The organism is Acidovorax sp. LjRoot66 (genome assembly GCF_964253305.1).
In the GTDB taxonomy this organism is placed as follows: Bacteria; Pseudomonadota; Gammaproteobacteria; order Burkholderiales; family Burkholderiaceae_C; genus Acidovorax.
This window is the reverse complement of sequence record NZ_CAXUQU020000001.1, coordinates 5,212,162-5,325,494: the sequence shown is the minus strand read 5'-3', so window position 1 is coordinate 5,325,494 and position 113,333 is coordinate 5,212,162. Positions and strand designations below refer to the sequence as shown.

The 113,333-nt window shown below is 67.3% G+C and carries 95 protein-coding genes, 2 tRNA genes, 1 other RNA gene and 1 riboswitch (1 of these 99 running past the window's edge); of the genes, 60 read left to right on the top strand and 38 right to left on the bottom strand.

Annotation, left to right across the window (positions count from 1 at the left end):
• Nucleotides 1-236: 236 nt before the first annotated feature.
• Nucleotides 237-1,013: an exodeoxyribonuclease III gene (xth, locus tag ACSQ3Y_RS25045; protein WP_436179223.1), complete on the bottom strand. Its 777-nt coding sequence runs from the start codon at nt 1,011-1,013 to the stop codon at nt 237-239.
• Nucleotides 1,014-1,531: 518 nt separating this feature from the next.
• On the opposite strand from xth, the gene ACSQ3Y_RS25040 reads away from it, so the two are divergent.
• Together ACSQ3Y_RS25040 and ACSQ3Y_RS25035 are read left to right on the top strand one after the other, a co-directional pair.
• Nucleotides 1,532-5,689 (top strand): Ig-like domain-containing protein, encoded by a 4,158-nt coding sequence (locus tag ACSQ3Y_RS25040; protein ID WP_436179222.1) that lies wholly within the window; start codon nt 1,532-1,534, stop codon nt 5,687-5,689.
• Between the two features lie 277 nt (nt 5,690-5,966).
• The gene (locus tag ACSQ3Y_RS25035; RefSeq protein WP_436179221.1) at nt 5,967-6,335 is read left to right on the top strand and encodes a hypothetical protein; all 369 of its coding nucleotides are present in this window, start codon (nt 5,967-5,969) and stop codon (nt 6,333-6,335) included.
• A gap of 13 nt (nt 6,336-6,348) precedes the next feature.
• Here ACSQ3Y_RS25035 and ACSQ3Y_RS25030 read toward each other — a convergent pair whose 3' ends face one another.
• The 3 genes from ACSQ3Y_RS25030 to ACSQ3Y_RS25020 all read right to left on the bottom strand — a co-directional run bounded on the left by ACSQ3Y_RS25030 (nt 6,349) and on the right by ACSQ3Y_RS25020 (nt 8,453).
• Nucleotides 6,349-6,840 carry a dihydrofolate reductase gene (locus ACSQ3Y_RS25030; protein ID WP_057205547.1) on the bottom strand — a complete coding sequence of 164 codons (492 nt, stop codon included), beginning with the start codon at nt 6,838-6,840 and terminating at the stop codon, nt 6,349-6,351.
• Between the two features lie 34 nt (nt 6,841-6,874).
• Complete coding sequence (locus ACSQ3Y_RS25025) at nt 6,875-7,486, bottom strand: DUF4337 domain-containing protein (RefSeq protein WP_057205549.1); 612 nt, start codon at nt 7,484-7,486, stop codon at nt 6,875-6,877.
• Nucleotides 7,487-7,583: 97 nt separating this feature from the next.
• Nucleotides 7,584-8,453, bottom strand: coding sequence for a thymidylate synthase (locus ACSQ3Y_RS25020; protein ID WP_436179220.1), 870 nt, complete (start codon nt 8,451-8,453; stop codon nt 7,584-7,586).
• A 115-nt stretch (nt 8,454-8,568) separates the two neighbouring features.
• On the opposite strand from ACSQ3Y_RS25020, the gene ACSQ3Y_RS25015 reads away from it, so the two are divergent.
• The gene (locus ACSQ3Y_RS25015) at nt 8,569-9,081 is read left to right on the top strand and encodes an N-acetyltransferase family protein (RefSeq protein WP_436179219.1); all 513 of its coding nucleotides are present in this window, start codon (nt 8,569-8,571) and stop codon (nt 9,079-9,081) included.
• 151 nt (nt 9,082-9,232) lie between these two features.
• On the opposite strand, the gene ACSQ3Y_RS25010 is transcribed toward ACSQ3Y_RS25015, so the two are convergent.
• Together ACSQ3Y_RS25010 and ACSQ3Y_RS25005 are read right to left on the bottom strand one after the other, a co-directional pair.
• Nucleotides 9,233-9,526 carry a DUF4148 domain-containing protein gene (locus ACSQ3Y_RS25010; RefSeq protein WP_305746265.1) on the bottom strand — a complete coding sequence of 98 codons (294 nt, stop codon included), beginning with the start codon at nt 9,524-9,526 and terminating at the stop codon, nt 9,233-9,235.
• A gap of 77 nt (nt 9,527-9,603) precedes the next feature.
• Nucleotides 9,604-9,897 (bottom strand): DUF4148 domain-containing protein, encoded by a 294-nt coding sequence (locus tag ACSQ3Y_RS25005; RefSeq protein ID WP_145699468.1) that lies wholly within the window; start codon nt 9,895-9,897, stop codon nt 9,604-9,606.
• Nucleotides 9,898-10,336: 439 nt separating this feature from the next.
• Here ACSQ3Y_RS25005 and ACSQ3Y_RS25000 point away from each other — a divergent pair, with 439 nt between their 5' ends.
• From ACSQ3Y_RS25000 to ACSQ3Y_RS24960, 9 genes are all read left to right on the top strand, one after another.
• The gene (locus tag ACSQ3Y_RS25000) at nt 10,337-11,668 is read left to right on the top strand and encodes an ABC transporter substrate-binding protein (protein WP_057205553.1); all 1,332 of its coding nucleotides are present in this window, start codon (nt 10,337-10,339) and stop codon (nt 11,666-11,668) included.
• Nucleotides 11,669-11,831: 163 nt separating this feature from the next.
• Complete coding sequence (locus tag ACSQ3Y_RS24995; protein ID WP_427999861.1) at nt 11,832-12,692, top strand: carbohydrate ABC transporter permease; 861 nt, start codon at nt 11,832-11,834, stop codon at nt 12,690-12,692.
• Between the two features lie 19 nt (nt 12,693-12,711).
• Nucleotides 12,712-13,551, top strand: coding sequence for a carbohydrate ABC transporter permease (locus ACSQ3Y_RS24990; protein ID WP_057205558.1), 840 nt, complete (start codon nt 12,712-12,714; stop codon nt 13,549-13,551).
• A gap of 49 nt (nt 13,552-13,600) precedes the next feature.
• Complete coding sequence (locus ACSQ3Y_RS24985; protein ID WP_436179218.1) at nt 13,601-14,644, top strand: ABC transporter ATP-binding protein; 1,044 nt, start codon at nt 13,601-13,603, stop codon at nt 14,642-14,644.
• Complete coding sequence (locus ACSQ3Y_RS24980) at nt 14,641-15,375, top strand: SDR family oxidoreductase (protein WP_436179217.1); 735 nt, start codon at nt 14,641-14,643, stop codon at nt 15,373-15,375. Before ACSQ3Y_RS24985 ends, ACSQ3Y_RS24980 begins: the two co-directional genes overlap by 4 nt.
• A gap of 27 nt (nt 15,376-15,402) precedes the next feature.
• Complete coding sequence (gene dalD, locus ACSQ3Y_RS24975) at nt 15,403-16,821, top strand: D-arabinitol 4-dehydrogenase (protein ID WP_436179216.1); 1,419 nt, start codon at nt 15,403-15,405, stop codon at nt 16,819-16,821.
• Nucleotides 16,822-16,851: 30 nt separating this feature from the next.
• Nucleotides 16,852-17,790 (top strand): helix-turn-helix domain-containing protein, encoded by a 939-nt coding sequence (locus ACSQ3Y_RS24970; RefSeq protein WP_057205565.1) that lies wholly within the window; start codon nt 16,852-16,854, stop codon nt 17,788-17,790.
• A 32-nt stretch (nt 17,791-17,822) separates the two neighbouring features.
• Entirely contained in the window at nt 17,823-19,295 is a 1,473-nt protein-coding gene (gene xylB / locus ACSQ3Y_RS24965) for a xylulokinase (protein WP_436179215.1), read from the top strand.
• 34 nt (nt 19,296-19,329) lie between these two features.
• A complete protein-coding gene (locus ACSQ3Y_RS24960; protein WP_436179214.1) occupies nt 19,330-20,361 on the top strand; it encodes a carbohydrate kinase family protein in 1,032 nt (343 codons plus the stop codon).
• Nucleotides 20,362-20,390: 29 nt separating this feature from the next.
• Here ACSQ3Y_RS24960 and ACSQ3Y_RS24955 read toward each other — a convergent pair whose 3' ends face one another.
• The 5 genes from ACSQ3Y_RS24955 to ACSQ3Y_RS24935 all read right to left on the bottom strand — a co-directional run bounded on the left by ACSQ3Y_RS24955 (nt 20,391) and on the right by ACSQ3Y_RS24935 (nt 24,441).
• Complete coding sequence (locus ACSQ3Y_RS24955) at nt 20,391-20,969, bottom strand: GNAT family N-acetyltransferase (protein ID WP_235514782.1); 579 nt, start codon at nt 20,967-20,969, stop codon at nt 20,391-20,393.
• An 83-nt stretch (nt 20,970-21,052) separates the two neighbouring features.
• The gene (locus ACSQ3Y_RS24950; protein ID WP_436179213.1) at nt 21,053-21,856 is read right to left on the bottom strand and encodes a DNA/RNA non-specific endonuclease; all 804 of its coding nucleotides are present in this window, start codon (nt 21,854-21,856) and stop codon (nt 21,053-21,055) included.
• 136 nt (nt 21,857-21,992) lie between these two features.
• Nucleotides 21,993-22,466, bottom strand: a complete 474-nt coding sequence (locus ACSQ3Y_RS24945; protein WP_436179212.1) for an N-acetyltransferase family protein — start codon at nt 22,464-22,466, stop codon at nt 21,993-21,995.
• A gap of 26 nt (nt 22,467-22,492) precedes the next feature.
• A complete protein-coding gene (locus tag ACSQ3Y_RS24940; protein ID WP_436179211.1) occupies nt 22,493-23,914 on the bottom strand; it encodes an FAD-binding oxidoreductase in 1,422 nt (473 codons plus the stop codon).
• Nucleotides 23,915-24,012: 98 nt separating this feature from the next.
• A complete protein-coding gene (locus tag ACSQ3Y_RS24935) occupies nt 24,013-24,441 on the bottom strand; it encodes a DUF2069 domain-containing protein (protein WP_436179210.1) in 429 nt (142 codons plus the stop codon).
• Between the two features lie 231 nt (nt 24,442-24,672).
• Here ACSQ3Y_RS24935 and ACSQ3Y_RS24930 point away from each other — a divergent pair, with 231 nt between their 5' ends.
• Nucleotides 24,673-25,938, top strand: a complete 1,266-nt coding sequence (locus ACSQ3Y_RS24930; RefSeq protein ID WP_057205578.1) for a YihY family inner membrane protein — start codon at nt 24,673-24,675, stop codon at nt 25,936-25,938.
• Nucleotides 25,939-26,734: 796 nt separating this feature from the next.
• Here ACSQ3Y_RS24930 and ACSQ3Y_RS24925 read toward each other — a convergent pair.
• The 5 genes from ACSQ3Y_RS24925 to ACSQ3Y_RS24905 form a co-directional block, all read right to left on the bottom strand.
• On the bottom strand, nt 26,735-29,095 hold the full coding sequence (locus ACSQ3Y_RS24925) for a hypothetical protein (RefSeq protein WP_436179209.1): 2,361 nt from the start codon (nt 29,093-29,095) through the stop codon (nt 26,735-26,737).
• Between the two features lie 69 nt (nt 29,096-29,164).
• Complete coding sequence (locus ACSQ3Y_RS24920; RefSeq protein WP_057269626.1) at nt 29,165-30,052, bottom strand: DMT family transporter; 888 nt, start codon at nt 30,050-30,052, stop codon at nt 29,165-29,167.
• A 55-nt stretch (nt 30,053-30,107) separates the two neighbouring features.
• Entirely contained in the window at nt 30,108-30,557 is a 450-nt protein-coding gene (gene nrdR / locus ACSQ3Y_RS24915) for a transcriptional regulator NrdR (protein ID WP_007856647.1), read from the bottom strand.
• 12 nt (nt 30,558-30,569) lie between these two features.
• The gene (gene glyA, locus ACSQ3Y_RS24910; RefSeq protein WP_305747097.1) at nt 30,570-31,814 is read right to left on the bottom strand and encodes a serine hydroxymethyltransferase; all 1,245 of its coding nucleotides are present in this window, start codon (nt 31,812-31,814) and stop codon (nt 30,570-30,572) included.
• Nucleotides 31,815-31,845: 31 nt separating this feature from the next.
• Nucleotides 31,846-31,997: riboswitch (ZMP/ZTP riboswitch) on the bottom strand.
• Between the two features lie 41 nt (nt 31,998-32,038).
• Nucleotides 32,039-32,893, bottom strand: a complete 855-nt coding sequence (locus ACSQ3Y_RS24905; protein ID WP_436179208.1) for a transglycosylase SLT domain-containing protein — start codon at nt 32,891-32,893, stop codon at nt 32,039-32,041.
• A 937-nt stretch (nt 32,894-33,830) separates the two neighbouring features.
• Here ACSQ3Y_RS24905 and ACSQ3Y_RS24900 point away from each other — a divergent pair.
• Both ACSQ3Y_RS24900 and ACSQ3Y_RS24895 read left to right on the top strand, forming a co-directional pair.
• Nucleotides 33,831-34,004 carry a hypothetical protein gene (locus ACSQ3Y_RS24900; RefSeq protein ID WP_436180204.1) on the top strand — a complete coding sequence of 58 codons (174 nt, stop codon included), beginning with the start codon at nt 33,831-33,833 and terminating at the stop codon, nt 34,002-34,004.
• On the top strand, nt 33,961-36,744 hold the full coding sequence (locus tag ACSQ3Y_RS24895; protein WP_436179207.1) for a DUF349 domain-containing protein: 2,784 nt from the start codon (nt 33,961-33,963) through the stop codon (nt 36,742-36,744). Before ACSQ3Y_RS24900 ends, ACSQ3Y_RS24895 begins: the two co-directional genes overlap by 44 nt.
• Before the next feature lie 209 nt (nt 36,745-36,953).
• Here ACSQ3Y_RS24895 and ACSQ3Y_RS24890 read toward each other — a convergent pair.
• Together ACSQ3Y_RS24890 and ACSQ3Y_RS24885 are read right to left on the bottom strand one after the other, a co-directional pair.
• A tRNA-Leu gene (locus ACSQ3Y_RS24890) sits at nt 36,954-37,038 on the bottom strand.
• Nucleotides 37,039-37,356: 318 nt separating this feature from the next.
• Nucleotides 37,357-37,441: transfer RNA gene (locus tag ACSQ3Y_RS24885), tRNA-Leu, on the bottom strand.
• Nucleotides 37,442-37,460: 19 nt separating this feature from the next.
• Between ACSQ3Y_RS24885 and rnr the strand changes: the two genes are divergently transcribed.
• Nucleotides 37,461-39,821: a ribonuclease R gene (rnr, locus tag ACSQ3Y_RS24880; RefSeq protein ID WP_305746605.1), complete on the top strand. Its 2,361-nt coding sequence runs from the start codon at nt 37,461-37,463 to the stop codon at nt 39,819-39,821.
• Nucleotides 39,822-40,035: 214 nt separating this feature from the next.
• On the opposite strand, the gene ACSQ3Y_RS24875 is transcribed toward rnr, so the two are convergent.
• Nucleotides 40,036-41,037 carry an alpha/beta fold hydrolase gene (locus tag ACSQ3Y_RS24875; RefSeq protein ID WP_436179206.1) on the bottom strand — a complete coding sequence of 334 codons (1,002 nt, stop codon included), beginning with the start codon at nt 41,035-41,037 and terminating at the stop codon, nt 40,036-40,038.
• A gap of 95 nt (nt 41,038-41,132) precedes the next feature.
• Here ACSQ3Y_RS24875 and ACSQ3Y_RS24870 point away from each other — a divergent pair, with 95 nt between their 5' ends.
• Nucleotides 41,133-41,852 (top strand): helix-turn-helix domain-containing protein, encoded by a 720-nt coding sequence (locus ACSQ3Y_RS24870; protein WP_436179205.1) that lies wholly within the window; start codon nt 41,133-41,135, stop codon nt 41,850-41,852.
• A gap of 6 nt (nt 41,853-41,858) precedes the next feature.
• Here ACSQ3Y_RS24870 and ACSQ3Y_RS24865 read toward each other — a convergent pair whose 3' ends face one another.
• The 3 genes from ACSQ3Y_RS24865 to ACSQ3Y_RS24855 are packed head-to-tail and all read right to left on the bottom strand — an operon-like array spanning nt 41,859 to nt 46,049.
• Nucleotides 41,859-43,379, bottom strand: a complete 1,521-nt coding sequence (locus ACSQ3Y_RS24865; RefSeq protein WP_436179204.1) for an NAD(P)H-hydrate dehydratase — start codon at nt 43,377-43,379, stop codon at nt 41,859-41,861.
• A 53-nt stretch (nt 43,380-43,432) separates the two neighbouring features.
• On the bottom strand, nt 43,433-44,665 hold the full coding sequence (locus ACSQ3Y_RS24860; RefSeq protein ID WP_436179203.1) for an FAD-dependent oxidoreductase: 1,233 nt from the start codon (nt 44,663-44,665) through the stop codon (nt 43,433-43,435).
• A 49-nt stretch (nt 44,666-44,714) separates the two neighbouring features.
• A complete protein-coding gene (locus ACSQ3Y_RS24855; RefSeq protein WP_436179202.1) occupies nt 44,715-46,049 on the bottom strand; it encodes an amidase in 1,335 nt (444 codons plus the stop codon).
• Between the two features lie 168 nt (nt 46,050-46,217).
• Here ACSQ3Y_RS24855 and rpsB point away from each other — a divergent pair, with 168 nt between their 5' ends.
• The 16 genes from rpsB to ACSQ3Y_RS24775 all read left to right on the top strand — a co-directional run bounded on the left by rpsB (nt 46,218) and on the right by ACSQ3Y_RS24775 (nt 61,413).
• A complete protein-coding gene (gene rpsB / locus ACSQ3Y_RS24850; protein ID WP_057205602.1) occupies nt 46,218-46,970 on the top strand; it encodes a 30S ribosomal protein S2 in 753 nt (250 codons plus the stop codon).
• A 106-nt stretch (nt 46,971-47,076) separates the two neighbouring features.
• Nucleotides 47,077-48,006, top strand: a complete 930-nt coding sequence (gene tsf / locus ACSQ3Y_RS24845; protein WP_436179201.1) for a translation elongation factor Ts — start codon at nt 47,077-47,079, stop codon at nt 48,004-48,006.
• Between the two features lie 56 nt (nt 48,007-48,062).
• Nucleotides 48,063-48,785 (top strand): UMP kinase, encoded by a 723-nt coding sequence (gene pyrH / locus ACSQ3Y_RS24840; RefSeq protein WP_007852283.1) that lies wholly within the window; start codon nt 48,063-48,065, stop codon nt 48,783-48,785.
• 60 nt (nt 48,786-48,845) lie between these two features.
• Nucleotides 48,846-49,406: a ribosome recycling factor gene (gene frr, locus ACSQ3Y_RS24835; protein ID WP_057205606.1), complete on the top strand. Its 561-nt coding sequence runs from the start codon at nt 48,846-48,848 to the stop codon at nt 49,404-49,406.
• Nucleotides 49,407-49,427: 21 nt separating this feature from the next.
• Nucleotides 49,428-50,162 (top strand): polyprenyl diphosphate synthase, encoded by a 735-nt coding sequence (gene uppS / locus ACSQ3Y_RS24830; protein WP_057205608.1) that lies wholly within the window; start codon nt 49,428-49,430, stop codon nt 50,160-50,162.
• Between the two features lie 9 nt (nt 50,163-50,171).
• A complete protein-coding gene (locus ACSQ3Y_RS24825; RefSeq protein ID WP_436179200.1) occupies nt 50,172-51,029 on the top strand; it encodes a phosphatidate cytidylyltransferase in 858 nt (285 codons plus the stop codon).
• Entirely contained in the window at nt 51,026-52,204 is a 1,179-nt protein-coding gene (gene ispC / locus ACSQ3Y_RS24820; RefSeq protein WP_436179199.1) for a 1-deoxy-D-xylulose-5-phosphate reductoisomerase, read from the top strand. Before ACSQ3Y_RS24825 ends, ispC begins: the two co-directional genes overlap by 4 nt.
• Nucleotides 52,205-52,258: 54 nt before the next feature.
• Nucleotides 52,259-53,620 (top strand): RIP metalloprotease RseP, encoded by a 1,362-nt coding sequence (gene rseP / locus ACSQ3Y_RS24815; RefSeq protein ID WP_436179198.1) that lies wholly within the window; start codon nt 52,259-52,261, stop codon nt 53,618-53,620.
• A gap of 45 nt (nt 53,621-53,665) precedes the next feature.
• Entirely contained in the window at nt 53,666-55,963 is a 2,298-nt protein-coding gene (gene bamA / locus ACSQ3Y_RS24810; protein ID WP_057205615.1) for an outer membrane protein assembly factor BamA, read from the top strand.
• Nucleotides 55,963-56,487 (top strand): OmpH family outer membrane protein, encoded by a 525-nt coding sequence (locus ACSQ3Y_RS24805; protein WP_179681313.1) that lies wholly within the window; start codon nt 55,963-55,965, stop codon nt 56,485-56,487. The genes bamA and ACSQ3Y_RS24805 overlap by 1 nt, the downstream gene beginning before the upstream one ends.
• 30 nt (nt 56,488-56,517) lie before the next feature.
• Nucleotides 56,518-57,498: a UDP-3-O-(3-hydroxymyristoyl)glucosamine N-acyltransferase gene (lpxD, locus tag ACSQ3Y_RS24800; protein WP_436179197.1), complete on the top strand. Its 981-nt coding sequence runs from the start codon at nt 56,518-56,520 to the stop codon at nt 57,496-57,498.
• Nucleotides 57,499-57,514: 16 nt separating this feature from the next.
• A complete protein-coding gene (gene fabZ, locus ACSQ3Y_RS24795; protein ID WP_305746617.1) occupies nt 57,515-57,955 on the top strand; it encodes a 3-hydroxyacyl-ACP dehydratase FabZ in 441 nt (146 codons plus the stop codon).
• 14 nt (nt 57,956-57,969) lie between these two features.
• Nucleotides 57,970-58,767: an acyl-ACP--UDP-N-acetylglucosamine O-acyltransferase gene (lpxA, locus tag ACSQ3Y_RS24790; RefSeq protein WP_436179196.1), complete on the top strand. Its 798-nt coding sequence runs from the start codon at nt 57,970-57,972 to the stop codon at nt 58,765-58,767.
• A 22-nt stretch (nt 58,768-58,789) separates the two neighbouring features.
• On the top strand, nt 58,790-59,965 hold the full coding sequence (lpxB, locus tag ACSQ3Y_RS24785) for a lipid-A-disaccharide synthase (RefSeq protein ID WP_436179195.1): 1,176 nt from the start codon (nt 58,790-58,792) through the stop codon (nt 59,963-59,965).
• Complete coding sequence (rnhB, locus tag ACSQ3Y_RS24780; RefSeq protein WP_436179194.1) at nt 59,922-60,599, top strand: ribonuclease HII; 678 nt, start codon at nt 59,922-59,924, stop codon at nt 60,597-60,599. The genes lpxB and rnhB overlap by 44 nt, the downstream gene beginning before the upstream one ends.
• A gap of 22 nt (nt 60,600-60,621) precedes the next feature.
• Nucleotides 60,622-61,413, top strand: a complete 792-nt coding sequence (locus tag ACSQ3Y_RS24775; RefSeq protein WP_436179193.1) for a TrmH family RNA methyltransferase — start codon at nt 60,622-60,624, stop codon at nt 61,411-61,413.
• A 30-nt stretch (nt 61,414-61,443) separates the two neighbouring features.
• Here ACSQ3Y_RS24775 and ACSQ3Y_RS24770 read toward each other — a convergent pair whose 3' ends face one another.
• Nucleotides 61,444-62,250 carry a hypothetical protein gene (locus ACSQ3Y_RS24770; RefSeq protein ID WP_427999890.1) on the bottom strand — a complete coding sequence of 269 codons (807 nt, stop codon included), beginning with the start codon at nt 62,248-62,250 and terminating at the stop codon, nt 61,444-61,446.
• Between the two features lie 445 nt (nt 62,251-62,695).
• Between ACSQ3Y_RS24770 and carA the strand changes: the two genes are divergently transcribed.
• From carA to ACSQ3Y_RS24750, 4 genes are all read left to right on the top strand, one after another.
• Nucleotides 62,696-63,868, top strand: coding sequence for a glutamine-hydrolyzing carbamoyl-phosphate synthase small subunit (carA, locus tag ACSQ3Y_RS24765; protein ID WP_057269609.1), 1,173 nt, complete (start codon nt 62,696-62,698; stop codon nt 63,866-63,868).
• Nucleotides 63,869-63,889: 21 nt separating this feature from the next.
• Nucleotides 63,890-64,306, top strand: a complete 417-nt coding sequence (locus ACSQ3Y_RS24760) for a hypothetical protein (protein WP_436179192.1) — start codon at nt 63,890-63,892, stop codon at nt 64,304-64,306.
• A gap of 10 nt (nt 64,307-64,316) precedes the next feature.
• Nucleotides 64,317-67,565 carry a carbamoyl-phosphate synthase large subunit gene (gene carB, locus ACSQ3Y_RS24755; RefSeq protein WP_427999892.1) on the top strand — a complete coding sequence of 1,083 codons (3,249 nt, stop codon included), beginning with the start codon at nt 64,317-64,319 and terminating at the stop codon, nt 67,563-67,565.
• A gap of 131 nt (nt 67,566-67,696) precedes the next feature.
• Entirely contained in the window at nt 67,697-68,662 is a 966-nt protein-coding gene (locus tag ACSQ3Y_RS24750) for a helix-turn-helix domain-containing protein (protein WP_436179191.1), read from the top strand.
• Nucleotides 68,663-68,737: 75 nt separating this feature from the next.
• Here ACSQ3Y_RS24750 and ACSQ3Y_RS24745 read toward each other — a convergent pair whose 3' ends face one another.
• Nucleotides 68,738-70,966, bottom strand: a complete 2,229-nt coding sequence (locus tag ACSQ3Y_RS24745; protein ID WP_057205637.1) for an EAL domain-containing protein — start codon at nt 70,964-70,966, stop codon at nt 68,738-68,740.
• Between the two features lie 283 nt (nt 70,967-71,249).
• Here ACSQ3Y_RS24745 and ACSQ3Y_RS24740 point away from each other — a divergent pair, with 283 nt between their 5' ends.
• The 5 genes from ACSQ3Y_RS24740 to ACSQ3Y_RS24720 all read left to right on the top strand — a co-directional run bounded on the left by ACSQ3Y_RS24740 (nt 71,250) and on the right by ACSQ3Y_RS24720 (nt 76,769).
• A complete protein-coding gene (locus tag ACSQ3Y_RS24740; protein WP_057205639.1) occupies nt 71,250-72,095 on the top strand; it encodes a GNAT family N-acetyltransferase in 846 nt (281 codons plus the stop codon).
• Nucleotides 72,095-72,973, top strand: a complete 879-nt coding sequence (locus ACSQ3Y_RS24735; protein WP_057205641.1) for a UDP-2,3-diacylglucosamine diphosphatase — start codon at nt 72,095-72,097, stop codon at nt 72,971-72,973. Before ACSQ3Y_RS24740 ends, ACSQ3Y_RS24735 begins: the two co-directional genes overlap by 1 nt.
• Nucleotides 72,970-74,061 carry a glycosyltransferase family 4 protein gene (locus tag ACSQ3Y_RS24730; protein WP_057269605.1) on the top strand — a complete coding sequence of 364 codons (1,092 nt, stop codon included), beginning with the start codon at nt 72,970-72,972 and terminating at the stop codon, nt 74,059-74,061. The genes ACSQ3Y_RS24735 and ACSQ3Y_RS24730 overlap by 4 nt, the downstream gene beginning before the upstream one ends.
• A 180-nt stretch (nt 74,062-74,241) precedes the next feature.
• Nucleotides 74,242-76,305 (top strand): polyphosphate kinase 1, encoded by a 2,064-nt coding sequence (gene ppk1, locus ACSQ3Y_RS24725; protein ID WP_436180169.1) that lies wholly within the window; start codon nt 74,242-74,244, stop codon nt 76,303-76,305.
• A complete protein-coding gene (locus tag ACSQ3Y_RS24720; protein WP_436179190.1) occupies nt 76,305-76,769 on the top strand; it encodes a SixA phosphatase family protein in 465 nt (154 codons plus the stop codon). The genes ppk1 and ACSQ3Y_RS24720 overlap by 1 nt, the downstream gene beginning before the upstream one ends.
• A gap of 54 nt (nt 76,770-76,823) precedes the next feature.
• Here the strand turns inward: ACSQ3Y_RS24720 and ACSQ3Y_RS24715 are convergent, their stop codons facing one another.
• From ACSQ3Y_RS24715 to ACSQ3Y_RS24700, 4 genes are all read right to left on the bottom strand, one after another.
• Complete coding sequence (locus ACSQ3Y_RS24715) at nt 76,824-77,387, bottom strand: hypothetical protein (protein WP_436179189.1); 564 nt, start codon at nt 77,385-77,387, stop codon at nt 76,824-76,826.
• Nucleotides 77,388-77,439: 52 nt separating this feature from the next.
• Nucleotides 77,440-78,921 carry a Ppx/GppA phosphatase family protein gene (locus tag ACSQ3Y_RS24710; protein WP_057205650.1) on the bottom strand — a complete coding sequence of 494 codons (1,482 nt, stop codon included), beginning with the start codon at nt 78,919-78,921 and terminating at the stop codon, nt 77,440-77,442.
• A gap of 70 nt (nt 78,922-78,991) precedes the next feature.
• Nucleotides 78,992-80,182, bottom strand: coding sequence for an ABC transporter substrate-binding protein (locus ACSQ3Y_RS24705; RefSeq protein ID WP_436179188.1), 1,191 nt, complete (start codon nt 80,180-80,182; stop codon nt 78,992-78,994).
• A 17-nt stretch (nt 80,183-80,199) separates the two neighbouring features.
• Nucleotides 80,200-80,691: a fasciclin domain-containing protein gene (locus ACSQ3Y_RS24700; protein WP_305746633.1), complete on the bottom strand. Its 492-nt coding sequence runs from the start codon at nt 80,689-80,691 to the stop codon at nt 80,200-80,202.
• 193 nt (nt 80,692-80,884) lie between these two features.
• On the opposite strand from ACSQ3Y_RS24700, the gene pstS reads away from it, so the two are divergent.
• The 7 genes from pstS to phoR all read left to right on the top strand — a co-directional run bounded on the left by pstS (nt 80,885) and on the right by phoR (nt 87,574).
• Entirely contained in the window at nt 80,885-81,925 is a 1,041-nt protein-coding gene (gene pstS / locus ACSQ3Y_RS24695) for a phosphate ABC transporter substrate-binding protein PstS (protein ID WP_057205655.1), read from the top strand.
• Between the two features lie 75 nt (nt 81,926-82,000).
• Nucleotides 82,001-83,017, top strand: a complete 1,017-nt coding sequence (gene pstC, locus ACSQ3Y_RS24690) for a phosphate ABC transporter permease subunit PstC (protein ID WP_082604392.1) — start codon at nt 82,001-82,003, stop codon at nt 83,015-83,017.
• Nucleotides 83,014-83,907, top strand: coding sequence for a phosphate ABC transporter permease PstA (gene pstA / locus ACSQ3Y_RS24685; RefSeq protein ID WP_057205657.1), 894 nt, complete (start codon nt 83,014-83,016; stop codon nt 83,905-83,907). Before pstC ends, pstA begins: the two co-directional genes overlap by 4 nt.
• A gap of 26 nt (nt 83,908-83,933) precedes the next feature.
• On the top strand, nt 83,934-84,719 hold the full coding sequence (pstB, locus tag ACSQ3Y_RS24680) for a phosphate ABC transporter ATP-binding protein PstB (protein WP_057205659.1): 786 nt from the start codon (nt 83,934-83,936) through the stop codon (nt 84,717-84,719).
• A gap of 10 nt (nt 84,720-84,729) precedes the next feature.
• Nucleotides 84,730-85,431 (top strand): phosphate signaling complex protein PhoU, encoded by a 702-nt coding sequence (phoU, locus tag ACSQ3Y_RS24675; RefSeq protein ID WP_057205661.1) that lies wholly within the window; start codon nt 84,730-84,732, stop codon nt 85,429-85,431.
• Between the two features lie 15 nt (nt 85,432-85,446).
• Complete coding sequence (gene phoB, locus ACSQ3Y_RS24670; protein ID WP_057205663.1) at nt 85,447-86,163, top strand: phosphate regulon transcriptional regulator PhoB; 717 nt, start codon at nt 85,447-85,449, stop codon at nt 86,161-86,163.
• Between the two features lie 58 nt (nt 86,164-86,221).
• A complete protein-coding gene (gene phoR / locus ACSQ3Y_RS24665) occupies nt 86,222-87,574 on the top strand; it encodes a phosphate regulon sensor histidine kinase PhoR (RefSeq protein ID WP_057269602.1) in 1,353 nt (450 codons plus the stop codon).
• Here phoR and ACSQ3Y_RS24660 read toward each other — a convergent pair.
• The 4 genes from ACSQ3Y_RS24660 to ACSQ3Y_RS24645 form a co-directional block, all read right to left on the bottom strand.
• The gene (locus tag ACSQ3Y_RS24660; RefSeq protein ID WP_436179187.1) at nt 87,531-88,895 is read right to left on the bottom strand and encodes an MATE family efflux transporter; all 1,365 of its coding nucleotides are present in this window, start codon (nt 88,893-88,895) and stop codon (nt 87,531-87,533) included. The genes phoR and ACSQ3Y_RS24660 overlap by 44 nt on opposite strands.
• A complete protein-coding gene (locus tag ACSQ3Y_RS24655) occupies nt 88,895-90,604 on the bottom strand; it encodes a hypothetical protein (protein ID WP_436179186.1) in 1,710 nt (569 codons plus the stop codon). The genes ACSQ3Y_RS24660 and ACSQ3Y_RS24655 overlap by 1 nt, the downstream gene beginning before the upstream one ends.
• Before the next feature lie 173 nt (nt 90,605-90,777).
• The gene (locus ACSQ3Y_RS24650) at nt 90,778-91,062 is read right to left on the bottom strand and encodes a type B 50S ribosomal protein L31 (RefSeq protein ID WP_057206201.1); all 285 of its coding nucleotides are present in this window, start codon (nt 91,060-91,062) and stop codon (nt 90,778-90,780) included.
• A gap of 124 nt (nt 91,063-91,186) precedes the next feature.
• Nucleotides 91,187-92,365 carry a citrate/2-methylcitrate synthase gene (locus ACSQ3Y_RS24645; RefSeq protein WP_436179185.1) on the bottom strand — a complete coding sequence of 393 codons (1,179 nt, stop codon included), beginning with the start codon at nt 92,363-92,365 and terminating at the stop codon, nt 91,187-91,189.
• Nucleotides 92,366-92,461: 96 nt separating this feature from the next.
• Here ACSQ3Y_RS24645 and ACSQ3Y_RS24640 point away from each other — a divergent pair, with 96 nt between their 5' ends.
• Nucleotides 92,462-93,850, top strand: coding sequence for a CoA transferase (locus ACSQ3Y_RS24640; protein WP_436179184.1), 1,389 nt, complete (start codon nt 92,462-92,464; stop codon nt 93,848-93,850).
• 181 nt (nt 93,851-94,031) lie between these two features.
• Here ACSQ3Y_RS24640 and rho read toward each other — a convergent pair whose 3' ends face one another.
• Both rho and trxA read right to left on the bottom strand, forming a co-directional pair.
• Nucleotides 94,032-95,294 (bottom strand): transcription termination factor Rho, encoded by a 1,263-nt coding sequence (gene rho / locus ACSQ3Y_RS24635; protein ID WP_007847642.1) that lies wholly within the window; start codon nt 95,292-95,294, stop codon nt 94,032-94,034.
• Between the two features lie 261 nt (nt 95,295-95,555).
• A complete protein-coding gene (gene trxA / locus ACSQ3Y_RS24630) occupies nt 95,556-95,888 on the bottom strand; it encodes a thioredoxin TrxA (protein ID WP_057205675.1) in 333 nt (110 codons plus the stop codon).
• 109 nt (nt 95,889-95,997) lie between these two features.
• Here trxA and ACSQ3Y_RS24625 point away from each other — a divergent pair, with 109 nt between their 5' ends.
• The 3 genes from ACSQ3Y_RS24625 to ACSQ3Y_RS24615 are packed head-to-tail and all read left to right on the top strand — an operon-like array spanning nt 95,998 to nt 103,485.
• Nucleotides 95,998-98,544 (top strand): PD-(D/E)XK nuclease family protein, encoded by a 2,547-nt coding sequence (locus ACSQ3Y_RS24625; RefSeq protein WP_057205677.1) that lies wholly within the window; start codon nt 95,998-96,000, stop codon nt 98,542-98,544.
• Nucleotides 98,541-102,077: a UvrD-helicase domain-containing protein gene (locus tag ACSQ3Y_RS24620; RefSeq protein ID WP_436179183.1), complete on the top strand. Its 3,537-nt coding sequence runs from the start codon at nt 98,541-98,543 to the stop codon at nt 102,075-102,077. The genes ACSQ3Y_RS24625 and ACSQ3Y_RS24620 overlap by 4 nt, the downstream gene beginning before the upstream one ends.
• Before the next feature lie 43 nt (nt 102,078-102,120).
• Complete coding sequence (locus ACSQ3Y_RS24615; RefSeq protein WP_436179182.1) at nt 102,121-103,485, top strand: TIGR03862 family flavoprotein; 1,365 nt, start codon at nt 102,121-102,123, stop codon at nt 103,483-103,485.
• A 51-nt stretch (nt 103,486-103,536) separates the two neighbouring features.
• Here ACSQ3Y_RS24615 and ACSQ3Y_RS24610 read toward each other — a convergent pair whose 3' ends face one another.
• Nucleotides 103,537-104,286 (bottom strand): hypothetical protein, encoded by a 750-nt coding sequence (locus ACSQ3Y_RS24610; RefSeq protein WP_427999904.1) that lies wholly within the window; start codon nt 104,284-104,286, stop codon nt 103,537-103,539.
• Between the two features lie 245 nt (nt 104,287-104,531).
• An RNA gene (ffs, locus tag ACSQ3Y_RS24605) (signal recognition particle sRNA small type) lies at nt 104,532-104,628 on the bottom strand.
• 388 nt (nt 104,629-105,016) lie between these two features.
• Between ffs and dnaX the strand changes: the two genes are divergently transcribed.
• From dnaX to ACSQ3Y_RS24575, 6 genes are all read left to right on the top strand, one after another.
• A complete protein-coding gene (dnaX, locus tag ACSQ3Y_RS24600) occupies nt 105,017-107,053 on the top strand; it encodes a DNA polymerase III subunit gamma/tau (RefSeq protein ID WP_436179181.1) in 2,037 nt (678 codons plus the stop codon).
• A gap of 80 nt (nt 107,054-107,133) precedes the next feature.
• Nucleotides 107,134-107,466: a YbaB/EbfC family nucleoid-associated protein gene (locus ACSQ3Y_RS24595; RefSeq protein WP_007847962.1), complete on the top strand. Its 333-nt coding sequence runs from the start codon at nt 107,134-107,136 to the stop codon at nt 107,464-107,466.
• Nucleotides 107,467-107,701: 235 nt separating this feature from the next.
• Nucleotides 107,702-108,298: a recombination mediator RecR gene (gene recR, locus ACSQ3Y_RS24590; protein WP_057269593.1), complete on the top strand. Its 597-nt coding sequence runs from the start codon at nt 107,702-107,704 to the stop codon at nt 108,296-108,298.
• A gap of 103 nt (nt 108,299-108,401) precedes the next feature.
• Complete coding sequence (locus tag ACSQ3Y_RS24585) at nt 108,402-108,827, top strand: MAPEG family protein (RefSeq protein ID WP_179681280.1); 426 nt, start codon at nt 108,402-108,404, stop codon at nt 108,825-108,827.
• A 187-nt stretch (nt 108,828-109,014) separates the two neighbouring features.
• Complete coding sequence (locus ACSQ3Y_RS24580; protein ID WP_436179180.1) at nt 109,015-110,067, top strand: ABC transporter substrate-binding protein; 1,053 nt, start codon at nt 109,015-109,017, stop codon at nt 110,065-110,067.
• Between the two features lie 229 nt (nt 110,068-110,296).
• Complete coding sequence (locus ACSQ3Y_RS24575) at nt 110,297-110,449, top strand: DUF3096 domain-containing protein (RefSeq protein WP_082604393.1); 153 nt, start codon at nt 110,297-110,299, stop codon at nt 110,447-110,449.
• 156 nt (nt 110,450-110,605) lie between these two features.
• On the opposite strand, the gene ACSQ3Y_RS24570 is transcribed toward ACSQ3Y_RS24575, so the two are convergent.
• Together ACSQ3Y_RS24570 and gloB are read right to left on the bottom strand one after the other, a co-directional pair.
• Nucleotides 110,606-112,177, bottom strand: a complete 1,572-nt coding sequence (locus ACSQ3Y_RS24570; protein ID WP_436179179.1) for a transglycosylase SLT domain-containing protein — start codon at nt 112,175-112,177, stop codon at nt 110,606-110,608.
• On the bottom strand, nt 112,174-112,950 hold the full coding sequence (gene gloB, locus ACSQ3Y_RS24565) for a hydroxyacylglutathione hydrolase (RefSeq protein WP_436179178.1): 777 nt from the start codon (nt 112,948-112,950) through the stop codon (nt 112,174-112,176). The genes ACSQ3Y_RS24570 and gloB overlap by 4 nt, the downstream gene beginning before the upstream one ends.
• On the opposite strand from gloB, the gene ACSQ3Y_RS24560 reads away from it, so the two are divergent.
• Nucleotides 112,949-113,333: the 5' end (the start) of a class I SAM-dependent methyltransferase gene (locus tag ACSQ3Y_RS24560; protein ID WP_436179177.1), read on the top strand. 443 nt of this gene lie beyond the right edge of the window; only the first 385 of its 828 coding nucleotides appear in the window; it begins with the start codon at nt 112,949-112,951; the stop codon falls past the right edge of the window. The genes gloB and ACSQ3Y_RS24560 overlap by 2 nt on opposite strands.

Here is a 113,333-nt window from a genome sequence, read left to right as displayed (position 1 = left end):
GACTGGAAACTGGCCAGCCGCATCCGTGAGGGCATTGCCGTGCTTTAAAAGAGAAGGCATCGCAGTTGCTCCCCCGCCATCGCCGCCATGGGCTTTGCCCATGGCGGCGATGTGCGTTGGGGCTCAGAAAACAGCGCGATGGGCCGTGGAAGTTTTCGCACCACAGCTTTTCTGCAGCGCTGGCCCGGCCCTGAACGGCGGCCCGTGCAATGGCACCGGTGGCCGCCCGCCTGCCATCATTCCAGCGTCACCACCACCGGTGCGTGGTCGCTGGGCTGCGGGTTCTTGCGCGGGGCGCGATCCACCACGCAGGCCGTCACGCTGCTGCGCAGTGCTTCACTCACCAGGATATGGTCGATGCGCAGCCCCCGGTTCTTCTGGAAGCCCAGCATGCGGTAGTCCCACCACGAGTAGATCTTCTCGGGCTGCTCGAACATGCGGAAGCTGTCCGTGAGGCCCAGCTCCAGCAGCGCCTTGAAGTGGTTGCGCTCTTCGGAGGTGTGGTGGATGGTCTCGCGCAGGCCCACCGGGTCGTAGGAGTCGCGGTCTTCGGGCGCCACGTTGAAGTCGCCCACCAGGGCCAGCCGGGGGTGGGCGGCCATCTCGGCGCGCACCAGGTCCTGCAGGGCCTGCAGCCAGCGCATCTTGTAGGCGAATTTTTCCGAGCCGGGCTCCTGGCCGTTGACGAAGTAGCCGTTGATCAGGCGCAGCGGGCCGGTGGGCGTGTCCAGCGTGGCAATGATCACGCGCGCCTGCGCGTCCTCGTGCGCGGGGATATTGCGCACCATGTCCGTCATGGGGTGGCGGCTCAGGATGGCGACACCGTTGTAGGTCTTCTGGCCAAAGGCCACGGCCTCGTAGCCCGCCTCCTTGAAGGCCTCGTGCGGGAATTTGTCGTCGGTGAGTTTGAGCTCCTGCAGGCCCAGCGCATCGACCGGGTTGGCGGCCAGCCAGGCCAGCACCTGGGGCAGGCGCACGGAGAGGGAATTGACGTTCCAGGTCGCGATCTTCATCACCATCATTGGTCCTTGCTTTTTCAATCGTCCATGGCGGGGCACCGCCGCCGTTGCACCACGGTGGGCGCGCTGGGGTGCATCCTATCCTCGATTGGCAGGGGGTGCGCCCCTGACCTTGGAAGGCGCAGTGCGGCGGGTGTGTGAGGCGGAGAAAACTCCATATGCAGGGCATATGCAGATGCCCTGAAAATACTATTGGATTTCATGGAGTCGCAGGCTTATCGTTGGCACAAATAAAACGCTGGAGACAAGCCTTGCCATTCGATTCCACGCTGCCGCTGGCGGCCGCGGCACTGCCCGCCGGCCCTGCAGGCCAGACGCCTTTTCCCATGCACCGGTTCCCGGGCCGACCGCTGTCTGCCCAAGCCCGTAGAACGTAGACACGTTCTTGCTGCGGGTGGTGCGGGCGTTTGCGCCGCTGCCCGACCAGCCTGAGGCTGCCCGCCGGGCCTCGCGCCTTTTCTCCACTCGTTGTCAACCTCCCACTTCGTATTCCGTACCCGGAAGGCATCGCCATGTCCACGCCCAACGCATCCCACGTCCTGCAGCAAGTCTTCATCCTTGCCACCGGCCATGCCGCACCTGCCGGCCTGCTCGCCGAATTCGAGGCGGTGGTGGCCGCCGATGGCCATTACGGCCGGGTGGCCGCGGCCTTCGAGGTGGCCATGGGGCAGATGTCGGCCAGCCGGGGCGTCGGGGGCACGGTGCAGCAACTGGCGCTCAACAGCCTGGGGGTGGTGCTCTCGGCCGATGAGGGCTTGGCCGTGGCGCGGCTGGCGCAGGAGCAGGGCCTCACGACCTGGGCCAGGCTGATGGACTTCCTGGTCAGTGCCGATTTCGGGATCTACAACGCGCTGGACCACCGCGCCGAAGCGGCCAACGCCTTCAACAGCGCGCTGGCCAGCCAGAACAAGGGCGCGTTGTTCGCCGGGGTGGGCGTGGAAACCGCCGTGCACACCCTGCTGCAGGGCATCGGTGCCACGGATGCCAGCGCGGCCACGGGCATCAGCGGCGTGCAGGCGCTGGCCGGCAGGCTCACCGCCGCCGGCATCCAGGGGCATGTGGCCGATGGCTATGTGAAGGGCGCCACCGTGTTTGCCGACGCCAATGGCAACCACCGGCTCGATGCGGGCGAGTGGTCCGCCACCACCGACGGCGCGGGCGGCTTCACGCTGCCGGCCAGCGTGCAGGGAACGATGGTGGCCACCGGCGGCACCGACCTGCTCACCAACAAGGCCTTCAAGGGCATGCTCACCGCACCGGTGGGCAGCACGGTGGTGAACCCCATCACGACCCTGGTGCAGGCGCTGATGGACAAGGGCGGGGCCACCACCACGGTGGAGCAAGCCACGGCCCTGCTCGCCAAGGTGCTGAACCTGCCGGCCGGCATCCACCTGCTGACCTACGACCCACTCGCCGTGCTGGCCAGCAGCAGTGCCAGCGCTGCCGAGAAGGCCGTGGCGCTGGGCTACCAGAAGGTGGCGGTGGCGCTGGTGAACGTGGTCAGCATCGGCGCGGCCGCGCTCGATGCGGCCGAGGCCAAGGCGGGCCAGCCAGGCGTGGCCACGCCGCATGCGGGCCAGGCCGGCGCGGCAGCGGGCACGCTGATTGCGTCCCTGGCGGATGCCCTCGCCGGCGCGGCGGGGGGAACCGGCGGCGTGGCGAACCTGTCGGACGCCTCCTTCCTGCGTGCCATCGTGGCGGATGCCGCGGGCGACCATGGCCTGCGGCTGGATGCCAGCAGCCTGGACCTCATCAGCAAGGTGGTGGATGCCGCCAACGATGCGGTCGGCGCTGCCCCCACGGTGGCGGTGCTGGGCCAGGTGTCCGCAGCGGCCACGGATGCGGCAGGTGCGGTGGCCACGGGCAACTTCCAGGCGGCGGCCAATGGTTTCACGGGCGCTGCCTTCGCGGCGGTGGTGCAGCAGCAGGCCGTGGGTGAACTGGCGCCTGGGGTGTCCGCCGGCCAGGGCAGCAACCCGCCACCGGCATCCGGTGGTGGTGATGCCGGCGGCGGTACGCCAGGCCCTGTGGACACCCAGGCCCCGGTGCTGACCATCACGGGTTCTGCCGCCGCGCTCAAGGCGGGCGGTACGGCCACCATCACGTTCACCTTCACCGAAGACCCGGGCACGAGTTTCACCGCCGCGGACATCACGGCCACCGGCGGCATGCTGGGCGCGCTGAGCGGCACGGGCCTGGTGCGCACGGCCACGTTCACGGCCACGGCGTCCGCCAACCTCGACGCGGGCGGGCACATTGTGGTGGCCAAGGACAGCTACAGCGACGCGGCCGGCAACAAGGGCGCGGCAGCGGCCGTGGACATCGCCACGGTGTTCAACCCGGTGCTGTTCGTGGGCAACAGCGCCACGTTCGCACGCATCGACCCGGCCATGTCGTACAACACCTACGACGCGGCGACCAACCCCTTCGGCGTGCACGACCTGACCTCGCCAGCCAATGGCGGGAGCTTCACCAACCTGACCGGTGCCAACCTCTACGAACCGCACCCCTGGGGCGGCGTGGCGGGGTTGTTCGACAAGTTCGCCGACCAGGTGGGCCTGGGCTACGACGTGTCGCTCTCCACCCGCAACGCGGCCACGCTCAAGGGGCACTACCTGAACTCCTCGGCCGCCAACTGGGACATGCGCGGCAACATCGCCAGCCAGAAGTGGGAGATCGTGGTGCTGCAGGACCAGACGGACGAACCACTGCCCTCGGGCTCCGGTTCCATCACCTTCGCGGCGGGCAGCGCCACGGCCAACCTGGTCATCACCCCCACGGCCGACGGTGCCAAGGAGTACGACGAAACCCTGGCGCTCAAGCTGGCTGCGTCGGCCGGCTACCGTGTGGGCACCAGTTCCGCCGTGGGTTCCACCCTCCTCAACGACGACCCCACTGCGTCCGCCACCAACCCGGCCCTGGCCACGGTGTCGCTGGCGGCCAGCCCCGGCCAGGTGACGGAGGATGGCACGGCGAACCTGGTCTTCACCTTCACGCGCACGGGCTCCACGGCCAGCGACCTGGTCGTGAGTTTCACCGCCTTTCGCGATGGCAGCACCTCGCCATCGGTCTCGACCACGGTGTCTGCCAGCCAGGATCTGGAGATGTACACCACCGCCTCGGGCGCATTTTCGGCATCGGGAGGCGGCGGCACATCGCCTTACCGCTTCAGCAGTGGCAATGGCTTTGCCACCAGCGCCGACACGGGTGCCCCCACGACCACGGGAAATGTCTCGTTCACCTCCAACACGGGCTCCATCACCATCAAGGCGGGGCAGACTTCGGCCAGCATCATCCTGGACCCGCATGCCGACAGCACGGTGGAGGCCGACGAGGCCATTCGCCTCACGCTCACCAGCACTGGCTCCGACTACAACCTGGGCACGCTTGGCGCCGTCTCCGGCACCATCGTCAACGACGACTTCGCGGCCGGCACCGACACCAGCCTGCCCAACGTGACGCTGGGCCTGAGCTCGGCTGCGGGCGTGTACGAGAGCGCCGGCCAGAACCTGGTCTATACCTTCACGCGCAGCGGCGATACAAGCGCCGCGCTCACGGTGAACTTCACGGCGGACGGCACGGCCACCTACTTCGCGGCGGATCCGTCCAGGTCCGACTTCGGCATCTCCGCCAACGCCACGCTCACCACCACCTCGGGTGCCAATGCCGACATCGGCGAGTTCCAGAAGTACGCCACGGCGATCGAGAACTTCGTGCACACCGGGGTGGCCGATACCACGACGCAGCCCGGCACCACCATCGCGGGCAACCCGAATGCCGACGCGTCGACTGACATGTACCTGTATGCCACCTGGGCGCGGCCCGACATGGTGGCCGGGGCCTACGACATGCTCACCTCGCGCACCCTCAATGGGGCCGGCGCCTACGAGGGCACGGGGGACATCAGCCGGTCGGACACCCAGGCCACGGCCTACTACCTCACGCTCGAGGGCATGACCACCGACCTGCAGAATGCCTATGCCAACCTGGCCGCCGTCAACGCCGACTTCGTGGGCGTGGCGCCGGTGGGCACGGCCTTCATGACCGCCGTGCAGAATGGCCTGGCCATCCGCGACCCCTACACGGAGACGGTCGGAGCCAGCGTGTCCGGCGGCGGCAAGATCAACCTCTGGCACGACGACAACCTGCACGCGAGCAAGTACGGCTCCTACCTCTCGGGCCTGGTGCTGTTCGAGACGCTGACGGGCCTCGATGCACGCTCGCTGGGTGCGAGCGACAAGGTGGCGAGCGACCTGGGCATCGACCCGGCCACAGCCGTGGCGCTGCAGAAGGTGGCTTCGGCCACGCTGGGCTTCAACCAGGGCTACCATTGGAGCGCCCCCGGCAAGGTCGCTGACCTGGGCGGCACCAATGCCAGCGCCACGCTGGCCACGGCCGGCGGCTTCAGCTTTGCGGACCCGGCCTTTGCGGCGCACACCGTGAGCGTCACGCCCACAGCCGGCGCCCTGGGCACGCTGACCGCCCAGGTGCGTTCCGACGGCCACACCGGCCAGGTCAACTGGCTCTATACCGTGGGCAACCAGACCATCGACCCGCTGCTGGCCAGCGGCCAGCAGCGCCACGACCAGTTCACCGTGACCCTGGACGACGGCCATGGGCATATGAGCACGCGACTGGTCGACATCACGCTGGTGGGTACGACCGTCTGAGGCCGGTTTGCCACCTGGGGGTGGTGGGCAATGCGCAGCAAGCTGTGCTCCGCGTCACAGCCTTGCGGGCCGCACCGGCCTATTATTTCCATGCCGGCCTCCAAGCGGCATCCCCTCTTGCGACAAGCAAGTTGCTGCCCGCCTCCGTGCGGGCTTTTTTTTGCCGACCTGGCAGGCGGTGAACTTCTGGCCGCCTGGCGGTTCAGACAGCGGGGCGCGACGGTGCGAACGCGGCCCCTCGCCACAGACTCCCGAAAAGAACAAGGAACAAGCAAACATGAGCAGCAGATTCATCAGAACCCTGGCCGCGTCCGCAGTGTTGGCCGGCGCATCGGGCGCCGCCATGGCCGCTGGCGGCCCGCTCGATGGCGTTTACCAGTGCGCGGTGGCTGGCACCGGCGTGTTCGTCACGGTCAGCGGCCAGCCCAGCGGACCTTCGATGTTCACCATCGCGGCCCTGGGCCCGGCGAATTCGCTCTACGGTTACGGCATGGGCACGGCCACGGCCTCGTCGTTCACCGGCACCACCAGCTTCAACCTGCCGTTCACGCTGTCGGTGAGCCAGGGCAACCTGATCGGCAGCATGGGCGTGCTGCAGGGAACCACGGCCGCTCAGCTGCCGGTGAACTGCGCCAAGCTGTTCTGAGCCTGCCGCCCGCTCAGTCTTTGCGCCGCTCCAGCGTCACGAAGCTGTAGGGCAGCCCGTTCGTAGAGGTATGCGCGCTGCGCGCCGTCTCGTGCCAACTGGCATCGAGCACGGGTGCATGGGCATCGCCCTCGAAGTCCTGCGCAATCTCGGTGAGTTCAATGCGGTCGGCCACGGGCTGGGCTTCGGCGTAGACCTGGGCGCCGCCGATCACCCACAGCGTCTGGCCGGGGCTGGCGTGCTGCAACGCCTCCTGCAGGCTGGCGGCGCGCACGGCGCCCTCGACCTGCCAGTCGGCCTGGCGGGTGATGACGATGTTCGTGCGGCCCGGCAGCGGCCGAAAGCGCGGCGGCAGCGAGTCCCATGTCTTGCGGCCCATGACCACTGGGCAGCCCTGGGTCAGCGATTTGAAGCGCGCCATGTCCTCCGGCAAGTGCCAGGGCAGGACGTTGTCCTTGCCGATCACGCCGTTGGCGGCGCGCGCATAGATCATGTGCACGGGCATGGTGGCTTCCTTCGCTTGTGTTCTTCTGACTGGCTTAGATATGCAGCGTGGCCAGCACGCCGACGACGAGGCCGATGGCTGCCACGCCGTACATGCCGTATTCCAGCCATTTCTTGCGCGTGAGCAGGGCGATGGCGGCGAGGGCGATGGCCACCTGCAGCGCCGTGGTGGCCTGGGCCCAGCGGTGGTGCTGGTGCATCTGCTCTTCGCTCTGGCGGTCGAACCTGTGGCTGTCGGCTTCCAGTTTTTCGGCGGCGACCTTGATCTCGTTCTTTTCGCTCTCGTAGCGCTCCACCTTGGACTGGTAGGTGGCCTTGCGGTCATCGGGCGCCAGGTCGCGGGCCAGTTCGGCCAGGGACTGCTTGGTGCTCTTGGACTGGAAGTAGTTCCACTGGTTGGATGCCTCTGTCTTCTTGATGGCCGCGTCGTTCTTGAGCAGGCCGGCATTGGCCTGTGTAGCGCCGCCCATGTACGAGAAGATGGCGCCCACCGTGGCGACGATGGCCGTGAACATCGCGATCTTGCTCATGGACGAGCCGCCGCCCTCCTTGCCGTGGCTGCTTGCGTGGTCGTCGCCGTGGCCCTGGGTGGCATGCTCGACTGCGTGGTCGTGGGGGCCGTGTACGTGAAATCCGCCGGAAGACATAGGGGGTGCTCTTTGTAGTTCGTGAAGGGAGACAGGGGAGATCAGGCAGGGCACCGTGGCGCCTGCGCTGCAGGGATCGCAGGAGGGCGAAGAGGGATCAGACCGCTACGGGCGCCTTGATGGCGGGGTGGCACTGGTAGTCCAGCACCTCGAAGTCCTCGAACTGGTAGTCGAAGATGCTGTCTGGCCGGCGCTTGATGTGCAGCGTGGGGTAGGGGTAGGGCGTGCGTGCCAGCTGGGTCTGCACCTGCTCGTGGTGGTTGCTGTAGATGTGGCAGTCGCCGCCGGTCCAGATGAAGTCGCCCACTTCCAGGTCGCACTGCTGGGCCACCATATGGGTCAGCAGTGCATAGCTGGCGATGTTGAAGGGCACCCCGAGGAAGATGTCGGCACTGCGCTGGTAGAGCTGGCAGCTCAGGGTGCCGCGGCCGCCGGACTCCTGGGCGGGCGCCACGTAGAACTGGAAGAAGGCGTGGCAGGGCATGAGCGCCATCTTGTTCAGCTCGGCCACGTTCCAGGCGCTCACGATGATGCGGCGCGAATCGGGGTTGGACTTGAGTGTCTTGATCACGTCGCTGATCTGGTCGATGTGGCCGCCGTCCGGCGTGGGCCAACTGCGCCACTGAACGCCGTACACCGGCCCCAGGTCGCCGTCCTCGCGTGCCCATTCGTCCCAGATGGTGACGCCGCGCTCCTTGAGCCAGTTGTTGTTGCCCGACCCCGTGAGGAACCACAGCAGCTCCTGGATGATGGAGCGCAGGTGCACCTTCTTGGTGGTGACCAGCGGAAAGCCTTCTTTCAGGTCGAAGCGCATCTGGTGCCCGAACACGCTGCTCGTGCCCGTGCCCGTGCGGTCGGACTTGTGCACGCCGTGCGTGAACACATGGCGCATGAAGTCCTCGTACTGGGAGCGCACGGGGCGGGCGGGCTGGGCTGTGGCTGCCAGGGAGGCAGAAGGCTGGGTCATGGGGTCGATCACTCGCGGTGGGAGGGCGTGGTCATCAAGGGATGGCCATTGCCGACTGCGGATTTTATGCGGAGCGGGAGAATGCGGCGTCTGCCTCCCATACTCCGACCTTGCCATGACAACTTCTGCCGCGCCCGTCGCCATCCGCCCTCTCGAAGCCGCCGATTGGCCCACCGTGTGGCCCATCCTGCGCACGACCTTCCAGGCAGGGGACACGTATTCCTTTGCACCGGATAGCACCGAGGCCGAGATCCACAAGGCCTGGGTGGAACTGCCTGCCGCCACCTTCGTCGCCTGCGGCGTGGGTGGGGAGATTGTGGGCACCTACTTCATCAAGCCCAACCAGACCGGGCTGGGCGCCCATGTGTGCAACTGTGGCTACGTGGTGGCGCCGGCCGCGCAAGGGCTGGGCGTGGCTTCGCTGATGTGCGAGCACTCCCAGCGGCAAGCCGTGGCCATGGGCTTTCGGGCCATGCAGTTCAACCTGGTGGTGGCCAGCAACTTGCGCGCCGTGCGGCTGTGGCAGCACCTGGGCTTTGCCGTGGTGGGCACGCTGCCGGGCGCCTTCAGGCACCGCAGCTTGGGCTATGTGGATGCCCATGTGATGTTCAAGACGCTGGTGGCCTGAGCTTCTTCTGCAAACAACAAAGGCCCCGAAGGGCCTTGCTGAGGGTTGGTTGGCGACAGGGGCCATGGCCCGAGTACCAGGGGAAACACTTCCACATGGTGGCGGCACCCACGACCGTGAGATGCCACCACCATGGGAAGGCCCGCAACTTTTACATCGAGCCGAGTTCGCCCGAAGAGATCTTGCCCATGCGCACGGCGTCGGCAGCCTGGGCTTGCACGGCAGCGCGGTCGGCGGTCGATTGGTACGACACCACGCGCGAGCCAGCGGGCTCGGTGCTGCGGGTCTTGGCCACGGTGGCGGCGTCGGCCATCACCTCGACACGGGTGCGGCTGGTCTCGAACTTGGTGGCGAACTGCGAAGCATCGGCTTCGTCAGCCTGGGCACCGAAGGAAGCGAAAGCGGCAACAGCGGCGATGGAGAGAAAACGTGCGGTGGTGTTCATGGTGAAACTCCTGTGAAATTCAAAAAATAGGGACGAGGTACTGGGGAATACGGGGCAATACGCCAACTGGATGCGAATTACAGTGCGCCGATTTCGCCGGAGGAGATCTGGCCGGTGCGCACGGCATCGGCAGCCTGGGCACGCACGGCAGCGCGGTCGGCCGTCGACTTGTAGGTCACGACGCGCGAACCGGCGGGCTCGATGCTGCGGGTCTGTGCCACGGTAGCGGCTTCAGCGGCCACTTCGGCGCGGGTGCGGTTGGTTTCGAACTTGGTGGCGAATTGCGAAGCATCGGCTTCGTCGGCTTGGGCACCGAAAGAAGCGAAAGCGGCAACAGCGGCGATGGAGAGGAAGCGTGCGGTCGTGTTCATGATGAAATCCTTGGAAGAAAAAAGTGACTCAAAAAAACCGGAGCAAAAACAACTCTGAACCGGGTTCGGTGAGTCGCCTTGCGGGTTCGGCTCATCGATGGGTTGAACTGTACGCCGTGCGTGATCAAAGAAAAACCACCCAGTCGCAAACTGACTGTTCCAGTTTTGGAAACAGTGGTGAGGCAGCAAACTGCATGCATTCCATGCATTGCTGTACTTGAGGGTCTTGGCCCGTTTGGACACCACCCATCGCTAATGCACATACCCAGTTGACAAATCTAGGTATAAATCCTGAGATTCTGGCGAAAATTAGTATGTGTATGGGATTTCAAAGTATCAATTGAGCATCAGAGCATCGGTATCGTTCAGGTCATCAATGCCAGCCATCCGACCGGCGTTGAGTGGCAGATCCCATACCAACTACGCAGGAGACGTTTCGATGCCCCGTTCCACCCGTCCACACACCCGCCTGGCCCTGGCCGTTGCCGCCCTGGCGGCCTCGCTGTGCGGCGCCGCTGCGCATGCGCAGACCGAACTCGTGATTGCCACCGTGAACAACGGCCACATGATCGAGATGCAGAAACTGAGCAAGAACTTCGAGCAGGCCAACCCCGACATCAAGCTCAAGTGGGTCACTTTGGAAGAAGGCGTGCTGCGCCAGCGCGTCACCACCGACATCGCCACCAAGGGCGGCCAGTTCGATGTGATGACCATCGGCATGTACGAAGCCCCCATCTGGGGCAAGAAGGGCTGGCTGCAGGAGCTCAAGACCGACGCCGCCTACGACGTGGACGACCTGTTGCCTGCCATGCGCAACGGCCTGTCGGTCGATGGCAAGCTGTTTGCCGCCCCGTTCTACGGCGAAAGCTCGATGCTGATGTACCGCAAGGACCTGGCCGACAAGGCCGGCGTGCAGGTGCCCGAGCGCCCCACCTGGCCGCAGATCAAGGACCTGGCCGCCAAGATCCACGACCCCAAGAACGGCGTGTACGGCATCTGCCTGCGCGGCAAGCCGGGCTGGGGTGACAACATGGCCTTCCTGACCACGTTGGTGAACACCTTCGGCGGCCAGTGGTTCGACATGCAGTGGAAGCCGCAACTCGAATCCAAGCCCTGGAAGGACGCCATCACCTTCTACGTGGACCTGCTCAAGAACTATGGCCCGCCCGGTTCGGCGGCCAACAGCTTCAACGAAATCCTGGCGCTGACCAACTCCGGCAAGTGCGGCATGTGGATCGACGCGACCATCGCCGCCTCCTTCGTGAGCGATCCCAAGCAGTCCAAGGTGGCCGACCAGATGGCCTTTGCCCAGGCCCCCACCATGAACACGCCCAAGGGCGCGAACTGGCTCTGGTCGTGGAATCTGGCCATCCCCGCCGGCTCCAAGAAGGTCGATGCCGCGCAGAAGTTCATCACCTGGTCGACCAGCAAGGACTACATCCAGCTCGTGGCCAAGACCAACGGTTGGGCCAACGTGCCCACCGGCACCCGCAAGAGCACTTACGCCAGCCCCGAGTTCCAGAAGGCAGCGCGCTTTGCCGCGGCCGAGAAGGTGGCCATCGACTCGGCCAATCCGACCGATTCGACCTTGCCCAAGAGTCCTTATGTGGGCGTGCAGTTCGCGGCGATTCCTGAGTTCCAGGCCATCGGCATCGCGGTGGGCCAGCAGATGAGCGCGGCCCTGGCCGGCAAGACCTCGGTGGATGCGGCGCTCAAGGCCAGCCAGGTGTCGGCCGATCGCGAAATGAAGAAGGGCGGCTACTACAAGTGAGCAGCCGTCCGGCTGCTGAGGGCTGATTGAGGCCTGCGACTCCTCGCCGTACGCATGTGCGGCGGGGAGTTCCACCTCGAAATGCCCGCGCGCCGGCTGAACGCCCGCTTGTGCCACCGGCTTCTACCTTGTCTGGCGACGCCAGATTTCTCCCGGGATTCCCATGAACCGCCTGCTTCCCCGCCTGCTGCTCACGCCAGCCATGGCCACGCTCTTCCTGTGGATGATCGTGCCGCTGGTGATGACGATCTACTTCTCGCTGATTCGCTACAACCTGATGCAGCCGGACCAGACCGGCTTTGCCGGGATGGAAAACTTCGAGTACTTCGTCACCGACCCTTCGTTCGGCACGGCGGTGGTCAACACGCTGCTGCTGCTGGGCAGCGTGATCCTCATCACCGTGGTGTTCGGCATCGCCATCGCGCTGCTCATCAACGAGCCGTTCGCGGGCCGGGGCATCGTGCGGGTGCTGCTGATCTCGCCGTTCTTCGTCATGCCCACGGTGAATGCGCTGATGTGGAAGAACATGATGATGAACCCCATCTACGGCGTGCTCGCGCAGGTGTGGATGTTCTTCGGCGCGCAGCCGGTGGACTGGCTCACGGACTTGCCGCTGTTCTCGGTCATCGTCATGGTTTCCTGGCAGTGGCTGCCGTTCGCCACGCTGATCTTCATGACCTCGCTGCAGAGCATGAACCACGAGCAGCTTGAGGCCTCGCGCATGGACGGCGCCAACTACCTGCAGCAACTGCGCTACCTGTACGTGCCGCACCTGGCGCGCTCGGTGGCCGTGGTGGTGATGATCGAACTCATATTTTTGCTCAGCATCTTCGCCGAGATCTACACCACCACCGGCGGTGGCCCGGGCGATGCGAGCACCAACGTCACCTTTTTGATCTTCAAGCAGGCGCTGCTCAATTTCGACGCAGGCGTGGCCTCGGCGGGCGCGCTGTTCGCCGTGGTCCTTGCCAACATCGCGGCGGTTTTCCTGATCCGCATGGTCGGCAAGAACCTCGACAAGTAAAAGAAGAAGGACCACCGACATGACCACCCGACGCCGATCCTCCTACCCTCTGGGCCTGCTGGCCCTGCGCACCGTGGCCGCCTGGGGCGTGGCCCTGCTGTTGTTCTTCCCGCTGGCCTGGCTGCTGCTCACCGCGTTCAAGACCGAGCTGCAGGCCATTGCCGTGCCGCCGCAGCTGTTCTTCATCCCCACGCTCGAAAACTTCCACGAGGTGCAGGAGCGCAGCGACTACCTGCTGTACGCCAAGAACTCGGTCATCACCAGTGTGCTCTCCACTGTGGTGGGCCTCATGCTGGCCGCACCCGCAGCCTACGCCATGGCCTTCTTCAAGGGCAAGTACACCAAGGACATCCTGATGTGGATGCTCTCCACCAAGATGATGCCCGCCGTGGGCGCGCTGGTGCCGATCTACGTGCTGGCGCAAAAGAGCCACCTGCTCGACACGCAGCTGGTGCTGATCATCGTGTTCGCGCTGTCCAACCTGCCCATCATGGTGTGGATGCTGTACTCGCACTTCAAGGACATCCCGCGCGAGATCCTGGAAGCCGCGCGCATGGATGGCGCCACGCTGTGGCAGGAAGTGCGCCTGGTGCTGCTGCCCTTGGGCATGGGCGGCCTGGCTTCCACCGGCCTGCTGTGCCTGGTGCTTTCGTGGAACGAGGCCTTCTGGAGCCTGAACCTGAGCGCCGCCAAGGCCGGCACGCTGGCCACGCTGATCGCCTCGTACTCCAGCCCCGAGGGCCTGTTCTGGGCCAAGCTGTCTGCAGCCTCGCTGATGGCGATTGCGCCCATCGTGGTCTTTGGCTGGTTCAGCCAGAAGCAACTGGTGCAAGGCCTGACCTTTGGCGCCGTGAAGTAGCGCGCAGCTTTCCCATCTAACGCAATCAAGTTTTCAGGAACCCGATTCCATGGCCTATCTCCAACTGCGCGGCATCGAGAAATTCTTCGGTGAGCACCGCGCCATCAAGGGCATCGACCTCACCATCCAGCAAGGCGAGTTCATCGTCTTCGTTGGCCCCTCGGGCTGCGGCAAGTCCACGTTGCTGCGCCTGATCGCGGGGCTGGAGAACATCGACGGCGGCTCGCTCATGCTCGACGGCCGCGACATCACCGACCAGCCTTCGAGCAAGCGCGATCTGGCCATGGTGTTCCAGAGCTACGCGCTGTACCCGCACATGAGCGTGTACGAGAACATGAGCTTCGCGCTCAAGCTCGCCAAGGTGGATCCGGCCATCGTGCGCGAGAAGGTCGAGCGCGCCGCCGCGATCCTGAACCTCACCACCTACCTGCAGCGCACGCCCAAGGAGCTGTCGGGCGGGCAGCGCCAGCGCGTGGCCATCGGCCGCGCCATCGTGCGCGCGCCCAAGGTGTTCCTGTTCGACGAGCCGCTGTCCAACCTCGACGCTGCCCTGCGCGGCCAGACCCGGGTGGAGATCGCCAAGCTGCACCGCGACCTGGGCGCCACCACGATCTACGTCACGCACGACCAGGTGGAGGCCATGACCCTGGCCGACCGCGTGGTGGTGCTGCGCGACGGGCTCATCGAGCAGGTCGGCACGCCGCTGGAGCTGTACGACAAGCCTGCCAACCAGTTCGTCGCCCAGTTCATCGGCACGCCGCAGATGAACGTGGTGCCCTTGCAGCAGCTGCCCGCGCCGGTGCAGCAGCAGGCACCGGCGGGTGCGGCGGGCGGCGCCATCGGCCTGCGCCCGGAAAACATCGCCGTGCGCAGCACCGGCACGACGCCGGTGAGCGGGCAGGTGGACCTGATCGAAGCGCTGGGCGCCGAAACGCTGATCTACGTGAGCACGCCCGGTGGCGCGCAGTTCGTCTCGCGCCAGAACGACCGCACCGGCCTGCGTGCGGGCGATGCGGTGAGCCTGGACATCGACGCTTCGCAGGCGCACTGGTTCGACCCGGCGGGCCACGTCGTGGCGGGGCAGGACGCGTGACCGCCGTGCATTCTCTGCAAGGCCAGGTGGCCGCCATCACCGGCGCGGCCTCGGGCATCGGCTTTGCCAGCGCAAAGGCCATGGCGGATGCCGGTGCGCGCGTGGTGCTGATCGACCGCGATGAAGCCGCACTGGCAAGGGCCTGCGCGGCCATTGGCGAGAGCGCTTCGCCGCTGGTGCTGGATCTGCTCGATGCGAAACAGTGCGCCAGCCTGCTGGCGCGCACGCTGGCCATCGCCGGCCAGCTCGACATCTTCCACGCCAACGCGGGGCTCTACGTCGGGGGCGACTTGGTCGATGCCGACCCCGATGCCATCGACCGCATGCTGCAGCTCAACGTCAACGTGGTGATGAAGAACGTGCACAACGTGCTGCCCCACATGATCGGGCGCGGCCGCGGGGACATCATCGTCACGAGCTCGCTGGCCGCCCACTTCCCGACGCCGTGGGAGCCCGTCTACGCCTCGTCCAAGTGGGCCGTGAACTGCTTCGTGCAGACCGTGCGCCGCCAGGTGTTCAAGCACGGCATCCGCGTGGGCGCCATCTCTCCGGGCCCGGTCATTACCTCGCTGCTGGCCGACTGGCCTGCGGAAAAGCTCGAAGAGGCCAAGGCCAATGGCAGCCTCATCGAGGCCGCCGAAGTGGCCGAGGTGGTGCTGTTCATGCTGACCCGGCCGCGCGGCATGACCATCCGCGACGTGGTGATGATGCCCACGAATTTCGACCTCTGAGACATCTCTTCTTCGCATTCACGCACCATGAATTTCATCCTGCACCTGGGCCTGGGCTCGTTCCACCGCGCCCACCAGGCCGTCTACGTTCACGAACTGCGCCAGTTGGGCCAGCGCCAAGATGGGGGCTGGGCCATCGTCGGCGGCAACCTGCGTCCCGACATGGCCGAGACCATCGCGGCGCTGCAGGCCCAGGGCGGGCGCTACACGCTGGAAACCGTCACGCCGCAGGGCGAGCGCAGCTACACCCGCATCGAATCCATCGAGCGCGTCATCGCCTACCAGGACGATCTGGCCCCGCTGATCGCCGCCGGCGCCGATGGCGCCACGCGCATCATCTCGTTCACCGTGACCGAGGCCGGCTACTACCTGGATGCCGACAACCAGCTCGACTGGGCCACTTTCCCGGACCTGCGCGCCGACTTGGCGGCCGTGCAGGCCGGCCAAGCGGGCCACAGCATCTACGGCGCCCTGGTGAGCATCCTGCGTGCCCGCATGCTGGCCGGTGCCGGCCCGGTGACGCTGATGAACTGCGACAACCTGCGCCACAACGGCGAGCGCTCACGCGGCGGCCTGCTGCAGTTCATCGACGCGCTGGGCGATGCCGCTCTCAAGGCCTGGGTGCTTGCGAACACCCGCAACCCCAACGCCATGGTCGACCGCATCACGCCGCGCCCCACACCCGACGTGGCCGAGCGCGTGAAGGCCGCCACCGGCTGGGATGACAAGGCGGCGCTCATGGGCGAGAGCTTCATCCAGTGGGTGATCGAGGACGACTTCATTGCCGGGCGCCCCGCATGGGAAAAGGTGGGCGTCGAGATGGTGGACTCGGTGCAGGCCTACGAAGAGGCCAAGATCCGCCTGCTCAACGCCACCCACAGCTGCATCGCATGGGCGGGCACGCTGGCGGGCTACCGGTACATCCACGAAGGCACGCACGACGCCGCCATCCGCCAGATGGCCTACGACTACGTGACCGATGATGCTATCCCCGTACTGCATACGCCCGAGCAGCCGTGCCCCATCGATCTGAAGCATTACCGCGATGTGGTGCTGGACCGCTTCGGCAACCCCGCCATCGCCGACACCAACCAGCGCGTGGCCATGGACGCGTTCTCCAAGATCCCCGGCATGATCGCGCCCACTATCCGCGACCAGCTGGCGCGCCTTGGTTCGTTCGACAGCGTCGCCATGCTGCCGGCGCTGTTCCTGGCCTACCTGCAGCGCTGGCATGCCGGGCAGATCCCCTACGACTACCAGGACCAGGCCATGGACCCGGCCGTGGCGCATGCGATCTGCGATGCGGCCGACCCGGTCGCCGCCTACGCCGCCGATGCGACGCTCTGGGGCGAGATGGCCTCGGACCCGCGCCTGGTCGCCACGCTGCGCAAGGCCTTCGCGCGCGTGCAGGCGTTCGTGGCGGAACGTGCAAAATCGCAGGGGTAAATTGAGCGGCTTGCCCACAGGAATGACGCCATGACCGTGAAGACGACGCCTGTCTCCCCACGCCAGACCAAGCCCGAGTTGGAGCACGACTATGTGCGATCGCCCGAGCTGGGCTATGAGCCGCCGGAAACCGTGGGCTTCATCCGCTGCCTGTCGCACGGTTTTCCGACGCCGCTGGCGCGCTGGCACTACCACGACGAGTACGAACTGCACCTGATCACCGCTACTTCGGGCAAGGTGTTCGTGGGGGACTGGATCGGCCAGTTCCAGCCGGGCCATCTGGTGCTGACCGGGCCGCGCCTGCCGCACAACTGGATCAGCATGGACCTGCCCGAGGGCGGCGTGCCGCTGCGCGACCTGGTGATCCAGTTCTCGCACGCCCCGCTCATGGCCAGCAGCGAGAGCATCCCTGAACTGCGAGAGGTGCTGCCCCTGCTGGAGCGGGCCCGCCACGGCATCGAATTCTTTGGCATGGAGGCACAGGCACAGGAGCATTGGCAGCGCATCAAGGCCCGCCAGGGGCTGGCCCGGTTCGGCGCATTCTGCGAATTCCTGAGCGACCTGGCCCGCTGCACAGATTTTCGGCTGCTGTCGAGCACGCAGCTGCAAAGCGAGGACAACGACACCCAGCTCGACCAGATCAATGCGGTCGTGAGCCGCATCACCGACCACCTGGCAGAGCCCCTGTCGGCCGCCGACCTGGCGCAGGAACTGGGCATGACCGAAAGCCGCTTCTCGCGCTTCTTCCGCCGGGCCACGGGCAACACCTTCACCGATTTCGTGAACCTGGTGCGCGTGAACCGCGCCTGCCAGCTGCTCATGGAGTCCGAGCGCTACATCACCCACATCGCCTACGACGTGGGTTTCAACAACATGGCCAACTTCAACCGCCGCTTTCTGGACATCAAGGGCATGACGCCCAGCGAATACCGCAAGCAGGGTGCGGGCCGCTTCGGGATCAAGTCATGACAGTGTTTTTCCCAGTGTTTCAGGATTAGCGCATGTACCTCGGCATTGATCTGGGCACCTCGGGTGTCAAATTGCTGCTGCTGGGCGAAGACCAGCAGGTGCACGCCGTGGCCGATGCCTCCGTGCCCCAGCACCGGCCGCAGCCGACCTGGAGCGAGCAGCACCCGGCCCACTGGCTGGCCGCTACCGAAACCGCCGTGGCGCAGCTGCGTGCGCAGGCGCCCGATGCCTGGGCGCAGGTGCGCGGCGTGGGCCTGTCGGGCCACATGCACGGCGCCGTGGTGCTGGGCGCGCAGGGCGAGGTGCTGCGCCCCGCCATCCTCTGGAACGATGGCCGCGCGGCGGCCGAATGCGCCGAGCTGGAGCAGGCCGTGCCCGCCTCGCGGGAGATCACCGGCAATCTGGCCATGCCCGGCTTTACCGCGCCCAAGCTGCTGTGGCTGCGCAAGCACGAGCCTGAAGTGTTTGCGCGCATCCGCAGCGTGCTGCTGCCCAAGGACTGGCTGCGCCTGCAGCTCACGGGCGATGCGGTGAGCGACATGTCCGATGCCTCGGGCACCCTGTGGCTGGACGTGGCGCGCCGCGATTGGAGCGACACCCTGATCGCTGCCTGCGGACTGACCCGTGCCCACATGCCCCGCCTGGCCGAGGGCAGCGAGGCCACTGGCGTGCTGCGCGCCGACGTGGCCGCTCGCTGGGGCCTACCCGCCGGAGTGACCATGGCCGGCGGCGGCGGTGACAACGCCGCCAGTGCGGTGGGCGTGGGGGCGCGCCAGGCGGGGCAGGGCTTTGTCTCGCTGGGTACCTCGGGCGTGGTGTTCCGGGTGTCCGACCGGTTTGCGCCCGCTACCGAGCGTGCCGTGCATGCCTTCGCCCATGCGCTGCCTGGCCGCTGGCACCAGATGTCCGTCATGCTCAGCGCGGCCAGTGCCTTCGGCTGGCTGGCCCGCATCACCGGGCAGTCCGAGGTCCAGCTGTCCACCGCGGTGCAGGGCATGGACCTGGCGCGCCATGCGCAGGCTCCGCTCTTTCTGCCCTACCTGAGCGGCGAGCGCACGCCCCACAACAACGCGGCCGCCACCGGCGTCTTCATGGACCTGCGCGCCGAGCACGATGCGACCGACATGGCCTGCGCCGTGATGGAGGGCGTGGGCTTTGGCCTCATGGACGGACTGCAGGCCATGCAGGCAGCGGCGGGCGAGGTGGAGGGGCCTTCAGACGCATCCCTCACCCTGGTCGGCGGTGGTGCCCGCAGCGATGCCTGGGCCCAACTGCTGGCCAGCGGCCTGGGCTGCACGCTGGAGCGGCCGCGGGGGGCCCATGCTGCTGCAGCCCTGGGCGCCGCGCGCCTGGCCGCCATGGCCTGCGGTGGCGACGAAGCGCTGTGGTGCCAGGGCCTTCCGGCCGAGGACCGCTTTACCCCCCAGCCCGCGCAGCAGGCGCTGTTGCAGGAGCGCCATGCGCGCTTCAAGGCGCTGTACCCTGCGCTGTTGCCCCATTTCTGATTGACCGTCGCTTTCTTGTTTTCCTGACCACGCCATGCCCACTTCCTCCCCCGTCCAGGTCGCCATTGCCGGCGAAGCACTGATCGACCTCATTGGCCGTGCCGACGGCAACTACGAGCCCTGCCTGGGCGGCGCGCTGTACAACCTGGGCCGGGCGCTGGCGCGCCAGGGTGTGGGCACGCAGTACCTCAACCCCCTGTCACGCGACCGCTGGGGCCGTGAACTCGCGTCGCAGCTCGCGGCCGATGGCGTGCAACTGGCCCTGCCCACACCCGTGGGCGAGGTCACCTCGCTGGCCGTGGTCAACCTCACCGAGCACGGCCACCCCGACTACGCCTTCTACCGCGAAGGCGTGGCCGACCGCACCGTGAGCGCTGCGGGGCTCAACGCCGCCTGTGCTGCGCATGGCGGCGCACTGCAGCTGATCTGCACCGGCGCCCTGGCCTTGGATGCGCGCGATGCCGCCATCTACCTGCCCTGGCTGCAGGCCCAGCGCGCCGCCGGCTGCTGCGTGGTGGTGGACGCCAACCTGCGCCCCTCCGTCATGCCCGACCTGCCCGCCTACCGCGCCCAGGTCCACGCGGCCCTGGCCGAGGCGCACATCATCAAGGCCAGCGACGAGGACCTGGACCATCTGCAGGTGCCCGGCACTGGTACCCTGGAGCGCGCTCGCCACCTGCTGGCTGCCAACCCCCGCGCCCGCCTCATGGCACTGACCCTGGGCGGCGAGGGCGCCTGGCTGCTGCAGCAAGGGGAGGGGGCTGCCCAATGGTTCGCCAAGGAAGCCCAGCCCCTGGCCGTGGTCGATACCGTGGGGGCTGGCGACAGCTTTCTCGCGGGCCTGCTCGCCTACCTGCTGCGCGCCCATGCGCAACAGGACGGTTTGGCACCTGCTGGCATGGCCGACTTCATCGCGGCCCTGCCTGCAGCGGTGTACCCGCAGGCCCTGCGCCACGCCCTGGCCAGCGCCAGCCTGTGCGTGCAGGAGCGTGGCTGCGTGCCGCCGGTTTGGCAGGCAGCGCAGGATTGGGCGGGGCAGCACCCAGCGGTGGATCAACTGCCCTGAACCCTGGGCACCCAGGGGATGGCCCTTGCTCATGCCGCTGGCATGGCCAATGCGTGACGCACCATGATCGTGTACAGCGCTCCCGTCGCTGGCTCCAGGTGCGAGGCGAGGGCTTGAAACCCCGCGCGGGCATAGAACTTCTCGTTGCGCGCAGAGAACGTCTCCAGGTAGCAAGCCACGCTCGCCTGGTCCGCCGCTGCCAGCGTAGGCGCCAGCAGCTGGGCACCAAGGCCCAGGCCCTGCGATGCGGGGGCTATGCCCAGGATGGACAGGTACCAAGCACCCTCCAGCCCGACACCGCTGGCGCGCTGGCCCATGAAGGCGATGATCTGGCGGTAGTTGTCCATGCCGCGCGGGCCCAGCACGGTCTGCAGATGGTCCACCTTGGCCTGTGCATCGGCCGCTTCGGCATCGGCAGCGCGGGGCAGGGTCCACAGCGCTGCACCCAGACGCTCGTCCTGCAGCAGTGTGCATTGGCCGCCGCGCTTTGCCTCGCGCAGCGAGTAGTCCAGGTACTGCGATAGCACCGCCCGGCGCCCCTGCGCATCGCGCGCGAAGTCGGCCGTGATGGCCAGGTAAAAGGGGTCGTCGGCCAACGATGCGGCCAAGGCGTGGACTGAGGGGTGAAGGGCAGAGGAGGGCATGGGCGTGGAAGTTAGCAGATTGCCGGGGCGTGAGCGCCGTGCGGCGCTCAATGCTGTGGCTCCACCTGGGGCAGAAACTCCACCCCCGTTCGCTTCACCAGCTCTTGGTAGCTTATGGGCGGGCCCGCCCGTTCACCCTCGCGGTTGGCCTGCCAGTGCGCCCAGGCGCGCTGCGTGCTGGCGTCGTACACCAGCTTGAACAGGTAGGCCGGCACGCGCACCTTGCTGGCGCCGATGGCGGGGCTCTCGGCCGTGAAGACCGGGCCGGTGATCACGTACACGTCGCCTCGGGCGCGCAGCACATAGCGCCGCGTGTCCTGCTCGATGCGGGCCCAGGGGCCGCCGTTCTGCCTGGGGTCCTGCGGCACCATGTTGGCCAGCGAGAAGCTCTGCGCCATGGCCGTGGGGGTGGACATGTCGGCCGCCGGTGCCATGTGTCCGCGGCTGTACCCCGAGCGCTTGTAGTCGTCGAGTTCGGCGCGCTCGCCGCGGGGCAGGCGGGCATCGGCAAAGAACTTGTTCGAGCGTTTTTCGTCAGCGCCTTCCAGCACCTGGCGGTTCAGGCGCTGGGCCACGTAGACGGGTGTGCGCGTCTCGCCGCTGTGCAGCACGGCAAAGGCCTCGTAGCACAGCTGGCGCTGCTGGGTGCGGCGCGGCACCGGCGGCGGCTTGCCGCCCACGAAGAACTGCGGGCAATGCACGAAGCCCGTGGGCTGCGCGCTGCGCAGGCCGGCGATGCTGTCGAGAAAGGTGGAGGGAGTACGGGCGAGAGAGGGGGCAGCGGCGCCAAGCACCAGCGCCAGGGCCGTGGCCCCACGCGCGGCGCGGGGCCAGGAAAAAAGCAGATTCAAAACAGGGTGTCAAAGCAGCGAAAAGGGCGCTGATTGGACCACCGCTGTAGGCCTGTTTTGGCCTTGCGGGCTGCAGTGCTGCAAGGTTTTTCTGCTGCTTGCAGCGCTTACGTTTGGAGGCAGGAAATGGAGCCCATCAAAGCTCTTTCGCGTAGACGATGAACCCATGGTGCTTGGCCACTTTGTCGTACAGCAGGCGACCTGCCGCATTGGTCTCCTGCGTCTGCCAGTACACGCGCGAAGAGCCGGCTGCGCGGGCCTGTTCGTACACGGCTTCGATCAGCAGGCGGCCGACGCCACGCCCGCGCGCGGCCTCGCGGGTGAACAGGTCGCTCAGGTAGCAGACCGGCTCGATGCGCGTCATGCTGCGGTGGTACAGATAGTGGGTCAGGCCCAGCAGCGCGCCGCCGCTGCCTTCCTCTTGTGCCACCAGGCAGTGCACCGGCTCGGCCGGGTCGAGGAAGCGCTGCCAGGTGCTGGCCGTGATGTGCTCTGGCAGTGCCGTGGCACCAAAGCGCCCATAGAAGGCGTTGTAGCCGTCCCAGAGCGGGCGCCAGGCAGCGTAGTCCTCTGCAGTGACGGGGCGGACGGATACCGGGGCAGCAGTCATGCGGGGCTCCTGCAAAGGGTAGGGGGTCAGCGGTTGAGCACGCGCCCGGGGTTCATGGTGCCCTGAGGGTCCAGCGCCTGCTTGACGGCGCGCATCATCGACAGGGCCACGGGCGACTGGTACTTCTCGAGCTTGTCGGCCTTGAGTTCGCCGATGCCATGCTCGGCCGAGAAGGAGCCGCTGAACTCGGCCACCGCGTCGTACACCAACTGGTGCACATGCTCTTCATGGTCGCGCAGAAAAGCCTTGGGATCGCCTTCCACGGGCGCCTGCACGTTGTAGTGCAGGTTGCCATCACCCAGGTGGCCGAAGTTGACCAGGCGCACGCCGGGGATCTCGCGGCGCAGCACGGCGTCGGTGTGGGCCACGAACGCGGGGATGCGCGAGATCTGGATGGAGATGTCGTGCTTGATGTTCAGGCCTTCTTCGGCCTGCGCCAGGGGGATGTTCTCGCGGATGTGCCACAGCTGCTGCGCCTGGGTGAGGTTTTCGGCCACCACGGCGTCGGTCACGCAGCTGGCCTCGAAGGCCGTCTCCAGCAATGCCTCGAAGCGGCCGCGCGCATGTTCTTCGGATTCGCTGTCGGAGTTTTCGAGCAGCACGCACCAGGGCGCGTTCTCGTCGCCCAGGAAGGGCACGCGCAGCTGCGGCATGTGCTTGCCCACCAGGCTCAGCGCGAACTGGCCCATCACCTCGAAGCCCGTGAGGCCGGCGCCCAGGTGCTTGTGCGCCAGGCCGAGCAGGGCCACGGCATGCTCCATGGAGGGCACGGCCGCCCAGGCCGTGAGGCGCGCGGCAGGCTCTGGGTAGAGCTTGAGCGTGGCCGCGGTGATGATGCCCAGCGTGCCTTCGCTGCCGATGAACAGGTCGCGCAGGTCGTAGCCGGTGTTGTCCTTGCGCAGGCCCTTCAAGCCATCCCACACCTCGCCCTGGGCGGTGACGACTTCCAGGCCCAGGCACAGGTCGCGCGCATTGCCGTAGCGCACCACCTGCGTGCCGCCGGCGTTGGTGCCCAGGTTGCCGCCGATGGTGCAGCTGCCCTCGGCCGCGAGCGACAGGGGGAACAGCACGCCCGCGTTCTGCGCCACGTCCTGCAGGTTCTGCAGGATGCAGCCGGCCTCCACCGTCATGGTCAGGTTGTCGGTGTCGATGCTGCGCACGGCATTCATGCGCGTGAGGCTCAGCACGATCTGCGTGCCGCTGTCGTCGGGCGTGGAGCCCACCGCCAGGCCGGTGTTGCCGCCCTGCGGCACGATGGCAGTGCCCGCTGCGGCACAGGCCTTGACCACGGCGGCCACTTCCTGCGTACTGGCCGGGCGTACCACCGCAAGGGCCTTGCCGCGCACGCGGCGGCGCCAGTCCTGCTCCCAGGCAGTCAGGTCGCCATCGGTCAGCACGTGGGCCGGGCCGACGAGGGTGCGCAGGGTGTCGATGAGGGTGGTGGTCATGTCTTGGGCCTTTCGTCTACAGCGGTCAGGGCTGCTGCCGGGGCGGGCGCCAGGGCATTGCAGCGTGATGGTGGATTGTCGGGTGGGCTTGTATCGTCTCAGGCGGCAGGGGATGGCGCCTGCCCTTCCTGCAATTCATTGGCGGCCGCCATGGCCTTGGCATTGCGCTGGCGCAGCCGCACGTGCAGCGTGCAGGCCGTGAACAGCGCCAGGCACAGCAGCACCTCGACCCAGGCCAGCCACTGCGACGGCGGCTTGTCGCCCCAGCCGCGCACCACGCCCTCGGTGAAGTACAGCCAGATCACCAGGCTCACCCAGCGGTAGGTGTACATGCGGTTCTTGAGCAGGCCGGCCAGCGGAATGCTCAGCGGCAGTGCCTTCAGGGCAATCCATGAGCCGCCGGGGCGCACGGGGGCCAGCACCAGCTCCCAGGCCAGGCACAGCACGATCAGCGCTATCACGCTGCCGGTGGCCACCCAGCGGGTGGCGGCAATGGCGTGGTCGGAGACGGGGAGGGAAGCGGTCATCGGTGGCGGCGCAGCAGTTGGAAGTCGGTGGATGGCGCAGAGGCGCAAAAATCGTTCGTTGGTCCGGGTGCGGCGGGCGGGCTCAGCGGGCAGCCATGGCCATTGTGCTTGCGGCCCGCAGCGCGCTTGGGCCCACAATGCGCGGTGTATGTCGCCTGCCCGCATATTCATTGCGATGCAGCGTTTTCACACCCCCTGTGGCCCCTTGCCGGGCCTAGGATCATATCGGCCATGCCCTTGACCTTGCAGACTGTAGCCTCGCGCATCGAAGCGCTGATCACGCAGCTGTCGCATTTCCCCTGGAAAACGACGGCACTGACCCTGCGCGAGCGCTTTCGCGAGGACCACCTGGGCCTGACGGCCAGCAGCCTGACCTTCACCACCACGCTGGCGCTGGTGCCCTTCTTCGTGGTGGCACTGGCTGTGTTCACCGCGTTCCCCATCTTCGGCAAGGTGCAGGACGTGCTGCAGCGCTGGCTGGTGGACAGCCTGGTGCCTGACAGCATCTCGCGCCAGGTGCTGGGCTACCTCACGCAGTTTGCCGCCAAGGCCAGCAGCCTGGGCGTGGCGGGCTTCAGCATTTTGCTGGCCACGGCGCTGGCCCTGATCCTCACCATGGACCGCACGCTCAACGACATCTGGCGCGTGCGCCGCCTGCGCCCCCTTGGCCAGCGCGTGCTGATCTACTGGGCCGTGATCACCCTGGGCCCGCTGCTGCTGGGCGTGAGCCTGGCCGTCACCTCGTACGTCATGTCGGCATCGGGCGGGCTCGTGAAGGCACTGCCCAGCGGCGTGCAGCTGCTGTTCGACTCCATCCAGTTCTTCGTGCTCGCCGGCTGCATGGCGGCGCTGTACCACTACGTCCCCAACACCCCCGTGAAATGGCGCCACGCCTGGGCCGGCGGCCTGTTCGTGTCGATCTGCATCGAGCTGGCCAAGCGGGTGCTGGCGATCTATCTGAGCAACGTGCCGACCTACTCGGTGGTGTACGGGGCCTTCGCCACTTTGCCGATCCTGCTGGTCTGGATCTACGTGGCCTGGGTCATCGTGCTGCTGGGTGCGGTGGTCACGGCGTATCTGCCCAGCCTGCTGGCCGGGGTGGCCCGGCGCGGTACCGTGGCGGGGTGGACCTTCCAGCTGGCGGTGGAGGTGCTGCAGGAGCTGTACCTAGCGCGCCGCCATGTGCAGAAGGGGCTGCGTGCGAGCGAGCTGGCGCAGTTGCTGCGCCTAGACGTGCTGCAGCTCGAGCCGGTGCTCGATGCCCTGCTGTCTCTGGACTGGGTGGGGCAGATCAACGACGCCCAGGCCGACCCGGATGCGGCGGATGTGGCGGAGCCGCGGTATCTGTTGCTGGTGGATCCCTTGGCTACTTCTGCTGAGCCGCTGGTGGAAAAGCTGTTGCTGGAGCGGGCGGAGAGTCTGGGGTCGTTCTGGAGCAGTGCGGGGTTGGAGAGGATGAAGGTGGCGGATTTGCTCCGGGGGGCTGTGCGGGGGTGAGCTTGCTTCGTTGGTTGTGGTTTCTGTGTGCCTGGGTTTAGGGCGGGAACCGGGATATGCGCCCGGCGGCGCACCTACCTTCTTTTGCTTCGTCAAAAGAAGGTAGGCCAAGAAAAGACGACCCCGCTGCCCGTGTCCCCACTCGCCTGGCGGCGATTGGGGCAGCCTGCGATGCTCGGTCCTGGGGTGACGCCGAAGAACTCCCTGCGCTGCCTCTGCGAGGCAGCTGCGGTCAGACAGCTTCGGCGAGCCAGATGACGATGCGCGTGTCCTTCGGCACGCGCTCACCCCAGGCCCTGCGCTTCTCGGCACGGTCAGAAGGGGGTGGGAGCGGGCTCCATACGGGCCATTGCTTCGCTCGGCCCCAACTGCCTCGCTGCGCTCGGTCTGGACAGGGCGATCGCGCCCAAATTGTCGGCAGCGCGCACCGCGCGCGTTCCCGACACAAGGCGCAGCTGCGAAGCAGCAGCCGTGCGGACCCCGCTCCCCACCCCTTCTGGCTGCGCCGAGAAGCGCAGGGCCTGGGGTGGGTGCGTGTGCCGAAGGACACACGCACTTCGTGATCTGGCTCGTCGCGGATGTTTGAGCGGAGTTCGAAGAACGCAGCGAGTTCCGCGACGCCACCCCAGGCCCGAGCATCGCAGGTTGCCCGCAGCGAAGCGAAGGGACGCAGACTGCGGGGCGCCGTTTCTTTGCCTACTTTCTTTTTGCGCAAAAAGAAAGTAGGTGCGCCGCCGGGCGCACATCCCGGCCTCCGCCCTCAACCCAGGCAAACGGCTGAATAGAAACCCTGAACTCAACGCGCCGGGGCAGCCACAGACGCAGCCGGCCCTACCACCGCAGCAGCAGGGGCCGCACCACTGGCCCCAGGCGCAGGCAGCACAACCGGTGCAGCGACGGGCGGCGTCACCGTCACCTGCGGAACCCACCGATCCAGCCAATGCGCCCGCCACGCCACAAACCCCACCACGACCACGGCAACCAGAACCCCCAGCCCCACCCACACAGGGCTTTTGGACTCCGCAAACGGGTCATCGAGCATGCGCCGCGCATTGGCCGGCACCTTGGCCACTTGCGACAAGGACCCGCCCAACCGGGTGTTCACCCGCATGCGCCCATTGATCGCCCAGCCGCTGGCGTCGAGGATGGGCCCCAGGCTGCGCTGGCGCAGCTTGAGCCAGGCAATCAGCATGCTCGGCCCCGAGATCGCCAGCACGATGCCGATCAGGGCCAGCGGTATCCAGACCCCCAGGTCCACGAACTTGCCGAAGATGCCCACCAGCACCGCGCTGATGCTGCCCAGCGCCACGCCGATGGCCGCCACCGTGCCGACGTCGGTGCGGCGCGGGGTGCCGGGCACGGTCACGCTGCTGGCGTTGGTGCCCACGGTCTTGAGATCGGTGCTGGCCAGGGTACTGGCCGCCGTGCCCAGTGACTTCTGCGCGCGCGCATCGCTGGCCGAGGCGCGCTTGGCCACCTGTTCCTCGATCATGCGCACGAACTTCTTGTACGGCGAGAAGAAGGCCTGGCGGATGCTCGTGGGGTTCTCGATGATGCGGGTGATGGTGGCGTCCCAGTCGTGGCCGTCGCGGTCGTAGAACACGCCGTTGCGGCCCACGAAAAGGAAGTCCACGTCGCCGGCGGTGAATGCCGCGACGATGCCCATCTTCTGGCCCTTGCGCGTGCAGTCGCAGTACGCCAGGTAGGTCTTGGCCAGGCCGGCGAGCTTGGCGTGGCGCGCGGCGTCGGGCACCTGCACCACCAGGTCGCAGCTGCGCGCGTCCAGGTACAGGGTGCCGGCCTGGAAGATGGCGCCCCGGCGCTGGTAGAAGGCCGAGAACGAGACGAAATTGTTGAGCAGCTCCAGCAGGTCGCGCTTGAAGCGCAAGAGCTTCTCCAGCCCCTGCGCCTGCTCGTTGTGGGCCTGTTCGGCCTCGTCTTCGTCGACCAGGGCCATCACGCGCTGCTCGGCATCACCTGCCAGGAGGGCGTCACGAACGTCTTCGTCCAGCGCATCGAGGCTTGTGGCGGGGCGGTCGGCCAGCCACTGCTGGCAGGGCGCGAGCGACTTCTGGATCAGCTGCCACTCGTCCTGCGTCAGGCTTTCGGCGTTGCTGCGCTCCAGCAGAGGCTCCACCGTGCGCTCGCGGAAGTTGCGCAGGGCCTTGGCCCAGGCCGGGTTCACGCCGTGCCTGAGGGGCAGTGCGCCGCCAGGGGTGATGGGGGCCAGGGGCAGGGTGGTGATGGCCGGCGAGGCCAGGCCCAGGTCCTGGCTGGCCATGGCGCTGTACTCATCGAGCGAGGGGTTCAGTGCCGTGGCGGCGCGCGGGTCGTAGGCCGCCAGGCGGGTGCGGGCGAAGAAGTCCTCCACCTTCGCGGCCACGGCGTTCATGGCCTCGGTGGCGGCCAGGGTGCGCTCGCCCAGGGCCAGGCCGGTGGTGGCGCCGCGCGCCTGGGCGGCCCAGGCCCTGAGCTGGCCGAGCTCGGCAAAGAAGGCCTCGGCGCGTTGGCGGTCGATTCCGGGCAACTGCTTGTCGGTGGCGGGTGGAATGCTGCCGTGCGTGGTGATGATGTTCGCGATGGCATCGCGCGCCACGCTGTCGTCCTTGCCCGCGGTGTCCACGGTGATGATGCCGTCGCCATTGAAGCGCAGGGCGCTCAACTGCTTGCTGCGTTCGAGCACGTCGGCCAGCGCGATCTCCGTGGCCTCGGGCCGGCCAGCCATGGCCAGCAGGCGCCGGGCCTCTGCGGCCAGCGCCGCGCCTTCTTCGGTGCGGTCGTCGATGGCGCCGATCTCGAGCGTATCGCCAGGGCGCGCCAGCTCGTCCACGCTGCGCAGTTGCGCACAGGCCCATGCGCATGCGGCCAGCAGTTCGGGCGGGCGGATGCGGCCGTCCTTGTCGGTATCGATCAGGTCCAGCGTGCGCTCGTCGCACTCGATGCCGCGCGTGGGGCAGGCCAGGGCCACCCAGAGCTTCTGGTCCAGCTCAGCCAGGTGGGCAATGTCCGCGCCGCTCTGGATGATGACCTGGTCCACGCCGCCGGCGCGAAAGAACTGCCAGGTGTGCTGGGGTGGGGGCTGCTCGGGCTGCAGCGGGGCGCGGTGGGTGGGAAGGGATGTGGCGACTGTCGGCTGAGGCTGAGGCTGAGGGTCCATGCCCTCATTGTCGGCAGCCTGCGCCCATCGCCGCCCCGGACCTGGGCGAACAGGCCTGTAGGCGATCTCCTACGAGCGCGATCCTGCGCCCAGCCAGCGCAGCGGGTTGAACCCGGTCACCAGGCCCGTGGCCACCAGCACCAGCATGCCGCCCCAGAGCATGCCCGGGCCCAGGGCTTCGCCCAGGAACAGGTGGCCCCAGGCCACGCCGAACAGCGGGATCATGAAGGCGCTGCTCATGGCCGCCACGGGCGAGACCTGGCTGAGCACGCGCAGGTTGAGCCAGTAGGCCAGGCCCGAGGTGACGATGCCCATCACCGCCACGGCGGCCAGCGCGGTGGGCGTGAACTGCGCCTCGGGCAGGCTCCAGGCCGCGCCGGGCAGCAGCATGACCAGGGCTGTGCCGTGGATGCCGGCCGCAATCGCCAGTGGGGGCATGCGCGTGGTGGCGCGCTTCATCCACGGGGTGGACACGCCGTAGCAGGCCGATGCCGTCATGCAGGCCAGGGCGGCAATGATGAGCGCTGGTGTGGGAGTGACCGGGCCCAGCTGCACGATGAGTGCCACGCCGGCAAAGCCGCAGAGGCAGCCCAGCCATTTGCGCGCGCTCAGCGTGTCTTCCTTGAGCCAGGCGGCTGCGATCACGCTGAAAGGAACGGCCATGGTGTTGAGCAGCGAGCTGTAGCCCGCGGGCAGGTACAGCGCGGCCCAGGAGTACAGCAGGAAAGGGATAGCCACCGTGAGGGCGCCCAGCCCGACCAGCTCACGCCAGTGGCGCCAAGGCCAGCGCTCGCCGGCCACGCGCATGATGAAGATCAGCGTGAGCGTGGCCAGGCCGATGCGCAAGGCGGCCATGACATTGGGCCCGAGCACGGGGCTCGCGACGCGGATGAAAAGGAAGGAGGCGCCCCACAGGGCAGACAGCAGCACGAGCTGCAGGAAATGGCGGGTCTTCACCAATGCATTGTCGGCCAGCTACGCAAATCCTGCTCGCGTTGGCGCCCTGTCCGGGCTATTTGCGCACCTCGTCGACCATGGCGCGGAAGTCGTCGATGTCCTCGAAGCTGCGGTACACGCTGGCAAAGCGGATGTAGGCGATCTTGTCGAGCTTCTTGAGCTCGCGCATCACCAGCTCGCCGATGCGGCTGGAGAGCACTTCGCGCTGGCCCAGGTTGAGCAGCTTTTCCTCGATGCGCTCGATGGCGCTGTCGATCTGCGTGGTGCTCACCGGGCGCTTGCGCAGCGCCAGGTTGAACGAGCCGAGCAGCTTGCCACGTTCGTACTCGATGCGCCGGCCGTCCTTCTTGACGATGGCCGGAAAGTTCACTTCCGGCCGCTCGTAGGTGGTAAAGCGCTTGTCGCAGGCGCCGCACTGGCGCCTGCGGCGGATGAAGTCACCTTCTTCAGACACCCGGGTTTCGACGACCTGCGTTTCCTGGTGGCTGCAGAAGGGGCACTTCATGGCGGGGCCGGATCAGCCGTAGACCGGGAAGCGGGCCGTCAGCGCGTTGACCTTGGCGCGCACGGCGGCGATGTTGGCCTCGTCGCGCGGGTTGTCCAGCACGTCGGCGATCAGGTGGGCCGTGATGCGCGCTTCTTCTTCCTTGAAGCCGCGTGTGGTCATCGCGGGGGTGCCGATGCGCACGCCGCTGGTCACCATCGGCTTTTCAGGGTCGTTGGGGATGGCGTTCTTGTTGATGGTCATGTGGGCGGCGCCCAGCACGGCCTCGGCTTCCTTGCCGGTGATGCCCTTGGCGCGCAGGTCGACCAGCATCACGTGGCTTTGCGTGCCGCCGGAGACGATGCGCAGGCCGCGGGCGGTCAGCGTTTCGGCCACGACCTGGGCGTTCTTGATGACCTGTTCCTGGTAGGTCTTGAAGTCGGGCTGCAGCGCTTCCTTGAAGGCCACGGCCTTGGCCGCGATCACGTGCATCAGCGGGCCGCCTTGCAGGCCGGGGAAGATGGCGCTGTTGATGGCCTTCTCGTGCTCGGCCTTCATCAGGATGATGCCGCCGCGCGGGCCGCGCAGGCTCTTGTGCGTGGTGCTGGTGACCACGTCGGCATGGGGCACGGGGTTGGGGTACACGCCCGCAGCGATCAGGCCGGCGTAGTGGGCCATGTCGACCATGAAGATCGCGCCCACGTCCTTGGCCACCTTGGCAAAGCGTGCAAAGTCGATGTGCAGGCTGTAAGCCGACGCACCCGCGATGATGAGCTTGGGCTTGGTTTCGTGCGCCTTCTTCTCCATGGCGTCGTAGTCCAGCACTTCGTTGGCATCGAGGCCATAGGAGACCACGTTGAACCACTTGCCCGACATGTTCAGCGGCATGCCGTGCGTCAGGTGGCCGCCTTCGGCCAGGCTCATGCCCATGATGGTGTCGCCGGGCTTGAGGAAGGCCAGGAACACGGCCTCGTTGGCCGAGGCGCCGCAATGCGGCTGCACGTTGGCGGCATCGGCGCCGAAGATTTTTTTGACGCGGTCGATGGCCAACTGCTCGGCCACGTCCACATGCTCGCAGCCACCGTAGTAGCGCTTGCCGGGGTAGCCTTCGGCGTACTTGTTGGTCAGTTGGGTGCCCTGGGCCCACATCACGGCGGGGGAGGCGTAATTCTCGCTGGCGATCAGCTCGATGTGGTGCTCTTGCCGGGCGTTCTCGGCCGTGATGGCGGCAAAGATTTCGGGGTCGGCTTGTTCGACAAGAATATTGCGTTGGTACATGGCAGTCCTATGAACTTGTGTCCCTTGAAACAAGGGCTGCCCAGGCGAACGGCTGAACGCGGCGGGCATGACACCCGTGCGGCACGCTCCCCAGTGGTTCACAAGGGGCAAGCCCTTGTCGGTTTCCACGTCAGCGGCAGCCCGGTTGCGGGGCTGCGCCTATCGCCAGTTGCGTACCCGCGTAGTGTATCCCAGGCAGCGGTACTGCTCCAGCAGCGCGGTTCTCAGGAGGGCTGGGAGAGCAGGGCGACCTTGTCGCTGCCGTTGTTGGCCGGCGAAGCAGGCGCCGGCAGCTTGACCGATGCGGGAACCGATTGCACCGGCGCCTGTGTGGACAGGGTGGCGGGCGGGTTGGTCGGCATGGCACGGCCGCCGGCCACCTGGCGCAGGCGGAAATGCTCGGCCAGCACCTTGGCGGTGTAGCCGCCATCGTCGGGCAGGTTGGCCGCGCCCACGTAGTAGCGCAGGCCGCCTTCGAGCGAGCCGGCGCGGGCGATGCATTCCTGCAGCACCTTCACGCCCACGCGCAGGTTGGTCACCGGGTCGAAGGCCGCGAAGTGGCCGCCGAAGTTCTGGTACTTCTCGGTGTGCACGGTGGTCATCACCTGCATCAGGCCCTGGGCACCCACGGAGCTTTGCGCAAAGGGGTTGAAATTCGACTCGATGGCCATGATGGCCAGGATCAGGGTCGGGTCGAGCTTGTTGCGGGCGCCGAGTTCATAGGCCTCGGCCACCAGCACGCTCAGCGGTTCGGGGGCCACGCGGTACTTCTTGCTCAGCCAGAACGCCACGGCGGCCTGCTCCTTGGGCAGGTCCTTGGGGTTGCCGGCCGTGGCGCGCTCGCTCGCCTCGGGCTCGATGGGCATGCCCAGCACGGCGACCTGGCGCGCCTGCAGCCAGTTCATGAGCTTTTCTTCTCCGGCCTGGCGCAGGTCGGGCCGGGCGGTCAATGCGATAACGACGAATGCAACGGTCAGCCCGATGAGGGCGAAGCTGCTGTGGGTGATTTCAAGAAAACCTTCGGTCACGTCGGCTGCGAAGGTTCGCATGCCGGAGACTATTTTTCCTGACGCTGTCATAGCTCTTCCTTTCTGGGGCGCTTCCCTGAGGCCCTGCCAGCACGGGGTGGTTGGCAGGATCAGGCGTATCACCTGGATTGGTACGCCATCAATTTCAGGCCTGCAAAAAGCAAGAAGGGCCGTGAGTTGACTTAGCCGGGTTCGGCAGCGGGTTGGGGTTTTTACTAGCCATTTTTGAGGCTGGCGGATTCTAGGAGGTCACCAAATACCTAGTCAATACTAACAAATGAAATCGTTAGATTAAAAAAGCATGAAAAATCTGGTAGAAAACACAGGGTTTTGCCTTTTTTCACCCGAGAGGGTGGCCCTGCGGAGCACAGGCCTGTGACGGGCATGTGTCAAATTCAATCGGCTTTTACCGCACCATTGCAAAACCGGGTTGAGCCCGGCCGCCGACTTTGGTAAGGTTCGTCTGCCTGTTGATTTCAGGCATCGCCAGACGAAGCGAACTCTCCCGCCGATGGGCATTCAGTGCCGCGGTGCAGCAGATGAAACTTCCACGGCACCCCCTGGAGGCAATACCTTGCCTCCTCGCACGGTGGACCTTCATCTCCGCCTTGCGAAACGATGGCAAAGACCGTTGTGTCAGCCGTCAAGCCCGGGAGACTGTCCACTTCGGAAAGCCCCCCGGGCTTTCTTGTTTCTGGGTCGTCGCTTGTGTCGGGTTCCCACGTTTTCAAACATGTGGCTTCATGCTGAAGAAGGGTGCTTGGAGCATGCGCCGCAGGCCCGCAGGCGGGCCCGGATGGGCCTGTATTGAACTGCCTCAAGGCATTGAATGGGCCCTTGGCGCATATATATAGATAATGGGGGCAATTCCCAGAGCGGGCACAGGCCCCTGGGAGACACCGCAACCCTGCAATGCAGGGTGCAGAAGCCCGCACACCGGTTGGCTCTGGACAGGATATCCCCGAGGGATTCCTTGCCAGGACTGCCGGTGGCCCGCCTGCACGAACCCGGTGAAAATAGCCCGTTTTCTGCCATGTACCTGTCGGGGCTGGCGCGAGCCTTGGTGGCCTCGCGCATCCAACCCGAGCAGGGATGGCCGTTCGCAATCCATTGGATCCATGTTTCCATTTTTTTCCCGCAGCAAAATGTCCGACGCACCTGAAGTGAATCCGGCCCCGGCCAAAACCCAAGAGGCGCATCCCCTGGATGCACTGACCGGCGGCGCCTTCTCTGCCGCCACCTCGGGCGAGCGCGCCTCCCGCATCCGCGACTGGCTGGCCACGCAGCCAGCGCCAGAGCAGCTGCAGGAAGTGTTCAAGGAGCTCAGTGGCCGCGACAAGGGCGCTGCCCGTGCCGTGCGCGAGCGCCTCGACGAGATCCGCCGCGCCAAGGGCCAGGAAGTGATTGCCGCCGAGTGGGCCGAGAAGGCCCAGGCGTTGCTGTCGGCGCCCAAGCTCAATATCGCCGATGCCCTGGCATGGCAGCGCGACGCGGCCAAGGCCGGCGCACCGCTGTCGCGCGAGCCGCTGTCCCTGCTCAAGGTGCAGGTGGCTGATCGCGTGAAGGTCATCGAAGACCTGCAGCACCGCGTGCAGGTGCAGCGCGAAGCCGCCGTGCTGCTCGCGCAGCGCATCGAAGTGCTCTCCACCAAGCCCTGGCGCGACGCGCATGGCGCGCTGGAGCTGCTGCGCGCTGACGTCGCCCGCTGGCAAGAGCAGGCCCAGGAGCTGACCAGCGACGCCAGCTGGGCCAGTGTGGAGGCGCGCTTCCCGCCGCTGCTGGATGCCTCGCGCACCCAGTTGCTGGTGGTGTGGGACGCCTTCCAGCCTGCCGTGGCCCAGGCCGCTGCCGCCGCTGAAGACGCCAATGCCCCGCTGCCACCCGTGCCGGTGTGGGCCGATGAGCTGCGTGCCGCCCGTGGCCTGCCCACCGAGGCCGCCGCAGCGGCTGCTGCGGCAGGCGCCGCCGCCAAGCCCGCCCGCGCACCGAACAAGCCCAAGGTCGACCCCGAAGTGCGCGACAAGGCCGTGCAGGCCGTGCGCGATGCGCTGGTGGTGCTCGAGAAGGAAACCGCAGAAGGCCATGGCAAGGCCAGTGCCGGCGCCGCTGCCGCGCTGCGCGCCGTGCTCAAGAACCATGGCAAGCACATCGATGCCGCGCTGGAGCAGCAGGTGCACACGGCCCTGGTGGCCGCAGGCGAACTCGAAGGCTGGCAGCGCTGGGGCGCCGACCAGGTGCGCGAGGACCTCGTGGCCAAGGCCGAAGCCCTGCTCAACCGCCCCGAGGGCCAGGCCCTGGGTGGCCGCAAGATGCAGGAAACCCTGCGCGCCCTGCGCGAGCAGTGGAAGCAGGCCGATCAAGGCGGTGCGCCTAACCACGGTCTGTGGAAGAAATTTGACGAGGCCTGCAATGCCGCGCACAAGGTCGTGGAAGCCTGGCTCGACAAGATCCGCGCTGACGCCGCCGAGCACAAGGCCCAGCGCCTGGCCCTGATCGAGGAGGTCAAGGCCTGGACGCAGGAACATGCCACTTCAGGCGACTGGAAGGCCATCAACCGCGCCCTGTACCAGTTCGGCGACCGCTGGCGCGAAGGTGGCCACGTGGGCGAGAAGATCTTTGCCGAACTGCAGCCGCTGTGGAAGCAGGCCATCGCTGGCGCAGCTGCGCCGCTGGAGGCCGCGCAAAAGGAAAGCCTGGCCCGCCGCCACGCCATGATTGACGAGGCCGTGGCCCTGGGCGCCGCGCCCGCGCTGCGCATCGACGCCATCAAGTCGCTGCAGCAGCGCTGGCAGGCCGAGGCACAGACCGTGCCGCTGGATCGCAAGCACGAGCAGAAGCTGTGGGACGCATTCCGCAAGCCCATCGACGAAGCCTTCAACCGCAAGTCGGCCGACCGTGAAAAGGCCGTGACCGAGCTGAGCGCGCACGACCGCGTGGTGCTCGACGCCTCCAAGGCCCTGGAAGCCGCCAACGCCACGGGCGATGCGCAGCAGATCCGCGCCGCCGTGCAGGCCCTGGAGGCCGCGCTGCGCGGCCAGGCCCAGGCCGCCGAGGCGGCTGCCTCGGCGCAGAAGAGCGAGCAAAGCGCTGCCGCATCGGTGGCGCAGGCCGACGAAGCCGCCGCAGTGCTCGGTGATGGCGAAGAGCCTGCGGCGGATGCCGGCGCGGACGGCGAAGCGGCAGCCCCTGCCGCAGCCCCCGTGGCGCCGCCCAAGCCTGCCCGCCCCGTGGTGGCCGTGCGTGGCGACGACCGCCCCGGCATGAAAAAGGATGCACCCGCAGCCCCCGGCCGTGGTGCGCGCCCTGGTGAGCGCCGCGATGGCGGCCGTGGCGATGCAGGCCGTGGCGGCCCGCGCGATGGCCGTCCTGGTGACCGGGGTGCAGACCGCGGTGGTGACCGTGGTGGCCGCTTCGGCGAACGTCCGGCTTACGAAGACCGCGGCCCGCGCCTGGGCGACACGGCCTTCCGTGCCCAGCGCGATGCCATGGAACACGCCCAGATGGCCCTGAAGAAGCTAGCCGCGCAAGCCCATGGCGAGGCGCTCACGCAGCTGCTCTCGGCCTGGGAAAAGCGCGATGCGTCACAGGTGCCGAGCACGCAGGACCTGGGTGGCCGCGTGACGCCTGCGGTGCGTACGTCCTGGACGCAGGCGCTGTCTGCCGCGCCCAAGGGCGATGCAGCCGAGGCCCTGCTGCGCCTGGAAATGGCGGCCGAGGTGCCTACCCCGGCCGAGCACATCTCCGCACGCCGCCTGCTGCAGTTGCAGTTGCTCACGCGCCGCAACGACCCTGCGCCCGAGCAGACCTGGGGCCAGGATGCCGCCCGCGTGCTGGCCAGCCCGAGCGATGGCGCCACGGCGCGCCGCCTGCAGAACGTGCTGAAGAATCTGCTGCGCAAGTAAGGGGCAAGCCCGGGCCCATTCCCGGCTCAGCCTTCGAAGCGCCTTTGCGTGCATGCCCCTGGGCATGGATGCGAAGGCGCTTTGTCTTTGGGGGGGTGGGTTGTGTAGGCGCGCGCGGCGGGCCCTGGGCGCATGGGCCGAGGGGGCTGCTGCAAGTGCAGCCGCAAAAACAAAAAAGCCGTTGCGGATGCAACGGCTTTTTCTTTGTTTGGTGCCCAGGAGAGGACTCGAACCTCCACGATGTTACTCGCTAGTACCTGAAACTAGTGCGTCTACCAATTCCGCCACCTGGGCTTTCAGATCAGCTTTGAATTATAGAACGTTTTTTGGGGTCGCCAGCGAAGTTGCCAACTTTTTTGAAAATTGTGTGCGGCGAGCACTTTTTTCCGGGCCATCGTTCGATGGCGGCGGTCCGCATGTCCGCAGGCTGTCAGCGGGTATGGGGCAGGCAACCATGCCCATGGGTGCTGCCTGTCTGTGTGTGCTGCGCCTTGGGCCTTGGTTCTGCCGGGTGTCGCGGCCATGGGGCAGGGCGGGCGCGACAAATAAAAAAGCCGCTGTGGGTACAGCGGCTTCGATATTTTGAAAACCATCACTGGTTCTCGTTAAACTTGGTGCCCAGGAGAGGACTCGAACCTCCACGATGTTACTCGCTAGTACCTGAAACTAGTGCGTCTACCAATTCCGCCACCTGGGCATTTCAGGAAAGACTCAGATTGTATATCAAGAAAACCACCCCCGGCGCGCAGTCCGCGCATTTGTCGGACGAAATTGAAGGAAGCGTACAGGGGCACCGTGATGGCCATGGTTTCGTCATCCGTGACGATGGCGAAGGCGACATCTACATCCCCCCCAATGAAATGCGCGCCGTTCTGCACAAGGACCGTGTGCGCGTGCGCATCGTGCGCCAGGACCGCCGGGGCCGCCCCGAAGGCCGCGTGGTCGAGATCATCGAACGCCCGCCCCAGCCCATCATCGGCCGCCTGCTGCAGGAAAGCGGCGTGTGGCTGGTGGCGCCCGAAGACAAGCGCTATGGCCAGGACGTACTGATCCCCAAGGGCGCCACTGGCGCCGCCAAGCCCGGCCAGGTGGTCGTGGTCGAACTCACCGAGCCGCCGGCCCTGTTTGGCCAGCCCGTGGGCCGCATCACCGAAGTGCTCGGCGAGGTCGACGACCCGGGCATGGAGATCGAGATCGCCGTGCGCAAGTACGGCGTGCCGCACGAGTTCTCGGCCGAGTGCCTGGCGCAGGCCAAGGAGCTGCCCGACAAGGTGCGCCCGCAGGACAAGAAGCGCCGCGTGGACCTGACCGACGTGCCCCTGGTCACCATCGATGGCGAAGACGCGCGCGACTTCGACGATGCCGTGTACTGCGAACCGGCCCGCGTGGGCCGTGGCAAGGGCTGGCGCCTTTTGGTGGCCATTGCCGATGTGAGCAACTATGTGGAGACCGGCAGCGCCATCGACATCGATGCCTACGACCGCGCCACCAGCGTCTACTTCCCGCGCCGCGTGATCCCCATGCTGCCGGAGAAGCTCTCCAACGGCCTGTGCTCGCTCAACCCAGATGTCGAGCGCCTGTGCATGGTCTGCGACATGCTGGTCAACGCCAAGGGTGAAGTGCATGCCTACCAGTTCTACCCGGCGGTGATGCACAGCCATGCGCGCTTCACGTACACCGAGGTGGCAGCCATCCTGGCCAACACGCGCGGGCCCGAGGCCAGCAAGCGCAAGGAACGCATTCCGGACCTGCTGAACCTGCACGACGTGTACCGTGCGTTGCTGATTGCGCGCCGCCAGCGCGGCGCGGTGGACTTCGAGACCACCGAGACGCAGATCATCTGCGACGAGAACGGCCGCATCGAGAAGATTGTGCCGCGCACCCGCAACGATGCGCACAAGCTCATCGAGGAGGCCATGCTGGCCGCCAACGTCTGCAGCGCCGACTTCATCGCCCAGGGCGGCCAGCCCGGCCTGTTCCGCGTGCACGAAGGCCCCACGCCTGAGAAGCAGGAGATCCTGCGCAACTACCTCAAGGCCATGGCCGTGGGCATGACCATCGGCGACGATCCCAAGCCTTCGGAGTTCCAGGCCATCGCCGAGGCCACCAAGGACCGGCCCGACGCCCAGCAGATCCACACCATGCTGCTGCGCTCCATGCAGCAGGCCATCTACACGCCCGTCAACAGCGGCCACTTCGGCCTGGCGTTCGAGGCGTATACCCACTTCACCAGCCCCATCCGGCGCTACCCCGATCTGCTGGTGCACCGCGTGATCAAGGCCATCCTGGCCAAGACGCAGTACAAGCTGCCCTCGCTGCCCACGCCGGGCGAGGCCCATGCCAAGCTGGCCAAGCGCCTGGCGTCCCGCGTGGCGGCGCCCGGCACCAAGCCGCGCAAGGACGTCAAGCCGCCGAGCCGCGAGGTCCAGGCCTGGGAGGCCGCAGGCCTGCACTGCAGCGCCAACGAGCGCCGTGCCGACGAGGCCAGCCGCGACGTGGAAGCCTGGCTCAAGTGCAAGTACATGCGCGAGCATCTGGGCGAGGAGTACAGCGGCGTGGTCAGTGCGGCGACGAGCTTCGGCATCTTCGTGACGCTGGACGCCATGTACGTCGAAGGCCTGGTGCACATCACCGAGCTCGGTGGCGAGTACTACAAGTTCGACGAGGCGCGCCAGGAGCTGCGCGGCGAGCGCACCGGCATCCGCTACGCCATCGGCGCGCGGGTGCGTGTGCAGGTCAGCCGTGTGGACCTCGATGGCCGCAAGATCGACTTCCGCCTGGTGCGCGAGGGCGAGGAACTGGTGGGCCGCGCGCTCAAGGACAAGGGCGTGTCGCAGGACGGCCCCGGCGGTTCCGGCAAGGGCCCGCGCAAGGGCGGCAGCAGTGGTCGCTCCAGCAGTGGTGGCCGGCCCAAGGCGAAGGCCGCCGATCCCTCGGCCACCGAGATGGCATCGCTCACGCGCGAGCGCGCTGCGCGCTCGCCCATTCAGGAGCTCAAGGCGTCGGTGAAGAAGGCGGCCGGCAACGGCAAGCCCGGCGGCAAGACCAGCAAGGGCCGCAAGCCGCGCCGCAGCTGACCTAGGAGTGTGCGCGGCAGAAGGAGCATCGGCTGCAACGCCTGACAAACCGGTCTCGCCGGGTATCACCTCCGGCGCCCAGGGGGCCACCCTGGGCTTGTCGGTACTACCCAGCGATCCTCGGTTTTCGGACGTTTCGCTTCGATGCCTTCTGCCGCGCACGCTCCTGGGTCACTGGACCATGGCGGCCCGCGCAGGCGCGGGCCGCCATTTTTCATGGGCGGGCGGCGGCCTGGGGCTGGCCCGTGGCGCCTGGCCGTTGTGCTTGTTGCAGGAAGGCAAGGTAGCGCTGCGCCGAGTCGGCGGGGGCTTCCATCATGGGCAGGTGGCCGATGCCGGACAGGCGCTCGATGCGCGCGCCCGGCAGCAGGGTGTGCAGTGCCTGGCTGCCCGAGATGTCGAACACCCGGTCCTGCTCGCCCCAGAGGGCCAGCGTGGGCTGCGGCAGGCCGGTCGCCAGCCGTTGCTCCAGCAAGTACCGGTCCTTGAGCTGCGCGTCCCACAGCCGTGTGTTGGATGCCGCGTTGCGCAGCGCGTCCTGCCCGCTGGCGTGCAGGATGGGGTAGGGCAGGAAGGGGCGCTTTTCGAACACCAGCGCCATCATGGCCTCGAATGCTGCCGCATCGTGCGCTACCAGCGGGCGCTGCTCGGCGTCGATGAGCCGGTCCATGCGGCTCGGTTGCGGCGAGCGCAGGCCATGCGGTGCGCCGACGAAGGCCACGCTGGCCACCCGGTCCGGGTGTTCCAGCGCCAGCAGCGCGGCAAGGGTGCCGCCCATCGAGTTGCCCGCCAGGTGGGCCTTGGCTATGCCCCAGGCATCCATCAGCTCGCGCAGGCGCCTGGTGTGGGCCGCGTAGTCGTAGGGCTGGGCCTCGTCGCGCGTGCTTTCGCCAAAGCCTGGCAGGTCGGGGGCGATCACGCGGCGCGTGGCGGTGATCGGGCGCGCAAAGTCTGCCCAGTGGTCCTTCTCTGCAAAAATGCCATGCAGCAGGATGATGGGCAGGCCGTCGTGGCCTTGTGCAGTGCCGGGCTCGGTTGTGCCGCTGTCCAGGTAGTGCACCTCGTGCCCCGCGATGCGGACGGTCTTGGCCGAGAGGCCCGAGAGCTGGCGATTGAGGTCCAGCAGCGGCTGCTTGAACAGGGTGGGGGTGCCGTAGTAGAGCGCGGTGGTGACCAGTGCCAGTGCCGCTGAGGTAGAAATGAGGATGCGCTTCAAGAGCAGGTCTCCGTTGTGGGATGGATTGCCGTTGAAGGCTACCGGGAGTGCCGTTTGAAAACTTGCATGTTTGGGCTATGCCAGTGCACAGCACCTTGACATTGGGCCCGGACCGGGCCCTGTATGTCGGCGATCTGCCGCCCACGGGCTGGCATTGCCATGCGGCGCCGGTGCTGCTTGTGGGCCTCTCGGGCCGCTTTGCGCTGCACCTGGGGCCTGGCGTCGTCGAGTCCTGCCACAGCGCGCTGGTCGATGCGGGGGTGGAGCATCTGCTGGACCCTTGCGGCGAGCAGGTGGCGCTGATGTACCTGGAGCCCGACTCGCGCGAGGCACGTGGCCTGCGCCGCCAGTTCGATCGGCGAGGGCCCGTGATCCTGGATGCGGCCATCCCTGTAGGCGCGCGCAGCGCCATGGATGGGTACCTGCGCCACTTCGACCTGCATGCCCTGCTACGGCTGCCGTGGGCGCCGGCGGCGCCGCTCGATGCGCGCGTGCTGCGCAGCCTGCAGGCCCTGCGCACCCCGGGGGATCAGCGGCTTTTGCGCGACGGACTGGCGGCGGGCGTGCAGCTGTCGTCATCGCGCTTCAACCACCTGTTCCGCGCAGAGATGGGCGTCAGCCTGCGCAGCTACCGGGTGTGGTCGCAGGTGCGCCTGGCCATGGCGGGGCTCGCGACCAGCCCGCGCCTGACGGACGCGGCCCTGCATGGCGCGTTTTCCGACTCGGCGCATTTCAGTCGCATGTTCCGCCAGACCTTCGGCATGACGCCGTCGAGCGTGCTCAAGCCCCTGAAGGAGGTGGTGCTGGTGCCGTAGTGGTGGTCAGCGGCCGATCCGCCGTGCCAGTGCGCTGGCCGTCAGTGCCAGGCCCTCGGGCCAGTGGTCCGCAGCCAGGCCATGGGCGTAGACGGCCTCGCTCGCGGCGCGCAGCGCGCTGGCGCCGGCAGCCAGGCGGGCGCCCACCATGCCGGCGAGCACGTCGCCGGTGCCGGCGGTGGCCAGCAGGCCATTGCCCGTGGGGTTGATGGCGGGCACGCGGTCGGCTGCGCTGATCACCGTGCCCGAACCCTTGAGCACGGCCACGCAGTTGAACTGTGCGGCCAGTTGCTGGGCGGCATTCAGCCGGTCGGCCTGTACTTCGGCGGTGGTCAGGCCGAGCAGGCGGGCGGCCTCCAGGGGGTGCGGCGTGAGCACGGTGGGCTGGCCGTGCTGGCCGCGCGCCACCACCAGGGCGTGCAGTGCGGCATCGAGGGCGATGGCGTTCAGGGCGTCGGCGTCCAGCACCAGGCGTGCGGCGCGCGTGATCACCTCGCGCAGCACGCTGGCGACGGCCTCGCCGCCGCCGCAGCCGCACACCACGGTGAGTGCCGCGAGGTCCAGAGCGCCGAAGCGGCGCAGCATCAGCTCCGGCTGGCCCGTGTCCACCTCCAGATGGCCGGCATCCAGCGGGGCCACCAGCACGCGGCCCGCGCCCTGGTGCAGTGCGGCCGAGGCTGCCAGCAGGGCCGCACCGGCCATGCCCATGCCGCGCTGGGACAGGCCCTCGCCGCCGATCACGGCCACGTCGCCGTGGCTGCCCTTGTGGCTGGCGTGCTGGCGTGGCTCGGGCAGTGGCGGGCCGCAGAGCCAGGCATTGGGTGGTTCGTGCCCGGGTGCCACACCCAGGTCGTCGAGCCACACGCTGCCGGCCGCATCGCGCCCGGCGGCGGTGAACAGCCCGGGCTTGAGTGTGAGCAGGCTCAGCGTATGCCGTGGTGAGGCGGCATGGTGCAGGAGCGTTTCGGGTGCCAAGCCTGCGCCGAACTGACCCGTGTCCGCATCCAGGCCCGAGGGCAGGTCCACCGACAGTACCGGGGCGGGGCTGGCCTGCAGCTGCCGCAGGCAGGCCCGCAGGCGTTCGTTGGGTGGGCGCGCTGCGCTGCCGTGGGTGGGTGCGGTGATGCCGATGCCGAGCAGGGCATCGATGCACAGGTCTGCCTCTGTCAAGGTGTCGGGGGCAGTGTCGGCCCATTCCACGTCTGCGGCCAGGGCGCGCTCCCACGACTGGCGCGCGTCGGGCGGGGCGGTCTCGGGCGTGCCCAGCCAGGTCACCACCACGCGGCGGCCGCTGCGCCGCAGGTGCATGGCGGCCTCCAGTCCGTCGCCGCCGTTGTTGCCCGCGCCGCAGGCAATCCACACCGTACGTGCGTGGGGTGCCAGGGCCTGGGCCAGCTGCGCCACGGCCTGGCCGGCGCGCTGCATCAGCGTGTGGGGCGGCAGGCTGTCAGCGGCCGCGCGCTCGATGCGGCGCGTGGCGGCAGTGTGGTGCAGGGCGTGGGGCTGGTGGGGGGTGATGCGGTGCATGGCAGGCGGGCAATGTGGCCGCTGCATTGTGCGCCGACCTGTTCCCCGCAGGCTCAAAACCGCCGCAAGCCCAGCCCGTCGAGGTTGATCTCGGGGCTGCGCTGGGCCACCAGGTCGGCGATGGCGCGCGCGCTGCCGCTGGCCAGGGCAAAGCCGCCCGTGCCGTGGCCGGTGTTGAGCCACAGGCCGGGTATGCCGCTGGCGCCAATCACGGGCGCGCCATCGGGCAGCAGGGTGCGCGCGCCGCGCCAGGTCTGCACGCCGCCCGAGAGCTGTGCGCCGCCGGGAAACCAGTCGTTGAGCGTGCGGTACAGGCGCGCGACGGTGGGGGCGTGGTGCTCTGCGTCGGCGCTGCCCAGCTCGGCCCCGCCAGCCACGCGCACGCGCAGCCCCAGGCGGGTGATGCTGATCTGCTGCTGCACGTCGACCACGCTGGCCTGCGGGGCGTGGGTGTCTTCGCGCAGCGGCGCGCTGACGGAGTAGCCGTACACGGCCGTCATCGGCAGCGGCAGGCCGAGGGCCGGCAGAAGGGCGGCCGAGGCCATGCCGGCGCACAGCACCACGGCGTCGAAACGGCGCGGCGTGGCTTCGCCCTGCACCGCTACGCCCACGGGGTTGGTCGCCAGGCGTTCCACGCGCGTGCCAAAGGCAAACTGCACGCCCCCTGCCTGCGTACCCTGGCGCAGCAGCTGCGCGAACAGCCGGCAGTTGCCTGCAGCAGCGCCGGGCAGCGAGATGGCACCGGCCAGCGGTGTTTCGGGCGACAGCCCGGGCTCGAGCTTCTGGGCGGCGGCGGCATCGATCTCCTGCACGGCCACGCCCGCGTCGCGCAGGCACTGCAAGGCGGGTTGCAGGTGGGCGCGGTCCTGTTCGGTGCGCAGCAGCAGCAGGCGGCCGGGGCTGGCTTCGAAGTCGAGCTCGTGTTCGGTGGCGATCTCCAGCGTGCGTGCCAGGCTGTACTGGGCCAGTCCCTCAAGTGCGGTGGCCGGGCCGGGGCCGCGCTTTGCCAGGCGCTTCCAGTGCCACAGCCAGGACACGTCGGCGCGGCCGAAGCCCTGGGCCAGGCGCACGGTGGATTGCGCGCCCATGAGCCGCGCGGCCGGGGCCATGCCCGGCAGCGACCAGGGCGTCGTCAGCAGGGGGGCCAGCAGGCCGGCAGTGGCAAAGCTGGCATCTTCGGCGGCGGCGTTGCGCTGCTCGAACACGGTGACCTCATGGCCGTCGCGGGCCAGTTCGTATGCGGTGGTGACGCCGATGATGCCGGCGCCCACGATGGCAATCTTCATGAATGGGGAGTATGGGTTGCGTTTGCTGCTTTGCAGCAAACGGCAATTGTTATTTTTCTTGCAGTGCTGCTTCAATGCGCAGCCCGGCGTTGAGCACCCCGTCGTCGCGCAGCGCCCCATGCCAGACCATCAGGCCGATCGGGAGTTCCCCTCGAACGTGGCAGGGCAGCGACAGGGCGCAGCCGTCCAGCAGGTTCACCAGGCTGGTGTTGCGCAGGAGCAGGGTGTTCACGCGAAAGAACTCTTCGTCGCGCTCTGTGCCCGGGGCCACGCTGGCGATGGTGGGGGCGGTGATGGGCACCGTGGGCGAGAGCAGGGCGTCGTAGCCGTCGATGGTGGCGTGCATGCGCCGCTGCCAGTGGTGGCGGGCGTCGATGAGGGCCAGGTATTCCCAGGCGGTGAGCGTGGCGCCCTTTTCGATGCGGGCGCGCACCCGGGGGTCGTACTGGCCCCCCTTGGAGGCCAGCAACTCGCGGTGCCAGGCATAGGCCTCGGGCGGCGAGAAACCGTACGCGGGCTGCTGGGCCGACTCGGGCAGGGCGATGGTGTCGATGCGCGCTCCCGCGCGGCGCAGGGTGGCGAGCGTGCGTTCGAAGGCCTGGGCCACCGTGGCGTCCAGGCCGTCCAGGAACAGGGTGGTGGGCACGGCCAGGCGGTAGCCGGCCAATGGGGCGGGGCTGCGCGTGACGCGCGTGGCCGACAGCAGTTCGTGCACCACGATGGCATCGCCCACGCTGCGCGTCATGGCGCAGGCCGTGTCCAGCGTGGTGGACAGCGGCACGGCGCCCGAGGTGGGCACCAGGCGCTGCGTGTTCTTGAAACCCACGATGCCGTTGAGCGCGGCCGGGATGCGGATGGATCCGCCCGTATCCGAGCCCAGGCCCACGAAGGCTGCGCCGGTGGCCACCGAGACGGCCGCGCCGGAGGAGGATCCGCCTGGCACGCGCGCCTCGCCGGGCAGCGCGCCAAAGCGCGCATCCCAGGCGGCCGGGGTGCCGAAGTGGGGGTTCACCCCCACGCCGGAAAAGGCGAATTCGACCATGTTCGTGCGGCCGATGAGGCTCGCGCCGGCGGCGCGCAGCCGTGCCACGGCCGGGCTGTCCTGCTGCGCCGGGGGGCTGTCGGCGAGTGCCGTGGAGCCGGCTGCCGTCGGCTGGCCCGCGATGTCGAACAGGTCCTTGACCGAAACCGCCAGCCCGGCCAGGGGCCTTTGCGCCATGCCCGGCTGCACCACGGCGGTGCGTGCGGTATCGAAGAGGGTCTGCAGGAAGCTGTGGGTATTGGCCGGCGCTTCTGCTGCCGCGATGCAGCGTTCGAGTTCTGCGGCCGGGGTGCTGGTGCCGGCCCGCAGGGCCGAGCGGGTGGCAAGAAGGTCTGGGAGCATGGGTGTGCTAGAATCCTTGGGTTTTGCTGGGAGCAGTAGCGCTTTGTGCGTGGGGCTTGTAGCAAAACCAATCGCAAACCAGCCCTGTCAAGGTGTTGCAGCGGTCGTGGGAAACACGGCGTTGCAAATATTGGGGCTGATTTTAGACCTAACCTTTGGAGTATTCTTATGTCCGTTACCATGCGCGAAATGCTGGAAGCCGGTGTCCATTTCGGTCACCAAACCCGCTTCTGGAACCCCAAGATGGCCCCCTACATCTTCGGCCATCGCAACAAGATCCACATCATCAACCTGGAAAAGTCGCTGCCACTGTTCCAGGAAGCACAGAAGTTCGCCAAGCAACTGGCTGCCAACCGCGGCACGATCCTGATGGTCGGCACGAAGCGCCAGGCCCGCGAAATCCTGTCCACCGAGGCCCTGCGCGCCGGTGTTCCTTTCGTTGACCAGCGCTGGCTGGGTGGCATGCTGACGAACTTCAAGACCGTGAAGACCTCGATCAAGCGCCTGAAGGACATGAAGGCCCAACTGGAAACCGGCCTGGACAGCCTGAGCAAGAAGGAACAGCTCACGTTCACCCGTGAGATCGAGAAGCTCGAAAAGGACATCGGCGGCATCCAGGACATGGCTGCACTGCCAGACGCCATCTTCATCATCGACGTGGGCTTCCACAAGATCGCCGTTGCCGAAGCCAAGAAGCTCGGTATCCCGCTGATCGGCGTGGTTGACACCAACCACTCGCCCGAAGGCATCGACTACGTGATCCCCGGCAACGACGACTCGGCCAAGGCCGTGATGCTGTACGCCCGCGGTATCGCCGACGCGATCATCGAAGGCCGTGCCAATGCCGTGAACGAAGTGGTGAAGGCCGCTACGTCCGAGAGCAGCGACGAATTCGTGGAAGTGCAAGAAGCCGCCGCCTGATAGCCCGGCTGCGCGATCCGTCGCGAACAAAAGCGGGGCTCCTGGTTAGCCCCCTTTTTTTTAGCCCGAATCTGAATCGATTGAACCGAACACCGAAGGAATAAAGATGGCTGCAATTACCGCAAGCATGGTCGCCGAACTGCGTGGCAAGACCGATGCACCGATGATGGAATGCAAGAAGGCGCTGACCGAAGCCGAAGGCGACATGGCCAAGGCCGAAGAGCTGCTGCGCGTCAAGCTGGGCACCAAGGCTGGCAAGGCCGCTTCGCGCATCACCGCCGAAGGCGTGGTCGCCAGCTTCATCAATGGCACCAACGGCGCCTTGGTCGAAGTGAACAGCGAAACCGACTTCGTGAGCAAGAACGACAGCTTCATCGCACTGGCCAATGCTGCTGCCGAGCTGATCGCCAAGCACAACCCCGCCGACGTGGCCGCCCTGGGTGCTCTGGCCTACGAGCAAGACAGCTTCGGCCCCACGCTGGAAGACGTGCGCAAGGGCCTGATCGGCAAGATCGGCGAGAACATGTCGTTCCGCCGCTTCAAGCAGTTCAACGGCACCAGCAAGCTGGCCTCGTACCTGCACGGCACGCGCATCGGCGTGGTCGTCGAGTTCGAGGGCGACGAAGTGGCTGCCAAGGACGTGGCCATGCACATCGCCGCCATGAAGCCCGTGGCCCTGACCAGCGCCGACGTGCCTGCAGACCTGATCGAGAAAGAGCGCTCGGTGGCTGCCGCCAAGGCGGCTGAAGACAAGGCCAAGGCCGAAGCCGAAGGCAAGCCTGTGCAGTCCGACGAAATCGTGACCAAGCGCATCGAAGGCGGCGTGCAGAAGTTCCTCAAGGAAGTGTCTCTGTTCAACCAGGTCTTCGTGAAGGCTGCGGACGGCAAGCAGACCGTCGAGCAGATGCTCAAGGCCACCAACACCACCGTCAAGGGCTTCACCCTGTACGTGGTGGGCGAAGGCATCGAGAAGAAGGTTGACGACTTCGCCGCCGAAGTGGCCGCCCAGGTGGCTGCCGCCAAGGCCGCTGCCTGATCGCTCCCTGCAACAACCTCACCCAAGCCCTGCACCACCTACCGGAGAAGTTTCCCATGTCCAACGCTGCACCAGCCCACAAGCGCATCCTGCTCAAGCTGTCTGGTGAGGCGCTGATGGGGGATGACGCCTTCGGCATCAACCGCGCCACCATCGTGCGCATGGTGGAGGAGATCGCCGAAGTCACCCGCCTGGGTGTGCAGGTGGCGGTGGTGATCGGTGGGGGCAACATTTTCCGTGGCGTCGCGGGCGGCTCGGTCGGCATGGACCGGGCCACCGCCGACTACATGGGCATGCTGGCCACCGTGATGAACGCGCTGGCCCTGGCCGATGCCATGGACAAGCAGGGCCTGATCGCCCGCGTGATGTCCGCCATTGCCATCGAGCAGGTGGTCGAGCCCTACGTGCGCCCCAAGGCGCTGCAGTACCTTGAAGAGGGCAAGGTGGTGGTCTTCGCGGCCGGCACAGGCAACCCCTTCTTCACCACCGACACGGCTGCGGCCCTGCGCGGTGCCGAGATAGGCGCCGAGCTGGTGCTCAAGGCCACCAAGGTGGACGGCGTTTATACTGCCGACCCCCAGAAGGATCCCACGGCCACGCGCTACACGAAGCTCAGCTTCGACGAGGCCATGTCCCGCAACCTGGGCATCATGGATGCGACTGCCTTTGCCCTGTGCCGCGACCAGAAGCTGCCGGTGCGGGTGTTCTCGATCATCAAGCACGGCGCGCTCAAGCGCGTGGTGATGGGCGAGGACGAGGGTACGCTGGTTTACGCCTGATGACGATGCACGGGCGGGCTGCGCGCCTGCCCGTCTCTGGTCTGCCCCGAGGAGAAAAACATGACGATTGCCGACATCAAGAAAAACGCTGAAACCAAGATGGACCAGTCCATCTCGGCCTTCAAGAACAACCTGCAGAAGATCCGCACGGGTCGCGCCAACCCCTCGCTGCTCGACTCCGTGCAGGTCGAGTACTACGGCTCCTTCGTGCCCCTCTCCCAGGTGGCCAACGTGGCGCTGATCGACTCGCGCACCATCAGCGTGCAGCCCTGGGAAAAGGGCATGGGCGCCAAGATCGAAAAGGCCATCCGCGAAAGCGACCTGGGCCTGAACCCCGCTTCCATGGGCGACCTGATCCGCGTGCCCATGCCGCCGATGAGCGAAGAGCGCCGCAAGGAAATGACCAAGCTGGCCCGCACCGAAGGCGAGAGCGCCAAGATCGCCGTGCGCAACCTGCGCCGTGACGCCAACGAGGCGGTCAAGAAGCTGGTCAAGGACAAGCTGGCTTCCGAAGACGACCAAAAGCGCGCCGAAGCCGACGTGCAAAAGTTCACCGACCGCCACATCCTGGAGATCGATGCGCTGGTGGCGGCCAAGGAGCAGGAAATCATGGCGGTTTGAGCCTGAGGCTCGAACATTCGCATGCCAGTATCTCCGGTGGTGCCACACCACATTGCCATCGTCATGGATGGCAACGGCCGCTGGGCCACGCGCCGTTTCCTGCCGCGCCTGGCTGGCCACAAGCAAGGGGTTGATTCATTGCGCCGCTGCGCACGCGCCTGTGTGCAGCGCGGCGTGGGTGTGCTCACCGTCTTCGCCTTCTCGTCCGAAAACTGGAACCGGCCGGCCGATGAGGTCTCTGGCCTCATGGAGCTGCTGGCCATGGCGCTGGCGCGCGAGGTGCCCCAGCTCATGAAGGACGGCGTGCGCCTGTACTTCGTGGGCGAGCGCACGGGCCTGTCGCCCAAGGTGCAGGGTGGCCTGGCCCAGGCCGAGGCCGCCACGGCCCACAACACGCGCCTGGTGCTCAACGTCTGCTTCAACTATGGCGGGCGCTGGGACATTGCCCAGGCAGCGGCGGCCCTGGCTGCCAAGGGCGAGCCGATCACCGAAGCCAGCCTGAATGCGGCCATGGGCATGTCCCACGTGCCCGACCCGGACCTTGTCGTGCGCACCGGTGGCGAGATGCGCATCAGCAACTTCCTGCTGTGGCAGATCGCGTATTCGGAGCTGGTCTTCAGTGACCGGCTGTGGCCGGATTTCGACGAATCCGCACTCGACGAAGCCATTGCGGCTTACAGTGCGCGGGAGCGCCGCTTCGGCAAAACCTCAGAACAGATCACCCTGTCCGCGCATCCCGATCCGATGCCGGGCTGAAAAGGCCCCATGCTCCAACAGCGCGTCATCACTGCCCTTGTCCTGCTGGCCATCCTGTTGCCAGCGCTGTTCTATGGCTCGCCCCTGCCCTTTACCGTGGTGGTGCTGGTGCTCATGGCCGCCGGCGCGTGGGAGTGGGGCCGGCTGTGCGGCTTTGGCCAGGCGGGCTCGCTTGCCGTGGGGGCTGCCTGCGTGGCGCTGTGCCTGGGCTCGTGGGCGCTGGGCTGGCTCACACAGCCGCTGACGGTGCTGTGGATCGTGGGCGGGGCCCTGTGGGTGCTGGGCACCGCCTGGCTGCTGCGCGCTGGCGTGCCCGGCTGGCCGCGCATCCCGGCGGCCGTGCGCCTGATTGCCGGCGTGCTGGCCCTGTGGCTGGCCTGGCTGGCGGTGGTGCAGGCGCGCCACGTGGGCATCAACTTCCTGCTGTCGGTGCTGGTCCTAGTGTGGGTGGCCGACATCTTTGCCTATTTTGCGGGCCGTGCCTTCGGCCTGCGCTTCACCAAGGGCAAGCTGGCCCCCGCCATCAGCCCCGGCAAGAGCTGGGAAGGCGTGTGGGGCGGCCTGGCGGGCGTGCTGGTGCTTTCGTTCGCCTGGGTGGCGGCCGATGCCCACTGGCAGGCCGAGGTGCTCAGTTTCTACAGCCGCATGGCCCGCCAGGGCTGGTGGCTGCTGGTGGTGGCGGCGCTGTTCATGACGGCGATGAGCGTCTCCGGCGACCTGGTGGAATCGCTCATCAAGCGCAGCGCCGGCGTCAAGGACAGCAGTGGCCTGCTGCCTGGCCACGGCGGCGTGCTCGACCGCGTGGATGCCCTGCTGCCCACCCTTCCCCTGGCCATGATGCTCACGAGCCTGACGACCCCTCTATGAAACAACGGCTTACCGTTCTTGGCTCCACCGGCTCCATCGGGACCAGCACCCTGGACGTGGTGGCGCGCCACCCTGAACGCTTCGAGATCTTTGCACTGAGCGCGGCCACGCAGGTCGACCTGATGCTGGCGCAATGCGCGCAGTTCACCCCCCGCTTTGCGGTCATGGCCAGCGCGTCCCATGCCCGTGCGCTGGAGGACAAGCTGCGCCAGAATGGCCTGGCCACCCGCGTGCTGTACGAGGCCGACGCGCTCGAAGCCATTGCCTCGCACCCCGACGTGGATGCGGTCATGGCCGCCATCGTGGGTGCGGCCGGACTGGCGCCCTGCCTGGCCGCTGCACGCGCGGGCAAGCGCCTGCTGCTGGCCAACAAGGAGGCCCTGGTGGTGGGCGGCGGCCTGTTCATGCGGACGGTGAAGGAGGGCGGGGCCACCCTGCTGCCCATCGACAGCGAGCACTCGGCCATCTTCCAGTGCCTGCCCGAAGACCCTGCCACCTGGCCGGACCGGGTGGACAGCATTTTGCTTACTGCATCGGGCGGGCCCTTCCGCCAGCGCGACCCGGCCACGCTCTCGCAGATCACGCCCGACCAGGCCTGCGCCCACCCCAATTTCTCGATGGGACGCAAGATCTCGGTCGATTCGGCCACCATGATGAACAAGGCGCTCGAAGTGATCGAGGCGCGCTGGCTGTTCGATTTGGCGCCCGACCAGATCAAGGTGGTGATCCACCCGCAGCAGATCATCCATTCCATGGTGCAGTTCAAGGACTCCTCCATCCTGGCCCAGCTGGGCACGCCCGATATGCGCGTGCCTATCGCCGTGGGCCTGGCCTGGCCCGAGCGCATTGCCAGCGGTGCCAGCCGGCTCGATTTCTCGGCGCTGAGCGCGCTGGCCTTCGAGGATGCGGACGCCATCCGCTTCCCCGGCCTGCACCTGTCCTGGCAGGCGCTCAAGGCCGCCGAGGGCACGACCGCCGTGCTCAATGCCGCCAACGAGGTGGCGGTGGGCCGGTTTTTGTCGGGTAGATTGCGTTTCGACCATATCCATGCCGTCAATCTTGCAACTTTGGACGCGGTTTCCCCCTCCAAGCCGGATTCGCTGGCAGCGCTGCTCGATCTGGACGCCCAGTCGCGCAGGGCGGCAGAGCAGGCCGCCGGCCTGCTGGCCGCCTGACCGACCCCATTCGATGGCCGCCGCTGCTGTCCCTGTTGACCCACGGAGCCTCTCATGTTGCTGACCCTTGTTGCCTTTGTCGTTGCCCTGGGCCTCCTGATCGCCGTGCACGAGTACGGCCACTACCGCGTGGCAGTGGCCTGCGGCGTCAAGGTGCTGCGTTTTTCGGTGGGCTTTGGCAAGCCGCTGTTCACCTGGCGGCCCAAAGGCTCGCCGACGGAGTTCGTGCTCGGCGCCTTCCCTTTGGGTGGCTATGTGCGCATGCTGGACGAGCGCGAGGCGCCCGTGCCCGCCGAAGAGCGGCATCTGGCCTTCAACACCCAGCCCCTGCGCGCGCGCGCAGCCATTGTGGCGGCTGGACCTATTGCCAACCTGCTGCTGGCGGTGCTGCTGTACTCCATCGTCAACTGGAACGGCGTGGAGGAGCCCAAGGCCGTGCTGGCCAGCCCCGTGGCCGGCTCGGTGGCACAGGCGGCCGGCCTGCGTGGCGGCGAATTGGTGCAGCGCGCCGCCCTGGGGTCGGATGAGCTGGAGCCCGTGCGCTCCTTCGAAGACCTGCGCTGGCTGCTGACCCGTGGCGCGCTGGAGGGCGAATCCGTGCGCCTGGACGTGCAGCCGCAGAGCGGTGCGCACCGCGAGCTGGTGCTGGACATGTCGAAAATCGACTCCCGCGAGGCCGATGCCCAGCTGTTTCGCAAGATCGGCATCCTGGGGCCCTGGACCCGGCCGGTGCTGGGCGAGGTGGTGGCCAAGGGCGCGGCAGAACGCGCGGGCCTGCAGCAAGGCGACGTGGTGCTCAAGATAGGCTCCACCGAGGTGGTGGACGGCCAGCAACTGCGCGAGCTGATCCGCCAGTCCATGCGCGGCACGGAGCCGCTGTCGCAGCCCTGGTTGATCAACCGTGCGGGGAGTTCGCTCACGCTGGACGTGCTGCCCGACGCCCAGCCCGAGCTCGGTGCCACGGTGGGCCGCATCGGCGCCTATGTGGGCGCGCCGCCCGAATTTGTAACCGTTGAATACGGCGTGCTCGAGGGTTTCTGGACCGGTGTGGTCAAGACCTGGGACGTTTCGCTGCTCACCCTGAAGATGATGGGCCGCATGGTGATCGGCGAGGCGTCCCTCAAGAATCTCAGCGGGCCCTTGACCATTGCGGACTACGCCGGCCGTTCGGCCAGCCTGGGCCTCACGCAGTATCTGGTGTTCCTGGCACTGATCAGCGTGAGCCTGGGCGTGCTGAACCTGCTGCCGCTGCCTGTTTTGGACGGTGGGCACCTGATGTATTATCTTTGGGAGGGCGTGACGGGCAAGCAAGTGTCGGACGCATGGCTGGAGCGGTTGCAGCGCGGTGGTGTCGCAGTGCTGCTCCTCATGATGTCCATTGCCCTGTTCAACGATATCACCCGGCTTTTTGGCTAACCATTTTTCCGCCCTTGCCTTGCAAGAGCGGCTCCAGCTTCATTCATGAAAAATCCAATCAATCGCCTGGGCGTGCGTACCGCATCGGCCATTGCAGCCATGGTCTTTGTCGCCAACGCGGCGTGGGCACTGGAGCCCTTCAAGGTGCAGGACATCCGCGTGGAGGGCCTGCAGCGCGTGGAGCCCGGCACCATCTTCGCATCCATGCCCCTGCGCGTGGGCGATGACTACAACGACGAGAAGGGCGCTGCGGCCATTCGCGCGCTGTTCGGCCTGGGCCTGTTCAAGGACGTGCGCCTGGAAGCCTCGGGCAACGTGCTGGTGGTGGTGGTCGAAGAGCGCCCCACCATTGCCGACGTGGACTTCGCAGGCACCCGCGAGTTCGACAAGGATGCGCTCAAGAAGAGCATGCGCGAAGTGGGCCTGACCGAAGGCCGCCCCTACGACAAGGCGCTGACCGACCGCGCCGAGCAGGAGCTCAAGCGCCAGTACATCAACAAGAGCCTGTACGGCGCCGAAGTGGTGACCACGGTGACGCCCATCGAGCGCAACCGCGTGAACCTCACGTTCTCGGTGGTCGAGGGCGAGCCCGCGCGCATCAACGAAGTGCGCCTGGTGGGCAACAAGGCCTTCAGCGAATCCACGCTCAAGGGCCTGTTCGACCAGGACACGGGCGGCTGGCTCAGCTGGTACACCAAGTCCGACCGCTACTCGCGCGCCAAGCTCAATGCTGACCTGGAAACCCTGCGCACCTACTACCTGCAGCGCGGCTACCTGGAGTTCCGTGTGGAGTCGACCCAGGTCGCGATCTCGCCGGACAAGCAGGGCATCTCGATCACCGTGAACGTGTTCGAAGGCGAGCGCTACGTGGTCTCGGGCGTCAAGCTCGAAGGCAACTACCTGGAGCGCGAGGACGAATTCAAGTCGCTGATCACCATCCGTGCGGGCGAGCCCTACAACGCCGACCAGGTGACCGAGACAACCAAGGCCTTCTCCGAGTACTTCGGCCGCTTCGGCTTTGCCTTTGCGCGTGTGGAAGCCGTGCCCGAGATCGACCGCGAGAACAACCGCGTGGCCCTGGTGCTGCAGGTCGAGCCCTCGCGCCGCGCCTATGTGCGCCGCATCAACGTGAGCGGCAACAACCGCACCCGCGATGAAGTGATCCGCCGCGAGTTCCGCCAGTACGAAGCCTCCTGGTACGACGGCGAACGCATCCGCCTGTCGCGCGACCGCGTGGACCGCCTGGGCTTCTTCACCGAAGTCAACGTCGAGACGCAGGAAGTGCCCGGCTCGCCCGACCAGGTGGACCTGGTGATCAACGTGGCTGAAAAGCCCACGGGCTCGCTGCAGATGGGCGTGGGCTTCTCCAGTGCCGAGAAGGTGGCCCTGTCCTTCGGTATCAAGCAGGAGAACTTCTTCGGCTCGGGCAACTACTTGGGCGTGGACGTCAATACCAGCAAGTACCGCCGCACCCTGGTGTTCAGCACCACCAACCCGTACTTCACCGATGAAGGCATCTCGCGCACGGTGGACCTGTACTACCGCACCGACAAGCCGTACGAGGACCAGGGCGGCAACTACCAACTGGTGACCACCGGCGGATCGATGCGCTTTGGCGTGCCCTTCAGCGAGACGGACACGGTGTTCTTCGGTGGTGGCCTGGAGCAGACCACCATCAAGCCTGGCACCAACATTCCGGCCACCTACCTGGCCTATGCCGACAACTTCGGCTACAAGAGCACCTCGATTCCGCTGACCATCGGCTGGTCGCGCGATGACCGCGACAGCGCGCTGGCACCCAACTCGGGCCGCTACCAGCGCGTGAACTCCGAGTGGTCGGTGGCGGGCGATGCCCGCTACGTGCGCGCCAACTACCAGTACCAGCAGTACGTGCCGCTGAACAAGCGCTTCACGCTGGCCTTCAATGGCGAACTGGGCATTGGCAAGGGCATGAACGGCCGGCCGTTCCCGGTGTTCAAGAACTTCTACTCGGGCGGTCTCGGTTCGGTGCGTGGTTTCGACCAGGGCACCCTGGGCCCGCGCGACGTGACGGGCTCCTCCCTGGGCGGCCCGAAGAAGGTCACCCTCAATGCCGAGCTGATCGCACCCTTCCCGGGTGCGGGCAACGACCGTACGCTGCGCGTCTTCACCTTCATGGATGTAGGCAATGTGTATGGCGAGCATGAAAAAGTAACCGCCAGCGACATGCGAGCCTCCGTGGGGCTGGGCCTGAGCTGGATTTCCCCGCTGGGCCCCCTGCGCCTGGCCTTTGCACAACCGGTACGCAAGTTTGCTGGCGATAGAATCCAGAAACTGCAATTCCAGATTGGAACGTCTTTCTAATGAAATCCCTTTCCCGCCATTTCGCCTTGGCCCTGCTGTTCGGCACGTTTGCCATGGCCGCGCCCGTACAGGCGCAAGAATCGTTCAAGGCTGGCCTGGTCAACATCGACCGCATCTTCCGTGAAGCCAACACCTCCAAGGCGTCGCAGGCCAAGCTCGAGCAGGAGTTCGCTCGCCGCGAAAAAGAGCTGGTGGACATGGGCAACTCCCTGAAGACCGCCTCCGAGAAGTTCGAACGCGAAGCCCCGACCCTGGCCGAAAGCCAGCGCAATACCCGCCAGCGCCAGCTGGTGGACCAGGACCGTGACTTCCAGCGCAAGCGCCGGGAGTTCCAGGAAGACCTGAGCGCCCGCCGCAACGAAGAACTCGCCGCCGTCGTGGACCGTGCCAACAAGGTCGTCAAGCAGGTGGCCGAGGCCGAGAAGTACGACGTGATCCTGCAGGAAGCGGCCTACATCAACCCCAAGCACGACATCACCGACAAGGTGATCAAGGCGCTCAATGCCGCGCCTGCTGCCAAGTAAGCACCGGCAGCGCAATCCGGCAGGTGGCGCGTGAGCTTGCTTCTCGGGCACATCGTCGATGCGCTGGGTGGCTCGCTGGAGGGAGGGACGGGTGACACCCCCATCTCCCGCATCGCGCCCCTGGAGGTTGCGGGGCCGGGCGACCTCAGTTTCCTGAGCAACCCCCGCTACCAGCAGCAACTGGCCGCCTCCCGGGCGGCCTGTGTCATTGTGGCGCCTGCCATGCGCGATGCCGCCGTGGCACGCGGCGCCTGCATCGTGGTGGACAACCCCTATGTTTACTTCGCCCGCGCCACGCAGCTGTGGCGCCAGCACACGGCGCCCGCAGGGCAGGGCGGGGTACATGCCAGCGCTGTGGTCGATGCGTCGGCGCAGGTGCATCCCAGCGCCACCATCGGCCCGCTGTGCGTGGTCGAGCGGGGTGCGCACATCGGCGCAGGCACGGTGCTCAAGTCCCGCGTCACGGTCGGTGAAGGCTGCCGCATCGGCGAGCGCTGCATCGTCCACGCGGGTGTGGTGATCGGTGCCGACGGCTTCGGCTTTGCGCCCGAGAAGGGGCAGTGGGTCAAGATCGAGCAACTGGGCGCGGTGCGCATCGGTGACGATGTGGAGATCGGGGCCAACACCTGCATCGATCGCGGGGCGCTGGACGATACCGTCATCGAGGACGGCGTCAAGCTCGACAACCTGATCCAGATCGGCCACAACGTGCGCATCGGCAAGCACTCGGCCTTGGCCGGCTGCGTGGGCGTGGCCGGCAGCGCGACCATCGGCGCGCACTGCACCGTGGGTGGCGGTGCCATTGTCCTGGGCCACCTCACGCTGGCGGACAATGTGCACATATCAGCGGCCACCGTGGTCACCCGCTCGCTGACGCGGCCGGGTCAGTACACCGGCATGTTCCCCATCGACGACAATGCGCGTTGGGAAAAAAACGCTGCAACACTGAAACAACTGCACAGCTTGCGCGATCGCATCAAGGCGCTCGAGCAGGCTCTCAAGGCAGCATGAACGGAAGAACAACTCGATGATGGATATTCACGCGATTCTCAAGCAACTGCCGCACCGCTACCCGTTCCTGCTGGTGGACAAGGTGCTGGAGCTGGAGAGCAACACCCGCATCAAGGCGATCAAGAACGTCACCTTCAACGAGCCATACTTCATGGGGCACTTTCCGGGGCGTCCCGTGATGCCCGGCGTGCTGATCCTCGAAGCCCTGGCCCAGGCCGCCGGGCTGCTGGCGTTCGACGCCATGGGCAAGGTGCCCGATGAGAACAACATCTACTACTTCGTGGGCATCGATGGCGCGCGCTTCAAGCGCCCCGTGGAGCCTGGCGACCAGCTCATCCTGTCGATCACCATCGACCGCGTGCGCGGCGGCATCTGGAAGTTCAAGGGCGTGGCCAGCGTGGGCGACGAAGTGGCCTGCGAGGCCGAACTCATGTGCACCATGCGCAGCGTCAACTGACCTTTTTCCGCCGGTTGTCGAACGTGAGCAATATCCATCCCACAGCCGTCGTCGCCGACGGCGCCCGCCTGGCCCCGTCGGTGCAGGTGGGCCCTTATGCCGTGGTCGGTCCGAACGTGGTGATCGGTGCCGGCACCACGGTGGGGGCGCACTGCGTCATCGAGGGCCACACCACCATCGGGCAGGACAACCGCATCTTCCAGTTCGCCTCGCTGGGCGCGGCCCCGCAGGACAAGAAGTACGCGGGCGAGCCCACGCGCCTGGTGATCGGCGACCGCAACACCATCCGCGAGTTCTGCACGCTGAACACCGGCACGGTGCAGGACCGCAGCGAGACCACGGTGGGCGACGACAACTGGATCATGGCCTATGTGCATGTGGCGCACGACTGCGCCATCGGCCACCAGACCACCCTGGCCAATAACACCACGCTGGCCGGCCACGTGGAGGTGGGCGACTGGGCCACCGTGGGCGGCCTCACGGGCGTGCTGCAGCGCATGCGCATCGGCGCGCACACCATGGTCGGTTTCTCCAGCCACGTCAGCAAGGATGTGCCACCCTACATGGTGGTGGACGGCAACCCCCTGGCCGTGCGCGGTGTGAACCTGGTTGGCCTGCGCCGGCGCGATTTTTCGGCCCAGCGCATTGCCGCCATCCGCGAAATGCACAAGCTGCTGTACCGCCAGGGGCTGACCCTGGATGAGGCACGCAAACACATCCTTGCCCTGCCTGGTGACATGCCCGAGGCGGCCGGCGACGTGGCGCTGATGGATGCTTTCCTCGGCAGCGCCGCCCACGGCATCGCGCGCTGATTTCCCACCAAGAGACTGCTGAATGAAGGACAAGGCGCCCCGCGTGGCGATGGTCGCAGGCGAGGCCTCGGGCGACCTGCTGGCCGGCCTGCTGCTTGACGGTGTGCAGGCCCGCTGGCCTGCCGCCACGGCGCACGGCATCGGCGGGCCGCAGATGGCCAAACGCGGCTTTGCGGCCTGGTGGCCCAGCGACAAGCTGGCCGTGCACGGCTACAGCATGGAGGTGCTGCGCCGCCTGCGCGAGCTGCTGGGCATCCGCAAAGCGCTGCGCATCCGCCTGCTGGCCGACCGGCCCGACATCTTCATCGGCGTGGATGCGCCCGATTTCAACCTGGGGCTGGAGGCGGACCTGCGGGCTGCCGGCATTCCCACCGTGCACTTCGTGTGCCCCTCCATCTGGGCCTGGCGCGCAGACCGCATCGAGAAGATCCGCAGAAGTGCGGGCCATGTGCTGTGCATCTTCCCGTTCGAGCCGGAGTTGCTGGCCAGGAACGGCATTGCCGCCACCTACGTCGGCCACCCTCTGGCCAGCGTGATCCCCGAGGTGCCCGACCGCGCCGGCGCGCGGGCGCGCCTGGGCCTGGCCGACACCGATGAAGTGCTGGCCATCCTGCCCGGCAGCCGCTCGGCCGAGGTGCAGTACATCTCGCCCGCGTTCTTCGCGGCCGCCGCCTTGCTGCGCAAGGCGCGCCCGAACCTGCGCATGGTGGTGCCTGCCGTGCCCGCGCTGCAACCGCGCATCGAAGAGGCTGCGCGTGCACATGGCGTGGCCGATGCGCTGCAGATCGTCACCGGCCAGTCGCACACCGTGCTGGCGGCCTGCGATGTGACGCTGATCGCCAGCGGCACGGCCACGCTGGAGGCAGCGCTGTTCAAGCGCCCCATGGTCATCGGCTACCACATGCACCCCTTGAGCTGGTGGCTCATGAAGCGCAAGCAGCTGCAGCCCTGGGTAGGGCTGCCCAACATCCTGTGCGGCGAATTCGTGGTGCCCGAGCTGATTCAGGGCGCGGCCACGCCGCAGGCGCTGTGCGACGCCACCTTGCAATGGTTTGACGCAAAAGTGCAGCATCCCGCTACCATCACGGCTTTGGAGCAGCGTTTTTCCGCGCTGCACGCGAGCCTGCGGCGCGACACTTCCCAACTGGCTGCCGATGCGATCGAGAAAATCCTTGCCACCACCACCGCTGCTGTTTGAACAGGTGAGCCTGGACTGGCATCCGCCCGGTCTGGTGGCTGGCGTGGACGAGGCCGGCCGCGGCCCGCTGGCCGGGCCTGTGGTGGCTGCCGCCGTCATCCTCGATGACCTGCGCCCCATTGCCGGGCTGGACGATTCCAAGAAGCTCACGGCGCTGCGCCGCGAGGCCCTGTTCGACGAGATCCGTGCCAAGGCGCTGTGCTTTGCCATTGCCGAGGCCAGCGTGGAAGAGATCGACCAGCTGAACATCCTGCAGGCCACGCTGCTGGCCATGCGCCGTGCCGTGATGGGCCTGCGCCTCAAGCCCGTGCGCGTGCTGGTGGACGGCAACCAGTTGCCCCGGCTCGACGTCCCGTCCGAGGCCATCGTCAAGGGCGACGCGCTGGTGAAATCCATCTCGGCCGCCTCCATCCTTGCCAAGGTCCACCGCGACCGCTGGTGCAACGAGGTGCACGAGCATTTTCCGCACTACGGCTTTTCGGCCCACAAGGGCTACGGCACCGTGGTGCACATGGAAGCCCTGCGTGCCCATGGCGCCTGCATCCACCATCGGCGCTCGTTTGCCCCGGTGGCCCAGGTGCTGGTGCAGTCCTCCTCATCATCCCTCTCCGTTTCCCAGGGCATCGGCGCGTGACGCGCTGCGGCTCTGCCGTTCCATGACCTCTTCTTCCGTCACTGCCATCCATTCGCGCGGCAACGCCTGGGTCAAGGACCTGCGCCGCCTGGCGCAGGACAATGGCGCCTACCGCAAGCAGGGCCGCGTCTGGCTCGAAGGCGACCACCTGTGCCGTGCGGCGCTGGAGCGCGGCGTGGTGCCGGCCGTGGCGGTGTTCGCCGAATCGCTGTGGCCCACGGCCCAGCCCGAATGGGGCAAGGCCGCGCCCAAGGTCGTGGTGCTGGCCGACGCGCTGTTTGCCGACATCAGCGGGCTGGAGTCGCCGGCAAAGATGGGCTTCGTGCTCGACCTGCCCGAGGGTGGGTCGCCCCGGCCCGGCGTGGCCGCCGTGGTGCTCGACAGCGTGCAGGATGCGGGCAATGTCGGCTCCATTTTGCGCAGTGCCTCGGCCTTCGGATTTAGGCAGGTGCTGGCGCTCAAGGGCAGTGCTGCGCTGTGGTCGCCCAAGGTTCTGCGTGCGGGCATGGGCGCGCATTTTGCGCTCGACCTGGTCGAGGGCCTCGCGCCCGAGGACCTTGCCGACCTGGATCTGCCGATGCTGGTCACCAGCTCGCACCAGGGCGACTACCTGCACCGCGCCGATCTGCCCTGGCCCTGCGCCTGGGTCATGGGGCACGAAGGGCAGGGCGTGAGCACCGTGCTGCAGGAGCGCGCCAGCCAGCACATCCGCATCGCCCAGCCGGGCGGGGAGGAGTCGCTCAATGTGGGCGCGGCCGCTGCCATCTGCCTGCATGCGAGTGCGGCGCAGTGTGCGCTGCAGGCGGGGCGCTGAACCACCGCCTCGCAAGGCCAAAGCCGTGAATTACTGGTTCCGCAGAAACTGCTGGATGAAGTCACCCTGGTTGGAAGCATCCTGGTGGGTGGTGAACACTAGCTTCTGACCTTCCACGCGCAACTTCATCTCGGCGCCGAACTGGCACTGGATCTGGCCCAGCGACGCGGCCTTGGCCTTGAAGCTCGCATTGCTCTTGCACATGCTGTCCATCTGCGAAGCTACCTCACCGCAGAAACTGGCGATGCTGAGCTTCTTGAGCTTGTCGTCGTCGATGGACTTCCAGTCCACCGCCGTCTTTACTGGGCTGCCGCAGGCGGAGCTGGCCGAGGTGTCGGTGCTGGCCAGGTCCGTCTGTGCCGACGCCAGGTGTTTGTCGCGGTCGAAGCGGGCCAGCTTTTCCTGCACGCCGTCCTTTTGCTGGCGCGCATAGGCGCTCTTGAGCTCGGCTACGTTCAAGGCCTTGCTCTTCTTCTCGTCGAACGACAGGTCCACCGCGCCCTGGCGGCCCGGCAGGTAGGTGACATAGCGCTCGCCACTGCCGTAGCGGTTGGTCTGCTTCTGCACCAAGCCCCAGTCCCGGCCATCGAGCGTGGTCACATAGGCCTCGGTGCCGCTACCGCGCTGCTCCTGCTTGCCCAGGAAGATCACCTTGTCGATGGGGCTGTTGAAGCCGCTCACGCGCATCAGCGCGGCCTTGCCGTCCGTGGTCGGTGCCAGCACCACCTCCAGACCTTGCGGGCCCGAGAATACTTGCGGGTAGGCCGCCAGGTCCTGCGCGCCGGCCAGGGTGGACAACAGTGCGCATGCCCATGCAATCGAAGTCTTCTTGGTCATCCCATCTCTCTTTGTGGTGTCTACGGTGCGGCAAAGTCTATCGGAGGGCCCTGGCCGGTCCTGCCTGCTGCGGCGCGAAGTTGTGTCGGTTCGTGAAAAGCTTCTCGGTTGCGCCGCGGCGGTGGGGTGGTAGCAGTCCGAGGCGGGTCCTGCTCTGTCACAAGGCGCTGGAATCGTCGCTGCTTGTTACAATCAAGTTTGCTATACAAACAATAGCGAACGAGAAAGGGCACGCCGCCGTGCCGCCGTGGCCGCGGAGCACTTCAGCAGCGGCAGTGGAGGGGAATGTACCGGGCTGGCACGGAAAGATGGGCCTCTCAGGCTACAATTGGAGGCTTTCCCGCAAACACGTCGCCCGGCCGCACTCAAAGCAAACCTCCCACAAACAGCAGTCCCAGGATCACTTCCTGCGACTCCGGGCGACCGTAACCATTCGGAGAACCCAGTGCTTTTGTCTCTCAAGGGAACCTTCCCGCCCGCCATCCTGGCGCTCGCAGACGGCACGGTCTTTATCGGCAATTCGATCGGTGCCACCGGCACCACCGTCGGCGAAGTGGTGTTCAACACCTCCATCACCGGCTACCAGGAAATCCTTACCGACCCGAGCTACTGCCAGCAGATCGTCACCCTGACGTATCCGCACATCGGCAACTACGGCGTCAGCCCCGAGGATATCGAAGCCGACAAGGTCCATGCCGCAGGCCTGATCATCAAGGATCTGCCGCTCATTGCCAGCAACTTCCGCTCCACCGAGACGCTGTCCCAGTACCTCGTGCGCGAGCGCACCGTCGCCATCTCCAACATCGACACCCGCAAGCTCACCCGCCTGCTGCGCGAAAAGGGCGCCCAGAACGGCGCCATTGTCGGCCTGGCCGAAGGCCAGGAAGTGACGCAGGCGCTGATCGACCAGGCGCTGGCAGCTGCCAAGGCCGCGCCCAACATGGCCGGGCTGGACCTGGCCAAGGTGGTGTCGACCCAGGCTGCCTACGAGTGGACCGAGACCGAATGGGTGCTGGGCAAGGGCTACGGCACGCTCGAAGCACCGCAGTTCCATGTGGTGGCCTACGACTACGGCGTGAAGAAGAACATCCTGCGCATGCTCGCGCAGCGCGGCTGCAAGGTCACCGTGGTGCCGGCGCAGACGCCCGCAGCCGACGTGCTGGCCATGAAGCCCGATGGCGTGTTCCTCTCCAACGGCCCTGGCGACCCGCAGCCTTGCGACTACGCCATCGAGGCCACGCGCACTATCGTCGAAAGCGGTATGCCCACTTTCGGCATCTGCCTGGGCCACCAGATCATGGCCCTGGCCGCTGGCGCCAAGACCTTCAAGATGACGCACAGCCACCACGGTGCCAACCACCCCGTGAAGGACCTGGATACGGGCCGCGTGAGCATCACCAGCCAGAACCACGGTTTTGCGGTGGAGATGGATTCGCTGCCCGCCAACCTGCGCGCCACGCACGTCAGCCTGTTCGACGGCACGCTGCAGGGCCTGGTGCACAAGGACAAGCCGGCGTTCTGCTTCCAGGGCCACCCCGAGGCATCGCCCGGCCCGCACGACATCGCCTACCTGTTCGACCGCTTCACCGACGCGATGCGCAGCGCGCGCACCCAGTAAGCACAACGAAGGAATCGCGCCATGAAACTCTTCAGCTTCCCCGCCGCCTCGCTCGAAAAAGCCATCCACAAGCGTGTGCTGACCCTGCCGTCGCCGCACCGCGAATGGTTTACCGAACGCTGGTCGCAAAAGCCCTACAAGAAGTCCTTCATCGAGAACAAGGCCATGCCGCTGGTCACGCTGGTGGCCAAGGGCAAGACCTGGGACGACGAAACCTTCGCCGAAGCCATGGCCGAGTGGGACGTGACGTTTTATGACGCAGAGACCGAAGTGCTGCTTCCCCTGGTGCAGGGCGATGGCCTGCTGCAGCTGATGCAGAAGAACCTGCCGCCCGAGCGCGCGCAGGCGCTCATCGCCAGGCTGAAGGTGCGGCGCGACGCCGCAGCCCCCGCCACTGCGCCCACCAGCCCCCAGGCAGCCGAACCCACGATCGACTGATCGACGCAACATGCCAAAACGTACAGACATCAAAAGCATTCTCATCATCGGCGCTGGCCCGATCATCATCGGCCAGGCCTGCGAGTTCGACTACTCCGGCGTGCAGGCCTGCAAGGCCCTGCGCGAAGAGGGCTACAAGGTCATCCTGATCAACAGCAACCCCGCGACGATCATGACCGACCCGGCCACGGCCGACGTGACCTACATCGAGCCCATCACCTGGCAGACGGTCGAGAAGATCATCGCCAAGGAGCGCCCCGACGCCATCCTGCCGACCATGGGTGGCCAGACGGCGCTCAACTGCGCCCTGGACCTGTGGCACCACGGCGTGCTCGACAAGTACAAGGTCGAGCTCATCGGCGCCACGCCCGAGGCCATCGACAAGGCCGAAGACCGCCTGAAGTTCAAGGACGCGATGACCAAGATCGGCCTGGGCTCGGCGCGCTCGGGCATCGCCCACAGCATGGAAGAGGCCTGGGGCGTGCAAAAGCAGGTGGGCTTCCCCACCGTGATCCGCCCCAGCTTCACGCTGGGCGGCACGGGCGGCGGCATCGCCTACAACCCCGAAGAGTTCGAGACCATCTGCAAGCGCGGCCTGGAAGCCTCGCCCACCAACGAGCTCTTGATCGAAGAGTCGCTGCTCGGCTGGAAAGAGTACGAGATGGAAGTGGTTCGCGACAAGGCGGACAACTGCATCATCATCTGCTCCATCGAGAACCTGGACCCGATGGGCGTGCACACCGGCGACTCGATCACCGTGGCCCCGGCGCAGACGCTGACCGACAAGGAATACCAGATCATGCGCAACGCCTCGCTGGCGGTGCTGCGCGAGATCGGTGTGGACACGGGCGGCTCCAACGTGCAGTTCTCGATCAACCCCGAAGACGGCCGCATGGTCGTGATCGAGATGAACCCGCGCGTTTCGCGCTCCTCGGCACTGGCCTCCAAGGCCACGGGTTTCCCCATCGCCAAGGTCGCTGCCAAGCTGGCCGTGGGCTACACGCTCGACGAGCTGCGCAACGAGATCACGGGCGGCGTCACGCCGGCCTCGTTCGAACCGTCCATCGATTACGTGGTCACCAAGATCCCGCGTTTCGCGTTCGAGAAGTTCCCGACCGCCGACAGCCGCCTGACCACGCAGATGAAGTCCGTGGGCGAGGTCATGGCCATGGGCCGCACCTTCCAGGAATCCTTCCAGAAGGCCCTGCGCGGCCTGGAAGTCGGCGTGGACGGCATGAACGAGAAGACCCAGGACCGCGAAGTGCTCGAAAAGGAGCTGGGCGAGCCTGGTCCCGAGCGCATCTGGTATGTGGGCGATGCCTTCGCCATGGGCCTGTCGGTGGACGAAGTTTTCGAGCTGACCAAGATCGACCGCTGGTTCCTGGTGCAGATCGAGCAGATCGTGAAGATCGAACTCGACATCGACAAGCTGGCCGCTGAAAAGGGCGAGGGCGCCCTGGCGGCGTTGGACGCGCCCACGCTGCGCACGCTCAAGCAAAAGGGCTTCTCCGACCGCCGCCTGGCCAAGCTGCTCAAGACCACTGAGAAGGCCGTGCGCGAAGCGCGCCGTGCGCTCAATGTGCGCCCCGTCTACAAGCGCGTGGACACCTGCGCCGCCGAGTTCGCCACCAACACCGCCTACCTGTACTCCACGTACGAAGACGAGTGCGAAGCCGAGCCGACGAACAACAAGAAGATCATGGTGCTCGGCGGCGGCCCCAACCGCATCGGTCAGGGCATCGAGTTCGACTACTGCTGCGTGCACGCGGCGCTGGCGATGCGCGAGGACGGCTACGAGACCATCATGGTCAACTGCAATCCCGAGACTGTCTCCACCGACTACGACACCTCCGACCGCCTGTACTTCGAACCCGTGACGCTCGAAGACGTGCTGGAGATCGTGGACAAGGAAAAGCCGGTCGGCGTGATCGTGCAGTACGGCGGCCAGACGCCCCTGAAGCTGGCCCTGGGCCTGGAAGCCGAAGGCGTGCCGATCATCGGCACCAGCCCCGACATGATCGATGCTGCCGAAGACCGCGAGCGCTTCCAGAAGCTGTTGGGTCAACTGGGCCTGCGCCAGCCGCCCAACGCCACGGCCCGCACCGAACCCGAGGCCCTGGAAAAGGCTGCCGCCCTGGGCTACCCCCTGGTGGTGCGCCCCAGCTACGTGCTGGGTGGCCGTGCGATGGAAATCGTGCACGAGCAGCGCGACCTGGAGCGCTACATGCGCGAAGCCGTCAAGGTGAGCAATGACTCGCCCGTGCTGCTGGACCGCTTCCTGAGCAACGCCATCGAGTGCGACGTGGACTGCGTGCGCGACTCCGCAGGCGTCACCTTCATCGGCGGCGTGATGGAACACATCGAGCAGGCCGGCGTGCACAGCGGCGACTCCGCCTGCTCGCTGCCCCCGTACTACCTGTCGCAGCCGACCATCGACGAGATCAAGCGCCAGACCGCTGCCATGGCCGAAGGCCTGAGCGTGGTGGGCCTGATGAACGTGCAGTTCGCCATCCAGGAAGTCGACGGCAAGGACGTGATCTATGTGCTCGAAGTGAACCCCCGCGCCTCGCGCACGGTGCCCTTCGTGAGCAAGGCCACCGGCATCCAGTTGGCCAAGGTGGCCGCGCGCTGCATGGCCGGCCAGACGCTGGCCTCGCAGGGCATCACCAAGGAAGTGACGCCGCCGTACTTCAGCGTGAAGGAGGCCGTGTTCCCCTTCGTGAAGTTCCCCGGCGTGGACACCATCCTCGGCCCCGAGATGAAGTCCACCGGCGAAGTCATGGGCGTGGGCAAGACCTTCGGCGAAGCCTTCGTGAAGAGCCAGCTCGGCGCGGGCACCAAGCTGCCCACCTCGGGCAAGGTGTTCCTCACCGTGAAGAATGCCGACAAGCCGCGCGCCGTCGACATCGCACGCCAGCTCGTGGCCCTGGGCTTCGAGCTCGTGGCCACCAAGGGCACGGCAGCGGCCATCGAAGCGGCCGGCGTGCCGGTCAAGGTGGTCAACAAGGTGACCGAAGGCCGCCCGCACATCGTGGACATGATCAAGAACAACGAGATCGTGATGGTCATCAACACCGTGGAAGAGCGCCGCAACGCGATCGCCGATTCACGCGCCATCCGCACCTCGTCGCTGCTGGCCCGGGTGACCACCTTCACCACCATCTTCGGCGCCGAAGCGGCCGTGGAAGGCATGAAGTACCTGGACAACCTGGACGTGTACTCGGTGCAGGAGCTGCACGCGCAGTTGGCTGCCGCCTGATCCGGCGCCGGCAACGGCCCCAAGGCCCCGTGAAGCGCAGCCCTGGCTGCCTCCACGGGGCTTTTTCATGGCGCAGCGGGGGCGGGCAAGCCCTGTTGCCTGCCCGTGGCGCTTGCCGTTAGATTGGCGCCATGCCCGCAGTCCATGCTCCTGCCACGTCGCCCTTGCGCCAGTGGACGACCGATGGGGTCGCGCCCGCGGCGCGCCTGGACTACTGGGTGGGCGCCATCTGCGAGGCCTTTCTGGAGATGGGCTGCAGCTCGCGCGAGGCCCCTGTGTTTGGCGGGGTGCTGCAGAGCCTGGCGGTGCAGGCCCTGTCGGTCAACCAGGTACGCGCCTCCACGCAGGACGTGTACCGCACGCCAGCGGGCATTGCACGCAGCCGTAACCTGCCGTTCTACCTGATCGCCCAGGCAGAGAGCGCGTGGCATGTGCGCCAGGACGGGCAGGTGGCCCACCTGCGCCCGGGCGACGTGGTGCTGCTGGACTCGGCGCGGCCCTACGAGCTGCATTTTCCCGAAGGCGTGGGCTGCGTCTCGCTGCAGCTGCCGCGCGCCTGGGTGGGCCAATGGCTGGCCCAGGCAGAGGCGCGGGGGCCCCGCGTGGCCTGGCGCGACCAGGGCTGGGGCCAGAGCCTCGGAGCCCTGGCCGTGCAGCTTGCGCGCGACCCGGCCTCGGCCCAGGCCTTGCCGCCCGCGCTGCTGTCGGACCACCTGGGTGCCTTGCTGTGTGCTGCGCTGGAGCCGCCTGCGGCGCCGGCGGCCTCAGCGGGCCAGGGCCTGCATGCCCACCTGTGCGCACTGCTGCGGGGGCGCGTCGACCAGCCCGGCGTATCGGCCCAGGCCCTTGCGCAGGAGGCTGGCGTCTCCCCGCGCACGCTGCACCGCGCGTTTGCGGCGCAGGGCGGCACCTTCGCGGGCACGCTGCGCCAGTTGCGCCTGGTGCGCGCGGCGCAGCTGCTGCGCCGGCCCCAGCTGGCGCATGTGGCGGTGGCCGAGATCGGGCGGCGCTGCGGCTTTGCCGATGCATCGCACTTTGCGCGCGTTTTTCAGCAGGCCATGGGGGTGCCGCCCGCGCAGTGGCGGCGTGGCGGTTGATGCGGACTTGCCTGCACCCGGCCAGGTGTCTGCGCCCTTCATTCTGACCTGCCCCAAAGCGCGGCAGGGGGCGTCTCACGCGGGCATGTACTGGCGCAGGAACAGTTCCAGCTCGTCGGCCGGCAGCGGCCGGCTGAACAGGTAGCCCTGGGCCTCGTCGCAGCCCTGCTCGCGCAGGAAGGCCAGTTGTTCCGGTGTCTCCACACCCTCGGCCGTGGTGCGCATGCCCAGGGCCTGGGCCATGCGGATGATGGCGCTGACGATGGCGCGGTCGTTGCCGTCATCGCCCAGGTCGCGCACGAAGGATTGGTCGATCTTGAGCTTGAAGATCTGAAAGCGCTTGAGCTGGCTCAGGGATGAGTAGCCGGTGCCGAAGTCGTCCATGGACATGCGCACCCCGCGCGAATGCAGGCTGTCCATGGTGGCCACGGCCGAATGCGGGTCGTCCACCGCCACGCCCTCGGTCAGCTCCAGCTCCAGGCAGTCGGGGGGCAGTTCGAAGATGGTCAGGATGCGGCTCACCAGTTCGGGCAGCTGCGGCTGGCGGAACTGGATGGCCGACAGGTTGACCGCCATGGTCAGCGCGGGAAAGCCGTTCTCGTGCCAGTCCTTGAGCTGCGTGAGCGCGGTGCGCAGCACCCACTCGCCGATCTGCAGGATCTGGCCGCTGTCCTCGGCGATGGGGATGAACTCGGTGGGTGTGATGCTGCCCATCTGTGGGTGGTCCCAGCGGAGCAGGGCCTCCACGCTGTGCACCTGGCCCGTGGCCAGGTGGATCTGGGGCTGGTAGTGCAGGTGCAGCTGACCACGCTCGAGCGCTCGGCGCAGGGCATTCTCGATCTGCAGGGCGCGCACCGACTGGGCCTGCATCTCGGGCGTGAAGAAGCGGAAGGTGTTGCGCCCGTCGAGCTTGGCGCGGTACATCGCCACGTCGGCCGACTGGGTCAGTGTGTCGAAATCGCTGCCGTCCTGCGGGAACAGGGCGATGCCCATGGACGGCGCCATGGTCAGCTCGTGGTGGTCGATCTGGTAGTGCTGGCGCGAGGCCTCCTGCAGCTTGCCGGCCACGCGCGCGGCCCCATGGGCGTTGGCGCCCGGCAGCAGCAGGATGAACTCGTCGCCGCCCAGGCGCGAGACGGTGTCCTTGTCGCGCACCACGGCGCGCAGGCGCTTGGCGATCTCCACCAGCAGGGCATCGCCCACGCGGTGGCCCAGAGAGTCGTTGACGTGCTTGAAATGGTCCAGGTCCAGGAAGATCAGCGCCAGCGGCGTATGGCCCTCCTGCGCCACGCGGATGGCCTCCTGGGCCCGCTCGGACAGCAGGGCGCGGTTGGGCAGGCCGGTCAGCGGGTCGTAGTGGGCCAGCCAGTAGATACGGTCCTGGTCGGCCTTGCGGTCGCTGATCTCGCGGTGCAGGTTGTCCACCGTGTCGCGCAGTTCGCGCGTGCGGTCCTGGACCTGCTGCTCCAGCTCCTCGTGCACGCGTGCCAGCGCCTCCTGGGCCTGCTTGCGCTCGGAGATGTCCATGGTGATCCAGATCGATCCCTGGTCCGGGTCGTCGGGGTCGATGAACTTGGCGCGCACCTCGCAGGTGAGCGGTGTGCCGTCCCTGCGGCACAGCACCACTTCGCCCTCGTACGACTGGCCGGCCGCGAGCACCGGGTAGCAGCGGTGGCCGACTTCCTCCCAGTCCTCGTCGCTGGCATACCAGCGGCGCGACGGGCTGCCCGCCAGTTCGCCGGGGCCATAGCCCAGCATGTGCTCGAAGTGGCGGTTGCAGCGGGTCAGGTGCCGGTCGCGCAGGAACACGATGCCCACCATGGCCTGGTCGAACAGCACCTGCTTTTCGCGCACAGCAGCGCTCAGCAGGGCCTGGGCCTGTTTGTGCTCGTCGATATCGTCGAGGATCCAGATCGACCCCTCGCTGGTGTCGGCCGGGTTGATCAGCCGGCCCGTGAGGCTGCCCCAGAACAGCCGCCCGTTGCGCCGGCGCATCTGGCGTTCCACGCGGTAGGCCTGGCCCTTGGCAAGCACGGGGTAGGCTTCGCGCCCCAGTGCACGGAAGGCATCGCGGTCGGGGTAGAAGGCCTCGCTGCTCAGGCCCGCCAGGCGCTGCGCCGACTCGTAGCCGAAGATCTCGGCATAGCGCTGGTTGCAGCGCACCACCACGCGCTGGCGGATGAACACGATGCCCACGCCCGCGCTCTCCAGCAGCATCTGCTGCTCGCGCAGCGTGCGCTCCAAAGACGCGTCGGAAGAGTCCCCAGACGGCAGGCGTTCTGGGGCAATGGACAGCAAGGACATGGCGGCCGGACCCGGAGGGAGAGGCGCGATGCCCCAAAAAAATGTTCCAAAGTGTAGCAGCCCAGGCTTACAGCGGTAACCGCTCGGTAACCGGCCCCTGCCTGTGCCGCAAGGGGGGGCTTCGGTCACCCACCGGCATGCCGTGCCCCTCTGTCACGGCGTTGACATCGCACGGACATGCAGGCGTCACCTGCGGCTTTCAAACTCCATCGCATTGAAGCACACCACCCGGTGATCCGGGGCACCAGCGGCCATGGGGCCGCCCTGTACGAAGGAGTTGACCATGAGCGATTTGCCCAACCCCGCCCTGCCGCTGCTCCCTGCTGCTCCGTCCAGAGGGGCAATCCACCGCCCTGGCGCTGCAGTGGGCGCGGTCGCAGCAGTGGCTGGCACCCCCGTGCGTGGCGCTGTGGAGGTCTCGTGGGCACGGCACCTCGACGAGGTCCGCCAGGCGCAGAAACTCAGGTACGACGTGTTTGCCGAGGAGATGGGCGCTCGATTGACGACCCCCGTTCCCGGCCACGACGTGGACCTGTTCGACGACTACTGTGAGCACCTGCTGGTGCGGGACACGGCCACCCAGCAGGTGATTGGCACCTACCGGGTTCTGACCCCCGCCCAGGCACGCCGCGTGGGCAGCACCTACAGCGACACCGAATTCGACCTGACCCGCCTGCGCACCCTGCGCCCGCGCATGGTGGAACTGGGCCGCAGCTGCGTGCACCCCGAGCACCGCCATGGCGGCGTGATCATGGCGCTGTGGAGCGCGCTGGCCGACTTCATGGTGCGCAACCAGCTCGACACCATGATCGGCTGCGCCAGCATCCCCATGCTGCACAACGGCGTGATCAGCGGCGATGCGGCCGCCAGCATCTGGAACCAGGTGCGCCAGACGCACCTGGCCCCCATCGAATACCACGTGCTGCCGCGCCTGCCGCTGCCCATCGAGAAGCTCGATGGCTCGGTCTTCGTGGAACCACCGGCCCTGATCAAGGGCTACCTGCGCCTGGGTGCGCGGGTGCTGGGCGCCCCTGCATGGGACCCGGACTTCAACACCGCAGACCTGCCCATGCTGATGCGCCTGGCAGACCTGCATCCCCGCTACCGCAAGCACTTCCTGGGGGCCTGATGCGCGCCGCGTTCGACGCGCTCGGCGACTGGACTGCGCACGTGGGAGGTGGGCAGGACACTGCTGCCGACGCCGACGACGCGCATCCACCCGGCCACCGCCACCTGCGCGCGGTGTTCATCTCCGACCTGCACCTGGGCACGCCCGGCTGCCAGGCCGAAGGCCTGCTCGACTTTCTCAAGCACCACCCGAGCGATCACCTTTACCTGGTGGGCGACATCGTGGACGGCTGGCAGCTGCGGCGCCGCTGGTTCTGGCCCCAGGCCCACAACGATGTGGTGCAAAAGCTGCTGCGCCGGGCGCGCAAGGGCTGCCGCGTGGTGTTCGTGCCCGGCAACCACGATGAATTCGCCCGCGCCTTCGTCGGCCATTCGTTCGGCGGCATCGAGGTGGCCGAGGACACGGTGCACACCACGGCCGATGGCCGCACCCTGTGGGTGACGCATGGCGACTACTTCGACGGCGTGATCCAGTGTGCCAAGTGGCTGGCTTACGTGGGTGACAACCTGTATGAGTTCACGCTCAAGCTCAACCGGCACCTGAACACCCTGCGCGCACGCATGGGGCTGCCGTACTGGTCGCTCTCGGCCTACCTCAAGGGCAAGGTCAAGACGGCACTGAACTACGTGACGGACTTCGAGGTGGCCGTGGCCGCCGAGGCCCGCCGCCGTGGCCACGATGGCGTGGTGTGCGGCCATATCCACCGCGCCGAGATGCGCGAGATCGACGGCACCCTGTACTGCAACGACGGCGACTGGGTGGAAAGCCACACCGCGCTGGTCGAGCACATGGATGGCCGCCTGGAGCTGGTCCAGTGGCACACCGTGCCCGGCCACCAGACCAGCACGCAAACCCGCAGCAGCGAGATGGCCGTATGAAAATCGCCTTGTTGTCCGACGCCTGGGCCCCGCAGATCAATGGCGTGGTCACCACGCTGGTGGAGCTGGTGCGCCACATGGAGAGTGCCGGGCACCAGGTGCACGTGATCCAGCCGGGCATGTTCAAGACGCGCCCCTGCCCGGGCTACCCGGGGATCGACCTGGCCATCCGGCCCGGGCGCGAGATAGAGCGCATCCTGGACGAACTGCAGCCCGACGCCATCCACCTGGCGACCGAAGGCCCCATCGGTTGGGCCGGGCGCCGCTACTGCCTGCGCAGGAAGCTGGCCTTCACCACCGCCTTCCACACCCGCTTTCCCGAGATCCTGCAAGCGGCTTTGCGGATTCCGCTCTCGCTGGGCTATGCGCTGTTCCGGCATTTTCACCGCCCCTCGTCGGGTGTGATGGTGCCCACGGTGGGGGTTTTGAAGATGCTGGAACGGCGAGGCTTTCGCAACCTCAGGCAATGGACGCACGGGGTGGACACCACGGCCTTCCCCTACCAGGGCGAGGTCACACCGCACCCGCTGGTGGGCGCGCTGGCCCACCCGGTGGCCCTGTACGTGGGGCGCGTCTCGTACGAGAAGAACATCGAAGCCTTCCTGCAGCTGGACATGCCGGGCAGCAAGGTGATCTGCGGCGTGGGCCCGCTGGAAGAGCGGCTCAAGGCGCGCTACCCGCAGGCGCGCTGGCTGGGCATTCTGGACCGCGCCGCCCTGGCGGGCGTGTACGCGGCAGCCGACGTGTTCGTGTTTCCCAGCCGCTCGGAGACCTTTGGCCTGGTGATGCTGGAGGCCATGGCCTGCGGCACGCCCGTGGCCGCCTACTTCGAGGACGGCCCGATGGAGGTGCTCGGCGCCCATGCCGGTGGGCAGGCACGCGGCGGCGTGCTGGACACCGACCTGATGGCCGCCGCCCAGAACGCGCTGGCCGTGCCGCGCCACGAGGCGCGCAACCGGGCACTGGAGTTCACCTGGGCGCATGCAGCCCGGCTGTTCCAGCAATTCCTGGTTCCAGCCCGTCCGCGCGGAGATGACGATGCGGTTTCTGTCACAAAAACTGTCACATCACTGTCATCTGGCCGTTAAATACTGCAGGCACCTGCCTCCCGTGGCTTTCGAGTGTCCATGCCTTCCTTCTCCTCCAGAAAACCCGTGATTCCGCAATGTGACAGCCCCGATGACCGCCAGGATGCCGCCCCCGCTGCGGCAACCGAGCCCGCGCCCCCGCCTGCAGCGGTGGTACCTGCTGCCGTGCCCGGGGCTCCCATGTTCCTGGACCGGGACCACAGCATCCTGGGTTTCAATGAGCGTGTCTTCGACTGGGCGGTGCGCACCGACGTTCCGCTGCTGGAGCGCCTGCGCTACCTGTGCATCGTCTCGTCCAACCTCGATGAGTTCTTCGAGGTGCGCGCCGCCGCGCACCTGACCGCTGCCAAGAGCGGCGAGGGCAAAGGGGTCTATACCGCAGCCTCTTTCGTGGCGCTGGCGTCCAAGGCCCATGACCTGGTGGCGCGCCAGTACTCGCTGTACAACGACTCCCTGGTGCCGGAGTTCGCCCGGCACGGCATCCGCATCGTCTCGCACGGGGACCGCTCGTCCGCGCAACGGACCTGGGTGCATGAGTACTTCATGCGCGAGGTGCGCCCGCTGCTGATTCCCGTGGGGCTCGATCCCGCCCACCCGTTTCCGCAGGTGGCCAACAAGTCGCTCAACTTCATCGTGCGGCTGCACGGGCACGATGCTTTCGGCCGCAAGAACGAGGTGGCCATCGTCAAGGTGCCGCGCGCGCTGCCGCGCCTGGTGCGCATGCCGCCGCGCCTGGCCGCCAAGGGCGAATCGCTGTTCGTGAGCCTGTCGAGCATCATCCGGGCGCACCTGGCGGACCTGTTTCCCGGGCGCGAGGTCACGGAGTTCTCGCAGTTCCGCGTGACGCGCCATTCCGATCTGGCGCTCGACGAGGAAGACGTGCGCAACCTGCGCACCGCCCTGCGCCAGGGCCTGCAGCACCGCCACTACGGCCAGGCCGTGCGGCTGGAGGTTTCGGCCGGGTGCTCGCAGTTCCTCTCGCGCTTTCTGCTCGAACAGTTCGACCTGCCAGAGCCTGCGCTGTACCGCGTGCACGGCCCCGTGAACCTGGTGCGCCTGACGCAACTGGTGGACCTGGTGAACGATCCCGCGCTGCTGTTCCCCGCCTGGCGCTCGGCCTGGCCGCGCCAGTTGGTGCCGGGGATCTCGATCATGGAGCAGTTGCAAAAGCGCGACGTGCTCATGCACCAGCCGTTCGAGAGCTTCGACGGGCTGCTGGCCTTTCTGCGCGAGGCGGTGAACGACCCCCAGGTGCTGGTCATCAAGCAGACCATCTACCGCACGGGTGCTGACTCCGAGCTCATGGACCTGCTGACCGAGGCCGTGCGCCGCGGCAAGGAGGTCATGGCGGTGGTGGAACTCAAGGCACGCTTCGATGAAGAGGCCAACATCAACTGGGCCGAAGCGCTCGAATCCATCGGTGCGCAGGTGGTGTACGGCGTGGTGGGCCTCAAGACGCATGCCAAGATGCTGCTGGTGACGCGCCGCGAGGGGCGCCAGTTGCGCCGCTACGGCCACCTGTCGACCGGCAACTACAACGTGCGCACCGCGCGTCTGTACACCGACCTGAGCTACCTCACGGCCGACGAGGACACCACGGCCGACATGGACGGCGTGTTCAACCACCTGGCCAGCCAGAACCGGCCGCCCAAGTTGCGCAAGCTGCTGCTCGCGCCCTTTCACCTGCAGCGCCGCATGATCGAGAAGATCGAGCAGGTGGGCCTGGCCGCCAGCCGTGGCGAAGATGCGCGCATCGTCGCCAAGATGAACGCGCTGACGGACGAGGCGCTGATCCGTGCCCTGATCCTGGCGGGCCAGCGCGGTGCCAGCATCGACCTGATCGTGCGCGGCGCCTGCATGCTCGCGGCCCAGGTGCCTGGCGTGACCGACAACATCCGCGTGCGCTCGGTGATCGGGCGCTTTCTGGAGCACACGCGGGTCTTCTACTTCCGCGCTGGCGCCGAGGAAGACCTGTACCTGTCGAGTGCCGACTGGATGAACCGCAACATGATGCGCCGCGTGGAGCTGGCCTGGCCCGTGACCGAGCCTCGCCTGCGCCGCCAGATCGTCGACGAATGCCTGGTGGCCTACCTGCACGATGACCGCGATGCATGGACGCTCAACCCCGACGGCACCTATGCCAGGGCGCCCCATCCCGAAGACGGGCAGGGCGCGCAGGCGGCGCTCATGGTGCGCTACGGACCGCCTGCGCCGGTGGCGCGGGTGGAGCAGCAAGGAACGTGATGATGGATTTGATCCTGTGGCGCCATGCCGAGGCCGAAGAGGCCCAGGACGGCTCGGACGACTTGGCCCGCGCGCTCACGCCACGGGGCGAAAAGCAGGCGGCGCGCATGGCCGCCTGGCTGGACCGCCAGTTGCCCGAGGGCCTGCGCGTGCTGGCCAGCCCATCCCGGCGCACCGAGCAGACAGCCGACGCGCTGGGCCGAAAGTTCAAGATGCGTGCCGAGCTGCTGCCCGGCGGCACTACGGAAGAGCTCCTGGAGCTGGCGCAGTGGCCGCGGGCGCGCGGTGCCGTGCTGATCGTGGGCCACCAGCCCGTGCTGGGCCAGACCATTGCGCAGTTGCTGGGCATGCAGGCGCCCGAATGCGCGGTGCGCAAGGGCGCCGTGTGGTGGCTGCGCCAGCGCCAGCGCATGGACGAAAGCCAGACGGTGCTGATGGCCGTGCAGTCGCCGGAGTTCGTCTGACACTGACGGCAGCACCTTCAGTTGCTACCACACAGCGGCCCTCGGGCCGCTTTCTTACTTGCGGCCGTTCTTGGCGGCAGGGGCCTCGGCCTTCGGGCGGCCGGTCTTGATCGAAGGCACGGCCTGCAGCGCGCTGCGCAGGGCGGTGTCGGACAAGGTGGTCAGCAGCTTCAGGCCGGCGCGCAGCAGTTCGCTCTTCTTGGCGGGCTGGGCCAGGGCGGCGGCACGCTGCTTGAGCGTCTCGACCACAGCGTACTCGTCCTTGGGGATGGTGAAGCTGTCGCGCACGAGCTTGGGCTTCTTGGCCTTGGTTTCCTTGGCGGGTACCACGGCTGCTGCGGGCTTGGTCGCAGGCTTGCTCACGGCGGGCGCTACAGTCTTGGGCTTGGCGGCGGCCTTGGCTGCGGGCTTTGCGGTGGCTGCAGGCTTGGCCGCGGGCGCCTTGGCGGCTGCCTTGGGGGCGGCAGGCTTGGCGGCCGCCGCCTTTTTGGGCGCCTTGGCGGGCTTGGACGCGGCGGTGCTTTTCACGGCGGCGGGTGCCTTGGCGGCGGAGGCCACGGCCGGGGTGGCTGCTGCGGTGGGAACGATGGGGGTGGTTGCTGGTGCGGTGGTGGTCATGACTTCAAAAAATAAAACGGTATAAACAGTTTATACCGTTTTTCTTTTCACGTCACGGCAGCTCTGCCACCAGCTCCCATGGGGTCTTCTGCCAGGCCAGCATTTCCTCGCGCAGCAGGTGGGCCGATTGCGGGTAGCCGGCTGCCCAGCCGCGGCGCGCCGCCAGCGCAAAGCGGTTGCCCTTGACCTGCAGTTGCAGGCCTTCGGTGTCCGGGTCGCGGCGCGCATGGCACAGGGCAACGGCCAGCCGCAGGCACAGCAGCTGCAGTGCAAAGCCTGCATCGGTGAGGTCCACCTCCACCAGCTTGCGCACCTTGCCGCGCTGGCCCAGCACCAGGATGCCCAGGCGGTGCAGCTCGGGCATGGCAAAGCCGGCGGCGTCGGTGTTGTCCAGGATGTAGGCGCCGTGGCGGTGGTAGTCGCTGTGCGAGATGCGGCAGCCGATCTCGTGCAGGCGCGCCGCCCAGTCGAGCTTGCGCGAGGCGCGCTCGCTGCCGGCCGGGGCCGCCTGGTCGAACAGCTGGCAGGCGATGCGGGCCACGCGCTCGGCATGCTCCATGTCCACGCCAAAGCGCTGCATGAGGCCGTTGACCGTGGTGCTGCGCAGGTCGGTGCCGGGCTGCTCGCGGTCCAGCAGGTCGTACAGCGCGCCCTGGCGCAGCGCGCCCTGGGCCACCTGCATCTGCTCGATGTGCAGCAGATCGAACACGGCGCGCAGCACGCTGATGCCGCCGCCGATCACGGCGCGGCGCTCGTCCTTCAAACCATCGAGCCGCACACGGTCGGCGCTCTGCGCGCGCAGCAGGCGTTCATGGAGCCAGTCGAGGCCTTCCCGCGTGATCAGGCCTTCGGGCCCACCTGCGGCGGTGAGGATGTCACCGACCGCGCCGGCCGTACCCGAGGACCCGTAGGCCACGTCCCAGCCATCGGGGCGGAAGGTGGCCAGGGCTTCGTCGAGCACGGCCTTGGCGGCGATCTCGGCGGCCATGAAAGCCTGGGGCGTGAACAGGCCGCCTGCAAAGTAGCGCGAGGACCAGGCCACGCTGCCCACGCGAAAGGAGGCGACAGCATGCGGTGTGAACTGCTGGCCCAGGATGAGTTCGGTGGAGCGCCCGCCGATGTCCACCACCAGGCGGCGCTCGTCGGATTGCGGCAGCAGGCGTGCCACGCCCTGGTAGATCAGGCGGGCCTCTTCGGGGCCCGAGACCACGTCGATGGGGTAGCCCAGCACCTGGCTGCCACGGGTGATGAATTCTTCGCGGTTGCGCGCTTCGCGCAAGGTCTGGGTGGCCACAGCGCGCACCTGCGTGCGCGAAAAGCCCGCCAGGCGCTCGCCGAAGCGGGCCAGGCAATCCCAGCCGCGCTGCATGGCCTCGGGGGTGAGGTTGCGGTTCTCGTCCAGGCCGTTGCCCTGGCGCACGGTTTCCTTGAGGTATTCGACGCGCTGGACATGGCCGTGCTCGTAGCGGCCGATTTCAAGGCGAAAGCTGTTGGATCCCAGATCCACAGCTGCGAGCAGTGTTCCGTTGTGCATGGTGGTGCGCGGGGTGCGCGTTTTTCCTTTCGGCCCAGCATAGCACCCGGGCCGGCGCGCAAGAGTGAGTTCAGCCAATGATGCGCCCGTTCGTGGTGAGCATGCTCTGCGTCACATAGGCATTGGTGCGCTGGCGCCCCTGGTAGCCGATGGCATAGCCGCCGATGTTCACGGCGGCGCGCTTTTGCAGGGCGGCCAGCATGCTGGCGCGGGTGACCGGGCCGGTGATGCCGCCCATCACCTCGGCGGTGTAGCGCGCGGCGATGTAGCCGGCCAGGCCCAGGGGGGAGGGGGGCTCGTCGTAGAAGCGCGCCAGGGCGTCGCGGTAGCTGCGCACCACGGGCAGGCTGGCGTTCACCATGGGCACGGCCTGGGTGACGATGACCGAGGCCTTGGCGGCCGTGGGGCCCATCTGGGCCAGCACCTGCAGGTTCACGTCGGCCAGGGCCACCACATAGCACTGGCGGCCCTGGGGCAGCGCGAGCTGGTCCAGGAACGAGAAAAGCTCGGGCGTGCCGCCGATGAACAGGATGATGGTCTGGTCCACGCGCGCTGCGGTGCCGGCCTTTGCGGCGCTGCCTGGTGGCGAAATGGTCTGCACCTTGAGCGACATCGATTGGGCCGCATGGGCCACCATGGCCTCGGATTGGCGCCGCACGACCGCATTGGCATAGGCCACGCCCACCGTCTGTACGCCCATGCTGGCCAGGTTCTTGATGGCGTGGGTGATCTGGGCTTCGTGCCCCGCGAACACGTCGAACACGGTGTCGCTGGCTCCGCTGGCCGTGGAGATGCCTGCCGTGTCATGCAGCCAGGGCGCCACGAAGGGCAGTGCGGCATCGCCGGGCGACTTGGCCTGCAAGGCGATGAGCCCGCTGGCCGCTGTGTTGCCCACGCAGCCCGACAGGGCGATGCAACTGGCCTGGCGCTGCGCGCTCTGCCAGGCGGACTGCAGGCTCGCGGGGGTGCCGTCGGTCTCCAGCGTCTGGTGCTGCACGGGGCGGCCATGCACGCCGCCCTTGGCATTGATCTCCTGCCAGGCGGTGCGCGAGCCAACGAGGAAGTCGCGGCTCACATCCTGCTGGTCCGCAGACAGGTCCGCCACCTGCGCCACCACATGGGGGCGGTCGGCATCCGCTTTTTTGGCGGATGGTTCCGTCCCCTGGGCCCAGACATTGCCTGTCAGGCCCATGGCCGCCACCCCTTGCAGCCAGTGGCGGCGCAGGACGCCGGTCTGGCCAGGGCGGGGTGTGCGGGTCATGTCGTGCGGCTGGCCGGTTACTTCTTGGGGGGCATCAGCACGGTGTCGACCACGTGTACGACACCGTTGGTGGCGATCACGTCGGCCTGCGTCACCATGGCTTCGTCCACCGTGACGAAAGCGCCAGCACGGGCCAGTGCCACGTTCGATCCATTCAGGGTCTTGGCATTGCCGGCCTTGGCCTCGGCGGCGGTCACGCGGCCTGCCACGATGTGGTGGTTGAGTACGGCCTTGAGCTGGGCGGGATTGGCCTGCAGTTCTGCCAGGGTCTTGGCGGGCACGGCCTTGAAGGCGTCGTCCGAGGGAGCGAACACGGTGTAGGGGCCGGCGGCCTTGAGCGTGTCGGTCAGGCCGGCCTGCACGGCCAGCTTGTTGAAGGTGCTCAGCGAAGGCGTCTTTGCAATCGTGCCGTCGAGGGTTGCGGGGGCAGAGCCCATGCTGGAGCAGCCGGCCAGGGTGGCGGCGGCAGCAAGGGCGAGAGCGGATTGCAGTGCGTAACGGCGGAACATGTGATTCTCCAGGTAGATAGCCGATTCATCTCGGTGGCGGGAGACTAAGCAGCTCCCGTGACAACTGGATGACACAAGAGGGCGGTCCTCCATGGAGAAGAGATGTGTGACAACCGGCCTGTGTGTCACGACAATGTCATATACGGACCCTAGAGTCGCCTCATCCCTACTCACTCATCCAAGAGGTGTCTTCATGAAAATGTCCGCGATTCGGGTTCTTGTTGCTGGTGTCGTCGCTGCTGGTGCGTTCTCTCAAGCCATGGCGCAGCAGGAAGCCACCGGTGCAGGTGCCAGCTTTCCGGCGCCTCTGTATTCCAAGTGGGCGGCCGATTACAACAAGGCCACCAACATCAAGATCAACTACCAGTCGGTGGGTTCGGGTGCCGGTCTGCGCCAGATCGAAGCCAAGACGGTCGACTTCGGTGCCTCGGATGCGCCCCTGAAGGACGAAGACCTGGCCAAAAAGGGCCTGGTGCAGTTCCCCACCGTGATCGGTGGTGTGGTGCCGGTGGTCAACATCAAGGGTATCGCTCCCGGCCAGATCCGCCTGAGTGGCCAAGTGCTGGGTGACATCTACCTGGGCAAGATCACCAAGTGGAACGACGCCGCCATCAAGGCGCTGAACCCCAGCCTGGCCCTGCCAGACGCTGCCATTGCCCCCGTGCGCCGCGCCGATGGCTCGGGCACCAGCTTCATCTTCACGAACTACCTGAGCAAGGTCAACGCCGAGTGGAAGTCCAAGGTCGGTGAAGGCACGGCCGTGAACTGGCCCACGGGTGCCGGCGGCAAGGGCAACGAAGGCGTGGCCGCTTTTGTGGGCCGCCTGCCCAACTCCATCGGTTATGTGGAGTACGCCTACGTCAAGCAGAACAAGATGACCTATGTGCAGATGCAGAACGCCGATGGCGCCTACGTCTCTCCTGACGACACGGCCTTCAAGGCCGCTGCTGCTGGCGCTGAATGGGCCAAGAGCTTCTACCAGATCCTGACCAACCAGCCTGGCAAGGATTCGTGGCCCATCACCGGCGCGACCTTCGTGCTGATGCAGAAATCGCAGGACAAGCCTGCCCAGGCCACCACCGCACTCAAGTTCTTCGACTGGGCCTATGCCCAGGGCGACAAGACCGCGATGGACCTGGACTACGTGCCCATGCCCGACAGCGTGAAGGCCATCATCCTCAAGTCGTGGGGTGACATCAAGGACACCTCTGGCAAAGCGGTAGCTTTCAAGTAATCTCACAGGGCCGGCGACACGCCGGCCTTTCGATTTCACTTCACTGAATCCAAGGCTACCAACGTGTCCACTACGATGCCGGTCCGCGACAATCCGTCCCTCGAGACGGCCCCTCTGCGCACCAAAAACATGCCTCCACCTCCCTCCCGCCCCCTGATCTCCGGCATGCTGGCCGACCGGCTGTTCGGCTGGCTGGCGCGCGGCGCCGCCATTCTGACCTTGCTGCTGCTGGTCGGTATCCTGGGCTCCCTGGTCGTGGGCGCCTGGCCCTCCATTGCCAAGTACGGCCTCGGTTTCCTCACCAGCAGCGTGTGGGATCCGGTTCAGGACGAGTACGGCGGCCTGGTCATGATCTATGGCACGGTGACCACGTCCATCATCGCCCTCGTCATTGCGGTGCCCGTCAGCTTCGGCATCGCACTGTTCCTGACCGAGCTGTCGCCTGCATGGCTCAAGCGCCCCCTGGGCACCGCCATCGAGCTGCTGGCGGCAGTGCCCTCCATTGTCTACGGCATGTGGGGACTGATGGTGTTCGGCCCCATCCTCTCGACGTATGTGCAGCAGCCGCTTCAGGCGCTGTTCGCGGGCGTGCCCTACCTGGGTGCCTTCGTGTCGGGCCCCCCGGTGGGCATCGGCATCCTGTCGGCCGGCATCATCCTGGCCATCATGATCATCCCGTTCATCGCCTCGGTGATGCGCGACGTGTTCGAAGTCACGCCCGCCCTGCTCAAGGAGTCGGCCTACGGCCTGGGCTCCACGACCTGGGAAGTGATGTGGAAGGTGGTTCTGCCCTACACCAAGACCGGCGTGCTCGGCGGCATCATGCTGGGCCTGGGCCGGGCGCTGGGTGAGACCATGGCCGTGACCTTCGTCATCGGCAACATGAACCAGCTGTCCTCGCTGTCGATGTTCGAGGCGGCCAACAGCATCACCTCGGCGCTGGCCAACGAGTTCGCCGAAGCCGGCGAGGGCCTGCACCAGGCTTCGCTGATCTACCTGGGCCTGGTCCTGTTCTTCATCACCTTCGTGGTGCTGACGCTGTCCAAGATCCTGCTGTCCCGCCTGCAAAAGAACGAAGGAGCTCGCACATGAGCACCAGCACCAGCACCTCGCAGCGCCTGATCTCGGCGGCCGAGCTCGACCAGCAGCGCCAAGCGCGCTACAACAGCCGCAAGCGCGTCAACCAGATCGCGCTCGTCCTGTCGCTCGCCGCCATGGCGTTCGGCGTGTTCTGGCTGGTCTGGATTCTGTGGGAAACCGTGCGCCTGGGCGTGGGGGGCTTGAACATCGCCCTGTTCACCCAGATGACGCCACCGCCGAACGAAGCGGGCGGCATTTCCAATGCCATCTACGGCTCGTTCGTGATGGTGCTGCTGGCCACCTTCGTGGGTACGCCCATCGGCATCATGGCCGGCATCTACCTGGCCGAGTACGAGACCAAGAGCCTGCTGGCTTCGGTCACGCGCTTCGTCAACGACATCCTGCTGTCGGCGCCCAGCATCGTCATCGGCCTGTTCGTGTATGCCGTGGTGGTGGCGCGCTTCAAGAGCTTTTCGGCCTATGCCGGCATCCTGGCGCTGGCGCTGATCGTGATACCGGTGGTCATCCGCACCACCGAGAACATGCTCATCCTGGTGCCTGCCAGCCTGCGCGAGGCCGCCTACGCCCTGGGCACGCCCAAGTGGAAGGTGATCCTGATGGTGACGCTGCGCGCTGCCCGCGCCGGTGTGATCACCGGTGTGCTGCTGGCCGTGGCCCGCATCGCCGGTGAAACCGCTCCGCTGCTGTTCACTGCGCTGAACAACCAGTTCTGGAACGGCGACCTGGCCAAGCCCATGGCCAGCCTGCCGGTGACCATCTTCAAGTTCGCCATGAGCCCCTACGAGAACTGGCAGCAACTGGCCTGGGCCGGCGTCTTCCTGATCACCGTCGCAGTTCTCGGCCTGAACATCCTGGCGCGGGTCCTGACCCGCCAAAAGTAAGCCCCAGCAGCAAGAAAGACACCCTCATGTCCGCTATTCTCAAGAACGACGCGCCCAACAAGTCCAAGATCACGGTGCGCGACCTGAACTTCTACTACGGCAAGTTCCATGCCCTGAAGGCTATCAACCTCGACATCCCCGAGAACAAGGTCACGGCCTTCATCGGTCCCTCGGGCTGTGGCAAATCCACGCTGCTGCGTACCTTCAACCGCATGTTCGAGCTGTACCCAGAGCAACGCGCCGAAGGCCAGATCGTGCTGGACGGGGAGAACCTGCTCAAGAGCAAGCAGGACGTGGCCCTGGTGCGCGCCAAGGTCGGCATGGTGTTCCAGAAGCCCACGCCGTTCCCGATGTCGATCTACGACAACATCGCCTTCGGCGTGAAGCTCTTCGAGAGCCTGAACGCCACCGACATGGACGACCGTGTGGAATGGGCGCTGCGCAAGGCCGCATTGTGGAACGAGGTCAAGGACAAGCTCAACCAGAGCGGTTCCAGCCTTTCGGGCGGCCAGCAGCAGCGCCTGTGCATTGCCCGCGGCATTGCCATCAAGCCAGAAGTGCTGCTGCTCGATGAGCCCTGCTCGGCCCTGGACCCGATCTCGACCGCCAAGGTGGAAGAGCTGATCGCCGAGCTCAAGAACGACTACACAGTGGTCATCGTGACCCACAACATGCAGCAGGCCGCGCGCTGCAGCGACTACACCGCCTACATGTACCTGGGCGACCTGGTGGAGTTCGGCGAGACGGAACAGATGTTCTTCAAGCCGCAGCGCAAGGAAACCGAAGACTACATTACCGGCCGTTTCGGCTAAGGAGACAGCAATGCCCGACAAGCACCTTTCGTCGCAGTTCGACTCCGAACTCAACAGCGTCTCCGCCCGCGTCATGGAAATGGGCGGTCTCGTGGAGTCGCAGATCCGCCAGGCCGTGTACGCCCTGTCGCAGTTCAGCCTGGAGGCCGTGGAACAGGTCGCCGCCATCGAAGTGCGCGTGAACGCCATGGAAGTGGAGATCGACCACGAGCTGTCCTCCATCATCGCCCGCCGACAGCCCACCGCACGCGACCTGCGTCTGCTGATGGCCTTCTCCAAGGCCACCGCCAACCTGGAGCGCATGGGCGACGAGGCCAACAAGATGGCGCGCATGGTGCGCTCCATCATCGAGAGCGGCGCCGCGCGCTCGCTGCCGTCGAGCGACCTGCGTGTGGCCGCCGAGCTGGCCTCGGGCCTGCTGCGCAAGGCGCTCGATGCCTTTGCCCGCCTGGACACCACGATGGCCGTGTCCATCCTCAAGGAGGACGACCTGATCGACAAGGAGTTCGATGGCTTCGTGCGCAAGCTGGTCACCTACATGATGGAAGACCCCCGCACCATCTCCCCGAGCCTGGACCTTTTGTTCCTGGCCAAGGCCATCGAGCGCATCGGCGACCATTCGAAGAATGTGGCCGAACTCATCATCTACCTGGTCAAGGGCAAGGACGTGCGCCACACGGCCCTCGATGAGATCGAATCGGCCGTACTGTAGGCCCGTGAACGCTGTATGAGAAAGCTACCCCGTGTTCTGATCGTCGAAGACGAACCTGCGATCGCCGAGCTGATCGCGGTCAACCTGCGGCACAACGGATTCCAGCCCTTCTGGGCCGAAGATGGCGAGTCGGCCCAGCGCGAGCTCGATGCCGTGCTGCCCGACGTCATCCTGCTCGACTGGATGCTGCCTGGCCAGAGTGGCCTGTCGCTGGCGCGCAAGTGGCGTGCCGATGCGCGCACCAAGCCCATCCCCATCCTCATGCTCACGGCCCGCGGCGACGAGCCGGACAAGGTGGCGGGCCTGGACGCCGGTGCCGACGACTACATCACCAAGCCGTTCTCCACGCAGGAACTGCTGGCGCGCATCCGTGCCGTGCTGCGCCGCCGCGCGCCCGAGCAGGTCAGCGACAGCGTGACCATCGGCGAATTGGCGTTGGACGCGGGCACCTACCGGGTAACGTTTCAGGGTCAACAGCTCAAGGTCGGCCCCACCGAGTTCAAGCTGCTGCATTACCTCATGAAGCATGCGGAGCGCGTGCACAGCCGCTCGCAGCTGCTGGACAAGGTCTGGGGCGACCATGTCTTCATCGAAGAGCGTACAGTGGACGTGCACGTCAAGCGCCTGCGCGAAGCGCTGGGCGCCGCATCGGTGATGGTGGAAACGGTGCGCGGTGCCGGCTACCGGCTCACGGCGCAATCGCAACCCCAGGTGCAGCAGCTGCAAGCCTGACGGGTCACAGGGCGCCACGGTGGCGCCCTCGGTTTTCTGAGAAGGCTTTGCAATCCGCATGCTCTGGCGATTCACGTATTTTCTGCTCTGGCAAATCGCCGGTGGCGGACTCGGTTGGTGGCAGGGTGGGCCCTGGGGGGCGGCCCTGGGAGCGGCGATAGCGGCCTGGGCCTGGTTCGTGTGGGACCTGCTGCGCGGCGCGCGCGTGCTGCACTGGCTGCGCACGGGCGACCTGTCGAACGCGCCGGTCATGCGCGGCATGTGGGGCGAGGCGGCCGACCGCTCGCGGCGCCTGCTGCGCCTGCAGGCCCAGGAGGTGCAGAGCAGCCAGAACCGCCTGCAGGAGATCCTGGCCGCGCTGCAGGCCACGCCCAACGGCGTGGTGCTGCTGGATGCGCAGGGCCACATCGAGTGGTGCAACCAGATGGCGGCCAGCCAGTTCGGCTTCGACGCGCAGCGCGATGTCATGCAGTCGATCGGCAATCTGGTGCGCGACCCCGATTTCACCGCCTACTACACCACCCAGGATTTCACGCACGATGTGGTGCTGGAAGGGCGTTTCAGCACCTCGTCGCGCCCGGTGCGCATCTCGGTTCAGTTGCACCCCTATGGCGACGGCCGCACGCTGCTGCTGTCGCGCGATGTGACGGCGCTGGAGCAGGCCGAGGCCATGCGCCGTGACTTCGTGGCCAACGTCTCGCACGAGATCCGCACGCCGCTCACGGTGCTCATGGGCTTCGTCGAGACGCTGCAGACCCTGCCGCTGGCGCAGGACGAGCGCGCCCGTTATCTGGGCATGATGTCCCAGCAGGCTGCACGCATGCAGAGCGTGGTGCAGGACCTGCTCACGCTGTCGCGCCTGGAGGGCAGCCCGCCGCCCGGCATGGCCGAGTGGATGCCCGTGCAGGGCCTGGTGCAGCGCTGCGAGGAGGAAAGCCGTGCCCTGTCGGCCCTGCTCACGCAGACCCAGCAGCGCCACCACACGCTCATCTTTCCATCGGCGCAGGAGCTGCGGGCCCAGGGGGACATTGCCGGTGTGCCGGCGGAACTGCAGAGCGCGCTGTCCAACATCATCAACAACGCCGTGCGCTACACGCCTGCAGGCGGCACGATCACGGTGAGCTGGGTGCGCAAGGACGATGGCTCGGCCGCGTTCTCGGTCAAGGACACGGGCCCGGGCATCGCGCCCGAGCACATTCCGCGGCTGACCGAGCGCTTTTACCGGGTGGACCGCAGCCGCTCGCGCGAAACCGGTGGCACGGGCCTGGGCCTGGCCATCGTCAAGCATGTGCTGCAGCGCCATGGCGCCACGCTCAGCATCCAGAGCACCCTGGGCAAGGGCTCGACCTTCTGCGTCACCTTTCCGGTCAGCCGGCTGCGCGCGCCAGTGCCGCAGGCGCTGGCAGCCTGATCGCGCGCCAGAGCATGGCTGCGAACAAGGCGGCCGTTACGACCAAGGCTGCGGCGCTGGCGGCCCAGAAGGTGGCCGGCATGGCCACCGCGCCCCAGGGCCCCAGGCCCTGGTAGGCCAGCAGGTAGCCGCCGCCCAGGCCGGCGCCCCACAGCAGCGTGCAGTACACCACCAGCGGTGCCACCGTGATGCGGTAGCAGCGCAGCACGAACACGCACAGGGTCTGCAGCGCGTCGGCCACATGGTAGGCCGCCACCCAGGCCAGCAGCCCGCCCGTCACCGCCACCACCAGTGCGTTCGATGAGTACAGCGCACCCAGGTGGTTGCGCGCCAGGAACATCAGCGCCGCCAGGCCCAGGCCGATGGCGCAGGCCAGGCGCACGCCCAGCAGTGCCACCTGGCGCGCGCGCTGCGGCTCGCCTGCGCCCAGCCAGTAGCTCACGCGCGCACTGGTGGCAATGGACAGCGACAGCGGCACCATGTACAGCACGGCTGCGAGGTTGGACGCGATCTGGTGCGCGGCCGAGGCAATCGTGCCCTGGCGCGCTATGAACAGGGCCATCAGCGTGAACGAGGTCACCTCCACCATCACCGCCAGGCCGGCCGGCACACCCAGGCGCGCAAAGCCTGCGATGGTGGGCCAGTGCGGGCGCTCCAGCGGCTTCCAGATGGCCAGCGGCTCATACAACGACTGCGTGCGCAGCAGCCACACCGCCAGCGCGAGCATGCTGCAGTTGACCACCAGCGTGGCCCAGGCGCAGCCCACGGCGCCCTGCGCGGGCAGGCCCGCGCCGCCAAAGGTGAACCAGATGGACAGCGGCACCTTGATGAACAGCGAGCCCACCTGCAGCCAGGTGACCAGCTGCGGGCGCCCGAGGGCCTGGTTGAGCGTGCTGTAGACGCGAAACAGCAGGGCTGGCGGCAGTGCCAGCGCGAGCACGGCCAGGTAGTTTTCGACCTCGCTGCGCAGCGCATCTGGCACCTCGGTCCAGCGCAGCACGGCGCCGGGCGAGAGCAGCACCGCCATGCCCAGGGCGCTGGCCACGGCACACAGGTACAGCGACTGGCGCAGCGAGGCGCCCAGCTGCCGCTGGTGCCCTGCGCCGCGCTGCTCGGCCCATACCGGCAGCAGGGCGCTGAGCACCCCGATCAGCGCCACGTAGACACTGATGAAGATGGCCGAGCCCACCGACAGCGCGGCCAGAGATGCTTCGCTGTAGCGGCCCGCGACGATGGTGTCGGCGACGCCGAAGGCCATGACGGCCAGTTGCCCGGCCAGCACCGTCACGGCGTGGCGGGAAATGGTCGACAGCTCGCTCATCAGTTTTTGGTTTCGGTTTCGATGCGCCGGAACACGAGCAGGAAATCGGTCTTGTCGGTGGGGCGCACCACCGTGGCCACGCGTTCCCATTGCAGCCCGTCCACCGTGGATGCGGGTGCGGGCCAGGAGGCGATGTCCGAGACCAGCCACTCGCAGCCGCTCACCGACAGGCTGGCAGGGCGCAGCGTGAAGCCGGCGTGGTACTGCAGGGCGGCCACCTGGGCGCGGCTCAGGCCCACGGTCTGCACGCAGCCCGGGTTCTCGCCCACGACGGCGTTGATGGCGCGCATCTGCGGCACGTAGCTGCGCGCGAAGTCCAGGAGCGGCAGCCACAGGCTCATGAGCAGCAGCCAACTCAGCGCGGCGCCGCTGGCGGGCAGCACCAGGCTCTTCCAGATCGGGGCACGGTTGCGCGAGGCGCGCCACCACACCAGCGCGCACCAGCCCACCGAGGCCGTGAGCGCCACCACCAGGGCCAGCAGCGAAAACTCGGGCACGAAGCCGGGCGCCAGCTTGGCCACGTTGGCGGCCGGCTTGGCGGGCACGCCGGTCTGCATGGCGATCCAGATCACCCAGATGGCCAGCGCCGAGACGCTGAAGAACAGCAGCGTGAACCAGTCGATCAGCGCTCCCATGCTGCGGCTGAGCGTGGGCAGGGCGAAGGCCGCCAGTGCCGCCAGTGCGGGCAGGCCCAGCAGCAGCGCACGGTCGGCCGGCTGGGTGGTGATGGTGGCGCCGATGGAGATGGCCGTGAACCACAGCGGCAGCAGCAGGTGGCGGTGCCACTGGCGGCTGGCGATCTGCTTGCGCCAGCGCCACAGTGTCCACAGCGCCAGGGGCCAGGCGGGCCAGCCGAACCAGACCAGCAACCGGGCCAGGCTCGCCCATTCCTTGCCGCCTTCCTCGGTGCCCACGATGCGCCAGCGCCACAGGTCGAGCTGCCAGGCCAGCGCGGCGGCTGCCACGATGACCAGCGCCGTGGCCACCGCCCAGGACTTGCACTGGCGCTCGTCCTTGTCGGGCAGACGCAAGGCCAGCAGCACGCCGCTGGCACCCAACAGCACCGTGAGCGCGGGTGCCCCGGCGAGCGTGAGGCCGAAGGCGCCCACCAGCATGGCGCCCAGCGCCTTGCCGGCGTGGTAGGGCAGCGCAGCAAAGGCGAAGAACAGGAAGGAGGTGCAACTGAGCTGCACCAGGTAGCTGGTCACCTCGTGCGAGAGCTGGGCCAGGCCCAGGCAGGCGATCAGGGCGAGCAGGGCGCCATCGGCAATGGCACGCGCGTAGTCGAGCGGGGGGGCCTCGCCGCCGAAGGCAAAGGCCACGGGCTGGGCACCCGGGCTGCGCGCCAGGTAGTACACGCCATACCAGGTGGCCATGAGCGTGAGCGCCAGCAGGGCGGCAAACGGAAGGCGAACTGCCATCTCGGGCGACAGCCAGGACGGCGCCCACTGGATGGCCAGCGCCCCGATCCAGTAGGGCAGCAGGCCTTCGGTTTCGGGCGCCATGCCGCCCAGCAGCGGGTTGAGCCAGTCGGTGCGCCCTTGCGCCAGCTCCAGCATGTAGCCGTAGGCGGTAATGTCGGCGCTCTTCCAGGGCGCGCGCCCGACGAAGCCGGGGACCACGTAGGCAATGCACAGCAGCATCAGGGCCCAGCGCGGCAGTGGCCGCACGGCATTCTGGGTAACGATGGCTGGGGTCGGTGGGTTCACGCGGTGGTCAGTGGCTTTGGGGAGCCGCCAAGAATAAGGGATAAGCGCCCGGGTTCCGTCAGCAGGCTGTGGTGGTCAGGGTAAATCTGGTAACCCCGGTCACAGGGCACGGCGCGCCCAAGAAAAAAGGCAGCACGGTTGCCCGGGCTGCCTCTTGGCGCATTGCGTGCAGATTACTTGTCGGCAGCAGCAGGCGCAGCGGTCGTCGACGTGGTCTTGCCGAAACGGTTGCGGAAACGTTCCACGCGGCCGCCCATGTTGTCCACGGACTTTTGCGTGCCCGTGTAGAAGGGGTGCGATTCGCTGGAGGTGTCGAGCTTGAACAGGGGCAGCTCACGGCCGTCTTCGGTCTTGCCCATTTCCTTGGTGTTCACGCACGAGCGGGTGACGAACTTGAAACCGTTGGACAGGTCCACGAACAGAACTTCGCGGTAGTTGGGGTGAATGCCTTCTTTCATGATCAATCCTTGTCAAGTGCGGGAGCCGTGCTGGACCCGGAGCAACCTTTGCGCCGTGGAGCATCCAGCGTACTTTCCGCAGAAAAAGCCCTCCATTATAACCCGAGCGCCAAAACTTCCAAACTCAGGGCCGTGGGCCCGTGTAGGCAGCCCGAGGGCGTATCAGGCCGTCGCTGCTGCGCTGCTCCAGCGCATGCGCGATCCAGCCCAGGGATCGGCCCAGGGCAAACAGCCCGTAGGCGGCGCCCTGCGGCAGGGCCAGGTGGCGGCGCACGGCCACCAGCGCAAAGTCCAGCGACGGGGGCTGGCCCACCAGGGCCTGGGCTTCGCTGATCCAGGGCGCCCATGTGGGCCGCAGGGGCAGGATGCGCGCCAGCAGCAGCCGCGCGCGCACGTCGCCTTCGGGGTACAGGTGGTGGCCAAAGCCGGGCAGGGCCTCGCCGCGGGCCAGCCGTTGGTGCAGGCCTGCGGCGGGCGAAGAATCGCCCAACTCGTCCCACAGAGCCTCCACCCGGGCCGTGGCTCCGCCGTGGCGTGCGCCGGTCAGTGCCGCCAGCCCGCCCACCACGGCCGCGCGCAGGCTGGCCCCGGTGGAGGCCACGCAGCGCGCGGTGAAGCTGGAGGCATTGAGCTCGTGGTCGGCGCACAGCACCAGTGCCATGCGCACCAGATCGGTACCTTCGCCATCGAGCTGCCAGGCCCTGGCGCATTGCAGGTGGAGGGGGTCGGCGCTGGGCGCCGTGCCCAGCAGGCAGGCGGCCAGCAGGCGCACCAGGGCACCGCAGCCGTCGGCCAGGCGCTCGGGCGTGGCCTGCCACTGGGCGGTGGGGGCGTCTTCGGAGGCCAGGGTGAACAGGGGCAGCAGCGATTCTTCGGGCCGCTGGCGGGCCATGTGGGCCTGCACTGGCGCCAACACGGCAGGGGAGGTTGGTGCCACGGGTCCAAAGGAGACGGATTGCGCGCACTGCCAGAGCCGGGCGGCCACGGCCTCCACGCTGCTGGTCTGCGCCAGGCCTTCGATGCTGGCACCGCGCAGGTACAGCCGGCCGTCCTCGATCAAGGTGATTGCCGATTCGAGCACCGGCAGCCCCCAGCTGAGCGTGGCCTTGGCCACCTCCCTCGGCTTGCGCCCGCGCTTGCGCTGGCCCGCCAGCATGTCCACGTCTGCCAGCGCATAGCGGCTTTCGCGCGGCGTGGGGCCGGGGTGGGCATGCAGCATGCCCCGGCTCACGTAGGCGTACAGCGTGGCGCGCGAGACACCCAGGCGTTCGGCGGCTTCGGCGGCAGTGAGGTAGCTGGACATGGGGTACTGAAAAAAATGATGTTGAAAATATAAATCAATATTGACAATAAATGGTGCCAACCTATTCTGGGAAGCCTCTTTCAAGGAGGTTTTTCTATGTCTGCCCACACGATTCCAATCCCCACGGGCGCCTTGGCGCTGGCTTGCGAGGCATGGGCAGCGCTGGATGGCCCGGCAGCGGCACTGGAGCACCTGTCCGTCGCAGGCCGGGGCGATCTGCCCTCGGTGTTCCCGGTCACGGACCTGGCCGCCGCCTCGGTGGGTGTGGCGGGGCTGGCCGTGGCCGAGCTTCTTGCGCAGGCGGGCGGCGCCTGGCCGGTGGTGCAGGTGGACCGGCGCCTCGCGTCCTTCTGGTTCGGCATGTCGCTGCGCCCGCAGGGCTGGTCCCTGCCGCCGGTATGGGACGCCGTGGCCGGGGACTATCGCGCGGCCGATGGCTGGGTGCGGCTGCACACCAATGCGCCGCACCACCGCGATGCGGCTTTGGCCGTGCTGGGTGTGGTGGCCGACAGGGAGGTCGTTGCGCGCGCTGTGGCCGGCTGGGATGCCGACGCATTGGAGGCCGCAGTGGTGGAGCGGGGCGGTTGCGCTGCCTCCATGCGCGGCGTGGCGGACTGGAATGCCCACCCACAGGGCCTGGCGGTGCAGGCCGAACCCCTGGTGCATTGGAGTATTGGAAACCCGGTGGCCAAGCCCGACTGGCGCATCGATCCCGCGCGGCCCCTGCGCGGTGTGCGGGTGCTCGATCTCACGCGCATCCTTGCCGGCCCCACGGCCACGCGTTTCATGGCGGGCTTCGGCGCGGATGTGCTGCGCATCGACCCGCCCGGTTGGGATGAGCCCGTCACCGTGCCCGAGGTGGTGCTGGGCAAGCGCTGTGCGCGGCTGGACCTGCGGGTCGCCTCCGACTTGTTGGTGTTCGAAGGTTTGTTGCGCCAGGCCGATGTGCTGGTGCATGGCCTGCGGCCCGGCGCGCTGGAGCGGCTGGGGCTGGGCGAGCAAAGGCGGCGCGAACTCAATCCGGGCCTGGTGGACGTGTCGCTCACCGCCTACGGGTGGAGCGGCCCCTGGCAGGGCCGGCGCGGCTTCGACAGCCTGGTGCAGATGAGCACCGGCATCGCCGAGCAGGGCATGCGTCTCTCGGGCCAGGACCTGCCCGTGCCGCTGCCCGTGCAGGCCATCGACCACGCCACGGGCTACCTGATGGCGGCGGCTGCCGTGCGCGGCCTGGTGCGCCGCGTGGCCATCGGTGCGGGCTGCACGGCGCGGCTGTCCCTGGCGCGCACGGCGCACTGGTTGGTGTCCGCCGAGAGGGGCCCCGTGGAGCCTCTGGCGCCCGAGCAGCAAGATGATTGGAATGACGCGCTGGAGCCCACCTCATGGGGCTCGGCCCGGCGGGTGCGCGCACCACTGAAAGTGCAGGGCGCTGTCATGCATTGGGACTGGCCGGCACTGGCTCTGGGCTCTGCGCAGGCGCGCTGGTAAATGGCCCTCAAGCAACAACGCCCCGCAGGCTTTTGGGCCTGCGGGGCGTTGTATCCGTGGTGGCAAAAGGCAGCCTTGTACGGGTTGGCATTCGGCCGGATAACTAGGCGGGGAGCCGCAGACAGTGCTTTGGCACGGCAAGGCGACCCAACGACGTTAGCCGGTCGAAGGTCAATCCGTATCAGCCGCCGCGGCGCATCATGTCGAAGAAGTCGACGTTGGTTTTCGTGGCCTTCATGTTCTTGATCATCAGCTCCATCGACTCGATCTCGTCCATGTTGTACATGAACTGGCGCAGGATGCGGGTCTTCTGCAGGATCTCGGGCACCAGGAGCAGCTCTTCGCGGCGCGTGCCGCTCTTGTTGAGCTCGATGGCAGGGAACACGCGCTTTTCGTACAGGCGGCGGTTCAGGTGGATTTCGCAGTTGCCCGTGCCCTTGAATTCTTCAAAGATCACTTCGTCCATGCGGCTGCCGGTGTCGACCAGCGCGGTGGCGATGATAGTCAGCGAGCCGCCTTCCTCGACCTTGCGGGCGGCGCCGAAGAAGCGCTTGGGGCGCTGCAGCGCGGCCGCGTCCACACCGCCCGACAGCACCTTGCCGCTGGAGGGTACGACGTTGTTGTAGGCGCGGGCCAGGCGGGTGATGGAGTCAAGCAGAATGACCACGTCCTTCTTGAGCTCGACCAGGCGCTTGGCGCGCTCGATCACCATCTCGGCCACGTGCACGTGGCGCGCTGCGGGCTCGTCGAAGGTGGAGGCGATGATCTCGCCCTTGACCGTGCGTTGCATTTCGGTCACTTCTTCAGGGCGCTCGTCCACCAGCAGCACCATCAGGTGCACGTCGGGGTTGTTGGCCGTGATGGCGTGGGCGATGTGCTGCATCATCACCGTCTTGCCGCTCTTGGGCGGGGCCACGATCAGGGCGCGCTGGCCACGGCCGATGGGCGCGATGATGTCGATGATGCGGCCGGTGATGTTCTCTTCGCTCTTGACGTCGCGTTCCAGGCGCATCTGTTCCTTGGGGAACAGGGGCGTCAGGTTCTCGAACATCACCTTGTGCTTGTTCTGCTCCGGCGGGCCGTCGTTGACCTTGTCGAGCTTGGTCAGGGCAAAGTAGCGCTCACCGTCCTTCGGGGTGCGCACTTCGCCTTCGATCATGTCGCCGGTGTGCAGGTTGAAGCGGCGCACCTGGCTGGGGGAGATGTAGATGTCGTCCGTGCTGGCGGTGAAGCTCGTGTCCGGGCTGCGCAGGAAGCCGAAGCCGTCGGGCAGGATTTCCAGCACCCCATCCGCAAACACCTGCTCTCCGGCCTTGGCGCGCTTCTTGATGATGGCAAACATCAGCTCCTGCTTGCGCATCCGGCCCGTGTTTTCGATTTCGAGTTCTTCGGCCTGCTTCAGGACTTCAGACACGTGCAGTGCCTTGAGTTCGTTTAAGTGCATGGAATGACTCCTTGGCGGAGTAGGTAGGTGTCTCGGGGGAGGTGGGCTGTTCGCCGGTGGTCTGCTGATGGCAGTCACGGCGTGCCTGGGGATCTCTCGAACCGGTTGCCAATGCGTGCAAGCCGGTGATCTGCTGGAATTATGACAGGAAAAAATCCGGGAAGGCCAGGCCGCTGCCCTCGGGCATGTGAAGAGATGCAAGCGGCGGTGAAATGCAAGGCGGTGGCACCCCGGCCCGGAGTGCCACCACCAGCAGTGGCGTTATGCCAATTGCTGGTCGACGAAGGCCGTCAACTGCTCCTTGCGCATGGAGCCGATCTTGGTGGCCGACAACTGGCCGTCCTTGAAGAACATCAGCGTGGGGATGCCGCGGATGCCGAACTTGGCAGGCGTCTCGCGGTTCTCGTCGATGTTCAGCTTGGCGATCTGCAGCTTGCCTTCATAGGCCTTGGCCAGGTCGTCGAGGTGGGGGGCGATGTCCTTGCAGGGGCCGCACCATTCGGCCCAGTAGTCCACCAGCACGGGGGTGGTGGACTGCAGTACGTCGGCTTCAAAGCTGGCGTCGGTGAGGTGCTTGATGAGTTCGCTGGCCATGGCGTATTCCTTGTAGCTGGGCGGGTTGGGACCGGGGTACGTATAAAGTTGGGTCATTGTGACAGAAACCAATCCCACGTTCACCGGTGTGGCCGGGCCCTCCGATGCTATGACTGTCATAGCTAAAACCGATCATGCAGCCCCTTGCTGGGCGCGGGTGCTGGGCGAGGTCGCCCGGCACCTCGCCGGGCACGGCGCGCACCCGGCCCGCACCGTGGTGCTGGTGCCCTATGCGCAGCTCATGCCCTGGGGCCAGCGCCTGTGGGCGCGCCGGCACCCGGACAGCTTCGTGCCGCGCTTCGAGACCACGCGCAACTGGGCGCACCAGCTCGCGGTTTTCGTGCCAGAGGGGCAGGACCTGGCGGGCGACGTGGCGCGCGACACGCTCACCGCGCGCACATTGCTGGACCAGGCCGGCCTGTCGGCCCAGCGCGACGTGCTGGCCACGCCGCTGCAGGAGGCCGCCGCGCAACTGGCCCTGGCTGTGGCGGCCGTACCGCCCGCACAGCGCGATGCCTGGGGAGTGCAGGCGCGCAGCCTGCTGCCGCCGGCGGACGAAGGCAGCGCGCTGCGCTTCGAGGCCGTGGTGGCGCGCATTGCGCTGGAATGGGCGCTGGCCTCGCGTTACGCGACCGATGTGCTGTTCGAGCCCGGCGTGCGGGCCGCCACCGATGCGCTGGTGGTGTTCGAAGGCTTCCAGGCCGAGCCCATGGCGGCCGCGCTGCTGGCCCACTGGGGCGAGCGAGCGCTGCTGCTGCCCCTGTATGCGCCCGAAGGGGATGGCGCGGTGCAAGGGCAGATCGCCCTGCATGCCGCAACGGATGCCGAGGACGAAGCGCAGCGCGCCGCCGCCTGCGTGCTGGCCCACCTGGCCGCAGGCCGCGTGCCCGTGGTGCTGGCCGCCACCGACCGAGCGCTGACCCGCCGCGTGCGCGCCCACCTGGGCAGCAGCGGCGTGGACGTGCGCGACGAAAGCGGCTGGACGCTGTCGACCACGCGCGCGGCCGCGCAGCTCATGGCCGCCTTGAAAGCCTGCGCCTGGGATGCCGATGCCGACACCGTGCTTGCCTGGCTCAAGCAGGTGCCGGCGTGGGAGGCAGGCACGCTCAACCCGCTGGAGAAAGCACTGCGCAAAGCATCGCTGGCGCGCTGGGGTGCGGTGGCCGAGCGCGACTGGAGCACCCACCCGGCACTGGCCGCGACCGTGGCGCAGACCGAGGCCTGGCGCGCCGGCCTGCGTGCGGCGCGCCCACTGGTGCAGTGGCTTGCCGCCCTGCGCGGCCTGCTCGAAGCCACGGGCCAGTGGGCCGTGCTTGAGGCCGATGAGGCGGGCGAGCGCGTGCTTGCCGTGTTGCGCCTGCCCGAGGGCCTGCAGGCCGAACTCGAAGCCTGGGACGGCGTGGGCCGGCGCATGGCGCTGGCCGAGTTCACCCGCTGGGCCGACGAGGTGCTGGAGGCCGCGCGCTTCGTGCCGCCACCGCCGCCCGGCGCGCCGGTCGTGATCCTGCCACTGCCGCAGCTGCTGGCCCGGCCTTTTGCTGCGCTGGTGTTGCCGGGCTGCGATGAAAAGCGCCTGCAGCCCGCCCCGGAGCCGCCGGGCGAATGGACGCAGGCCCAGCGCGAGGCCTGGGGCCTGCCCACCCGCGATTCGCTGGAAGCCGCGCAACGCCTGGCCTGGCGCAGCGCACTGCAGACCCCCTTGGTGGACGTGCTGTGGCGCACCGGCGACGAGGGCGGCGAGCCGCTGCTGGCCAGCACCCTGGTGCTGGCGCTGCACCTCGACGGCGCAGCGCACGCGGGCGAGGACCTGCGCCTCGCGCGCAGCGTGGCCAGTGCGCCCACGGCCCGGCCATTGCCCAGCGGCCAGGCGTTGCCGGTGCACAAGCTGTCGTCCACCGCGTATTCGGACCTGCGCCATTGCCCCTACCGCTTCTTCGCGCTGCGCCAGTTGGGCCTGCAGGATGCGGAGGAACTGGGCAGCGAGGTGGACAAGCGCGATTTCGGCAACTGGCTGCACGAGGTGCTGCAGCATTTTCACGAAGGCCTGTTGCAGGCACCGCTCGATGCGGGCCCTGGGCGCACGCACCGGCTCGACGCATCGGCCCAGGCCGTCACGGCGCGCCAGGGCCTCACCGGTGGCGACTTTCTGCCCTTTGCCGCGGGTTGGCCGCAGGTGCGCGATGGCTACCTGCGCTGGCTGGCACAGCACGAGCACCTGGGTGCCAGCTTTCGCCAGGCCGAGCTCAGGACCACGCAGCCCTTGGGGGGCATGGAGCTCGTGGGCACCATCGACCGCATCGATGGGGTGTCGGGCGCCGGCGAGGTGACCACCCTGGTGATCGACTACAAGACCGAGAGCGACTCCGTCACGCGCCAGCGCATCGGTGCCGGGGCTGAAGATACACAGCTGGCCTTCTACGCTGCGCTGCTGAGCCACGACACCCTGCGCGCCGCCTATGTGAACGTGGGCGAGCGCGGCGAGACGCAGATGCACGAGCAGGAGGAGGTGGTGGCCCTGCGCGACCTGCTGGTGGAGGGCATACAGCACGACTTCGAACGCATCGCCGCGGGCGACCCCATGCCCGCACTGGGCGAGGGCATGGTGTGCGAATACTGCGCGGCGCGCGGCCTGTGCCGCAAGGATTTCTGGGCATGACGAACGCTGCGTACGAACACAACGGCCAGGGCGTTTCGCGCGAGGCCTTCTATGCCATTGCCTGCGACCCAGCGCGCAGCGTGGCGGTCGAGGCCTGTGCCGGTGCGGGCAAGACCTGGATGCTGGTCTCGCGCATGCTGCGCGCGCTGCTCGACGGCGCTGCGCCGCACGAGATCCTGGCCATCACCTTCACCAAGAAGGCCGCAGGCGAAATGCGCCAGCGCCTGCAGGAATGGCTGGAGCAGTTTGCCGATGCGCCTCTGGACCAGCTCACGGGTGAACTGGTGGCCCGCGGCATCCGCCCCGAGCGGGCCCTGGAGCAGCGCGAGGCGCTGAGCGGGCTGTACCGGCAGGTCCTGGCCAGCGGCCGGCCGGTGCAGATCCGTACCTTCCACAGCTGGTTTGCCGCGCTGTTGGGCACGGCGCCGCTGGCGCTGCTGCAGGCGCAGGGCCTGCCCGCCAATTTCGAGCTGCTGGAGGACGATGCCGAGGCCGTGCGCGAGGTGTGGCAGCCCTTTTTGCACGCGGTGGACAGCCACGCCGGCCTGCGCGCCGACTACGAGGCGGCGGTGTTCCGCCACGGGCGTTCGCAGACGCACAAGGCGCTCGCGGCAGCCTTGTCCAAGCGCGTGGAATTCGATCTGGCCGACGAGGCCGGGGTGGTCGATGCCTCGGTGCCCCCGTTCGCGGAGCACTGCCCCGAGCTGGCCGGCATGGACAACCCTGCCGATGCGCTGCGCGGCGACCTCGTGCGCCGCCGCTGGCTCGACCGGGCCCAGGCCCTGGGGGTGGAGTCTGCCAAGACCCCGCAGAAGGCAGCCGATTCCATCGTCGATGCCTTCGCCTGCGACGACCTCGACCTGCGCCTGGACCTGTTGCGCAAGGCCCTGTTCGTGGCCAAGGAAGACCGGCTGTCGAAAAACCTGGAGAAATTCGCCGCCGCGCAGGAGGCCGAGCCCGAGCTGCAGCGCCTGCTGCTGGCGCGCCGCCAGCATGACGCCTGGCTGCACCAGCAGCGCATGGCGCGGCTGGCGCGTTGCCTGATCAAAGAGTTCGCGGCCGTCAAGAACCAGCACGGCTGGGTGGACATGAACGACGTGGAGCGCACGGCCCTGGTGATGCTGGCCGACCCGGTGCTCAGCGGCTGGGTGCAGGAGCGGCTCGATGCACGCATCCGCCACCTGCTGGTCGATGAGTTCCAGGACACCAACCCGCTGCAGTGGCAGGCGCTGCACGCCTGGCTCTCGGGCTACGCGGGCTCGGGCGGCGGTTCCGCCGCGCCCAGCGTGTTCATCGTGGGCGACCCCAAGCAAAGCATCTACCGCTTTCGCCGGGCCGAGCCGCAGGTGTTCCTGGCGGCGCAGGCCTTCGTGCGCAACGGCCTCTCGGGCGACCTGCTCAGTTGCGACCACACACGCCGCAATGCCACGGGTGTGATCGCCGCCGTGAACGATGCCCTGGGCACGGCGCAGGCGCAGGGCGAGACCAGTGGTTTTCGCAACCACACGACCGAATCGACCGACCCTGGCGAACTGCTGCGCCTGCCGGCCATCGAGCCTCTGGAAGCCAGTGGCCCTGCGGGCGGCGGTCTGCTGGCCTGGCGCGACAGCCTGACCGAGCCGCGCCACGAGGCCGAGGAAACCCAGCGCATGCGCGAATGCGAGCAGGCCGCGCGCTGGGTGGCGGCGCAGATCGCGGGCGGTGTGCCGCCCAAGGAGGTGCTGGTGCTGGCGCGCAAGCGTGATCGCCTCGCCTCCATGCAGGACGCGCTGCGTGCCCTGCACCTGCCCTGCGTGCAGCCCGAGAAGGCCGACCTGTTCGACGCGCCCGAGGTGCAGGACATGGTGGCCCTGCTCGATGCCCTGGTCTCCACCGGGCACGACCTGTCGCTGGCGCGCGCGCTCAGGTCGCCGCTGTTCGGGTTGGGTGACGATGCGCTGGTGGCCCTGGCCCTGCTGCGCCGCCAGCCCGAGCATTCCGGCCTGAGCTGGTTCGAACTGCTGCAGCGGCCTGAACTGGTGGACGCCACGCCCTGCGCTGCTGCCGGCCCCGTGCTCGCGCAGTACAAGGCCTGGGTCGACACCTTGCCCCCGCACGATGCGCTGCACGCCATCTATGCCCATGGCGACGTGCTGGCCCGCTTTGCGGCGGCGGCCCCGGCCACCCAGCGCGCAGCGGTGCAGGCCAACCTGCGCGCGCTGCTGGCCGCCGCGCTGCAGCACGATGGCGGGCGCTACCTCACGCCCTATGCCTTCGTGCGCGCCATGAAGAAGGGCGGCGTGCGTGCGCCCGGCCGGGTGGATGTGCAGGCCATCCGCCTGCTCACGGTGCACGGCGCCAAGGGGCTGGAGGCGCAGTGCGTGCTGCTGCTCGACACCGACACCCGCCCCCAGAAGGCCGAGACCATGGGCGTGCTGGTGGACTGGCCTGGCGAGCAGCCGGTGCCCACGGGCTTTGTCTTCCTGGCCAGCGAATCGAGCCCGCCGCCCAGCGCGGTCGATGCCCTCGCCGTGGAGCAGCAGGCGCGCCAGCGTGAAGAACTCAACATGCTCTACGTGGCCATGACGCGGGCCAAGCACTGCCTGGCCCTGTCGTCGGTGCAGCCCGCCAGCTCATCTCCTGGCAGCTGGTGGAACCGGCTGGCCATGCTGGTGGACGATGCGGTCTTGCCAGAGGAGGAAGGGGTCGATGCCCCGGCAGTGGCGGCCGGCGGCGAAGCGGCTGCCCACTTTGTGGTGCCTGAGTTGCCCGTGCTGCCGCCCGAACTGGGGCAGGGCCGCAAGGGTGAGTCGGGTGCGGGCCTGGTCGAAGGGTTCGGCGCGGCCCAAGGCGCCGCCAGCCCCGGCGCCTTGGCGCCTGCGCAGTCCACCCCCGAATCCCGCCTCGGCGATGCCATGCACCAGTTGCTCGAGCAGGCCGGCGTGGCGGGCATGTCGCTGGCCGCTCTGCGCGCCCACGGCTGGCCGCCGGCGCGCCTGGCCCGCCTGGCGCAGGACCACGAGATCACCGCTGCCGCCGCCGCGCGCGCCGCGCAACTGGCCCAGCGCATCCTGGCGGGCGAGGGCGCCTGGGCCTGGGACCCTGCCGAGATGGACAGCGCCATGAACGAGGCACCCCTGAACCACCAGGGCCAGAGCCTGCGGCTCGACCGGCTGGTGCGCCGGCCGGTGGGGCGCCAAGGCCCAGGCCCTGCGCCGGGCTGGTGGGTGCTGGATTACAAGAGCGCCGCCCAGCCCGAGCGCCAGCCCGGCCTGATGGCGCAACTGCAGCGCTACCGCGAGGCCGTGCACGCCCTGATGCCGGGCGAGGCCGTGCACGCGGCCTTCCTGACCGGGGACGGGCGCATGGTGGTGCTGGCTGCGGATTCCAGCGCAGTGGATGGGGCCGTCGCCGTGGTGGGGCATACTCTCGCCCCCGCTGTGCCTGTGGCCATGGCCGCGGCAACCCCCGCTTCTTCTCCTTCTTCTTCGTCCCGCAAGCCGCGCCAGGCACCGCCCGGCACGGACGATTCCCCGCAGGGCTCGCTGTTCTGATCCCCGCTGTTGTTGTTCTCCCGATTTCCGAAAGCCCCTCACCATGAATGCAAGCACCCCCATCGCGCAGGACGCTGCCACCCCTGGCCTGGCCTGTGACGTTGCCATCGTCGGCGGCGGCCCGGCGGGCCTCATGGCGGCCGAGGTGCTCGCGCAGGCCGGTGTGGCCGTGCACCTGTTCGATGCCATGCCCTCGGTGGGCCGCAAGTTCCTGCTGGCGGGCAAGGGTGGGCTCAACCTCACGCACTCCGAGCCGCACGAGAGCTTTGCCACCCGCTTTGTGGGCCGCGAGAAGCTGGTCGAGCCGCTGATCACCGCCTTCGGCGGGCCGGCGGTGCGCGACTGGGCGCAGGGCCTGGGTGTGGAAACCTTCGTCGGCACCTCGGGTAGGGTCTTCCCGGCCGACATGAAGGCCGCGCCGCTGCTGCGCGCCTGGCTGCAGCGCCTGCGCAGCCAGGGCGTGCAGTTCCATATGCGCCACCGCTGGCTGGGTTGGGCCAATGAGGGGCAGGGCGGTGCACTGCGCTTTGCCACGCCCGCTGGGGAGCTGGCCGTGACCGCGCGCACCACCGTGCTGGCCCTGGGCGGTGGCAGTTGGGCACGCCTGGGGTCCGATGGCGCCTGGGTGCCGCTGCTGGCTGCACGCGGCGTGGCCGTGGCACCGCTGCGCCCGGCCAACTGCGGTTTCGACGTGGTGCGTGGCGATGTGCCCGCTGGCGAGACGCGGCGTGATTTCTTTCGCGAGCTGATCGGCCGCGCGCCCACCCCCGCCGTAGGCTGGACCCCGCACTTCACCGAGCGCTTCGGCGGCCAGCCGTTCAAGACGGTGGCCATCAGCTTCACCGACAGCGAAGGGCGTAGCTTCAGCCGCCGCGGCGAATTCGTGGCCACGGCCACGGGCGTGGAGGGTAGCTTGGTCTACGCTGTCTCGCAGCTGCTGCGCGACGAGATCGAGGCCCATGGCCACGCCACCTTCCACCTCGACCTGCTGCCCGACCACACGCCCGAGCGCGTGCTGGTGGAGGTGCGCCACCCGCGTGGCTCACGCTCGCTGTCCAGCCACCTCAAAAGTCGCCTGGGGCTCGATGGCATCAAGGCCGGCATCCTCTACGAGCACCTGGGCAAGGATGGCATGGCCGATCCTGTGGCACTGGCCCATGCCATCAAGGCGCTGCCCGTGACGGTGGTGGCCACCCGGCCGCTGGACGAAGCCATCAGCACCGCCGGTGGCGTCGCTTTCGAGGCACTCGACGGCGACCTCATGGCCACCCGCGCGCCGGGTGTGTTCTGCGCCGGCGAAATGCTGGACTGGGAGGCCCCGACGGGGGGCTACCTGCTTACGGCCAGCATGGCCAGCGGCAGACTTGCGGGGCAGGGCGTGCTGAAGTTCCTGCGCGCTGGCGCTTGAAGGGCTTGCCAGGGAGCACAGGGCCCGGCGCCACTGCAAAGATGCGGGTTCTCAGAATCTGGACCGGTAATACAGCATCGGCCCGCCCTTCCTGGCGCGCAGCAGCAGGCGCGATCCGCCCTGCAATTGCACGCCGACCGCGCCGAATTCGGGCACGAGACCCCGGGTCTTTGACGATTCCCATTGCATTTCGAGGCGCGTGCCATACAGGGGTTGCTGTGCGTCCCGGATCATGGTCAATGCGTCGGATGAAGGCGCCAGCTGCGAAGTCCGTGCCCAGGCCGATACGTCGAACTGTGGCCCGCTCTCACGCTGCGAACGCCAGCGCACGCCGAAGTCCACGCTTGCAGGGCTGGGTGCATCCGATGCCAGCGGCACGGCACTGGCCGTTGGCGCGCTCATGCCCAATGACAGCCCGAACTTGCCGTAAGACTCGCGTGTGATGAGCCAGCCGGTGAGGTCAATGGACTGGGTGCTGTTGAACTGGTATCCCGGGCTGCCGGGTAGCGCATTGATGCGTGCGGAATAGTCGCCAAAGTCCGGCAGCACCACGCTGTTGATCTCATAGAACGAGGATGCCCTGGTGGTCTTTTCGCGCAGGCTGGCCATGGCTTCGTCGGCGAAGTTCACACCCGCCGCCGTGGCCACTCCGGTGGTGAGCCAAAACAGCCCTGCGGTGCAAAGATCCCTGCTTCTGCGGTGGGCCGCATGCCCTGTTGCCATTGCAATGGCGTAGCCATCGGGATGCCCGGTTGCTTGGCTGCGGGCGGTGAATACTTGCACGGTCATGGCGGTAGACATGGCAGCACCCGATAGAAAAAAGATGGACTAGGCGATGCTGCAAAGTGTGCGCCTCTCCATCGGCGAGGGGAAGCTCCGAATGCCGCGAAACTGTGTCGGACATCACCGACAAGGTCTGCGCGCCTGTTCAAAAGAACCTTGGGCGGAACCTCAGGAGGGATGGCAATCGGTTGTGGCGCGTCGCGCGCCAATGCGTGCGCGACCAAAAAGGCATTTTTGCGCAGGGCGCAAAAAAGAAGAAAGAAGTTGACGAGCCTTACCCCCGGCACTGACTCCACAGTTAGGGCTGCTTGGTTCCCCACCTGACCCGTTTGGCCGCTTTACCATGCGGGGAGGCCCGTCACTGGCTATTGTAGCGGGTGCGCGGCAGGTGGCCGGCTTCGATGGCCAGTTTGTCCTTGCCGCGACGGGTTATTTGGATGCTCGTGCCACACGGCGCTGCCAAGCAATGAAGGTTGGGGCCCCACCAGCCCCCAGATGGTGACGCCGATGCATGGCACAGATGGCAATCCCTGCAAGGCCATGGACATTGCCCGGCCTACCCCGGACACACCGGCACCCAGGGCATCGCGAACAGTCGCCCCCTTGCTCTGCAGCACCATCGACAGCAGGGCCTCCCCAGATCCGTTTTCCCCGGGTTGCCAGCGGCGCCTTTTGGGGGGGTGAAAGCCGTCTCCGGTGGTGGCGAGCGCTGTGCAGGGGCATCCGCAGACCCCCTTAGAATCAAGCCATGTCCTATCTCGTGCTCGCCCGCAAGTACCGCCCCCGCAATTTCACCGAAATGGTGGGGCAGGAGCACGTGGTACAGGCGCTCACCAATGCGCTCACCCAGCAGCGCCTGCACCATGCCTACCTGTTCACGGGCACGCGGGGGGTGGGCAAGACCACGGTGTCGCGCATCCTGGCCAAGTCGCTCAACTGCCAGGGGCCGGACGGTACGGGCGGCATCACCGCCACGCCCTGCGGCGTGTGCCAGGCCTGCACCGACATCGACAGCGGCCGGTTCGTGGACTACACCGAACTCGACGCTGCCTCCAACCGCGGCGTGGACGAGGTGCAGAGCCTGCTCGAGCAGGCCGTGTACAAGCCGGTGCAGGGGCGCTTCAAGGTCTTCATGATCGACGAAGTGCACATGCTCACCAACACCGCCTTCAATGCGATGCTCAAGACGCTGGAGGAGCCGCCCGAGTACCTGAAGTTCGTGCTCGCCACGACCGACCCGCAGAAGGTGCCGGTCACCGTGCTCAGCCGCTGCCTGCAGTTCAACCTGCGCCCCATGGCGCCCGAGACGGTGCTCAGCCACCTCACACAGGTGCTCGCGGCCGAGAACGTGCCCGCCGAGCCCCAGGCGCTGCGCCTGCTCTCGCGCGCCGCGCGCGGCTCCATGCGCGACGCGCTTTCGCTCACCGACCAGGCGATTGCCTTCGGCAGCGGCCAGTTGCAGGAAGCCGGCGTGCGCCAGATGCTGGGCGCGGTGGACCGCTCCTACGTGTTCCGCCTCATCGAAGCCCTGGCTTTGGGCGACGGCAAGACGGTGGTGGAAACCGCCGATGTGCTGCGCCTGAACGGCCTGTCTGCCGCCTCCACGCTCGAAGAGATGAGTGCCGTGCTGCAGCGCATGGCCGTGTTCCAGGCCGTGCCGCAGATGGTGGGCGCCGTCGATGCCGACGACCCCGAGGCTGCCGAGACCGCGCGCCTGTCGGCTGCCATGCCGCCTGATGAGACGCAACTGCTGTACAGCATGTGCCTGCACGGCCGCAGCGAGCTGGGCCTGGCGCCCGACGAATACGCAGCCCTGACCATGGTGCTGCTGCGCCTGTTGGCCTTCAAACCCCCGGCCGGCGACGGCCCGGCAGAAAAAAAAACTCTGACGCGGCCTGAACCGGCGGCTTCGGCCCCTGTTCACGCCCCGGTTGCTGCACCTTTGCCGGCGGCTCCGGCTCCGGCTCCGGCTCCGGCTCCGGCCCCGGTCGTGGCTGTCGTGCAGCCACCCGCGGTGGTTGCCACTGCCCCTGTCCCGGTGGCCGCCGCCGCCCATGTCGCCGCTCCGTTGGCCGCAGAGCCTGCGGCTGCCAAGGTCGTCGCTGCACCGGAGGTTCCCGTGCCCGCACCTGCGCCCGTGGCCGCGGCGCCCCAGTCCACGCTATTGCCGGTGCGCACGCTCGACGATTTCGACCGGCAGCACGGCGGGTCTGGCGATGAGCGCGATGGCGGCGAGCACGCCAGGTCATCGTCACCCGCCACGGCCGTGGCCGAGCGCCCGGCGGCCGACGTGATGTCCATCCCCGTGCGCAGCATGTCCGCAGAGCCTGGCGTGCGCCTGCAGCCCACGGCGCATTCGCCTTCGGCGGCATCGCTGCCTGCCTCGGCCCGCTATACGCCGACCGAAGAGGGCGAGGTCTGGTACACCACCGTACAGTCCCTGGTGGCCGCCGAAGTGATCACCGCGCTGGTGCGCGAGCTGGCGCTGCAGTCGCAACTGGTGGCACGCGATGGTGGCCACTGGCTGCTGCGCGTGGAGCGCGAGTCGCTCAACCAGCCCACGGCGCGCGAGCGCCTGCGCGCCGCGCTGGAAAATGCCGGCCATGCCACCCAGATCACCGTCGAGGTGGGCGTGGTGATCGACAGCCCCGCGCGCCGCAACGCCGCTGCCGCTGCCGAGCGCCAGCGCGTGGCCGAAGAGATCGTGATGAACGACCCCTATGTGCAGACGCTGCTGCGCGACCATGGCGCGAAAATCGTGCCGGGCAGCATCAAGCCTGCGTGAGGCGTTTGCAGCAACCGATGCCGACAGATCGATAGACAGACAACCTCCAACCTACAACCTCCAACCCAAGGACCACCACCATGTTCAACAAAGGACAACTCGCCGGCCTGATGAAGCAAGCCCAGGCCATGCAGGACAACCTGAAGAAGGCGCAGGACGAACTGGCCTTCATCGAGGTCGAGGGCGAATCCGGCGCCGGCCTCGTGAAGGTGCTCATGACCTGCAAGCACGACGTCAAGCGCATCACCATCGATCCGAGCCTGCTGGCCGAAGACAAGGACATGCTCGAAGACCTGGTGGCGGCTGCATTCAATGCGGCGGTGCGCAAGGCGGAGGAGACTTCCAGTGAGAAGATGGGCAAGCTCACGGCAGGAATGCCAGGACTCCCCGGCGGCATGAAACTCCCTTTCTGAGGGTTGGCTACCGAGCGGGCAATCTGCGTCGTTGGGCGGTGCTCGGAATCCTCACGTACTTCAAGTACGTTCCGGTTCCTGTGCTCCGTCCGCCTAGCAGCTTATCCCGCTCGCTACGCCCTGGAGGGCGGGGTGTGAAGCCCTGGGGCGGCGCGTTGCTTGCTTCGCTCGCTTGCGCTTGGTGGCATAGACAAACACTTTCTTAAACCGGCTTTTCGCTGCGTAAACTGGCCCTATGGCTTCTTCTTCTACCAATTCCCTTGACGTTTTGATCCAGGCGCTCAAGCGGCTGCCGGGGGTGGGGGTGAAGTCGGCCTCGCGCATGGCGTTCCATCTGCTGCAGCATGACCGGGAGGGGGCCGAGGCCTTGTCACGGGCGCTGCACGATGCGGCTGTGTCGGTGCACCACTGCAGCCGCTGCCATACCTTCACCGAGGCCGATGTGTGCAGCACCTGCCTGGACCCGGAGCGCGATGCCACGCGGCTGTGCGTTGTGGAGACGCCTGCGGACCAGTCGGCGCTGGAGCGCACGGGGGCCTTCAAGGGGCTGTACTTCGTGCTGATGGGGCGGCTCAGTCCGCTCGACGGCATCGGCCCCAAGGAGATCGGCCTGCACAAGCTCATGGACCGGGCCAGCGACGGCACGGTGCAGGAGGTGATCCTGGCGACCAATTTCAATGCCGAGGGCGAGGCGACCGCGCATGTGATCAGCGAGGCGCTCAAGGCCCGGGGCCTGCACGTCACGCGGCTGGCTCGCGGCGTGCCGGTGGGCAGCGAGCTGGAATACGTGGACCTGGGCACCATCGCCCATGCGCTCGTGGACCGGCGCTGAAGTGGCTTGGGTGCAGGGCCGCTTAGAATCCGTGCCCTCCTATCTATTCAATGGCTTTCCAGGCAAGGCTGGCAGGCAATAGCAAGAAGAAAGTGCAACAAGAATGAACTCCTCCATGCACATGGCCCGGTTCACGGCGGCCTACTGGTGTGTGCTGGTGGCTGCGCTGCTGCCCATGGTGTGCTCCTACCTGGCCAAGAGCGGGGGGCTGGGAAAATCGCGCGGGCAGGGCGGTTTCGACAACAGCGACCCACGGGCCTGGCTGGCCCGGCAGACAGGCTGGCAGGCACGCGCCAATGCAGCGCAGACCAACAGCTTCGAGGCGCTGCCGTTCTTCATCGGTGCGGTGGTCATTGCGCACCAGCTCGGCGCAGGCCAGACACTGCTGGACCTGGCAGCCCTGCTGTGGGTGTTTCTGCGCATTTTTTACATCATGATGTATGTGGCGGACATGCCCACCGTGCGCAGTGCGCTGTGGTCGGGTGCCTTGCTCGTCAACATCGGCATCCTGTTCATGGGATACCGCTGATCGCCAGGGCTGGCGGGCGTTTTCCGCCTGCGGCCGGGCCCTCGCGGCCCACATTTTGGCCCCTCGCGGGGCCCAATCCACTGTCACCTACGTATTAGTCCTCAGGGGTAGTCCCTGATGCCTGCCGGGCTATGCTGAGGCACGATTGTTGCAGTGCAACAATGGCCTCTTCGCCTTTCATTTTTCCATGCCCAGTCCCTTGCTCAGCCGCCGCGCATTTGGTGCCGTATCCGCCCTCTCGGCGGCTTCGGTGTTTGCGCCTGCCGTGCTGTCGCAACAGGCCGCCGCGCCGGGGTTGGGTCGCGTCACGGTGGCTGTCGGGGGGCAAAGCGTGCTTTACCACCTGCCGCTGGCGTTGGCCGATCTGCTGGGCTATTTTGAGAGCGAAGGGCTGCAGGTGGTGGTCTCCGACTTTGCCGGTGGCGCCATGGCACTGCAGGCCGTGTTGCAAGGGGCGGCCGACGTGGGGTCGGGGGCTTACGAATACACCATCCGCCAGCAGGTGCGTGGCAGCTACCTGCGCGCCATGGCGGTGCATGGCCGCGCGCCGCAGATCGCCATGGGCGTTTCGCGCAAGGCCTTGCCGCGCTACGAGGCACTCGCTGACCTCGCGGGCCGGCGCATCGGTGTCTCGGCCCTGGGGTCGTCCACGCACCTCATGGCCATCCACCTGCTGGCGCGCGCCGGCATGCGCGAGCGCGACGTGACCTTCGTGGGGGTGGGCTCGGGCGCGCCGGCCGTGGCGGCGCTGCGCACGGGCCAGGTGCAGGCGCTGTGCCATGCCGATCCCATCATGACGCTGCTGGAGCAGAAGATGGACGTGCACATCGTGGGCGACATGCGCACCCTGAAGGGCTCACAGGAGCTGTTTGGCGGCAACATGCCGGCCGGTTGCCTGTATGCGCCCCAGGCCTTCGTGCAGAAGCAGGCCGCCCAGGTGCAGGCGCTGACCAATGGCATCGTGCACGCGCTCAAGTGGCTGCAGACGGCCGCACCGGCCGACCTGATCAAGGTGGTACCGCCCAGTTACCTGCTGGGCGACCGCGGGCTGTACCTGGCCGCCTTCAGCCGTGTGCGCGAGACCTTCTCGCCCAACGGCCTGATGCCCGACGACGGGCCCGCCACCGCGCTGCGCGTGCTGGGCCGCACCGGCCCCGAGGTGACCGACGTGAAGGTCGACCTGGCCCGCACCTTCAGCAACGAGTGGGTGCGCAAGGCGCGGCAGAAGTACAACGTCTGATACGGATTGGCCTTCAACCGTCTAACTTCGTTGGTCCGCCTTGCCGTGCTACAGCACTGTCTGCGGCTTCCCGCCTAGTTATACGATTGAATGCAAATCCGTATGAGACTGCCTGCGCATCAAGCGCCTTCTGCGCTTTCGGGACGGGAAGATGGCTTACATTGGCCGGCATCCGGTTTGCCGTAGGCTCGGCACACCAACTTCCTACCCACCCACCAAGGATTTCTCCATGGCATTCTCCCTCAGCATCGGCCCGCTCGTCTCCCTGATCGCGGGCATCCTCATCCTCGTCATGCCGCGCCTGCTCAGTACCATCGTGGCCATCTACCTCATCGTCATGGGCGTACTGGGACTGATGGGCATGCATTCCCTCAAGCTCTGAGGGGGGGAGTCGCTGAGAAAACCTCCCTGGCGTCGTTGCTCCGTCTTGCCGTACTTTCAGTACTGTCTGCAACGGAGCGTCTAGCCAGGAAGCTTTTTCAGCAACTCTTGAGAGTGGGGTTTGCCCCGTCTGGCAAAAAGCCCCAACCCCTGGAGCTCAGCGCTTCTTGACTTTCGATGGCGTGCCGCCGCGCTTGGCGGGGGCTGAGACCGGGGCCTTGGCCGCGCTTTGCTTGCTGCGGGCCTGGACCACGTTGCGCACGTTCGAGGATCGCACCTGGGTGGCAGCAGCCACCGCGGCGCGCACCGGCAGGTAGACCACGATCTGCTGGCCCAGCTTGAAGGCGGCGCTGGCCTTGACGTCGTTCCAGTCGGCCACGTTGCTGGTGCTCAGGTTGTAGCGCTTGGCCACGCTGGCCACGGTTTCGCCCTTGCGGGCGCGCACCGTGGTGCGGCGGGTGACGATTTCGGGGGCGAATGCCAGTTGGCCGTTGTCCGCCAGGTGCGATGAGACGTCCTCGCGCGTGGTCACCGAGCGCGGCACCATCAGTGCCGAGCCGGCCTTGATCAGCATGCGCGGCGGGATGTTGTTCATGGCGCGCAGGTCGGACTCGCTCATGCCGGTGCGCTGGGCGGCATCGGCCACCGTCATGGTGGTGGGCACTGACCATACCGTCCAACTGGCGTACTGGCCTTCGCGGCGCGCTTCCAGGTTGCGCTGGAAGACCTTGGCATTGTCCCAGGGCAGCAGGATCTGCGGTGTGCCGGCCGCCAGGATCACGGGGCGCTTGTACGAGGGGTTGAGCGCGCGGAAGTCGTCCTCGCGGATGCCCGAGAGCGTGGCCACCAGCGCCACGTCGATGTCGTGGGTGATGTCCACCGTCTGGAAGTAGGGGTGGTTCTCGATCAGTGGCAGCTCGGCCTTGAAGGCATCGGGGTTGGCCACGATGTTCTTCACCGCCTGCAGCTTGGGCACATACAGCCGGGTCTCGGCCGGCATGTTCAGGTCGGTGTAGCTGGTGCCCAGGCCCGCCTTCTGGTTGCGCGCAATGGCGCGACCCACGCTGCCCTCGCCCCAGTTGTAGGCGGCCAGGGCCAGGTGCCAGTCGCCGAACATGCCGTAGAGCTTTTGCAGGTAGTCGAGCGCCGCGCGGGTCGATGCCAGCACGTCGCGCCGGTCATCGCGAAAGGCGTTCTGCTTGAGGTCGAAATAGTTGCCCGTGGCCGGCATGAACTGCCACATGCCCGCCGCCTTGGCGCTCGACACCGCCTGGGGGTTGAACGCGCTCTCGATGTAGGGCAGCAGCGCCAGCTCGGTCGGCATGCCCCGGCGTTCCAGTTCCTCGACGATGTGGAACAGGTACTTGCTTGAGCGCTCCGTCATGCGCTGGATGTAGTCGGGCCGCGTGGCATACCACTGCTCGCGGTCCTGCACCAGCTCATGCTGCAGGTCGGGCATGGCAAAGCCGCGGCGTATGCGGTCCCACAGGTCGGCCGGGGCCGAGAGCGATGCCACGCCGCCGCCGTTGAAGGTGTTCACCGCCATGATGGGCTGCAGCGGCCCGGTCGGGATGAGCGGCGTGTGCGCGGGGCGCGCGGGCGCCTTGTTGTTGGTGGGGGTGGCAGGGCCATCGGACGCGCCGCCCGCCACGGTGGTGTCGGTTCCGGTGGTGGCGCAGCCGGTCAGCCAGAGCATGCCGGCCAGGCACGCGATGTGCACAATTTTCATCGAAACTCGTTTTTCCATTGGCGCAGTGCCGCCAGTACGGCCACTGCGTCGTGTTGATCTGTCTGCAGGTCGAACCGCTGTGCTGCTTCGCGCACCTCGGCTTCGCGCACGCGCAGGAAGGGGTTGATACCGCGCTCTTGCGCAATGTTCGATGGCAGGGTGGGCAGGCCCTGCGCCCGCTGTGCTTCGCACCAGCCGAGGTAGTGGACCAGATCCTGGTTGCCGGGTTCCACGGCGCGCGCGAATTTAAGGTTCGAGAGTGTGTATTCGTGCGCACAACACACCCTGGTGTTGCCGGGCAGGGCCGCCAGTTGGTCGAGCGAGTCGAGCATCTGCGCAGGTGTGCCCTCGAACAGGCGCCCGCAGCCGCCCGAAAACAGCGTGTCGCCGCAGAACAGTACCGGCGTGCCCCCCATGTCCGCACAGTGGTATGCGATGTGCCCGGCCGTGTGGCCCGGCACGTCCAGCACCGTGAAGTGCAGGCCGGCCACGTCCACCGTGTCGCCACCGGCCAGGCGCACCAGCGGCTCGGGGACTTTCTCGCGCGCCGGGCCGTATACCGTGGCGCCCGTGGCCTCGCGCAGCACGTCCACCCCACCGACGTGATCGTTGTGGTGGTGCGTGACTAGAATGGCCTGCAATCGCAGTCCCAGGTCGTGCAAAGCCTTCTGTACCGGTGCGGGATCTCCCGGGTCGACCACAATGGCCTGGCGTGCGTCGTGCAGCATCCAGATGTAGTTGTCGGCAAAGGCGGGCAGCGGTAGCAGGTTCATGAGCGATCAAATTATAGGTTTGCACCACTGGTTCGATTCCCCGCCCGGCCGTTACCTGCTGGCCTGGGAGCAAGCCCGCCTGGATGAGGCGGTTGCGGACCTCTTCGGCTACCACGCCGTGCAGCTGGGTATGCCCCTGCTGGACGGCCTGCGTGCCAACCGCATGCCGTACCAATGGCTGGCGCTGGGGCAGGAGGCCGTGGGCGAGGGGGGCCTGGCCGCCGAGCCCGGCCTGCGCGAGGATGGTACGCCCCGCCAGGCCATCGCGCTGCTGGCCGAGCCGGTGGCCCTGCCATTTGCCGAGGCCAGCCTCGACCTGGTGGTGCTGCCCCACACGCTGGAGCTGAGCATCGACCCCCACGCCGCCCTGCGCGAGGTGGCGC

Excerpts from the sequence above, each read along its gene's own strand:
- ACSQ3Y_RS24770 (WP_427999890.1), bottom strand. The coding sequence starts at position 62,250 with ATGACCAAGAAGACTTCGATTGCATGGGCATGCGCACTGTTGTCCACC.
- dnaX (WP_436179181.1), top strand. The coding sequence starts at position 105,017 with ATGTCCTATCTCGTGCTCGCCCGCAAGTACCGCCCCCGCAATTTCACC.
- tsf (WP_436179201.1), top strand. The coding sequence starts at position 47,077 with ATGGCTGCAATTACCGCAAGCATGGTCGCCGAACTGCGTGGCAAGACC.
- ACSQ3Y_RS24905 (WP_436179208.1), bottom strand. The coding sequence starts at position 32,893 with ATGACAGCGTCAGGAAAAATAGTCTCCGGCATGCGAACCTTCGCAGCC.
- ACSQ3Y_RS24645 (WP_436179185.1), bottom strand. The coding sequence starts at position 92,365 with ATGTCCAGCTACCTCACTGCCGCCGAAGCCGCCGAACGCCTGGGTGTC.
- ACSQ3Y_RS25015 (WP_436179219.1), top strand. The coding sequence starts at position 8,569 with ATGACAACTTCTGCCGCGCCCGTCGCCATCCGCCCTCTCGAAGCCGCC.
- ACSQ3Y_RS25040 (WP_436179222.1), top strand. The coding sequence starts at position 1,532 with ATGTCCACGCCCAACGCATCCCACGTCCTGCAGCAAGTCTTCATCCTT.
- ACSQ3Y_RS24940 (WP_436179211.1), bottom strand. The coding sequence starts at position 23,914 with ATGACCACCACCCTCATCGACACCCTGCGCACCCTCGTCGGCCCGGCC.
- pstA (WP_057205657.1), top strand. The coding sequence starts at position 83,014 with ATGAGCACCAGCACCAGCACCTCGCAGCGCCTGATCTCGGCGGCCGAG.
- ppk1 (WP_436180169.1), top strand. The coding sequence starts at position 74,242 with ATGTTCCTGGACCGGGACCACAGCATCCTGGGTTTCAATGAGCGTGTC.
- ACSQ3Y_RS24640 (WP_436179184.1), top strand. The coding sequence starts at position 92,462 with ATGTCTGCCCACACGATTCCAATCCCCACGGGCGCCTTGGCGCTGGCT.
- ACSQ3Y_RS24925 (WP_436179209.1), bottom strand. The coding sequence starts at position 29,095 with ATGGACCCTCAGCCTCAGCCTCAGCCGACAGTCGCCACATCCCTTCCC.
- dalD (WP_436179216.1), top strand. The coding sequence starts at position 15,403 with ATGAATTTCATCCTGCACCTGGGCCTGGGCTCGTTCCACCGCGCCCAC.
- ACSQ3Y_RS24610 (WP_427999904.1), bottom strand. The coding sequence starts at position 104,286 with ATGTCTACCGCCATGACCGTGCAAGTATTCACCGCCCGCAGCCAAGCA.
- ACSQ3Y_RS24990 (WP_057205558.1), top strand. The coding sequence starts at position 12,712 with ATGACCACCCGACGCCGATCCTCCTACCCTCTGGGCCTGCTGGCCCTG.
- rseP (WP_436179198.1), top strand. The coding sequence starts at position 52,259 with ATGTTGCTGACCCTTGTTGCCTTTGTCGTTGCCCTGGGCCTCCTGATC.
- ACSQ3Y_RS24775 (WP_436179193.1), top strand. The coding sequence starts at position 60,622 with ATGACCTCTTCTTCCGTCACTGCCATCCATTCGCGCGGCAACGCCTGG.
- ACSQ3Y_RS24620 (WP_436179183.1), top strand. The coding sequence starts at position 98,541 with ATGACGAACGCTGCGTACGAACACAACGGCCAGGGCGTTTCGCGCGAG.
- ACSQ3Y_RS24985 (WP_436179218.1), top strand. The coding sequence starts at position 13,601 with ATGGCCTATCTCCAACTGCGCGGCATCGAGAAATTCTTCGGTGAGCAC.
- xylB (WP_436179215.1), top strand. The coding sequence starts at position 17,823 with ATGTACCTCGGCATTGATCTGGGCACCTCGGGTGTCAAATTGCTGCTG.
- ACSQ3Y_RS24570 (WP_436179179.1), bottom strand. The coding sequence starts at position 112,177 with ATGAAAATTGTGCACATCGCGTGCCTGGCCGGCATGCTCTGGCTGACC.
- ACSQ3Y_RS25010 (WP_305746265.1), bottom strand. The coding sequence starts at position 9,526 with ATGAACACCACCGCACGTTTTCTCTCCATCGCCGCTGTTGCCGCTTTC.
- xth (WP_436179223.1), bottom strand. The coding sequence starts at position 1,013 with ATGAAGATCGCGACCTGGAACGTCAATTCCCTCTCCGTGCGCCTGCCC.
- ACSQ3Y_RS24945 (WP_436179212.1), bottom strand. The coding sequence starts at position 22,466 with ATGACTGCTGCCCCGGTATCCGTCCGCCCCGTCACTGCAGAGGACTAC.
- ACSQ3Y_RS24860 (WP_436179203.1), bottom strand. The coding sequence starts at position 44,665 with ATGAAGATTGCCATCGTGGGCGCCGGCATCATCGGCGTCACCACCGCA.
- rpsB (WP_057205602.1), top strand. The coding sequence starts at position 46,218 with ATGTCCGTTACCATGCGCGAAATGCTGGAAGCCGGTGTCCATTTCGGT.
- ACSQ3Y_RS24760 (WP_436179192.1), top strand. The coding sequence starts at position 63,890 with ATGAAACTCTTCAGCTTCCCCGCCGCCTCGCTCGAAAAAGCCATCCAC.
- pstS (WP_057205655.1), top strand. The coding sequence starts at position 80,885 with ATGAAAATGTCCGCGATTCGGGTTCTTGTTGCTGGTGTCGTCGCTGCT.
- ACSQ3Y_RS25030 (WP_057205547.1), bottom strand. The coding sequence starts at position 6,840 with ATGCCCGTGCACATGATCTATGCGCGCGCCGCCAACGGCGTGATCGGC.
- ACSQ3Y_RS24575 (WP_082604393.1), top strand. The coding sequence starts at position 110,297 with ATGGCATTCTCCCTCAGCATCGGCCCGCTCGTCTCCCTGATCGCGGGC.
- ACSQ3Y_RS24585 (WP_179681280.1), top strand. The coding sequence starts at position 108,402 with ATGAACTCCTCCATGCACATGGCCCGGTTCACGGCGGCCTACTGGTGT.
- phoR (WP_057269602.1), top strand. The coding sequence starts at position 86,222 with ATGCTCTGGCGATTCACGTATTTTCTGCTCTGGCAAATCGCCGGTGGC.
- ACSQ3Y_RS24970 (WP_057205565.1), top strand. The coding sequence starts at position 16,852 with ATGACCGTGAAGACGACGCCTGTCTCCCCACGCCAGACCAAGCCCGAG.
- ACSQ3Y_RS24750 (WP_436179191.1), top strand. The coding sequence starts at position 67,697 with ATGCCCGCAGTCCATGCTCCTGCCACGTCGCCCTTGCGCCAGTGGACG.
- fabZ (WP_305746617.1), top strand. The coding sequence starts at position 57,515 with ATGATGGATATTCACGCGATTCTCAAGCAACTGCCGCACCGCTACCCG.
- pstB (WP_057205659.1), top strand. The coding sequence starts at position 83,934 with ATGTCCGCTATTCTCAAGAACGACGCGCCCAACAAGTCCAAGATCACG.
- carB (WP_427999892.1), top strand. The coding sequence starts at position 64,317 with ATGCCAAAACGTACAGACATCAAAAGCATTCTCATCATCGGCGCTGGC.
- ACSQ3Y_RS25020 (WP_436179220.1), bottom strand. The coding sequence starts at position 8,453 with ATGACCCAGCCTTCTGCCTCCCTGGCAGCCACAGCCCAGCCCGCCCGC.
- rnhB (WP_436179194.1), top strand. The coding sequence starts at position 59,922 with ATGCGATCGAGAAAATCCTTGCCACCACCACCGCTGCTGTTTGAACAG.
- ACSQ3Y_RS24865 (WP_436179204.1), bottom strand. The coding sequence starts at position 43,379 with ATGCACCGCATCACCCCCCACCAGCCCCACGCCCTGCACCACACTGCC.
- uppS (WP_057205608.1), top strand. The coding sequence starts at position 49,428 with ATGCCAGTATCTCCGGTGGTGCCACACCACATTGCCATCGTCATGGAT.
- lpxB (WP_436179195.1), top strand. The coding sequence starts at position 58,790 with ATGAAGGACAAGGCGCCCCGCGTGGCGATGGTCGCAGGCGAGGCCTCG.
- frr (WP_057205606.1), top strand. The coding sequence starts at position 48,846 with ATGACGATTGCCGACATCAAGAAAAACGCTGAAACCAAGATGGACCAG.
- ACSQ3Y_RS24595 (WP_007847962.1), top strand. The coding sequence starts at position 107,134 with ATGTTCAACAAAGGACAACTCGCCGGCCTGATGAAGCAAGCCCAGGCC.
- ACSQ3Y_RS24855 (WP_436179202.1), bottom strand. The coding sequence starts at position 46,049 with ATGCTCCCAGACCTTCTTGCCACCCGCTCGGCCCTGCGGGCCGGCACC.
- gloB (WP_436179178.1), bottom strand. The coding sequence starts at position 112,950 with ATGAACCTGCTACCGCTGCCCGCCTTTGCCGACAACTACATCTGGATG.
- pyrH (WP_007852283.1), top strand. The coding sequence starts at position 48,063 with ATGTCCAACGCTGCACCAGCCCACAAGCGCATCCTGCTCAAGCTGTCT.
- ACSQ3Y_RS24930 (WP_057205578.1), top strand. The coding sequence starts at position 24,673 with ATGCCCTTGACCTTGCAGACTGTAGCCTCGCGCATCGAAGCGCTGATC.
- trxA (WP_057205675.1), bottom strand. The coding sequence starts at position 95,888 with ATGGCCAGCGAACTCATCAAGCACCTCACCGACGCCAGCTTTGAAGCC.
- ACSQ3Y_RS25035 (WP_436179221.1), top strand. The coding sequence starts at position 5,967 with ATGAGCAGCAGATTCATCAGAACCCTGGCCGCGTCCGCAGTGTTGGCC.
- ACSQ3Y_RS24580 (WP_436179180.1), top strand. The coding sequence starts at position 109,015 with ATGCCCAGTCCCTTGCTCAGCCGCCGCGCATTTGGTGCCGTATCCGCC.
- pstC (WP_082604392.1), top strand. The coding sequence starts at position 82,001 with ATGCCGGTCCGCGACAATCCGTCCCTCGAGACGGCCCCTCTGCGCACC.
- nrdR (WP_007856647.1), bottom strand. The coding sequence starts at position 30,557 with ATGAAGTGCCCCTTCTGCAGCCACCAGGAAACGCAGGTCGTCGAAACC.
- phoU (WP_057205661.1), top strand. The coding sequence starts at position 84,730 with ATGCCCGACAAGCACCTTTCGTCGCAGTTCGACTCCGAACTCAACAGC.
- ACSQ3Y_RS25000 (WP_057205553.1), top strand. The coding sequence starts at position 10,337 with ATGCCCCGTTCCACCCGTCCACACACCCGCCTGGCCCTGGCCGTTGCC.
- ACSQ3Y_RS25025 (WP_057205549.1), bottom strand. The coding sequence starts at position 7,486 with ATGTCTTCCGGCGGATTTCACGTACACGGCCCCCACGACCACGCAGTC.
- bamA (WP_057205615.1), top strand. The coding sequence starts at position 53,666 with ATGAAAAATCCAATCAATCGCCTGGGCGTGCGTACCGCATCGGCCATT.
- ACSQ3Y_RS24720 (WP_436179190.1), top strand. The coding sequence starts at position 76,305 with ATGATGGATTTGATCCTGTGGCGCCATGCCGAGGCCGAAGAGGCCCAG.
- ACSQ3Y_RS24805 (WP_179681313.1), top strand. The coding sequence starts at position 55,963 with ATGAAATCCCTTTCCCGCCATTTCGCCTTGGCCCTGCTGTTCGGCACG.
- ACSQ3Y_RS24960 (WP_436179214.1), top strand. The coding sequence starts at position 19,330 with ATGCCCACTTCCTCCCCCGTCCAGGTCGCCATTGCCGGCGAAGCACTG.
- ACSQ3Y_RS24715 (WP_436179189.1), bottom strand. The coding sequence starts at position 77,387 with ATGACCACCACCGCACCAGCAACCACCCCCATCGTTCCCACCGCAGCA.
- ACSQ3Y_RS24825 (WP_436179200.1), top strand. The coding sequence starts at position 50,172 with ATGCTCCAACAGCGCGTCATCACTGCCCTTGTCCTGCTGGCCATCCTG.
- ACSQ3Y_RS25005 (WP_145699468.1), bottom strand. The coding sequence starts at position 9,897 with ATGAACACGACCGCACGCTTCCTCTCCATCGCCGCTGTTGCCGCTTTC.
- ACSQ3Y_RS24660 (WP_436179187.1), bottom strand. The coding sequence starts at position 88,895 with ATGAGCGAGCTGTCGACCATTTCCCGCCACGCCGTGACGGTGCTGGCC.
- ACSQ3Y_RS24710 (WP_057205650.1), bottom strand. The coding sequence starts at position 78,921 with ATGCACAACGGAACACTGCTCGCAGCTGTGGATCTGGGATCCAACAGC.
- ACSQ3Y_RS24935 (WP_436179210.1), bottom strand. The coding sequence starts at position 24,441 with ATGACCGCTTCCCTCCCCGTCTCCGACCACGCCATTGCCGCCACCCGC.
- ACSQ3Y_RS24705 (WP_436179188.1), bottom strand. The coding sequence starts at position 80,182 with ATGACCCGCACACCCCGCCCTGGCCAGACCGGCGTCCTGCGCCGCCAC.
- phoB (WP_057205663.1), top strand. The coding sequence starts at position 85,447 with ATGAGAAAGCTACCCCGTGTTCTGATCGTCGAAGACGAACCTGCGATC.
- ACSQ3Y_RS24700 (WP_305746633.1), bottom strand. The coding sequence starts at position 80,691 with ATGTTCCGCCGTTACGCACTGCAATCCGCTCTCGCCCTTGCTGCCGCC.
- ACSQ3Y_RS24735 (WP_057205641.1), top strand. The coding sequence starts at position 72,095 with ATGCGCGCCGCGTTCGACGCGCTCGGCGACTGGACTGCGCACGTGGGA.
- glyA (WP_305747097.1), bottom strand. The coding sequence starts at position 31,814 with ATGTACCAACGCAATATTCTTGTCGAACAAGCCGACCCCGAAATCTTT.
- rho (WP_007847642.1), bottom strand. The coding sequence starts at position 95,294 with ATGCACTTAAACGAACTCAAGGCACTGCACGTGTCTGAAGTCCTGAAG.
- ACSQ3Y_RS24625 (WP_057205677.1), top strand. The coding sequence starts at position 95,998 with ATGACTGTCATAGCTAAAACCGATCATGCAGCCCCTTGCTGGGCGCGG.
- recR (WP_057269593.1), top strand. The coding sequence starts at position 107,702 with ATGGCTTCTTCTTCTACCAATTCCCTTGACGTTTTGATCCAGGCGCTC.
- ACSQ3Y_RS24995 (WP_427999861.1), top strand. The coding sequence starts at position 11,832 with ATGAACCGCCTGCTTCCCCGCCTGCTGCTCACGCCAGCCATGGCCACG.
- ACSQ3Y_RS24650 (WP_057206201.1), bottom strand. The coding sequence starts at position 91,062 with ATGAAAGAAGGCATTCACCCCAACTACCGCGAAGTTCTGTTCGTGGAC.
- ACSQ3Y_RS24745 (WP_057205637.1), bottom strand. The coding sequence starts at position 70,966 with ATGTCCTTGCTGTCCATTGCCCCAGAACGCCTGCCGTCTGGGGACTCT.
- ACSQ3Y_RS24615 (WP_436179182.1), top strand. The coding sequence starts at position 102,121 with ATGAATGCAAGCACCCCCATCGCGCAGGACGCTGCCACCCCTGGCCTG.
- ACSQ3Y_RS24730 (WP_057269605.1), top strand. The coding sequence starts at position 72,970 with ATGAAAATCGCCTTGTTGTCCGACGCCTGGGCCCCGCAGATCAATGGC.
- ispC (WP_436179199.1), top strand. The coding sequence starts at position 51,026 with ATGAAACAACGGCTTACCGTTCTTGGCTCCACCGGCTCCATCGGGACC.
- ACSQ3Y_RS24740 (WP_057205639.1), top strand. The coding sequence starts at position 71,250 with ATGAGCGATTTGCCCAACCCCGCCCTGCCGCTGCTCCCTGCTGCTCCG.
- ACSQ3Y_RS24895 (WP_436179207.1), top strand. The coding sequence starts at position 33,961 with ATGTTTCCATTTTTTTCCCGCAGCAAAATGTCCGACGCACCTGAAGTG.